Below are 115,343 nucleotides of genomic sequence, written 5' to 3' on the forward strand. Positions count from 1 at the left end.
CCATCACCGGCCTGTTTGTGGTCGCAATGCTGATTGTCGGGGCGGAACTGCTTTATTCCTCCGCCATTGCGCTGGAATCGAGTGGAAGGGGGTTGCTCGGCCTGTCCGATGTGTTGGAAGCGCGATTCGGATCGACCGTGGCCACCTTGTTTCTCGTTGGCTTTGCCGCGACCGCGCTCAGTTCGGTTTTCGGCGTGTGGCACGGGATGAGCCTGTTCTTCGCGGACTGGTATTATCAGATGCGGGGGCAACCTACGGCAGTAGCCCCAGAAGGTAGCCCGGCCTTTCGCGCCTATCTGTTCTGGCTGACCTTTCCGCCCATGATCCTGTTACTGGCGGACCGGCCCTTTTTCCTGGTCATCACTTATGGTGCGTTCGGTGCTTTGTTTATGCCCTTTCTCGCCATCACTCTGCTGCTGCTCCTTAATTCTGACCGTGTTCCGGCGGAGGCCCGCAATGGCTGGCTCGCCAATTGCGTGCTGGCAGGATCGGCTTTGCTGTTCGCAGTGCTGGCGGTGCGACAGATCATGGATTTCATCGCTATCTGACGCAGATCCCTTGCGCATTTGTTCTTTATATGTTCCATATCATCCATGGCGATTCACCATGGCCGTGGGGCCACTCAGAATGCGGAAAGTACCCGCTTTCACCTCCCTGTCAGGGAGGATGATGGCGATTGGCTGGACGATGCAGAAATCGTGGATGGCCCGGCGTCCAAACTGCGCAGCACTGTCACTGAGGAAACATCGCGTTCGATCATTTCCTTCAACCAATCGCCCGATATCGGCTTCGACAGGTCTATCAATGCCTATCGTGGTTGTGAGCATGGCTGCATCTATTGCTTCGCCCGGCCCAGCCACGCCTATCACGATCTCTCCCCAGGGCTCGATTTTGAAACCAAGCTATTCGCAAAGCCCAAGGCAGCGGAGATATTGCGCAATACATTCGCCAAGGCTCAATATCAGCCTCGGCCTATTGCCATGGGCACCAACACCGATCCGTATCAGCCCATTGAGCGAACATACCGGATAACGCGGCAGATTCTCGAGACCTGTCTCGACGCACGGCATCCGGTAACAATCACCACCAAATCCGATCGGGTGCTGCGCGATCTCGACCTGCTGAGCGAACTCGCCGCGCGCAAACTGACGGCGGTTGCCATCTCGGTCACATCGCTCGATCCGAAACTTTCCGGTCTGCTGGAGCCACGCGCAGCATCGCCTGCGAAGCGTCTTGCCGCACTCGGCAAACTGGCCGAAGCGGGCATTCCCACCCATTGCTCCATCGCCCCGGTCATTCCTTCCATCACCGATGAATTCATGGAAGCAATCATCCGACAGGCCGGGGTGATGGGCGTCAAGTCAGCGGGTTGGATCCCCGTCCGACTGCCCTTTGAAGTGGCCCCATTATTCAAGGACTGGCTGGAAGAACATTTCCCTCAGCGGAAGGAGAAGGTCATGGCCATCATCCGTTCCATGCGCGACGGGCGGGACAATGACCCGGATTTCTATTCCCGAATGAAAGCGCAGGGCGTGTGGGCGGATCTGTTTCGCACCCGGTTTCAGCTCGCCTGCCGCAAGGCCGGACTTGATGGCAACCCGCGCTTCCATCTCGATTGCACCCAATTCCGCAAACCGGGTCCCAAGGGTCAGATGTGGCTGTTCTAAACCGCCTCTACACTCTCCTGCTGTCGAAAATCGGGCAATGAGCCAGCCAGTTCAGGCAACCAGACGCAGATTGGCCGCGCCGCGCCGGGTGGTCAGCGCGACATTGGTGAGCCCGTCAATTTCGGCCAGCTTTTCGGCCAGATGGCCATCCAGCTTGAAGCCGAGCCCGAGCCGCAGAAACGGGTCACTTTCGCCTTCGCCAACCAAAAGCCGCGCGATAACTTCCCCCTTACCTGCGCCCTTTTCACCTTCAACCAGCGCCAGTCGTAATTCCTGCAGCGCTTCCTCGCTCGCAATGTCCAGCTTCAACAGCATACGTGCGCTGTTGGTGACGTCGCTGAGCGCGCGTGCGCCGCGAATGGTCACGCGGGGTGGTTCTTCGGGACTGGGCGAATCCAGTTCCACATTCAGCAAAACGCAAGTGTTCTCACGGCCCCATTTGAGGAAGGAATCCACCAGACTTTCTTCAAAACAGGCCGCGCTGAAGCCGCCGCTGCTATCGGTGAAGTCAGCCCGCACGAAGTCTTTGCCCCTGCGCGTTGTGCCCTTGCTGGCGCTTTCGACCATCGCTGCCATCACGGCCTGCATGCGCCCTGCCGGGCCGCTGCCGCCCGCCATCAGGCTGGCATAGCTGCGCGCACCATTGGATGACGCAACCGCGCGAAATTCTTCCACGGGGTGGGCCGCAAAATAGAAACCGAACACGTCCTTCTCGGTCGCCATCTGGTCGTTGCGGCTCCAGGGCTCCGCATCAACCAGGCGCAGTGCGGGTTCGACATGATCATCCCCGCCAAACAGCCCCACCTGCCCGCTTGCACGGTCGCGGACGGATGCTTCTGCGACGGCCAGCAGCATCTCCGCATTGGCCATCACCTTTGCGCGGTTGGGCTCCATGGAACCAAAGGCACCGGCCCCCGCAAGTCCTTCCATCTGTCGCCGGTTCATGCAGCCTTGCGGCATACGGCGGAACAGATCTTCCAGATTTTCGAATCTGCCGTTCTTCTCCCGCTCGGCCACCACGGCTTCCATCGCCTTTTCACCGACATTGCGAATGCCGGCCAGTGCATAGCGGACCGCATGGCCTGTCTCGGTCTGTTCGACGGAAAATTCCGCTTCGCTCGCATTCAGATCCGGTCCGCGCAATGCGATGTCATTTTTGCGCATATCGTCGACAAAGATCGCCAGCTTTTCCGACTGATGCATGTCGAAACACATGGACGCGGCGTAGAATTCTTCCGGGTAATGCGTCTTCACCCATGCCGTCTGATAGGACAGCAGTGCATAGGCCGCAGCGTGCGATTTGTTGAAACCATAGCCGGCAAATTTATCGATCAAGTCGAACAGCTCGTTCGCCTTGCCCTTTTCGATACCTGAAACTTCCTTGCAGCCATCCGTGAAACGCACGCGCTGTTTATCCATTTCAGCCTGGATCTTCTTACCCATAGCCCGGCGCAGCAAGTCGGCATCACCCAGTGAATAGCCAGCCAGGATCTGCGCCGCCTGCATCACCTGTTCCTGATAAACGAAGATGCCGTAGGTTTCCTCCAGAATACCCGCCAGCTTCTCATGCGGATATTCAATCGCAACTTCGCCATTCTTACGTTTGCCGAAGAGCGGGATGTTATCCATCGGGCCCGGGCGATAGAGCGAAACCAGTGCGATAATATCTTCGAATTTGGTCGGTTTCACCGCCGCCAGCGTGCGCCGCATCCCTTCGGATTCCAGCTGGAACACACCGACCGTGTCGCCGCGCTTCAGCAGCGCGAAGACGTCGGGATCATCCAGCGGCAACAGACTGAGATCAACCTCGATCGAGCGCCGCGCCAGCAGGTCGACCGCTTTGCGCAAGACCGACAGCGTCTTGAGGCCGAGAAAGTCGAATTTGACCAGACCCGAATCCTCGACATGTTTCATGTCGAATTGCGTCACCGGCATGTCCGAGCGCGGATCGCGGTACAGCGGCACAAGCTGCGACAATGGCCGGTCACCAATCACCACGCCGGCAGCATGGGTGGAGGAATTGCGCGGAAAACCTTCCAGCTTCTTCGCCAGATCGACGAGGCGCTTTACCTCATTGTCATTGTCATATTCGCGCCTGAAATCCGCCTCGCCATTCAGCGTGCGCTCCAACGTCCACGGGTCAGTCGGATGGTTGGGAACCATCTTGGTCAGCCGGTCCACCTGACCATAGGGCATTTGCAGGATGCGCCCGCAATCGCGCAGCACGGCGCGCGCTTTCAGCTTACCGAAGGTGATGATCTGCGCCACATGATCATGGCCATATTTGTTCTGCACATAGCGGATCACTTCACCGCGCCGCGTTTCGCAGAAGTCGATATCGAAGTCGGGCATCGACACACGTTCCGGGTTCAGGAAGCGCTCGAAGAGCAGCCCCAGCCTGATCGGATCAAGATCGGTAATCGTCAGCGCCCAAGCGACCAGCGAGCCCGCGCCCGAACCACGGCCCGGCCCGACCGGGATACCCTGAGCCTTGGCCCATTTGATGAAGTCAGCAACGATCAGGAAGTAGCCGGGAAACCCCATACCGATGATGATATCGATTTCGTATTCGAGGCGCTTTTCATAGGTTTCGCGCTCTTCATCACTCATCTCTTCATACAAAGAGAGCCGCGCGGCGAGCCCGTGCCGCGCATCATTGGCGAGCGCGATTTCTTCACCCTTCAAATCACCGGCGAGGCTGGGCAGGATCGGTGCGCGTTTAGGCGGCGCAAAAGCGCAGCGCTGCGCTACGACCAGCGTGTTGGCCATGGCTTCCGGACAATCGGCGAACAGCTCCTCCATCATCTCCGCATTCTTGATGTAGGCATCAGGCAGGGAGCGGAGACGGTCGGAGGTATCGATATGCGTTGAATGGGCAATGCACAGCATCGCGTCATGCGCGGAATGCATATGCGGTTCATCGAAGTTGGCCGGGTTGGTGGCGACCAGCGGCAGATCATGCCGATATGCCAGCTCTATCAAATCTTCTTCAGCGGCATCTTCGGTGTCATTGTAGCGCCGCGACAATTCGACATAGAGCCTGTCCGGAAACTGCCCCTTCAGAAATTCCAGCATCCGTTCGGCGCGCTGCGGTTTCTGATCCGCGAGCAACCGTGTCACCGCGCCTTCACCCGCCCCGGTAAGCGCGATCAGACCGTCCGTGCGGCCTTCAAGCTCAGGGTAAAGGACATGCGGTTCCAGCTCCAGCGGGCGGTCGAGATGCGCACGGCTGACCAGATGACAGAGGTTGTTCCAACCATCCTCATTTTGCGCATAGAGCGGGATATAATCGATCGGCGCGCCATCTCCTTCGGAAATGCCGAGCAAAGTGCCGACAATCGGCTGCACGCCTTCCGCACGGCAGGCAGCCGCAAAGGCAACGGTGCCATACAGACCGTTGCGGTCGCAAATTGCGATGGCGGGGAAGCCCTTTTCCTTGGCGGTCTTGGCGATCTGCTTGGGATCAATCGCCGCTTCCAGCAGGGAATAGGACGACAGGACTCGCAGCGGGACAAACGGGGCATAGGGCATGATGCCATTTTGCGCCCCGCACCCCGCGCAATCAAGTCACATCGGGGTGCAATCTGGGGACAGCGACCTGCTTAGCCAGGAAAATCAGGATGGGCAGCCAGAGCCATGATCTCACTAATATCCAGCCGGTGATCACCCGCCTTCTGGATCACATATTGGCTGCGCTCACTTTCAGGCAGCTTGCTGACATAGGCGACCATCTCGGCCAGGGTACCGCGGCGAAGTGCTTTCATGCCATCCAGCAGGCCCTGACCGTCTTCATTCATGTGGACAGCCGCGCGATCATCCCATTCGATGGAATCCGATGCGCTCAGCGCTGCTTTATAGGTGCTGGGATGGTCACTCATGTCTGTTTCTCCTTCTTGCCGGAACGCGCAAAATCAAGGCGCGGGACCGAACTTAAATCAAAATACCTTCATGCAGGCGGACAACACGGTCCATGCGCTGCGCCAGGCGTTCATTATGGGTTGCGATCAAAGCGGCACTGCCCTGCCCGCGAACCAGTTCAAGAAACTGTTCCAGTACTTTATCGGCCGTTGCTTCGTCCAGATTGCCCGTTGGCTCGTCCGCCAGCACCAGATGCGGCCGGTTGGCAAGCGCGCGCGCCACCGCCACGCGTTGCTGTTCACCGCCAGAAAGCTGGCTCGGGCGATGCTCCAGCCGCTGCCCCAAACCAAGTGCAGACAGCAGGGATTTTGCGCGTTCATCCGCATCCGCGCGGCTGACACTGGCGACCAGCAGAGGAAGGACAACATTTTCCTGCGCTGTAAAATCGGCCAGCAAATGGTGAAACTGATAGACAAAGCCCAGATGGTCGCGCCGCAACCGGGTGCGGTCATCACCGGACAATCTGCTGGCATCATTACCGGCGATTTCGATTCGGCCGCCAAATCCCCCTTCGAGCAAGCCAACCGCTTGCAACATGGTGGATTTACCCGAGCCGGAGGGGCCGAGCAGCGCAACGATTTCACCGGGCCGAACATCGAGATCAATCCCGCGCAGCACGTCGATGCGCACCCCGCCTTGTTCAAAACTGCGGGTGAGACTTTTCAGGCGGACAACGGAATCACTCATAGCGCAGAACCTGTACCGGATCGGTGCTCGCAGCCTTCAGTGCCGGATAAAGAGTTGCCAGAAAACTGAGGATCAGGGCCAGCACCGTGATGGTGATGACTTCGGCGGGGTCGGTCTTTGACGGCAATTCGGTCAGGAAACGAATTTCCGGATTCCACAGGCTCTGCCCGGTGACGAGTTCCATGAAATGGACGATCGATTGACGGAAAAACAGCACGATAAAGCCCAGCCCCAAGCCGGCGCCGGTGCCGATGGCACCAATCGTAAAGCCGGTAGTCACGAAGATTTTCAGCAGACTGCGCCGCGTGGCCCCCATCGTTCGCATGATCGCAATATCGCGGGTCTTGGCGCGGACCAGCATGATCAGCGAGGACAGGATATTGAACACAGCCACCAGCACGATGATCGACAGCACGAAGAACATGGCCACGCGCTCTACTTCCAGCGCCTCGAACAAGGATGAATTAATCGTGCGCCAGTCGGAAATGACCGCCCGCCCGCCAAGCTTGCGCTTCAGCGGAGCCAGCGTTTCACCGACCGTATCCGGATCGGTGGTCTTTACTTCGATCATGCCGACCGTGTCGCCAATCAGGAGCAAGGTTTGCGCATCCTCCATCGGCATGACCACGAAGGCCTGATCGTAATCATAGACCCCGATCTCGAATATTGCGGAGACGGTGTAGCCGATTTGCCGTGGTACCGTGCCGAAGGGGGTCGATCGCCCCAGAGGATTGATGATCGTAATCGTATCCCCCACACGCAATCCCAGATTCATGGCAAGGCGCGAACCGATGGCGACATTGTTGGCTTCAGGCTTCAGCGCATTGATATCGCCGGAGACGACATTCGGACGCAGTCGTTCGATATCCTCCGCCGTATTGCCGCGCACCAGGACAGCTTCAACGCGGCCGTTGAAGCTGCCGAGCAAAGGCTGTTCGATCAGCGGAGAGGCGCGCACCACACCTTTTGTTTCACGCACGTCTTCGAGCACGTCGCGCCAGTCATCCAGCCGGCCGCCATAGGCCTGAATGATCGCATGGCCATTCAGGCCAACGATCTTGTCAAGCAATTCGGCCCGGAAGCCGTTCATAACGCTCATTACAATGACGAGCGCCGCCACGCCCAGCATGACTGCGGCGAGGCTGATGCCGCCAACCAGAGTGATAAACGCTTCGCCCCGACCGGGGAGCATGTAGCGCTTGGCGATGGTCCATTCGAAAGGGGAGAGGATCAAGCGATTGGCTTTTCTTTATTCCTGTGCAGAACCCGCGATGTAGGCGTGCATAGCAGCCGAAGCAACCAATTTGCCTTCCTCGGGTCGCTAGAGCGCTCCGCGCCCACAAAAAAGGCCGGCCCATTTACGGGCCGGCCCATTCTTGTATCAAAAGCAAGGCAAGATCAGGCGGGAATATCGCCGATCAGAGCCTTCTTCTCCATGAATTCCTCCAGCCCGAATTTGCCGAATTCGCGGCCATTGCCGGACTGTTTGTAACCACCAAAGGGCGAGGCGAAATCAAGCCCGCCCGAATTGATGAACACCGAACCCGCGCGAATTCTCGGCGCAACCTTGACCGCAAGGCTGGGATCACCGGCGATGTAAGCGCCAAGACCATAAGGCGTGTCATTCGCGATCTCGACCGCCTCATCCACGTCGTCATAAGGGATAACCACAAGGACCGGGCCGAAGATTTCCTCCCTCGCCGGGGTCATGTCATTGCTGACATTGGCGAGGATGGTCGGCTGAACATAATAGCCCTTCTCCAGACCTTCAGGACGGCCCAGGCCGCCCGTTGCAACAGTGGCGCCTTCCTTGATGCCCGCTTCGATCAGATTCTGAATCTTGTCATACTGGGCTTTATTCACCACCGGCCCGATATGATCGCCTTCCTTCGACGGATCGGCCACGGCTTTCGAGCCGAAAATATCGGCCAGCATCTTCACCGCATCATCATATTGATCCTTCTGGATCAGGAACCGGGTCGGCGCGACGCAGCTCTGGCCCGAATTGAGCAACATCCCGCCTGCACCGGCAGGCAATGCCTTGTCCAGCGGTGTGCCCGGCAAAACGATGAAGGGTGATTTACCGCCCAATTCCTGATGCACGCGCTTCACCGTGTCGGCAGCATTCTTCGCAACCTGAATCCCGGCGCGGGTCGAACCGGTGAAGGAAATCATGTCGATACCAGGGTGCTGCGCCAGTGCGGTTCCGACACCCGGACCATCGCCCTGCACCAGATTGAATACACCGGCCGGAACACCCGCTGCATCCAACACTTCAGCAAAGATCTGCGCCGACCCGGGCGTTTGTTCGGAGGGCTTCAGGATGACGCAATTGCCCGCCGCGATTGCGGGGGCAACCTTCGCCACGATCTGATTCATCGGCCAATTCCAGGGGGTGATGAGCGCCACGATACCCGCGGCTTCAAACATCACTCGGTTGTCACCGGTTGATTCCACCATTTCGAAATTTTCAAGCGCGTTGATCGTCGAGGCAATATGCCCAAGTCCGGCGCCGGACTGGGCCGTGCTGGACGTGTTGATCGGGCAGCCCATTTCCTCGGTAATCGCCTGAGCGATATCCGGCACACGCTTGGCATATTCGTCCTGAATGCGTTTCAGCAGAGCGAGCCGCTCTTCCTTGGTGCTCTGCGAATAACTCGGGAAAGCCTGCTTTGCCGCCTGAACTGCCTTGTCCACGTCACCGGCAGTCCCCATCACCACTTCGCTAACCGCGTCTTCGGTTGCAGGATTGATAACGGTGCGCGTTTCCGAGCCTTCGGAATCGACCCAATGGCCACCAATATAATGCTGGAGATACTTGTTCATGTGACAACCTCAATTGCTGGAATCTGTATGTTACGCGACCCATATGGGTGTGTGGCAACAATCCACCAGACCCTTTTGTTGATTTTGTCCTAAATCAAGCTCTATCCACCGCGCAAGAGCTGAACGCCCCAATCGCGTTCAAACAAATAGAGCAGCAATCGTGCTGCGGTGCCGCGATCGCTATCCAGCCCTCCATCACGTTCCACCAGCAATCTGGCATCATCATGCGCCACTGGCAGAAGCCGCTGAATTTGTTCGAGATCCGCAACATTGAACGGGCTATCACCCGATTGCCTTGTGCCCAGCAACTCGCCACCACCGCGCAGCCGCAAATCTTCTTCGGCCAGACGGAAGCCATCCTGCGTTTCACGCATCAGCGCCAGGCGTTGCCGCCCTGTTTCAGACACTTGCTCTCCGCGCATCAGCAGACAGACCGATTTTTCGCTGCCCCGTCCGACGCGTCCGCGCAGCTGGTGAAGCTGCGCCAGTCCGAAACGCTCCGCCTGTTCGATCACCATCAGCGTCGCGTTGGGAACATCGACCCCAACCTCAATCACCGTGGTGGCGACCAGCAATTTTGCCTCTCCGGCGGAGAAGCGAGCCATCGCCGCGTCTTTTTCGTCGCCCTTCATCTGGCCATGCACCAGCACGACATCATCACCCAGCCGCGCCTTCAGACCCTTATAGCGCTCCTCCGCCGCGGCCAGATCGGCATTCTCATTTTCATGCACCATCGGGCACACCCAATAGGCCTGCTGACCCGTGGCAAAGTGCCGTTCTAGCCCCGCCACAACATCGGCAAAACGCTCGGTCGATATGACGCGCGTATCAATCGCCTGCCGGCCCGGCGGCAATTCATCGAGGCGCGAAACGTCCATTTCGCCATATTCGGCCAATGTCAGCGTTCGCGGAATGGGCGTGGCGGTGGTGGCCAGACAATGCGGCGTTACCCGCCCCTTCTTCGTCAGCATCAGCCGTTGCCCCACACCGAAGCGATGCTGTTCATCGATCACCACCAGCGCCAGATTACGATACTGGACCGCATCCTGAAAAATCGCATGGGTGCCGACGACAATATCGATGGACCCGTCGACCAGCCCCATCAGAATACTCTCGCGCTGGCGCCCCTTATCCCGCCCGGTGAGGAGCGCGATTTCCACCCCGGTTGGCTTCGCCATCTTGCGCAGAGTTTCAAAATGCTGCCGCGCCAGAATTTCAGTCGGGGCCAGCATCGCGCCCTGCGCGCCAGCTTCCACCGCGATCAGCAAGGCTTCGAGCGCCACCACGGTCTTGCCTGAACCGACATCCCCCTGCAGCAGGCGCAACATGGGTGAGGCTTGCGCCAGATCGCCCGCGATTTCATCAATTGAACGCTGCTGCGCGCCGGTCAGGGCGAAGGGCAATTGCAGCTTGTCACGCAAATGGCCATCACCTTGCAGCATCTGCCCTCTACGCTGACGATTATCGGCCCGGACCAGCATCAGGGCCAGACTGTTGGCCAGCAATTCATCATAGGCCAGCCGATCGCGCGCGGCGGCATCTTCTGCCTTATGCGCGCGCAGCACGGCTTCATTCCAGTCGGGCCAGCCGTGCTTTTGCTTCACCCCCGGTTCGATCCATTCGGGAAGCTCGGGCAAATCCGCCCTCGCCTGCGCAACGAGCCCGCCCATACGTGGCTGCGTCAGACCTTCGGCCAGGGGATAGACCGGCTCCATCCGCTTGCCCATGACATCCGAGCTCTCGCTCGCCACGTGATCGGGATGCACGAGTTGCAGCATCTGGCCATATTGGTCGAGCCTTCCGGCAACCCAGCGCTTCTCCCCCACCGGCAGCTGCTTTTTGGCGGTATAGGATGCGCGGCCGAAATAGGTCAGCGCGCAGATATTACCCGCCTCGTCCTGCGCCATCACGCGGTAAGGCCCGCGCCCGCCGCTGGCCTTATGCTCTGTCGGCGTCAGGGCGATGATGATCTGTTCCCCCACCGTGGCATCATCCAGAGTCGCGGCCACATGGCGCTGCACGAAACGGTCAGGCAGGTGATACAATACATCGCGCAGCCGCGTCAGCCCCAGCTTTGCCAGGGGTTTGCGCAGTTTCGGCCCCACTCCATCGAGGCTTTCCATATCGGCGAAAAGGGGGTTCAGGATCTCGGGCCGCATGGCTGCACCATATAGCCGCTTGCACCGCAATGGCGAGTGGCTTACCGCGCCCAGCATGTCCGAGAGCACACAGATGCCCGATTACGCGACCCGTATCGCCCGTTGCCGCTTTCGCGCCTGGCACCGGGGAACGCGTGAAGCCGATTTCATGATCGGCGGTTATTTTGACCGCTATCATCCTGAATGGTCAGAGAAAGAAATCCTCTGGTTTGAAACATTGCTGGATGAAAATGATGTCGACATCATGGCCTGGGCGTTGGGCGTCCAGCCTTCTCCCCCGCTTTATGATGGCCCGATGATGGAGGCACTGAAACGCCTCGATTATATCGAGATCAGACAATAACGCCCCCATTCGATCCCTGAACGGCCTGCTCTGACCGGCCCTTTCCGGAACAGTCAGGCTCTGCGCGGTTTTTAATCCCCATGCCCGATCTCTCCCATATTCTGCAGGCCAGTCAGCCACTCACTCTCGCCTCCGTTGCACGCGGGGCGCAGCCGCTCGTGCTCGCCGATCTGGCGCGTGCAGCCAAGGGCCGGGCCGTTTTCATCGCGCCGGACGAACAGGCCATGCGCGCCATTTCAGACGCCGCGGCCTATTTCGCGCCTGAGATAGATGTGATTGAGCTGCCCGCGTGGGATTGCCTGCCCTATGACCGGGCCAGCCCGGCTTTGTCGGTCTCCTCCCACCGCCTGGCCGCCTTGCACCGGTTGCAGGCTGGCAAGACCAGTGCGCAATTGCTGGTCACTACGGTCAATGCGATTACTCAGCGCGTGCTCACCCCCTTCCGCATTCGGGAAAGCGTACGCGAGCTGAAACCGGGGACGATCATCGGGCATGAAAGCCTGATCGCGCTGCTCCGCCGTCAAGGCTATACGCGGGTCGACACGGTGGTCGATGCCGGGGACTTCGCCGTTCGCGGTTCCATATTCGATATTTACCCCTCGGGTCTCGATCAGGGGCTGCGGCTGGATTTCTTCGGCGATGAGCTTGAAAGTCTGCGCCTGTTCGACACCAGCACGCAGCGCACGACCGCCACGATCGACAGCCATTTGCTCCTGCCCGCCAGCGAAGCGCTGCTGGATGAGGAATCGATCAAGCGGTTCCGTAGCCACTACCGCGAAAAATTCGGCGCCACCGCCACCGGCGATCCGCTCTATCAGGCGGTCAGCGACGGTCGGCGGCTGGCCGGGATGGAGCATTGGCTACCGCTGTTCGAAGACAAGCTGTCCACCCTGTTTGATCATCTCTCCGCCGATGATGTGATCATTATCGACAATGGGGCGATGCAGGCAGGTGAAGAACGGTTTGCCGATATTGCGGATTACAGGCAGCAACGCGCCGAAACTGCCGGGCAAGCGGCGGGGTCTTATCGCCCGCTGGAAACCAGCGCACTTTATCTGGAGCCGAAGGAGTTCGCCTCCAAAATCGCGACATGGCCCGTTCACCGTACCGGCATTTTTGCCGAGCCGGAAAGCGAACGGGTGGTCGATTTCGGTTTCAAATCGTCGCGTGATTTCACGCCGGAGCGCTCTCAGGGCGCCAATATCTATGAAGCGGCAGCAAAATATCTGAAAGGCATCGGCGTTCAGGGACGCAAGCCGCTCTTCGCCGCTTATTCCAACGGTTCGCGCAGCCGCATCGTCTCGATTTTGGAAGAAGCAGGCACGCCGCTGGCGCTGGTCGATAGCTGGCAGGAGGCGCTCGGTGCCTCGGCAAAGGGTAAGGCTGCGGCCATGATCCTGCCGCTTGATAGCGGCTTTGCCAATGACGAGCTGGAAGTCGTCACCGAACAGGATCTGCTGGGGGACCGGTTGGTCCGCCGCCGCAAGAAAAAGAAGGATTCCGACGCCTTTCTTGCCGAGTTGCAGGCACTGAGCCGCGGCGATCTGGTGGTTCATCTCGATCACGGCATCGGCAAATATCTGGGTCTTGAACCGATTTCTGTCGGCAAGAGCCAGCATGATTGCGTCATGCTGGAATATGCAGGCGGGGATAAGCTTTATATCCCGGTCGAAAATATCGACGTCCTCTCCCGCTATGGTTCCAGCGAAGAAGGCGTCGGGCTGGACCGGCTGGGCGGTGAAGCCTGGCAACGGCGCCGCGCGAAACTGAAAGAGCGTATTCAGGCTATTGCCGGAGAATTGCTCAAGACCGCTGCGCAGCGCGCCCTGAAACATGCCCCCGTGATCCAGCCGGATGAAAGCTCCTATAATCAATTCGTTGATCGCTTCCCATGGAGCGAAACGGAAGATCAGGAAAATGCCATCCATGATGTGATGGAGGATCTGGGCGACGGCAAGCCGATGGATCGCCTGATCTGCGGCGATGTAGGCTTTGGCAAAACAGAAGTCGCCCTGCGCGCGGCCTTCACCGCCGCGATGAGCGGGTATCAGGTGGTGATGATCGCCCCCACCACCCTGCTCGCGCGGCAGCACTACCAGAATTTCTGCGACCGCTTTGCCGGTTTCCCGCTGAATATCGGCCGCCTATCGCGCCTCGTTCCGCCCAAGGAAGCGAAGCAAACGCGTGATGCGCTGGAAGATGGCACGATGGATATCGTGGTCGGCACCCATGCGATTCTGTCCAAGGGCGTCAAATTCAACCGTCTGGGTCTGGTGATCGTGGACGAGGAACAGCGTTTTGGCGTGACGCATAAGGAAAAGCTGAAGCAGTTGCGTGCCGATGTGCATGTGCTCACCCTCACCGCCACCCCCATCCCGCGCACGCTGCAAATGGCGATGACGGGACTGCGCAACCTTTCCACCATCCAGACGCCGCCGGTCGACCGGCTGGCCGTGCGGACCTATGTGATGGAATGGGACGAGATGGTGATGCGTGAGGCCCTGCTGCGCGAACATCATCGCGGCGGGCAGAGCTTTATCATCGTGCCGCGTATTTCCGATATGCCCGAACTCGAAGAATGGCTCGGAAATACGGTGCCTGAAGTCAAAGCCGTCACGGCACATGGGCAAATGACACCGACCGAAGTGGAAGAGCGTATGAGCGCCTTCTACGAAAAGAAATATGACGTGCTGCTATCCACCACCATCGTTGAGAGTGGTCTGGATATTCCCTCTGCCAATACGATCATCATTCACCGCGCAGACCGGTTCGGTCTGGCGCAGCTCTATCAGCTGCGCGGGCGCGTGGGCCGCGCGAAACTGCGCGCTTATGCGTATCTGACGACGCCCAAGGATCAGGCCCTCTCCGAAGTCGCGGAGAAGCGGCTGAAAGTGCTTGGCGATCTCGACAGTCTGGGCGCCGGTTTCCAGCTCGCCAGCCATGACCTCGACATTCGCGGCGCGGGCAATCTGGTCGGGGACGAACAATCCGGCCATATCAAGGAAGTGGGCTTCGAGCTCTATCAATCGATGCTGGAAGACGCGATCATGGCGGTTAAGGCCGGTGATCAGGGTCTGGAACGCGATGAAACCGGCCTCTCACCTCAGATCACTGTCGATGCGCCGATCATGATTCCGGAAGACTACGTGCCTGATCTGGCCGTGCGCATGGCGCTCTATCGCCGCCTGAATGATGCCGGTAGCAAGTCCGAAATTGAGAGCATGGCCGCCGAAATGATCGACCGGTTCGGCCCCCTGCCCGACGCCACGGCCAATCTGGTCAGGCTGATAGAAATCAAGCATCAGGCGATCACCGCCCATATCGCCAAGATCGATGTCGGCGCACGCGGCACGCTGGTGACGTTCCATCAGGACGACTTCCCCGATCCAGCCGGGCTGATCGCCTATGTGGATCGGCTAAAGGGCACCGCCAAACTGCGGCCAGATATGAAGCTGGTGATCAACCGCGCATGGGGCGACCCGCAAAGCCGGCTCAATGGCCTGTATCAGCTAACCAAGGGCCTCGGTGCGATCGTCAAAAAGGCCAGGAAAGCGAAAGCAAAGGCGGAAGCGGGCTAGCCGTTCGCCTGCGCACTCTCCCGCATATCAGCGAGGCTGAACTCAGCCGGGGCAATTAACCTCGGTGAATTCTTTGAAGCCTTTGGCATCGAGCGGGTGCGATTTCAGGAAACCCTGATAAAAATCGCAACCTTCACGGGCAATGGTTTCGCGTTGCTCTTCGCTCTCGATCCCTTCGGCAATGACAAGCAGGTCGAGAGCCTTGGCCATGGCAACTATGCCGCGAAAAACCGCCAGATCGCGCCCGTCTTGCGTGATGCCTTCCAGCATTGACCGATCAAGCTTGAGGTAATGAAGCGGCAAGCGCTTGAGGTAGTGGAAATTGCAGAAGCCCGCGCCAAAATCATCCAGCGCAATACAAATGCCGCGATCCACCAGACCTGCCAGCTGCCGCGCGGAGTGATCCAGCTCGGCCACCAGCGTCTGCTCGGTAATTTCCAGCGTCAGCAATTCAGGCGAAAAGCCGGAGGTCATGACCGCTGCCAGCAGATCTTCCTTAAAACTCCCTGTCGAAAGGTCAGCCGGAGTCACATTCAGCGAAAGGCGTAGCGGCAATGACCAGCTCTTCGCCCCCTGCAGCGCACGTTCTACAATATGCCGAGAGAGCGGGCCAACATAGTCGGCTCTTTCTGCGATGGAGAACAGCGCACCGGCGCCTATCCTGCCCAGCTCCGGATGATGCCAGCGGGCCAACGCCTCTGCGCCGGCCAGCTTATCATCTGCAGCGCGAAATTGCGGCTGATACAAAATCTCGATCTGATTGCGGTCAATCGCACCCAGCAGATCAGCTTCGAGTTCCTGAGTCGATTTGCCCGCAGTTATAATCGTATTATCCGCCCACATGCAGCGGCGACCGGATTGCAGCTGCGCCTCTTGCAGAGTGTCGCTCAATCGGGACAGGAGCGCAGCAGGCCGCTCGTCCTCCATGGCCCGAAGCAGCGCCACACGTGGCCAAAGTCGCACCGACGCAATGCGCCCCGGACGCGGAATCGGACGGGTAATGGCTTCCGCCAGTTCATCACCCAACCACTGCCAACGCTCACAGCTGCATTCATCGGTCGTTGCCAGCAGGAATGTTCCGCCAGAAACGCGCGCCGCCAGCCACTTTCCTTCCAGCGCTTCACCCGCAAATTGCAATATTCGATTGGCCACTTCCGCCAGAGCGCCATCGCCCGCCGCCTCACCATACGCCAGATTGACGGCATCAAAGCGGCGCAGGCCAATCAGCATGGCCTTGAGTGCCCGGCCAGCAGCACTGCCTGTGTCCGCTTGCCATGCACCCATTCGAGCCAGCGCTTGCTCTGTGCCGATCAAATTGGTGAGCTGGTCGCGCGGGGCGCAATCATCGTGGTCGGGTATGGATGCCATTTTCCTGCGCTAGAGCCTTTTAATATTTCAGTAACCCTTTTGCGCAGATCCGTTGCAAAACGGGACGCCGCTCCATAGGACCGGAGTCATAATGGCAGAGGCGGCGGAAATGACGCAAGGGCATAACGATCAAAAGCTGGCATTGCTGGCATCGCCCGCGGAACGGGCACAGCAGGCATCTCGCCATTTGGCAGACAAGGCCGACTGGGTTCCGCTCGAGGAAGCCGATGCTGTCATCGTGCTCGGCGGTGACGGATTTATGTTGCAGGTGCTTCATCAAATGCTGGATAATGGCCGGATTATTCCAGCCTATGGGATGAATCTGGGCACAGTCGGCTTCCTGATGAACCGCCATCAGCCCGGCAATACTCTGACCCAGCGCGTGGCGCGGGCTAAGCCGATTGGTGTCGCCCCTTTGCGGATGATCGCCAGACGGCAGGACGGGTCGGAACAGGTCCACTGCGCGATTAACGAGGTTTCATTGCTGCGTGAGACCCGCCAGACCGCAAAACTGGAAGTGGAAGTAAACGGTAAAGTCCGGATCGACAGCCTTGCTTGCGACGGTGTGCTGCTGGCCACGCCAGCCGGATCAACCGCTTACAATCTATCCGCCAACGGCCCAATTCTTCCGCTTGATTCGCATATGCTGGCCCTCACCCCCATCAGCCCGTTCCGCCCGCGGCGCTGGCGCGGCGCGATTTTGCCGGAACACAGTCAGGTTATCTTTCGCGTGCTCGACCCGGGAAAACGCCCGGTCGCCGCCGTGGCCGATCAGAAAGAAGTGCGCGATATTGCCGAGGTAAAGCTGGAAATCGCGCGTGACCAGCAACTTACGCTGCTGTTTGATCCTGGCCACAGTCTGGATGAACGCATTGTAGCCGAACAGTTCGTCGCCTGATCTCCCGCCAGCGCTTTTGCGACGAAACCGCACCATTTTCCTAAGCTGGAAAACAATTTTGAAAATTCCTGACACACCCCCTTGTCAAAGCAAAACGTCCCGCATATAGGCACATCTCGCTCGCAAGGGCTGCTCCCCGATAGCTCAGCGGTAGAGTAGGTGACTGTTAATCACTTGGTCGTTGGTTCGAATCCAACTCGGGGAGCCACTTAAGACTTGCGACACTTCGCAAGCACGCTCCAAACCCATGCAAGCCTCCCATTTTTCGGCTTTTGCCCTTTGCATGCACGTGACTTGCTTTGCTTTACACAGCAGCAGTCATCCGACGCCTCGGGCGTGAACCGGGTCCAAATCGCTAAGATTGATGTCGGCGCCAAGCAGAGTTTGACCGAGACGATCAAGCGCCTAGCGGAAGCGCTGCGTGTTGCCGTGGATTAGGTGGTTCAAAGCTGTCATGTCTTGATTGCGATACCATTTCGCCACTCCCGTATTTGGACAATAAATGTCATCAATCCTGCATCGAAGACAAATATTCGATGCTTCAAGTAGGTTAGCGCTGCTCCATCTACCCTATTAATCGTGCTGACATCACCAGCCTTAATGTATACAGGCGCGGGCTATGGGGAAGCTGCGCATCTTGATTCGGGATCATTGCGTCATCGCAATGCTGGCCCTGATCGTGGTGCTCGGTTTCAAGGCCGTTATTCCTGCCGGCTTCATGATCTCCAGCAATTCCGACATGGTAGTTTCGCTATCGATCTGTTCGGAAAGCACCGGCACCATACATTCACAGCAAATCGTGTTGCCGAAAGCGAATGGCGGACAGGATGAGCCCGTCCAGAAGGATAAAACGGGCAATCACTGCGCCTTTACCAGTCTGACCAAGGTCGCAACGAGTGCAGCCGATCCGGTTCTGCTGGCAATTGCGATCGCCTTTATCATGCTTCTCGGCACGACGCCGGTTGCGCCCGCCTGCCTCAAGCGCCTGAACTACGTCCTTCCGCCGCTTCGCGGCCCACCTTCGGCAACGTGATCGCCTGATTTCACTCGATCACATTGGTCGCACAAAATGATGCGCGACTGATTGCTGGAGATTTTCCAATGTATTCCATCCATACCCGCCCATCAGGGCGGCCTGTGGCGGAGCATGACATTGCCCCCTTTCAATCGGACGGGCTTTTGCTTCGATTGCAGGAAAACCGGTCCTCACTTTCGCAGGAAGCGCGTGTAACATTCACCGTGCTGATCGGCCTTTTCATGGCCCTCACGATCCTGCCGGCACTTAAGGGCCAATGGCTCGTCCCGATTTCCACCCTGACTTCCATGGCTTTGCTCGTCGGTGCGCTCGAATACCACAAGCGTTCACAGGTCACTGATGAATGGCTGGCCATAGAAGCAAACCATATCCTGTACCGCAATGCGCAGAAAAACACGGTCAGGCTTCCTCTGGCCACGACCTTTCTGGTCGAGGAAGGCACCGGGTCCGACCGGTTGAGACTGTTTCTGAAAAATCAGTGGCACATGGTCGAAATCGCATGCTGCCTGGGATTGGAAGAAAAGCTCTCGCTCGCTTCGCTGATATCACAACATCTGAAGCGGGAGACACGATAGTGCGCGATCAAACTATCCTGACTCTGCGCCGGATACGCCTTGCCGCATGGCTCACTACAGGCGTGACGATCATATCGGTCTTGTCGATTTTCGCCACGCAGCAAGTGCTCACCAATCGCGCCGATTATACTCAAGCCAAGCCTGGCTGCGCATATTCGCCTGATACGCATTCTCACCCAGGTCACAGCCTCGATGAGCATAGCCAAGGCACATCGGCATCACCGCATTCAACTCACCCTGTAATCTGAAAAGAATCCCCATGTTCAAATCGACCACTCTTCTTCGCTCGGCTCTCCTGGCCGGTTGTGCTCTGTCTCCCGCTGTCGCATTCGCTCAGGATGCGACACCGATCGCACCGATCGATGTAGATTCCGACACTCTTACTGCTCAGATCATGCAAACGCCGATTTCGGGCGCGCGCATCAATCGTGAACAGCTTCGGCAAATTCAATCAAGCACCAGCGATACCGGCGCGCTGCTTACCGAGATTCCCGGGGTCAGTGCCAATACCGGCGGCGGGTTTTCCTCCATGCCCGCCATTCGCGGAATGACAGAGCAGCGGATCACGATCCTCGTCGACGGCGTGCCGATCGACATCTCGTGCCCTAACGACATGAACACGCCGCTATCCTACGTCGATCCGCAGACGATCGATTCCATCGCCGTGCTGACAGGTATCGCACCAGTCAGCAGCGGAGGCGATAATATCGGCGGCGTCATCGCAGTGAACAGCGCGCCTCCCCGCTTTTCCACCGACGGGACGACGCTTGTCACCGGCCGGGCATCAAGCTTCTACCGCAGCAATGGCGATGGTTTCGGCGGCGGCGTGAGCATGACTGTCGCAGGCAGCAATATCAGCGCAACCTATACCGGGTCCTACACGCAGTCCGACCAGTATGATGGAGGCGGCGATGACGGCATGGTCCGTTCCACAGAGTATAAGAAGACCGATCACGCGCTTGCCCTCGCCTGGCAACACGCCACCGGTCTGCTGCAGATCAAGGGCGGTATCCAGCGTTCGCCCTATGAAGGCTTCCCCAATCAGTCGATGGATATGGTCGACAACAAGAGCTGGTTTCTAAACGGCAGCTATGATGGGTATTTCGACTGGGGAGATCTGGAGCTGAAAGCCGCCTATCGCGATACCGATCACGAAATGGATTTTCTGGAAGACAAACAACCCGGCGCGATGCCGATGTTGACCGAAGTGCACAGTTTTGATGGCTCGGCAAAGGTCTCGCTGCCTGTCTCTGGTCATGACACGCTTCGACTTGGCGCCGAATACCACCACCAATGGCTTGACGATTACTGGCCTCCGGTTCCCGGCAATATGATGATGGGGCCTGGCACCTTCGTGAACATCAATGGCGGCACGCGCGACCGGATCGGAGCCTTCACCGAATGGGAGCGACACTGGAGCGACAGCCTGTCCTCCATCATCGGCATTCGCTACGATCGCGTAGAGTCCGACACCGGCGATGTGCAGCCCTACGGCACAGGCATGATGCAGATGGCAGATGTGATGGCGGCCGCAGCCTTCAATGCTGCCGACCACAAGAAGACTGACCATAATTGGAGCGGTTCAGCCATCTTCGTCTATGCGCTTTCCGACGATGCTGCATTGGAGTTCGGCTATGCGCATAAGGTCCGCTCACCCAACCTCTATGAACGCTATAGCTGGGGCCGAGGTGCCATGGCGAGCCGCATGATCGGCTGGTATGGGGATGGCAATGGTTATGTCGGCAACATCGATCTCGATCCCGAAAATGCCGACACTTTCAGCGCTGCACTCGCACTTGGACAAACCGACGGCGGCTGGAATTTGCGGATCGCCCCCTATTACACCCATGTTGACGATTACATTGACGCGGTGTTCCTTCAGGACCTGACCAACATGATGGGCATGCCCTCCGGCTTCGTCCAACTTCAATTCGCCAATCAGGAAGCCGAGTTTTACGGTGTCGATCTGTCGGGCGCAGTGACCCTTGCGCAAACACAAGGCAGCCTTACGCGCATGACGCTTGCTGCCTCATGGCAGGAAGGGAATAATCTGGCCGATGACGGGCCGCTGTATCATCAGATGCCTTTCAACGCGAAACTGGGCGTTACCCATCGCAGCGGCGCTCTGGAACTCAACGCCGGTCTTGAATGGACCGCAGAGAAAACACGCGTCGACGCCACCCGAAACGAGCCGGAAACAGAGGACTATGCGCTCGTCAATCTTGGTGCGGCTTATACTCTGTCAGGCATCCGCTTAAGTCTGAATGTCGAAAATCTGTTCGATAACGCATATGACTTGCCGCTTGGCGGCGTATCGCAGGGCGACTATGGCGTTACCGGCGTATTGCGACCCGTGCCAGGGCGTGGCCGGTCGTTCAATGTGGGATTGAGCACGAAGTTCTGAAGCGCGTATCACCGCCGACTGAAAGGGATGACGAAAGCCACACATGAGCTTTGTTGATCAGCCTTCCGGCGGCAGAGGTTTCGCCTTTATCACGGCCATCGCCATGCAATGTCTGTTGCTGGCGGTGGCCGCTTCGGCCTTTACTGCCTATCGCGCATCCTCGCCGCCGCGTGGAGCGCTACCGGTTGCGACATTCACTACTCCGGCGACGACACCGGCACAGCCGCCTCCATCAGAGCCCGCCTCTGATGCATCGAAAAACGCCGACCAGGTACAAGCCCGGCAAAAACCTGTCCCGGCCGCTCCCCTCCCACCGGTTTCCCCCGGTTCAAACGCTGCCGGAAAGTCCTGGCCCATTCCTGCTGGAAAAAGCGCAGTATCGGCGCTTCCAGAGAATATTGCAGGCGTCGAAACACAGCTGCAGATTACCGCAGAAGTGCCCGCACCATCAGCCGAAGATGATCTTCTGGCCCGCTACGCTCAGCGCCTGCGCAACCTGATTCACGCCCGGCGGCCGCGCGGCCTCAATCAGGAAGGCGAGGTGGTGGTGCAATTCCATCTCGATCGCAATGGGGCCCTGCAGAGTTCCGAGATTATCCGATCCAGCGGCAACATCAGGCTTGATCGGCTGAGCCTCAGAATGGTGCGACAAGCCGCCCCCTTCCCTGCCGCAGACAAGGAAATCAACGACGCGCAACTGACTTTTCAGTTGCCGCTCCATTTTCACTGACCATTTCCCTTACCCAGAAAAGATCCGCATCACTTCCGTATGGCATTTGATGCTCAGCACGGACTGTCCCTTGAGCTGAGCCAGCAATTTAGGCTGACGTGTGATTTTCAATGACAACCACAATTTGCACAAGGCTTGGCGTGATCAGAAGCCGGACATTCCTTTGGAGTAATTCTCAATCAGCCAGCGCTAGAAACGTACCCAGAGGCCGCCAAAAAACCCTCGTTCTCTTAAGGCATTTTCCCCTGCCAGCGTGCCGGTTACTCCAGCTTGCAAGGACACGCTTTCCGACAGGTCCTTTACAGCGCTGATCTGCAGATTGTGATAACGGTATTTGCCGCCAGAGATGTCGCTGCTGCCATCACTGACCGTGCTGAATGTTTGCGCCAGCAACAGGATGTCCGGCACCGGCCGATATCCTGCGGTTAGGTCCAGATGAAACTCGTTCGCGAGCGCACCATCCAGCAATCGATACCCAGCCTGCACATCAAAAAATCCACTATCTTCACCGACAGCGAAGCCGTGAATCAATCTCAAGCGCATGTCATATTCGGTCGCGGTGCTGACAAGCTGAGCGACGAAATCGTCCCGCTCCTCGCCCGGGATGCGTACCGTGCCCTGAAAAGCCAGCGACCATCCATCCTGATCGAGCACGCGGTAACGCGCGCCGACTTCAGTATAGCCCAAACCTGTCGTGTCATTGTCCGAACCGTCGGCGGATACATCCCTGAAGCTGGGGGCAAGGATGAGGGTCAGCTCCTCAGTCGCCTTCACTTCTGCCAGCAAATACAGCTCTCGCTTGTGATAATCCGCAATATCGACGCTGTTGCCATCCGCATCGAAACCCTTCTTGCTATCGGAATAGTAAAAGCTCGCGATAATCTGATTATCCCGGTCCTTCATTTCCGCCGTCGGGAAGGCGCTTTCGGATTGGGCATGAGCGGGTCCGGCAAGGCACAGCGCGCACCCGATCAATGCCAGTGGCGAGGAACGCAACAGCTTTTGGGGCGATATCACAGGTGGTTCTCCTTTGCCGACAGAGCATCAAGTTTGGCCAGCAGATCAGGGGTTATGTCATCCAAATCGTTACTATCGCGCCAATCAACATGCGTAATCAGCGATAGTTTTTTGCCCGCCGGGCCATTTGCGTTCACCATCTCGATATTCGCCGTTGATGCTGTAATTTGCGCGCAAACCTCAGTTAAAGCCGCCGCATCCGGCGCAGCAGGCTGAAAAATCATGAAGGTGCCATTGCCATAATAGATCAGGCTTGAGCGAAGCGGAGCGGCTGAATTGCCCAAAATATCCCTTACGCTCAGCACCAGTTCTTTCGCCGCCTTTTCACCATAGCGTTCCACATAGCCGTAGAAATTGGCGATATGGACCAGCGCCAGTGAGGCGCTCAGGCCGTTTTCTCCACACTGACGCACCGCCAGCTCCAGAAAGCGAGCATTGGGAATCATCGTGACGTCATCCATCAGTGACGCGTCAAACCGACGCCTTTCCTCACTGCGGGTGGTTTTGGTGAGTTCCTCTTCTCGCAATTGGCGCCGCGCCTGCTCTCTGCGCAGACGCAGCAGGGTTCTGACCCGTGCCAACAGATCTATCGAGCTGATCGGCTTGCCGACAAAATCGCTGGCACCGGCCATAAATGCCTGATTGAGCGCCTGCACTTCCTTTGCTGCGGAAAGGATAAGGATAGGCGTGTGACGCGTGGGACGATTCAGCCGCATCCGGGCACACACCTCAATCCCATCAATGTCCGGAAGACCGATATCCATGATGATGATGTCAAAATGCGCGTCATCTGTTGGAGCTGCGTCATCATCCCTCGCCCCAACGATTTCCAGCGCTGCCTGACCGGAATTGACGACTTCGATCTGGTTGAAACCGCCCGTTTCCAGATAAATTGACGTGATGTCTGCGGAATCTTCTGAATCGTCGACCACCAGGATGCGCGCAGAACTGGTGCGATTGATCATGAGCTGGCTCCATTCCTGCGTGCATAGGCGCGCCATTTCGTGCCAGCGAAGATGAGAGTATAATCCCGAGCACCTTCCTCAAAAAGTGAGGGAAAAGTCCGGCCGATCAGATCAGATCCGCTACCGCTGTCGGGATTACGAACAACAACAATATCGCTGTTAATCTGGCGGTTGATCTGAGCCATTCTGAAAGCGCGAGATTCTGCGCTTTCAACGCCCGCGGCACTTCCCCTTATTCCCACAATTGCTGGCATCGCGCCTGCATCCACAAGAATGCTCTTACCGGTCAAATGACTGGCCAGCTGCTCCATTTCCGGTTGCGAAGAGGGCACTGCTTTTCCGCCAAGGGCTATTCTCCACCGGGTGGTTTCGTCTGATCGGTCCAGCGCACAGACAACAGTTCCTGCAGCAAACGCCACAGTCAAAAGAAGATAGGGCGCTTGCGGATTCAGCTGTTCCTTCGGCCAAAACACAGTGCAGGAAATGGCTACCGGCACAGCCATAACAGCAAGCGATGTCGGCGCGATTTCGAGCCTCAGCGCAAAGGCGATAAGAGGTGCCGCACAGAGCATCATAATCAGCGCAAGCGCCGCTTCCCTGAGCGAGGACCCGGGTAGCGCGTAGAAGATCAGCGCGAAACATAGCGGGCTCATCGCAAGACTGCCGCCAATTGCGAGCAGCAGACCTTCTGGCGTCAACGCTTCAACAAAACCTTGCTGCAACATGGCATTGGGCAGGAAATGCAGAGCTTCACCGGTAAAAATCCAGTTCACATAAAGGAACGAGGCCAGCGTGAAGAGCACCGGAAAAAGCAGCACCAGAAAGGCTGCCCCCGGATACGCAACCAGCTGCCGCTTGGGTATAATTAGGGCAAGGCACGGTAGCGAAGCCAGCGCCACGACCAGGCCGGCAATATGGGCAAAGGAGGCAAGGATCAGCGCCAGGGAAATCAGAATGAGATCATTCACGCGTTGCTGGCGCGGCAATCCAAACGCGCCCAGAGCCAGCGCCAGCATTCCGAAGAGCAACAGGACAAGCCCCGGCCCATCTGCCGCAGCGCGCAGAACCAGAGGATTTGCCATCACCAATAGAGTGAGCGCAATGCTGCCCCGAATGGAATAATGAGCGCGGCGCATAAGCATGAATATGATCGCGCCGAGAGCCGCGCAAAGCATGGCGCTCGATAACAGAACGGCCTGCGCTTTGAGCGCGGGGAACACCACCGTTTCAGCCCATACTATCATGAAGGACAGCGGCGGAAACATGGTCAGCTGAGTCTCAAGCGATAGCTGCCCATCGCGTGCCAGCAGGACATTGCCCAGCAAATGGAGGCCAGCAAGAGATTGAAAGCCGGCCGCCTGCCAATGAAGCAACAGCGCGAATACCGTAGCGCCAGCAAGAAGGCCGACAAGAGCGGCTGTGAATGAACGCGCGCTCATATGGCAGCCCCCTGTTTTATTGAGGCTTTGGCCACTTCATCAGCTGTATGTTTGGACAGGCCGTGCTCGGTCTTCTCCCAGTAAAACGGCCGGGTGACCAGCTGCCAGGCGCCCTTCCATGCGGCGACCGACATCAGCATCCAGTACCAGATCACCGTCAGGCTGAAGGGTGTCAGCTGCAACCAATTGCGGCGAAACGGTGCGAGCATCGTCAGGAAGATAAACATACCGTTGCCGGCGAGCAGGTTGAACAGGGAAATATAGAGCAGAATCGGCGGAAAGAATAAATCGAAGATCCCTGTCTGGCTGACGAACCAGATCGCGAAAATCCCCCAGAAAATGGGGTTAAGCAATCCGGACATCATCGTCCCACCGATGAAGAACACGAACCCGAGCACGCCGGTAAAGCCGATCGTGCGATAGAGGTGCAATGGTCGGCGACTATGCACCAGAAAGGTCTGCATATAGCCCTTGATCCAGCGGGAACGCTGCCGGATCCAGTTGGACTGGGAGACATTCGCCTCCTCAAAGGTCGTGGAATCGACGAGCCGGACTTCATACCCCTTTTGCGTCATGCGGATGCCCAGATCGGCATCTTCCGTCACATTGAAGGGGTCCCACGCGTTCAGCTCACGCAGAACGTCCATCCGGAAATGGTTGGACGTTCCGCCCAGCGGAATCGGTACTTTCAGTCGTTCCAGCCCCGGCAGCATCAGATCAAACCACAGGGAATAATCGAGCGTGAACAGGCGCGTGAGCCAGTTTTCATCACGGTTGTAATAATTCAGTCGGCATTGAACGCAGGCGACATTTTCCGCTGACCGGTTGAAGGCCGCCACCACCTTGCGAAGCTGATCTGGCTCTGGCTTATCCTCCGCATCAAAGATGACGAGATAGTCGCCGCGCGCAAATCGAAAGGCGTAATTGCATGCTTTCGGTTTCGTCTGCGGCTGTGACGGCGGCACGCGGATAATCTCGAAAACTTCCTCCAGACCGAGAGCGACCGCGGCGTCGATGGTTTCATGATCCCCCTCTTCCAGAACGATCTTAATATCGAGTTTGGCGGTCGGATAATCGAGACTGCGCAGGGCATTGGCCAGAATTGGCAACACGTCCGGCTCCCGGAACATCGGCACCAGAACGGTGTATATGGGCAGATCTTCATCGCGCAGCATCCGCGCCGCAGCGTCCAGCTCACGCGCCCGATTGTCCTGTTGCAGCCCCCCTGCCCAGACCAATACGCCCTTGAAGACAAAGTTACCGAGATAGAACACCGACATTATGATGTTGAGCAATATCAGGGTTGGAACGGGCGCGGCGATAAGGGCCAGCGCGGCCAGAGTAACAACCAGCCATGCGGTGACGATCTGCCATGGCATGAATACAGTTTGCGCAGACATGACCGGGTCGCGTTCTGCCAGATCAAACACCGCGCCGTGCGAATATCGGGCTGAGAACACGGTCTGAACCGCTGCCTGAATATCCCCTTTGCGGGTTATGACCATGTCAAAATCCGCGCCCCATCTGGACCGGCAAAAGACGATGGCTTCCGGTCCGGGGCGCGCGGTGGCAACCACCATCCGGCCGTTAACGCGCCGCCATGGGATCGTCAGCTGCTCCATATAGGCGCTGACTTCAGCTTCCTGCAGCAATTCAGGATCAGCAGGCTGCTCACCCAGACGCACATATTCAAGGTTAAAACGGTCAGCCAGCAATTGGAAATAGGTGTCAGCGTCGAACCATGACCGTGCCAGCATGACATCGGGCAGATTGGTCCCCCAACGCTCCGCCAGCAATTCCGCCTCGTTGAGCTGTTCTGCTGTCAGAAGCCCCTGATCAGCGAGGAAGTCCCCGGTCCAACTATCGGCTGCGGTAAGTTCTGCCACGCCCGATGCTCACTCATCTTTCGGGCGGCGGCTGCGGCGCAGAAGATAGACGAAACCAGCACTCAGGATCAGCCAGCCCAGACCGATAAGCCAGACACGATACCGCTCCAGCAACTCACTGATCTGCACCTGATCAGGATAGCGGATATCCACCAGCCGGTCCCGCGTGGTGGAATAGGCCATCATTATCTCATGCTCATCAGCAAGAGCAACATTGCCAAGGCCGAGCGTTTCCGCGTCCTGATCCATGTTCAGCGAAGCAAAGTTCGCACCGGGACGAATCCACAAGACGGACCGATCCCCATCATTCAGCAATTGTATGGCCGTCGCAGCGCCGATGGGCCCCGCGATGAGGCTTGGTCCATCCTCACCATATGAAAATTCCACCTCTCCGCGATCGAACCGCAGCGCAGGGCTGGTCCCGGCGGGCACCTTGCCCGAAACCAGAACATAGGGGCCGGTGGCAGGAACCTTACCGAAGCTGACTTCGAGCGGTGTGTTCACGTTCAGCAACGGCCCCAACAGCTCGGACGTCGCCGGGATATCGGCCGCAGAATCCAGCACCAGCGAAACGCCCCCGGCGAAAAGCGGGGCCAGCTCCGCAAAATCATCAGGAACGGATTGCGGCTTGAAGGAGAAGTGGCTCGAAGGCAGCAATTGCGCAGGGTACCCCTGGGGCGCATAGGCACAGTCACCACCACGGATCTGCCTGATCACGGACACTTTCAGATCGTTGGCGGAGGTCGTCAAACCATCCGGAATATCGAGGGTGAGGCGCATGCGTTTGTCGGTTTGCGCAGCCGCGCTGCCCAGCAAAAGCCCATTCAACGTCACCGAAATGACCGGCGCAGTGTCGCTCCCGTCATCAGCGACGAGTATATCCACCGCAATTTTTGACGGGGTCTGCCCAGCCGGCACCTGATTAAGCGGCAGAGTAATTTGCCAGTCGGCCGTGTCAGAAAAGGTCTGTGATGAAACGTCACCGCCCAAATCTGCAAAGGTCAGCGTTTCGTCGCCCCCCTCGGTGCGGCGCAGAAATTTGCCTATATTGGCCTGTCCATTAAACACCGTATGCCATTCATTCGTGATCAGGCGCGCGGCATCTTGCGGCGATGCCCCTCCCAGCGAAATTTCGGGCCAAGGTCCACTATCGCTGATCGACACGCCCGGTTCGGTAGACGATGTCAGACGAAAAACGCTGCGGCGCCAGCCTTGCTCCTGCGGCGGCGGCGCAGAGCCCACAAAAATGCGGGCATCGGAATTATTTGCGGCGAGCAGAATGGCCGCCGCGGCTTGGTCTTCAGTCGGGTCCGCAGGCAAGATGATGTCACTCGCCATCGGCATAGCCGAGGCAAGGTTTCTCAGCGTTTGAACCGCGCTTCTGGCGATATTCAGCGACAGACCGGCCGTCGGTGAGATCTGAAGATAGGCGCCGGCAATCCGCTGATCGATACAGCGGTCTTCTGTCAGTGCCCCATTATAGCGAATAGTAACCGGGACAAATCCCTGCACTATTGCACTTTGATCAATAGGAACTTCCAGAATTCCCGTCTCTTCATCACCATTTAGCGACCGGGTCAGGACCGGCTCCCCCGCCACGTCGATCTGAATACTGCGCCGACTGTCAAAGGCCGATGCGGCGACAAAGGGCAGCCGAAGTGACAAGCTACGCACCGCATCGGGCTCAGGCACGGGAAAATACAGCTCGCGCACGCCGGAAAAGCCATCCATTTTCAGACCGTTTCCAAAGCCAAGTTGGTCGAGCGTGATCGTTCTGCTGAGGGTCCTGTCGTCAACAAAGGAGGATTGGGGAGCATCCTGCGGGATTGCTGTTTGCGGCAGGCCAACAAAAGCAAGCGCTGCACATGATAGCGACGCCCTCAGCCATCCGGCTGTCATGATGCCTCGAGTTCTTTGGTCACACGCTGAAGGCTATCATCCACCTGCTGCAACAGCGCCGAACTCATGGCCGCATCGCTGGTGCGCAGGGTCTTCACCTTCCCTTCCGCGTCACTCGCCAGATTTCCAAGCTCTGGATAGCCCAAAGGGGCGGCTGTGCCGGCCAGATCGTGCAACATCGACTGGACTTCTTTGAGCGGCAGATCAGGCAGGTTGCCGTGCAAGTCACGGCGAACTTCCTCCAACATGGCCCGATGCTTGGGAAAGCGAGAGGTAAACCGGGCCGCTACCCTGGCAAGTGCAGGTGATACCATTTCCTCAGCCATCTCTGAGCTCCTCAAAACCTGATTATGTATAAGTAGTTTCACTTATACATTGCCAAGGCTTGCCTAAGAAGCGGTTAACAATATTACCATTTGGCAGAGATTTTAGGGAGAAGCGCCTTTGCCTGCGCAGATCTATCAGAGCAGACAATGTGCCTGCTCAATTCACTGCGAGAACTACTGATAGAATGAGAACCGAAATCGCGATCATCGCTCCTGCCTGACGGATCGAGGCAGCCATCTGGCTGTGCAGCACGCTTGTTTGCGGCGGGGCTTCGTTTTGCCGTTCCAGCCAGTGCGACACCATGCGCAGCGTATGCGGCAATTCTTCGGCTATACGGGAAAGTTCGAGCAGCAATGCCTCCTGCCGGCCCGCCCCGGTCAGCCGTTCCAGCCTGTTTGCCAACAAACGGCCCTTCATTCCCTGCAGCGCAGCAGAAAGATCGAAATCCGGCTCGATCCGGCTGAGCACGCCATCCATCGTCACCATCGCTTTGAAAATCAGCAGCAGATCCGGTGGTAATGTCAGGCCTTCCTTGCGTAGCAGAGGGAAGAAGTCCTCCATCATCGCGCTTAGAACCAGCGCACCGGAACCATGGCGCGCCACGAGTTTTTCTGACGCCTTCAGGAGCACGGCCCGGGAAACCTGGCTGTCCTCCGACCATAGGCCCAGCATGTCGGCCACACCTTGCGGGTTGGAATTGCGCAGCGAGAGCAGAAAGGTAAGAAATTCGTGCTGTCGCCGCGGCCCAAGCTGGCCCATAGACCCCAGATCCAGCAATGCCAGTCGATCGCCAGGCAGGCATAGCAAATTGCCGGGATGCGGATCACCATGAAAACGGCCGTTGACCAGTACCATTTCCAGCACCAGTTCTGCGCCAAGATCTGCAATGCGCGAAGGGTCGATACCGGCACTGCGCAATTCTGCGGGTTCACGGGGCGGCACGCCTTCGATAAAATCCATCACCAGCAGTTTGGCGCTTGAATAATCCCAGTGGATCGCGGGCACCACGACGCGCTGCTCATCGGCCAGATCGCTGCGCAAAGCATCGGCATTTCGCCCTTCCCGCGTAAAATCCAGTTCCTCAAGAATGTCTTCAGCCAATTGTGTCACCAGCTTATGCGGCCTGATGCGGCGCGCCTCCGCGCTGCTTTTTTCGGCCAATGCTGCAAATTGGCGGATCAGCCGCAAATCGCTTTCCATCCTGCGGCGGATGCCGGGCCGGCGGATCTTGATTGCGACTTCGGTGCCATCTTCCAACGTTCCGCGATGCACCTGCGCGATGGAAGCGGCGGCGAGCGGCGCCTCGTCAAAATGCGCAAAGATATTTTCCGGCGCATCGCCCAGTGCTTCTTCCACCTGACCCCGCAAATCAGCGAAGGGGAGCATCGGCGCGGAGCTTTGCAGCTTTTCCAGTTCAGCCGTCCATTCTTCGCCGAGCAGATCACGGCGGGTGGCTAGGATCTGCCCCAGCTTGACGAAGGTCGGCCCCAATTCCTCGAGCGCCTGACGCACGCGGCGCGGCATATCATTGCCCGGTTCCTCCGCTTCGCTATCCGCTATGCCAAAGCGCGCCAGCAGTGAGGTCAGGCCGAAACGGGTGGCGATCAGTGCAATCTCGCCCAGTCTTTCACGATCACGCGCGGCAACGATTATGCTTTTGAGCATCCAGAACTCCTTATCAAACGGAACCGAGCGGACATGTGCCCGGTTCCCTGATGACCGGAGGAGATTGCAATGACGCAGGCGCAGCAGAACCAGGAATGGCTCGAACGGGCTGAAAGGGCAGGCAGCACCCAGGCGGAAGCATACGCCAGATTTGCCGCCCTTGCCCCGATAGCTATCCCGGACATGTTCGGCATCTGGCGTGGGGGCGGTCTGCCAACCGGGCACCGGCTGGATGGTTTGCTGGAAACCTATGGCTGGTTCGGCAAGGCCTTCTTCAGTGAAGAGCGCGTCTTCCCGTTATTGTTTGGCGAAGACCACAAGCTAACCCGCGTGAACCCGCGCTGGTTACCGCTGGGCCTCACCGAAAAATGGGATTTCCGGAAGAACCCGCTCCCCCGCACTGCCGTCCGGCAAGCGATGCGATTGCTGGATAGCAAGGAGCCGACCGCGCGTCTCGCACGGGTCGATTGGCTGGGAATAGGGAGCACCGCCATGATTTACGACCGGCTCCCCATCATTGATCATTTCCGTCAGGTCACACCAAATCTGCTGATGGGCCTGATGGACCTGCGTGGGCAACCGCCTTTTTTCTTCACCTTGCGCAGGACACAGCTTACGCGCATTTGACTGCCATGACAGAAAATCAACGCCTGTTTGTCGGGATCACCCCGCCCCCTGTGATAAGAGCCAATCTGACAGGACGGATGAAGGGCGTCACCAATGCTCGCTGGCAAAATGATGCGCAGCTGCATCTGACATTACGCTTTCTGGGCGACATGGATCTGGAAGCGCGAATGATGCTGGAGCGGCAACTTGCCGGCATCAAGGCCAAACCCTTTTCGCTACGGCTCGAAGGTGCGGGCCAATTCACCCATGGTGGCCGCCCCCACGCCTTGTTCGCCGGGATCGGACCGTCGCTCGGCCTCGCTTTGCTGCAGGAGGCCACGGAAAGGTCGGCGCAATCGGCAGGTCTGGAGCCGGAAGCACGGCCCTATCGCCCGCATATCACGCTTGCCCGCCTCAACACATCCAGCGGCCCGACCGACCATTTCATCAGCAGCAATGGCGGCCTTTCCAGCGCGCCGTTTCGCGTCACTCAGTTTACGCTCTATGAAAGCCGGCTAACTCCAGAAGGATCGATCTATAAGCCCTTGAGGCACTTCCCGCTGAGGGGATAAATCCTCCCCGATCTGGCATATTATGCGGCCCGATCCACCAGACCGCCGTATGAAAAAAGGAAGAGCGAGAGATCGGAATCGCTGCAAAAAATTCCATGACGCAGTGGCTGCGCTCCCGACATTACGGCCCGGAACTTTTCTGCTATGAAACCGCTTTCCGGATCAGAGTGATTTTCGAAACTTTAGGGGGCAATGCATGACTGACAATGACCATCAGGATCGGCCTGATCTGTTATTCCTTCGCGGTATCGGCGGGCATAATTGGGGTTGGTTTGCCCTCCGCGGTGCTTTGGGTATCCTGCTCGGGATTGCTGCCTTGGCAGCGCCGGGTTTCACGCTATTTGTCTTTGCCTTGATTTTCGCGGCCTTCGCCTTTGTGGATGGGGTCGCGATGCTGGTTGCCGGTGCGCGTCGACCGCATACGGAGAGCGGCCGCTGGTGGGCGCTGATCCTCTCGGGCATAGCCGGGGTCGCCATCGGGACGCTTTTTCTCATCTTCCCGCTTGCCTCCACTTACGCTTATGCGGCGCTCACCGTCATGCTGATTGTCGCCTGGGCTCTGGTCACGGGCGCGTTTCAAATCATCGCCGGTATCAAATTGCGGCATGAGATCGAGGGCGAATGGCTGATGATCCTGTCAGGAGCAATTGGCCTGCTGTTCGGCCTCGCGCTCTGGTGGCTGGCCATTGCCAGCCCGGATGTCACCATCCTTTCGGTTGCCTGGCTGATCGCCTTCTATGCCTTTGCCAGCGGTACTGCGCTGCTGGTGCTGGCCTTCCGTCTGCGCCGCGCCAGAAATTGAGCCAGCCGCGCAGCTGAAACGAAAAAGGGGCAGCTCTGAATTGAGCCGCCCCTTTTCTTTTTCCTTCGGTGATCGCGTTATTTTTTGAAGCCCATAGCGATGCCGGTCACATCCAGATCAGACGTATCGATATAGAAACTGAAGGCAGTTTCCTGCGCTTCCGGCCCAAAGAACGCGCCATAAAACTCGCCGCCTGCGGCAAATGTACCGCCATATTGCGCGCCCGAGGTGATTTCACCTGAACCGGAAAACTCGCCAAAGTCCCGGCTTTCCTCAGCCACATGGTCATAACCGATCAGGTGCAGCATGGTGGAGATGTCTCCGCTGCCGAAATCGACGCTGAGTTCGCCTGTGCTGTCCCCGTTCAAAAAGTCATAGGCCGCGCCAACTATTCCGGCAGACGCATCAAAACCATTGGCACCTATCGCCCCGTCAAGACTGTACGTGGCCGTGCCGGATGTTGGCATGGTTTCCGTCTGCAGTCCCCAGACCTGCCATTCCACTTCATTGGAATTGTCGCTGGAATCATTCACATTCCACAAGGAGACGGTCATGTAAGAAAAGCTGAGATCGCCATAATCACCCGGTGGGACCATGGCGATGGTATGCGTTATCGTGCCATCTTCCACCACATAGGCAGTGCCGCCACCGGTAGATCCGAAAATGCCGCCTTCACCCTCCAGCTGGCCATCCTCATCAATATCATCAGGCGTCACGGTGACAGACAGGCCATCACTCCGCGTATAGGTGTAGCTGTCGGCCCCCGCGTCGTAATCAATAGTGGTCCCCTCACCGAAAGGTTCAGCATATTGATCGCCATACAGTGTCGAGGGCGGGCGCACGGCGAAGGAAGATGTCGCTGTTTCAAACGCCCTATCGGACGTCACGCCAAGCGCGGCCGCTACGGAATCGCTCGAACCGGGAGTGGGGGTGGGAGAAGGTGACGGTGAAGGTGACGGGGTGCCACCCCCTCCCATAGCGGGCGGCGGCGCCGAATTGACACCGTCGTCCCCACAAGCGGCGAGTCCACAGGACAAGGCAACCAGCGAGATGGCTGTGAAGGCCGGTTTAAAGGCAGGCTTGAACAAGGGTACATGCAAGATCATCGGAAATCCCTCCTGTTAAAACGCGGCAACGACGCCAATATCGGCGCCGAAGCGGCGAAAATCGTAAAGCTCGATCGTGGAAAAGTTCCGCTCGTAACGAAGGCGCAGGAGCGGCGCGAAAGTGCCAAAGGTCAAAGCACGAAACGTTCCTGAAAGGCTGGCACTCAGCCGGTCATCCCGGCGCTTTTCAGGAAAAAGGAACAACCGTTCATCTGCTTCCAGATGCTGCCAACTGGCTGCGGCGGCGAGTGTGGTTCGTCCGATTTCACGAAACAGATAGGCGCCGCTGCCAAAGGTGACGTTGGAATAGCCCGGATCGCGCGCCACCATCCGCGCCGCGTCAAATTTCAGCCCGCCGCCCATTGCGGGGGTAAGCGCATGATCGACGCCAAGCCCGAATGTATAACGCATCCCTCCGCGCAGGCGGCTCTGGCGGTTATCCTCATGCAATGCCGCTGCATCCATCCGCAATTGGCTCCGCGTGCCAAGCGGTCTTTGCCAGTCACCCGTCAGTCCATAGGACAGCAGATAAGACGACCGGCCATACCAACGGTGGGATAAGGTCGGCGCCAGTGACAGGCGGCCCTGTCGTCCGCCGCGCATGCCCGGCTGCGGCCGGCCGCCCAATTGCCACTGCGGCCCGGCCTGAAAGGCGATCCCGATATCTTCAAACCGGCTATCGCGGTAAAAATTGCCGGAGGCGGAAGCGCGCAGCAAAAGCTCGGCATTTCCCGTCAGCGCCACCTTGCGCCACGCCTGACCGCGCAGCGACAATCCGATGCCCGATTTCGATTGCGCGTCTTTGGCGAGAGTGAAATCACCGATAACCGTGCCCAGCGTATCCGTATCAGTCGCACGGTTGATATTGGTGGTAGGGGCCAGAGCGATTTCCAGATTGCCGCCCTCCTTCTGCCGCGCCGACAGGGCACTGGCGTAAAATCGGATCAGCCGTTCCACCCGGGGCGGCAATGCGCCCGCCCCAGCCGCGCGCAATTCCCGCCTAGCGGCCTGAATATTGCCAAGCTGAGCCTGTATGCGCGCAAGCTCTACCCGCACGGCGGTGATGTCCGGCTCCTCATCCAGAATGTGCCGCAACAACACCGCCGCATCGCGGGGGCGCCCCATCTTATCGGCATAAAGGCGCGCCAGACGAAAGCGTGCCTCATTACGCAGCTTACGATCCGGATGATCGCTCAGCGCGCGATACGCGCTTTCCGCTAGATCCAGATCGCCTTGCGCGGCGGCGGCATCGGCATAGGCAAAGAGCTGCGCAGGCGTGAGCAGCTGCGGCTCCGAAGCTGCAGGATCGGGAATTTGTGCGACACCAGCATTGGCGCCCGCAGCGGATGATGGTGTGCCATCCCCGCTGATGGCGGCCATATATGGCTGTGCCTGAGCGTGATGCGGTTGCACAATTGCCAGCGCGCCGATCAGCTGAACAGACCCCAAAGTCAGATATCGTGACCGCATATCACCCCCGTCATGATCCGCCTGCCGATCACGCTCTGAAACGCGATGTGCGGCCTGCTGGCAGCTGCAAATCCAGCCGCGTCAGAGGGGTGCGATCGGGGGCTAGGCAAGTCAACGCGGGAACAACTTCTGACAGGTTTCTAACAGGCATTGTCATCAACAAGCTGCTGAAACCGCTCAGGGAATAGCTCTTGTCGCCCCCCGTGCTTTCACGCTAGGTTGGTTTCAATCATTACCAGTGCCCGCAATATTGTGTCGGCACAGAAGGAGAGCCATCCATGCGCATGCAATTGCTGACCACCAGCGCCCTCGGCCTGTTGCTATCAGCCTGTACCACTATGGGAGAAACCGCCATGAATGATCCGGTCAGTGGTCCGTCCGCCGAAAGCACTATTCCCGAGGCGACCGGCATTTTTGCTCAGCCCAGCACGCTGCCTTTCCATGCACCCGATTTTAACGCCATTCAGGATGGCGACTATCTGCCCGCAATCGAACAGGGCATGGCCATCCACAGTGCAGAAGTGCAGGCGATCATCGATAACCCGCAGGCACCGACCTTCAGCAACACGATCGTCGCGCTCGACCAGTCGGGCCAGATGCTCAGCCGCGTGCTGGCCGTGTTCTGGGCCGTGACCGGTGCCAACACCAATGACACGCTGGACGCCGTGGATGCGGAAATTTCGCCCAAGCTGACCGCACATCAGGATGCCATCGCGCTGAATCCCGATCTCTTCGCGCGCGTAAAGGCGGTCTACGATCAGCGTGCCGTGATGAGCATGACGCCCGAAGATGCCGCCCTGCTGGAAAAGACCTATCAGGATATGGTCCATGCCGGGGCGATGCTGACGGCTGAGCAGAAGGCTCAGGTGAAGGAACTCAACACCCAGCTTTCCACGCTCACCACCGAATTCTCCCAGACACTGACCGAAGCGACCAAGGCGGGCGCCCTGGTGCTGGACAGCAAGGATCAGCTGGCGGGTCTGAAAGACAGCGAAATTGAAGCAGCAGCGCAAGCTGCCAAAGACCGCGGCATGCCGGGGAAATATGTAATCACGCTGCAGAACACGACGCAGCAGCCCGATCTCGCCACGCTGGAAAATCGCGATGTGCGCGAAGCGTTGTTCAATGCCAGCTGGACCCGCGCCGAAAAGGGTGACGAAAACGACACCCGCGCGCTGATCGTCAAGATCGCGCAATTGCGCGCGCAGAAGGCCGCCTTGTTCGGCGAATCCGACTGGGCCAGCTATGTCATGTACGACCGCATGGCGAAGACGCCCAAGACCGCGCTCGACTTCATGGAACAGATGGTCCCCGCCCTCGCCGCCACGCAGCGCCGTGAAGCGGCCATGCTGAACGAAGCCATTGCCGAGGACGGCAAGGATTTCTCCGTCGAGCCATGGGACTGGCAGATGTATGCCGAGAAGGTGCGCAAGGCGCGCTACGACATCGATGAAGAAGAAGTGAAACCCTATTTCGAGATCAGGAATGTCCTCGAAAACGGGGTCTTCTACGCCGCCAACCAGCTTTATGGCCTGACCTTCAAACAGCGCACCGACATTCCGGTCTATCATGACGATGTCTGGACCTACACGGTCTATGACAAGGATGGTTCGGAACTAGGCCTGTTCTATTTCGACCCCTATAAGCGTGACAACAAGCGCGGCGGCGCATGGATGTCGAACTTCGTCGAGCAGAGCAGCCTCACCGGAAACAAGCCGGTCATCTACAATGTGCTCAACATCCCCAAGGCCCCGGCGGGCGAGCCGCAGCTGGTCAGCTTCGACAATGTCGAAACGATGTTCCACGAATTCGGCCACGCGCTGCACGGCTTCTTCGCCGATCAGAAATATCTCTCACTCTCGGGCACCAATGTGGCGCGCGACTTCGTCGAATATCCGAGCCAGGTGAACGAAATGTGGGCGAGCGATCCCAAGATCCTCGCGCATTATGCGAAACATTATCAGACGGGCAAAGCGATCCCGACTGAACTGATCGACAAGATCGATGCCGCGTCCAAGTTCAATCAGGGCTATTCGCTGGGTGAGACGGTGGAGGCCGCCCTGCTCGACATGAAGTGGCACTCGCTGAGCATGGGCGAAACGCAGGGGCTGGATGCCGATGCATTCGAAGCCAAGGCGCTCAGCGAATTGGGCATGGAAACCGACCTCGTGCCGCCGCGCTATCGCAGCAGCTATTTCCGCCATATCTTCACCAATGGCTATGCTGCCGGCTATTATTCCTATCTCTGGACGCAGATGCTGGACAAGGATTCGCGCGAATGGTTCGAACAGAATGGCGGGGCGACGCGCGCGAATGGTGATCATTTCCGCGAAAGTGTGCTCAGCCAGGGCGGAACGAAGGACTATCTGCCGATGTACCGCGCCTTCACCGGCCACGACCCGCAAGTGGACCCGATGCTGCGCGCAGCCGGGCTGATTGAAGAAGAAGCCGATTAAGTTGCATGCTCCGCAGCGGCAGCGAATGTCGCTGCGGAGCCATTTCCCGCCGAAATGCCCGGCCGATAAGGCGACGGCTGCACCTTTGCCCCCCGTCCCGTCATGGCACGCCGTCAATCCCGCTTTAGGAATGCTTTACCAAAGTCGCCTAAAGCGGATCTCAGTGGACACAGCGAAAATCTCCCTTGGCTACAGCGCCCATACGCGCGTCGGTGATGACTGGCGCGCGACTACACGTGCGCGCAGGGTTTCGAGCGTTGCAGAACCGCGCATGGTGGAACCTGTGGCCAGCCGCTGGCGCGCCCATTGGCCGCGCATGCTCGTGCTGGGCCTTGCAATCGGAGTGCCCGCCATGGCTGCCGCACCGCAAGGCTGGAGCGCTGCGACGGGTATGGCAGAAGAACAGCCAGCAGCACCGCAGCCAATGCCTTTTGAACAACCCGGCATGAGCTTTCCGGGCTCGGCGTTCTATTATCTGGACGATATTCCGCCAGAGCCGTTTCCCGGCGAAGATGCGATTCATTCGGATGCAGAAAATCCAACAGCAGCCGCAGATTTCGAGACAGCCCGGCCTTTCAAGCTTGCTGGCACAGCGCGGGATCAGGTCCGCGCACAGCAATGTCTGGCCATGGCGGTATATTATGAAGCTGGCGCGGAAGCCGAAGCCGGGCAGCGCGCCGTGGCTCAGGTGGTGCTGAACCGGGTGCGTCATGCTGCCTATCCCAATACTGTTTGCGGTGTTGTTTTTCAGGGCTCCGAACGCAGCACGGGCTGTCAGTTCAGTTTTACATGTGACGGATCGATGAGGCGCCAACCCGCTCGGTTCTGGTTCAACCGGGCTTCCTCCATCGCACGGCAGGCTTTGAACGGAGCGACTTACGCCCCGGTTGGCCTTTCCACGCATTATCATACGACTGACATTCATCCTTATTGGGCAAGCAGCCTGCAAAGCATGAGCACGATTGGCGCCCACCGCTTTTATCGCTGGCGCGGCGTGGCTGGCTACGCGGCAGCATTTGGCGATGTCTATGTTGGCGGGGAGCCTGCGGCCGCGTCGCATAAGGCAAGCTACAAAGCGCCGCCGGCGCCCGATCCTGCAGTGCCGCCTGCCGCTGCCGTGCTGCAGACGGCGGCTATCACAGACAGCACCGACCAAGTCCCTGCCCACGATACCGGCCCGGATCTGAGCGGAACAGCCGCATCATCATCAAGCCTGTTGCCGCAATCCAGCGCGGTAAAGCCGCAATATCGCAACAGCGGTCGCTGGATCGCCAAACCCTGACCCGTCATACAGCATCAATAATGCTGTTTTGATATTCAAATAGGGGATCCGGAAACCATTCCTTAGGGCCCTTGCCTCTAAATCTGACCGGCGGTCGACTCCGCAATAAGGATTTAGAAAGGGCCGCATTCATGACCATCCGTTTCGCCGCACCGCCGAGCCGCATGCCCGGCCCGCTGCCGAAAGAACGGATTCGGCTTCACCCTCCGCAAGCCAATAATGACAACGCTGCCTCCACTGCAATCACGCCAGATGGCCTGCTGCGCGCAGCATTGCGGCATTTCAACGCACATGGGCTCGCCGCGGCGCATCATGCGCGCGACAATGCCGCACAGGCTTTCTTTGACGGAAACCGGGAATCATACCGCTGGTGGCTCCAAATTTGTCGCCTGCTCGACCGCAAGGTCGCTGAAGATATCCCCGGCGCGGCATTTTGCGATGAGGAAACGGCCCCAAAAGGCCGATCTGAAAGAAAGTAACTGTGATTTTAACCATTCAGTGATGTCTTCCCCCTACGCCTGCAAGATAAGTGAGGAGTAGCGACATCGATCGTCTGAGCGAAAAGATGAGACTGCTGACGCGCCTGGATTCGCGTGACGAACGGGTGCGCCATAAGCTGGTAGAAAGCCTCTATCAGCAGCCCACGAGTCTTGCCATGGGTGCAGCCTCCGGGATGGCCATTTCGGCAATCGCCGCACAAGTAACGCGCAGTCCGATTATAACCGGTGCTGCCGTGGTGCTGTGGGTCGTCGCGATTGCCCGGGTCATCATGTCGTTCTGGGTGGCCCGCTGGCATATGCGGCAAGACGCACGCACGCTGGAACTGCTTTATGAAATAGGCGCCTTCAGCTTCGCATTCATGTCGGGATTGGTCGGCGCACTGACCGTGCTGAAACAAAGCGGCGCCTCCATCCAGCTTCTGACAGTCAGCTTCGCTCTTGCTTATGGCGTAGGCATTGCCGCGCGCAATGCAGGCCGGCCCTTGATTGCCATCGGTCAGCTGCTGCTGTGTATCCTGCCGATGATCATCACCTGCCTGATCGTAGGATCGCTCACATTGCTGATCTTTGCGATGACGCTGATGTTCCTGATCATCGCCATGGCATCCATTACGCTGAATGTTTTCAATGTTCTCAAAGAACAGATCACAGCGGCAGAAACCAGTGCCAAGATGGCTGACAAGATGCGTGATCTGGCGCGGACCGATGTGGTGACGGGGTTGGCCAACCGGGCCGGGCTCAACCATGATCTGGTCGAAAAGCTGATGAATCTGCCCAAGGATGAAAAGCTTGCCCTCTATTGGCTTGATCTCGACAAGTTCAAAGAGGTGAATGACACGCTGGGCCATCCTGTCGGCGACCGCGTGCTTGCAGAAGTTGCCCAACGGCTGAAAGGTCAGGCACCGCTGGAGGCAACCGTTGCCCGCTTTGGTGGTGATGAATTCATCATCGCCTGCCGAATCGAGGACCGCGAACAATGCGAGAAACTGGCCGGCGATATTCTGGAAGATATATGCCGCCCCTTCCGCATCGATGGCGAACGCATTGAAAGCGGCGCATCCGTTGGTGTCGCCGTACTGCCCGATGATGGTGCGGATATCGACACACTAATGCAAAGCGCCGATCTCGCGCTCTATCACGCCAAGGTGAACGGCCGGAACCAAGTGTGCTTCTTCGCCGCTTCCATGACGCGCGAACTGGTTCGGAAGAAAGAGATCGAAGCAGAGCTCCGCGCAGCCCTCGCCCGTGATGAATTGTCCATATTCTTTCAGCCGATCGTCGATCTGGAAACCGGCCGCATTCGTACGTTCGAAGCTCTCGTGCGCTGGTTCCATCCAGAAAAGGGTGAATTGCGTCCGGATGAATTCATCCCCGTGGCAGAGGAAACCGGTGTCATCATCACTCTGGGCAATTGGATCACCGCCCAGGCTGCACGCGCATGCGCACAGTGGCCGGAAGATGTCACTGTTGCAGTTAATCTGTCTCCGCTGCAAATCCGCGCGTCAGGTGCAGCTCTGGGCATTCTGCAGGCGCTGAGAGAAGCTAATCTTTCGCCGTCGCGTCTGGAGCTGGAGGTGACGGAAAGCCTCTTCCTCGACGACAATCAGAACACAGCGCGCTTTATCAAGGAATTGTCCGAACAAGGCGTGCGCTTCGCTTTGGACGACTTCGGCACCGGCTATTCTTCGCTGGGCTACATCAACAAATTCCCGTTCAAGAAGATCAAGGTCGATCGCAGCTTCGTCTCCGGCCCTAATATCGGGGTCAAAAGCGATGCCATCATTCGCGCTGTGGCCGAAATGGGCTCAACGCTTGAAATGGATATCGTGGCCGAGGGTCTCGAAACGATCGATCAGGTGCGCGCAGTTCGCGAAGCAGGCTGCACATTGGGCCAGGGCTATTACTTCAGCCGCGCCGTGCCAGACTATCTCGCGGCCATGCTGCTGGCGCAAGAACGGAACGAAGACGACTCGGACGGTTTTGCCCAGCGCCTCACCGGTTGATCCGATTTTCATCAGGTTTCAACGCTCAAAGCACTGACTGATTCACGAATGCTGGAACAATCCAGTCCGGCAAACGTCCAATACCACATAGATTATCGCCGTATCGCCAGGCAAAGTCATGCCATCACGCGCTATCTTTGATATCAGTTCGCAATATCAAAGATAGCGCGTGATGCACTGTTTTTGGCGGTTGCAATCACTATGTGACCTGCGTACGGCGAAGATTGTAAGGCAGCCGGCCCTAAAGCGGGAAGCGGGGCTAGATGCCGGGTTACCAGTCCTCCAGCTCCCGCCAGCGGAAGGAAACGCGAATAATCATGGCCCGCAAGAAAATTGCTCTTATTGGCTCCGGCAATATCGGTGGCACCCTCGCACATCTCGCAGCTCAGAAAGAACTGGGCGACGTCGTCCTGTTCGACATTGCCGAAGGCGTGCCACAGGGCAAAGCGCTCGATCTCAGCCAGTGCGGCCCGGTTCAGGGCTTCGACTCCAAGATCACCGGCACCAATGATTATGCCGACATCGCTGGCGCGGATGTCATCATCGTAACCGCCGGCGTGCCCCGTAAGCCGGGCATGAGCCGCGATGACCTCCTCGGCATCAACCTCAAGGTGATGAAGCAAGTCGGCGAAGGCATTAAGCAAAACGCCCCCGACGCCTTCGTGATCTGCATCACCAACCCGCTCGATGCGATGGTCTGGGCGCTGCGCGAATTCTCCGGCCTGCCGCATAACAAGATCGTGGGCATGGCTGGCGTGCTCGATTCGGCCCGCTTCGCTACTTTCCTCGCATGGGAATTCGAAACATCGGTGCGTGACGTGAACGCCTTCGTTCTCGGCGGCCATGGCGACACGATGGTTCCGGTGCTCTCTTATTCCACCGTCAACGGCATTCCCGTGGGCGACCTTGCGAAGATCAAGGGCGTCGACCAGTCGCGCCTCGACGAGATCGTGGATCGCACGCGTAAGGGCGGCGGCGAAATCGTCGGTCTGCTCGGCACGGGTTCGGCCTTCTACGCGCCGGCAGCCTCCGCCATCTCGATGGCTGAAGCCTATCTCGGCGATCAGAAGCGCGTTCTGCCCTGCGCCGCGCATCTGTCCGGCGAATATGGCGTAGACGGCCTTTATGTTGGCGTGCCCGCCATGATCGGCGCCGGTGGCATCGAAAGCGTCGTCGAAATCGAACTGAGCGACGAAGAAAAGAGCAATCTCCAGGTCAGCATCGACGCAGTCAAGGAACTGCTCGAAGCATGCAAAGGCATCGACAGTTCGCTGGCCTGAGACGTTAAATGAATAGTGCCCCGCCGGCGGTTCGCTGCCGGCGGGGCATGATATTGGGCCGGTATGCCCGGCTCGCCCAAGGATTGTGGAGCGTACTATGTCCATCCTCATCGACAAGAATACCAAGGTCATCACCCAGGGGATGACCGGTGCCACCGGCACTTTCCATACCGAACAGGCCGTGGCGTATGGCACGCAGATGGTTGCAGGCGTTACCCCCGGCAAAGGCGGCACCGATCACATCGGCATCCCCGTCTATGACACGGTGGCCGAAGCCAAGGACAAGACCGGCGCGACCGCCAGCGTCATCTATGTTCCGCCGCCATTCGCCGCCGACTCGATCCTCGAAGCGATCGATGCCGACATCGAACTGATCGTTGCCATCACCGAAGGTATTCCGGTCATGGACATGGTCCGCGTGAAGCGCGCTCTGTCCGGTTCAAAGTCGCGCCTGATCGGCCCGAACTGCCCCGGCGTACTTACGCCCGGTGAATGCAAGATCGGCATCATGCCCGGTTCCATTTTCAAGAAGGGTTCTGTCGGCGTCGTTTCACGCTCCGGCACGCTCACTTATGAAGCCGTGTTCCAGACAACCAATATCGGCCTTGGCCAGACCACGGCTGTCGGCATTGGCGGCGACCCGGTCAATGGCACCAATTTCATCGACGTGCTGGAACTGTTCCTCGCGGATGATGAAACCAAGAGCATGATCATGATCGGCGAAATCGGCGGTAGTGCCGAAGAAGAAGCCGCTCAGTTCCTCAAAGACGAAGCAAAACGTGGCCGCAAGAAACCGATGGCAGGCTTCATTGCTGGCCGTACGGCTCCTCCGGGACGCCGCATGGGCCACGCTGGTGCGATCGTTCAGGGCGGCTCAGGCGGCGCTGAAGACAAGATCGCTGCGATGGAAGAAGCAGGCATCCGTGTTGCTGCCTCGCCCAGCGAACTTGGCACCACGCTTGATGCGGTGCTGAAAGAACTCGCCTGACAGTCTTTCCTGAATATTAGGGAAAGACCGGCAGGGTCAGACATTGTTTGAAAGTCCGGCGCATCAGGCCGGCGGCTAAAAGGTGGCCCTTATGGGTAATGAACGGCAAAATTTTCTTCCGGAAATAGACGCGGAAGCGTTGAATGGCGAAGCGCAGGCGGGACCGAGCTGGAAGAATGCCAAATGGCCGCTGGCCGCGCCGGGTGACAATGATGATCTGACGCAGGGGCTTGACCCCACTGCCATGCGTCTGGCGGTGAAGAAGGCCGTCGAAAAAACCGGCAAGCCGGTTGATGAAAAGGCCGTGGAGCAAGCCGCAGCGGATTCGATCCGCGCAATGCTGCTTATCCGCACTTACCGGGTCCGCGGGCACCTCGCTTCCGATCTCGATCCGCTTGGTCTTTCGACCCGCGAATTGCCCGAGGATCTGAAGCTCGACTGGCACGGCTTTGTCGGTGAAGCGCTGGACCGTCCGGTCTATCTGGGCGGAACTCTGGGCCTTGAATGGACCACCCCGCGTGAACTGGTGGCTATCCTGCGCAAGAATTATTGCGGCAAGGTCGGTCTTGAATACATGCATATCTCCGATGTGGAGGAGCGCCGCTTCCTGCAGGATCGGTTCGAAGGACCTGACAAGGTCATCGAATTTACCCAGGAAGGCAAACGCGCGATCCTCTCCGCAGTGATCCGCGGCGAGGAATATGAAAAATTCCTCGGCAAGAAATATGTCGGCACCAAGCGTTTCGGCCTTGATGGCGGCGAAAGCATGATCCCGGCACTGGAAGCCGTGATCAAATATGGCGGCCAGTACGGCGTGCGTGAGATCGTTTACGGCATGGCCCATCGTGGCCGGCTGAACGTCCTCGCCAATGTCATGGCCAAACCTTACCGCGTGATCTTCCACGAATTTTCGGGCGGCTCTGCCAATCCCGATGATGTCGGCGGGTCGGGTGATGTGAAATATCATCTGGGCACCAGCACCGACCGTGAATTCGACGGGATCAAGGTGCATATGAGCCTCGTCCCCAACCCTTCCCATCTCGAAGCGGTTGATCCAGTTGTGCTGGGCAAGGTCCGCGCGCAGCAGGCCGTGCGTGAAAATATCGGGGCACATGATGAAGTGCTGCCCGTGCTGATCCATGGTGACGCCGCCTTTGCCGGACAGGGCATCGTCTGGGAATGCCTCGGCTTCTCCGGCGTCCGTGGTTACAATACCGGCGGTTGCATCCACTTCGTGATCAACAACCAGATCGGCTTCACCACCAGTCCGCAATTCGGCCGCTCCTCCCCCTACCCCTCCGATGTGGCAAAGGGCATTCAGGCGCCTATCCTGCATGTGAATGGCGATGATCCGGAAGCGGTGACCTATGCCTGTAAGCTGGCGATTGAATATCGCCACCGCTTCAAGCGCGACATTGTGATCGACATGTGGTGCTATCGCCGCTTCGGCCACAATGAAGGCGATGAACCCAGTTTCACGCAGCCGCTGATGTATGCGCAGATCAAGAACCATCCGCGCGTCTCGGAACTCTATTCCGGGCGTCTGGAAGCAGAAAAGGTCATCGCTGAAGGCGAAGCCGACAGCATCCGCAAGGAATTCGACGACCATTTCGCCGAGGAATTCGAAGCCGCCAAGAGCTACAAGCCCAATGAGGCCGACTGGTTCGCCGGACGCTGGAGCGGGCTGCACAAGCCAGCCGATCCAGAAACGGCGCGCCGCAATGTGCACACGGCGGTCGAGCGCAAGCTGTTCGATAGTCTTGGCCGTACGCTGACCACTGTCCCTGAGGATCTTGAGATCCACAAGACGCTGGGCCGTGTGCTGAATGCCAAGCGCAAGATGTTTGAAAATGGCGAAGGTTTCGACTGGGCAACAGCCGAGGCACTGGCCTTTGGCAGCCTTGTCACAGAAGGCTTCGGCGTCCGACTCTCCGGTCAGGACTCAGGACGCGGCACGTTCAGTCAACGCCATGCCATCTGGGTCGATCAGAAGGATGAGCGGAAATATATTCCGCTGACCACGCTGCCCCACGGCAAGTTCGAAGTGTATGATAGCCCGCTCTCCGAATATGGTGTGCTCGGTTTTGAATATGGCTTCTCGCTGGCCGATCCCAAGACACTGGTCTGCTGGGAAGCGCAGTTTGGCGATTTCGCCAATGGCGCGCAGATCATGATCGATCAGTTCATCGCCGCTGGTGAAGCCAAATGGCTCCGTGCCAACGGTCTGGTGATGATGTTGCCGCATGGCTATGAAGGTCAGGGTCCGGAACATAGCTCGGCGCGGCTCGAACGCTTCCTGCAGCTATGCGCGAACGACAATATCCAGGTCTGCAACATCACCGTACCGGCGAACTATTTCCACGTTCTGCGCCGTCAGATGCTGCGGCCTTTCCGTAAGCCGCTGATCATCATGACGCCGAAATCACTGCTTCGCCATCCACTGGCCAAGAGCCCGGCAGAAGATTTCCAGGGCGACAGTCATTTCCGCCGGATCGTTTCGGACACGACCGAAATTGCCGATGAGAAGGTAAAGCGTCTGGTTCTGTGTTCGGGCAAGGTTGCTTATGACCTGATCGAAAAGCGTGACGAGGAAGGGCTGGACGATGTGTCCATCGTTCGGATCGAGCAGCTTTACCCCTTCCCTGGTGAACCTCTGGCTGTTCGCCTGAAGCGCATGACCAATCTCGAAAAAGTCGTGTGGTGTCAGGAAGAACCGAAGAATAACGGTTCGTGGTTCTTCGTCGAAAACCGGATCGAGGAAGCGCTTATCGCTTCCGGTCACAAGGAAAAGCGCCCCTTCTATGCGGGGCGTGAAGATGCGGCATCGCCGGCCACCGGCTTTGCCAGTCGCCACAAGGTTCAGCAGGAGGCGCTCGTCTCCATCGCACTGGGTCTCGCCGATGGCGGGGCTGCCCAGCGTAGCGGTCAAAACAAGCAGAAGGCTTGAGGACAATATCAATGGCCAATGAAGTAAAGGTTCCCACCCTCGGCGAATCCGTCACCGAAGCGACAATCGGCGAATGGCTGAAGAAGCCCGGCGAAGCAGTCGCTCTGGATGAGCCGATCGCCAGCCTCGAAACCGACAAGGTCGCCGTGGAAGTTCCCGCGACTGTCGCCGGTGTGATGGGCGAATATAAAGCCGAAGTCGGCGATACTGTCGAAGTTGGTGCCGTGATTGCGACGATCGAGGAAGGCAGCGCAAATGCCGGCCCCGAAGACACTAAGGAGCGCAAGGAAAGCAAGGAAAGCCCCGCGCCTTCCCCTACCCCGGCCCCAGCAGCATCGTCTTCGGATGACAGCAAGGTTGATCCCTCCGCCACGCTTTCACCCGCGGTTCGCCGCGCCGTTCTGGAGCATGGGATTGATCCCTCCACGGTCAAAGGCACCGGCAAGGACGGTCGCCTGACCAAGGAAGACGTGCTCGAAGCAGCGAAGAACAAAAAGTCTGGCGGCGATGCCAGCCAGGGGCAGCAGGCCTCTGGTGGTGAAGCACCAGCCGCTGGCCCGGGCCGCAAGGTTGAACGGGTGAAGATGACCCGCCTTCGCCAGACCATCGCCAAGCGGCTGAAGAGTGCGCAGGATACGGCGGCATTGCTGACCACCTTCAATGATGTCGACATGTCGGCCGTCATCGAAGCGCGGAGCCAGTATAAGGATCTCTTCGCCAAGAAACATGACATCCGCCTCGGCTTCATGAGCTTCTTTGCCAAGGCGGCCTGCCTTGCGCTTAAGGACGTCCCCTCGGTCAACGCACAGATCGAAGGCGATGAAATCCTCTATCACGATTTCGTCGATCTTTCGGTTGCTGTTTCGGCTCCCAACGGGCTGGTCGTGCCGGTGGTGCGCAATATCGAAGAGATGAGCTTTTCCGAGATCGAACTCGCCATTGCCAATTACGGCAAGAAGGCGAAGGACGGCACGCTGACCATGGATGACATGAAGGGCGGCACCTTCACCATCTCCAATGGCGGTGTATTCGGTTCGCTGATGTCGACCCCGATCATCAATCCGCCGCAGAGCGCCGTGCTCGGCCTGCACCGGATTGAAGAACGCCCGGTCGCCGTGAATGGCGAAGTGGTTATCAAGCCGATGATGTATATCGCGCTCAGCTATGATCACCGCATCATCGACGGCCGCGAGGCTGTGACCGCGCTCAAGATCATCAAAGATGCGATCGAGGATCCGATGCGCATCCTCATCGACCTTTAACAGAGCCGCATTCGAAAGACTCCCAAGGAAGCGATATGGCTGACCAGAATTACGATTACGACGTCCTTGTCATTGGCTCCGGCCCCGGCGGCTATGTCGCGGCCATTCGCGCCGGACAGCTGGGCATGAAAACGGCCTGTGTGGAAAGCCGCGAGACATTGGGTGGCACCTGTCTCAATGTCGGCTGCATCCCTTCCAAGGCGTTGCTGCACGGCTCCGAATTGTTCGAAGAAGCTGCGGGCGGCACGCTCGCGAAATTCGGGGTGAACACCGGCAAGGTCAGCCTCGATCTCGACACCATGATGGGCGAGAAATCGACCGCGGTGAAGGAACTGACGGGCGGCATTGAAATGCTGTTCAAGAAGAACAAGGTCACTTGGCTGAAAGGCCGCGGTTCCTTTGTCGATGCGCATACGGTGAAAGTCGGCGACGACACGGTGACGGCCAAGAATATCGTCATTGCCACCGGCTCTTCCGTAACCCCGCTGCCTGGTGTCGAAATCGACAATGACAAGGGTATCGTGGTCGATTCCACTGGCGCGCTGAAACTGCCCAAGGTTCCTGACCATATGGTCGTGATCGGCGGCGGCGTGATCGGGCTCGAGCTCGGTTCGGTCTGGCGCCGTCTGGGTGCCAAGGTCACAGTGGTCGAATTTCTCGATCAGCTGCTTCCCGGCATGGATGGCGAAGTCCGCAAGGAAGCGGCCAAGCTGTTCAAGAAACAGGGCATGGAACTGAAGCTTTCCACCAAGGTCACCGGCGTTGAAGTGAAAGGCAAGAAAGCCACGCTCTCGCTGGAACCCGCAGAGGGCGGCGATGCGGAAACACTGGATGCCGATTGCGTGCTGGTGGCGATTGGCCGCAAGCCCAATACCGATGGTCTCGGCCTTGACGCGATCGGGCTCGAAACCAATCAGCGCGGCCAGATCGAAATCGACGAAGATTTCTCAACCAAGATCGATGGTGTCTGGGCGGTTGGTGACGTCGTGCCCGGCCCCATGCTGGCGCATAAGGCCGAGGATGAAGGCATTGCCGTGGCCGAGAATATCGCCGGCATGACCGGAATTGTGAACCATGCGATCATCCCGTCAGTCGTCTATACGATGCCTGAAATTGCTGGTGTGGGCCTGACCAAGGAAGCTGCTGAGGAGGCTGGCTATAACGTCAAGACCGGCAAGTTCCTGATGGTGGCCAACAGCCGCGCCAAGACCAATCGCGACACCGACGGTTTCGTGAAGATCATCGCCGACAAGGACACCGACCGGGTGCTCGGCGCATGGATCATCTCCAGCCTTGCCGGAACGATGATAGCGGAAATCGCTCTGGCGATGGAATTCGGCACCACCAGCGAAGATATTGCCTACACTTGCCATGCGCATCCGACCCATTCGGAAGCGATCAAGGAAGCGGCGATGGCCGTTCAGGGCAAACCGATCCATATGTAAGCCTTCTGGCCATAACGGATTTCAGGCGGCGGGGCAGTAATGCTCCGCCGCTTTCGTATCAGGCCGGATGCTGCTGCCCGGTGGCATATCCGAACAGGAACATCTCCACCGCTTCTTCCACCTCGCTCCGGATCGCTGCTGGTGAGGTATCCGGTTCCAGCCCCCACATGCTGTGCATGAACAGGCGGTAAAAACATAAATGGTGGAATTGCGCCGAAGCCCGCAAACCATCCACCTTGCGGAAATTGCCCTCAGCCATTTCCCATTCGAGATAGCACGCCAGCGCCTTCTGCCGCCGCAAGGGTGCGCGTTCGTAGAAGATGTGCCCCATTTTCGGGAAACGCTGTCCTTCGGCAATCATCAGGCGGAACAGCGTCTGTATCTGCGGAGAAAGCATCTGCCTCAGAAACTCGCAGCCATACCGGTTCAGCGTTTCCTGCAGAGTGCCTTCACGCTGGACGTCAAAGACCGGCTTGACGCGGTCGATCCAGTCATCGAGCGCCGCCGCAAACAGATCCTCCTTCGAGGAGAAATAGCTCCACAAGGTCGTCTTCGATCCGCCGAGATCGGCCGCAATGGCCGACATGGTGGTGTTGCCGAAACCATGCTCGGTGAAATGACGCTGCGCCACCTGGACGATTTTCGCGCGCTTTTCTTCCCGCCGTGCGCCGCGTTTGCAGCTTGTCGTCACTTCGTCACTTTCACTCATCGTACTCTCCAGTACGATTACCTTGACTTATCCCATACGAAAGCGCAAGAGCATTGCCGTACTAAGGAGTACGGTTTTGTCTCGATACCTCACTTTCGCCTTGTTTCTGCCACTTGCTGCCTGTGCTCCGGCACCTGGCCATCTTGCGACTCCAACCTCGCCCGACGCGCTGGAGGCGACGCGCACATTAGCTGCGGCGGAGGGTGATCAGGAGGCCGCATGGCCGGGCGATGGATGGTGGCAGGCTTACGGTGATGCTCAGCTCGACCGGCTGATAGCGGAAGCGCGCGCCGCATCCCCCGATATGGCGATGGCGACTGCGCGGCTTCGGCAGGCGAATGCGCTGGCGCAGCAAGCGGGCGCGGCTCTGCTGCCGACAATTTCTGCCGATGGCAGTGCCGGTTTTGTCAAACAGAGCTACAATAATGGCATTCCCGCCGACTTCGTGCCCAAAGGGTGGAACGATAATGGCGCGCTCAGCGTCAGCGGCAGTTTCGATCCCGATCTCTGGGGCCGCAACCGCGCCGCTCTCGCGGCGGCCACATCGGAAGCGCAGGCGGCGGCCGTAGACGCGGCGCAGGCCGAAATGATGCTCTCCACCGAAGTCGCCGCAGCCTATGCCGATTTCGCCCGGCTCAGCGCGCTCAGAGATATTGCCAGGCGGGAAGTGGAAGTGCGCGAAGCCACGCTCGATCTCACGCAGCAACGCGTTGCCAATGGACTCGACAATCGCGGAACGCTGGAACTCGCCCGATCCCGCTATGCCGGAGCCGAATCCGATCTCGCAGCGAGCGTGGAAGCCGTGAAACTCACCCGCAACCGCATCGCCGCCCTGGTCGGCGCCGGGCCGGATCGCGGCCTCGATCTGGAAGCGCCGCAGGTTGTCGCCCTGCATCCAAGAGGCGTGCCGGACAACCTGGCGCTTGATCTGCTGGGCCGCCGTCCCGACATCGTCTCCGCCCGGCTGCGGGCGGAGGCTGCCACCAGTCGCATTCGCTCAGCGCGTGCGGCCTTTTATCCCAATATCAACATCACCGCCTTGTTCGGCGTGCAGGCGCTGGGGCTGGACAATCTGTTCGACAGCGGGTCGACGCGGGGCTCGGCGGGCGGCGCCTTCAGTCTGCCGCTGTTCAATCGCGGCCGGCTGACAGGTGATCTGCGCGGGGCGGAGGCCGGTTCCGACCTCGCCGTCGCCAGCTATGACAAGACGCTGATCGATGCGCTGCATGAAGTGGCCGATGCCGCCACGTCCATCCACGCTCTTGATACGCGGCGCGCGCAGGCCGATGCGTCGCTCCTCTCCGCTGAAAAGGCATATGACATCGCGCAGCAGCGTTATGCTGGCGGCTTGTCGAATTATCTCGCTGTGCTCACCGCCGAAGACAGCGTTCTTACCCGCCGACGCATTTCAGCCGAGTTGCGGAGCCGTGCCTTCACACTCGACGTGGCGCTGATCCGTGCATTGGGCGGCGGCTTTTCCGAAACTTCCTCTTCCTTCTCCTCTCGCGCGGACCGCGCAGCGCAAGGTACCGACTGATGGCAGACCAGCAATCCCCCACCCTTCCCACCGAAGAAACGCCCGATCTGCCGCAGGACAAGAAGGGGCGGCGCAAGAAGCTGTTCATCATTTTCGGCGTCGTGCTGGTCGTGATCGCGGCGCTGGTGCTGGCCTGGCAGCTAATCTTCGCATGGCGATCGGTGTCGACAGATAATGCCTATGTCGGGGCCGATGTGGCGCAGGTCACGCCTCTGGTTTCCGCACCAGTCTCCGCCGTGCTGGTCGAAGATACGCAGCATGTGAAAAAGGGTGACGTGCTCGTCCGGATGGATGACAGCGACGCAAGATTGGCACTGCAACAGGCCGAGGCTCAGCTGGCTCAGGCCCGCCGCCGCTTCCGGCAGACCGCCGCCACCGGCCAGTCGCTCGATGCGCGTTCCACGGCGCGTCAGGCCGATATCCGCGCCGCTCAGGCGCAAGTCGATGCCGCAAAGGCCAATTTCGACAAGGCCAGGGTGGATTACGACAGGCGCAAGGCTCTGGCTGCCAATGGTGCCGTCTCGGGCGATGAACTGACCAGCGCCACCAATGCGCTGCAGACCGCGCAGGCCAATCTTTCGCTGGCACAGGCTCAGCTGGCCCAGATGAAGGCGACAAAGAATTCCGCCCAGAGCGATGCCGCTGCCAACCGCGCGCTGACCAGCGGCACGACAATAGACACCAATCCGGATGTGGAAGCTGCCCGCGCGGCGCGCGACAAGGCGCAGCTCGATCTTGATCGCATGGTGATCCGCGCGCCGATCTCGGGCGTGATTGCCCAGCGCAAAGTGCAGATCGGCGAGCAAGTCGCCGCTGGCAAACCACTGATGAGCATCGTCCCGACCGGCCGCCTCTATGTCGATGCCAATTTCAAGGAAGGGCAGCTCACCAGCGTTCGGGCCGGACAGCCGGTTGAACTGACGTCCGATCTCTATGGCGGTGATGTCGTCTATCATGGCAAGGTTGTCGGCCTCGGCGGCGGCACCGGCGCGGCCTTCGCGCTGATCCCGGCCCAGAACGCCACTGGCAACTGGATCAAGGTGGTGCAGCGCCTACCGGTCCGTGTCGCGCTCGATCCGAAGGAGCTGAAAGCGCATCCGCTCAGGGTCGGTCTGTCGATGGAAGCGACGGTGGACGTTTCCGGCCAATGAGCGGCGCTGGCTCCGCCACAGCGGAAGGCGCAGGATCTCGGCGCTCTGGGGGGTCTGGCGGTGCCAGTGTCGCTGCCGACACCACCACGCCCCCACCCCTGAAAGGTATGCCGCTGCTGCTGGCTGCGCTGTCGCTCGGCCTCGCCAATTTTCTGGTGCTACTGGATACGACGATCGCCAATGTCAGCCTGCCGCACATAGCCGGCAGCCTCGGTGTCTCGGTTACGCAGGGTACCTGGATCATCACTTCCTATGCCGTGGCGGAGGCGATCTGCGTGCCGCTGACAGGCTGGCTCGCCGGGCGTTTCGGCACCTATCGTACCTTCGTCTATGCCCTGTTTGGCTTCAGTCTGTTCTCGACCCTGTGCGGTCTCTCTTCCACTCTCACAATGCTGATTCTGTGCCGGATCGGACAGGGAATGTGCGGTGGACCGCTGATGCCTTTGTCGCAAGCGTTGCTGCTGCGTATCTTCCCCCGCGCCAAGGCCGGCCTGGCGATGTCCGTCGCCGCGATGACCACCATCATCGCGCCGATTGTGGGCCCGATTCTGGGCGGCAAGATCAGTGACGATTATTCCTGGCCGTGGATATTCTTCATCAATCTGCCGGCTGCTGCGCTGTGTATTTTCGCCGTGATCCACTTCCTCAAACCCTATGAGACTCAGATCAAGAAACTCCCGATCGACAAGATCGGCCTGATCATGCTGATCTTCTGGGTCGGAAGTTTTCAGCTGATGCTCGATCTCGGCAGCGAGCATGACTGGTTCGGTTCGGGCATGATCATCACATTCGCCGTCTGTGCCGGGATCGGCTTCATCGCTTTCCTGATCTGGGAACTGACCGATGATCATCCGATCGTCGATCTGCGGGTGCTGCGCCATCGCGGCTTCACCGCCGCCACCGTGGCGCTGGCGATCGGTTTTTCGACGATCTATTGCTCGATCGTGATCGTGCCGCTGTTCCTGCAATCGGTGGTTGGATACACCTCGACCTGGGCGGGATATGCGATGTCGGCCATGGGGATTTTTGCGATCATGCTGGCTCCGGTTGCAGGGCGATCGGGTGAGTGGATCGATATGCGCATCACCGTTTGCCTGGGACTGGTCTGGTTGGGTGTGGTTTCCTTCATGCGCGCGGACTGGACGGCGGACATGGATTTCTGGGCCTATACGCTGCCGCAATTGTTTCAGGGTCTGGGCACGCCCTTCTTCATGATCGGGCTGATGACGCTGGGCCTCAGCGCCGTACCGCCAAGCGAAACCGCCAATGCCGCCGGATTGATGGCCTTTGTCCGCACGCTGGCGACTGCGCTTGGCACATCGATTATCACCACGCAGTGGAGCGACGGCACCGAGCGCGCACGCGCCGCGCTGGTCGGCACGGTCAACGGCGGGCGGGAATATATGGAGACATTGCTGGCCCAGGGCTTCACACCGGGGCAGGCGCGCGCGCTGCTGGCGCGGATGATGGAGACGCAGGGCGCGACCATCTCCGCCAGCCACCTCTTCATGGTGATCGGCGTGTTGTGCATCTTCGCCGGGCAGCTAGCCTGGATAATCCCCAAGGCGAAACCCGGCGCAAAGCCACCCTCGGGCGCACACTGATCGCGAAAGCCGGGCACGGCGCAAAGGGGCATATTTCGCAGGCCGCCAATTGCCGCTAAGGCGGCAGGCATGACCGCTGCTCCTGCCCTGCCCCCGCTACTCGACCTTGGCGGAACGATCGTCTTTGCCCTCACCGGCGCACTGCTGGCTGCGCGTCTGCGGCAAACCTTCGTGACCATGAGCTTTTTCGCATTGCTGACCGGCGTAGGCGGCGGAACTGTGCGTGATCTGATCATTGGCGCGGATGTGTTCTGGCTCCGCGATCCATGGGTATCGCCCACAATATTGGCAGTGGTGCTGCTTGCCTGGTTCACGCCCCGGCGCTGGTGGGAAGGTCAATTGCTCGAATGGGCCGATGCGGCGGGGCTCGCCGCCTTTGCCGTGCTCGGCACCGCCAAGGCGATGGCGTTCGATGTCGCGTTGCTTCCCGCGCTGGTTCTTGGTGTGGTCACCGGATGCGCCGGAGGGGTCTTTCGCGACATTATCGCAGGTGTCCCCTCCATCATCATGCGGCCGGAGCTTTATGTCACGGCGGCGGCCTTGTCCGCTGCGCTCACCGGGATCGGCATCACAATGGGCCTTCCGGATGCAATAGTCTGGGCAGTGGCGGCGCTGTCCGGTTTTGTCCTGCGGGGCGTAGCGCTGATCTGGAAGATCGAACTACCCAGCTATGACGACCGGCATTCAGCGCCTGACGGTCGCGATCAGTAACCGGCCGAGCCTACCACACGTTGGCGTAAAACGGCATAGGTCTGCGGATCATATTGCTCACCAACCGAGCCAGCCTGTGTGGCGCCGCTTTCGCGATAGATGGGCCGATCGTCACTACTTTGCCAATCATCACGCGGCGGCGCGCCCGGATAGGCATAATCATCGGCGGGCGCGTTATCCGCCCCCCAGCGTCCGGATGTTCCGATTTCGACATCCGACACACGGCCATTTGAATCGATCCAGCACGTCCAGTCACGGCCATTATCCATGGTGCCGGCGACCTGCCATCCAGTGACATTGCGGTTTACCTCATCGACGCTGCCGATACGGCCATTTTCCTGCTCGACCCTTGCGGCACAGATGTCAGCCGCGCGGTCCAGCCCCTTGCTTTCGTAACCACTATTGCTGGGATAGCGCGCATCGGAGCGCTGAGGCGGATAAGGCTGCCTTGTATCGCGGTCATTGCGATCGTTCTTGCTCGATGATGCTGCAATGGCCGCGATCGCGCCGAGCACGGCGACACCGGCAATAACGTCACCCGTGCGAATACCGCCGCGATGCCGGCGATGGCCGCGGTAACGATCATACCGATCGTACCGTCCATATCTGTCGTAACGATCGTACCGGTCATAGCGGCTGTGATGCATAGTCTCAGCCGAAGCATCATAGGCGCTGGCCGCATGCGGCTGTGAAAAATCGGCCGCCGATGCCGGCTGTCCGACGATGGCCAACGCCAGTGCGCCGCTAAGGACGCCCTTCACCACAATTCCCGCTTTCGCCATGTCATACTCCTGCCGGCCATCATGGCCACACTATCTAATGTGAGCGGTTCTGGCTGAGCGCAGCCTGAACCGCTCCGTTTTATTTCAGACGCTTATATCACAATCCGCGAAGACCACGGAAATTGACATCGACCACCCGGCCGCGCCGCACAACGCACGTAAAGCGGCCTTCATCATAACCACCGCGTGAATAGCGCCAGTTACCACTGCGCTGATCGACAGCAATGCGGCCCTTTACCCGGAAACCGTTTCGGCGACTGTCGACATCACGGATCTGGGTGACGTCGGCGCGACCACGTGAATAGCGTGAAGCTTTGCGTTCTGCGGCATAGACACACTGCTCAACCGCATCACGGCCGCTGGTGCGATAATAGCGACGGTCATAGCCGCGACGATAATCCCCGCGATAATCGCGGCCATAGCCACGACGGTAATCATGATCGTAGCGATCATTCTTTCCAGCGGAAGATGCGATCGCCGCAATGCCGCCGATGATCAATGCACCAGCGATTATCTCGCCAGCACCTATACCATCATCATGGCGATCCCGCGCCAAAGCAGGACTGGTCGAGGACAAGGCCATCGCACCTGCGACGGCGGTCCCGATCAGAGCTTTCGTAATCTTTTTCATCTTGCTCTTCCTTCAGTGCGACGGGACCAATTTCCCGATCTCAGTCAAGGTTTAGAGCAATGGTGATGAGACGGTTCTGAACTCCAAGGACAGAAACCGTTCATATTTTATGCTATTTTTATGAACAATTACTCAATCTTGAGTCCGGTCCAATAGGCCAGGAAGGCGAGGACGTCGGCCGATTCCTCAATTGCCTTGTCGGTAGGCTTGCCCGAACCATGGCCGGCGCGGGTCTCGATCCGGATCAGATGCGGCTTCTTGCCCAGATCGGCCGCCTGCAAAGCGGCGGTATATTTGAAGCTGTGCCCTGGCACGACCCGGTCATCCGTATCGGCAGTCGTCACCAGCAATGCCGGATAATCTCTGCCCGATTGAATATTGTGGTAAGGTGAATAGGCACGCAGGACTTTGAAATCCTCTTCCTTTTCAGGATAGCCGTAATCGTCCACCCAATACCGGCCGGCTGTCCAACGATCGAACCGCAGCATGTCCATCACACCCACCGCAGCATTGCCAGCTGCGAAGAGATCCGGCCGCTGATTGGTGACCGCACCGACCAGCAGACCACCATTCGATCCGCCCTGAATGGCGAGGCCGTCTGCGGGCGTGATCCCTTCCGCTTTCAGGAATTCACCGGCAGCGATGAAATCGTCAAACACGTTCTGCTTATTGGCGAGGCGTCCACCATCATGCCATTCCTTGCCATATTCCCCGCCACCGCGAATATTGGCGAGTGCGAATGCGCCGCCCGCCTGCAGCCACGCCATCCGACTGGCGGAAAAACCCGGCGTGAGTGAAATGTCGAAACCGCCATAACCATAAAGCAGCGTCGGCGCGGGTTCGCCACTTTCGGCTACATCGCGGCGACGGACGATAAACATCGGTACGCGCGTACCGTCCTTCGATGAGTAGAAGCGCTGTTCAACCACGAAATTCTCAGGATCGAATTTCAGTTCCGGTGCCGCAAAGGGCGATTGGGCATTGCTGGCAAGATCAAGCTGGTAGATCGTGGCCGGACGGTTGAAGCTGGTGAAACTGTAGAAGGTTTCGGGATCGCCGGGCTCGCCATGGAAGCCGCTGGCTGTGCCCAGCCCGCCCAGCTCCAGTTCGCGCCGGAACGTCCCATTCCGCTCATAGACAAGCGCGCGCGATGTTGCATCCTTCAGATAGGAGATGATCAGTCCGTCGCCTACCAAGGAGGCTCCGGCGACCGGTTCTGCCTTCTGCCCAACCACTTCGCGCCATTCGGGCGTAGCATCGTCGAGCGCAATGCTCATGATCCGGTAACGCGGAGCATCCTTATTGGTCGCAAACCACAAGCTCCCACCGACACCGTCGATGAGGCTCCAGTCATTCTCGAATCCGGTAATCAGCGGGCGCGCTGACCACCCATTGCTGTCACGCTTGGCCAGATTGATCGCATGCACTTCATAACGCGCATCGGTGCCCATGGAGCTGGTGATAACCGCCCATCGCCCGTCACTGGTGACGCTGGCAGTGTGACCCGCCTTTTCATTGTCCGGCGTGGCATAGACCAGTTCGTCTTCCGCCTGATTAGTACCCAGACGATGGAAATAAACCGCCTGATTGTAGTTCAGCGCCTGAAAATCCTCGCCCTCGGCGGGTTCGGGAAAACGTGAATAGAGGAAGCCCTCCTCGCCTACCCAGTCGAGAGCGGTGAATTTGGCCCAGCGAATTTCATCGTCAAGCGTTTCGCCCGTATCGACATCGAGCACGCGCAGAATGCGCCAGTCTGTCCCACCATCCTGCACCGCATAGAGCAGATAGCGACCATCGGGCGAAACATCCCAGCCACTGAGCGCCGTGGCACCGTCATCGGCCCATGTGTTGGGGTCGAGCAACAGGCGCGGTTCACCGCCCAGACTATCCCGCACATAGAGCGGCGACTGGTTCTGCAGCCCTTCATTACGGGTGTAGAAATAGCGCCCGCCCGCTTTCACAGGCGTCGAATACCGTTCGAAATCATAGAGCGATCCGATCCGTTTTTCGAACCATGAACGCGCGGGGAGCTTTTCAAGATAAGCATCGGTCACAGCATTTTGCCGCGCCACCCAATCGGCGACATCCTCATCCTGCCGAACATCCTGTTCGAGCCAGCGATAGGGATCGGCGATCTCTTGGCCAAAGATGGTTTCGATACGCGATTCAGCGCGGGTTTCGGGATAATCGGGAGCTGTCATATCCTGAGCCGATAGCGGAGTGCCAAGTGCGGCGACAAGAGCGCTGACAAGAAATGCGGGTTTGGAAGACATGACGACCTTTCACTGGTTTCAGGGGAAACCTTAACACCGCAGCAGGTCGAGGCAAGCCGGCAAAGTTGCACAAAAAACGGCCGGAGATCGCTCCCCGGCCGTCCTTGTTCAAATTTGCGCGAAGCGATCAGGCTTCGGCGAATTCTTCTTGATCTTCATTCATCACCGGGCCGCTATCCTGGCCCTTGGCTTCGACATCGCGATCCACGAGTTCGATCACGGCCATCTGGGCCGCGTCGGAACCACGATAGCCTGCCTTGATGATGCGCGTGTAGCCGCCATCGCGGCCCTTGTAACGCTCTGCCAGCGTGTCGAAGAGCTTAACGAGCTGCGCATCGTCGAGCAGACGGCTATGCGCGAGACGACGGTTGGAAAGGCCGCCACGCTTTGCCAGCGTGATCAGCTTTTCGACATAGGGACGAAGTTCCTTGGCCTTCGGCAAGGTGGTGGTGATCTGCTCATGCTTGATGAGAGCCGCCGCCATATTGCGGAACAGGGCCGTACGGTGGCCGCTGGTGCGGTTCAGCTTACGCTGTGAAATACCATGACGCATATTCAATTACTCCGTTCGTAAAGGGCCCGTATGAGGTAGCCCGAAACCGGCCGATTAAAGGGTCGGCCCTGTTACCCTGATGCCCCGGCCACTGGCCGAAGCAGGCCCGCCCCAGATGGAGCGAGCCCGAAACGATTAACCCAGCAGCTCTTGTTCGAGCTTCTTGGCCATTTCCTCGATATTCTCAGGCGGCCAGCCAGGAATATCCATGCCGAGGCGGAGCCCCATGCTGGAAAGAACTTCCTTGATCTCGTTGAGCGACTTGCGGCCGAAATTCGGCGTACGCAGCATCTCGGTTTCGGTCTTCTGAACCAGATCGCCGATATAGATGATGTTGTCGTTCTTGAGGCAGTTCGCCGAACGGACCGAAAGTTCCAGCTCGTCCACCTTCTTGAGAAGGTAACGGTTGAGCTGGTTCGCGTCGCTTTCTTCCGGCTGTGCAGCCACACCGATCATCTGGCTCGAAGGCTGCGGAATGCCGTCTTCGAAGTGGACGAACAGCGTCAGCTGATCCTGCAGGATGCGCGCCGCATAAGCGATCGCATCTTCAGGAGTGACCGTGCCATCAGTTTCGATTGTCAGCGAGAGCTTGTCATAATCGAGTTCCTGACCAACGCGGGCATTCTCGACCTTGTAGCTAACCTGACGAATCGGCGAATAAAGCGAATCAACCGGGATCAGACCGATCGGCGCATCGGCCGGGCGGTTCTGAACAGCAGGGGAATACCCCTTACCAACATCGGCGGTCAGTTCCATGTTGAAGGTCGCGCCTTCATCAAGGTGACAGATCACCAGATCCTTGTTGAGCACTTCGATATCGCCGGTAACGGCAATATCACCGGCCTTCACTTGCGCCGGGCCTGTCGCGGAAAGCTGCAAGCGCTTGGCGCCTTCACCTTCCATCTTGAGCGCAATCTGCTTCACGTTCAAAACGATATCGGTGACATCCTCGCGGACGCCGGCAAGCGAGGAAAATTCATGCAGCACATTCTCGATCTTGATCGAGGTGATGGCGGCACCCTGAAGCGAGGAAAGCAACACACGGCGCAGCGCGTTGCCGAGCGTCAGGCCATAGCCACGTTCAAGCGGCTCGGCGACAAAGGTCGCTTTCCGCTTGGCATCGGCGCCGGTCTTGATGTCCAGGCTGTTGGGTTTCTTCAGTTCCTGCCAATTCTTCATATTGACGGACATAGACTTCCCCTAGGTAGATGTGCTGACAGCAACGGCCGCTGACGTTAAACGCCGCGGCCGATGCGAATTTGCGGGTGTGGACCGACTGTGGCCCACAAAGCAGGTTCGATCAGACGCGGCGGCGTTTGGACGGCCTCACGCCATTATGCGGGATCGGGGTCACATCGCGAATGGAGGTGATGGTAAAGCCCACCGCCTGCAACGCGCGAAGAGCGCTTTCGCGGCCCGAACCCGGGCCCTTGATTTCAACTTCGAGAGTGCGGACGCCGTGTTCGGCGGCCTTTTTGCCTGCATCGTCCGCAGCCACCTGAGCGGCATAGGGGGTCGACTTACGGCTGCCCTTGAAGCCCATAGCCCCGGCAGAGGACCAGCTGATAGCATTGCCCTGTGCGTCGGTGATGGTGATCATGGTGTTATTGAAGCTGGCGTTTACATGCGCAACACCTGAAGAGATGTTCTTGCGCTCACGCCGGCGAATACGTTGCGGTTCGCGTGCCATGGTTCGTATCCTGTCTGCGAAAATCTGGAAAGGCTTTAAGCGTCAGACGCTAAAGCTTACTTCTTCTTGCCGGCGATCGGCTTGGCTTTGCCCTTGCGGGTGCGCGCATTGGTATGCGTACGCTGTCCGCGAACCGGCAGGCCTTTACGATGACGCAGGCCGCGATAGCAGGCCAGATCCATCAGACGCTTGATATTCATCGCAGTTTCGCGACGAAGGTCACCTTCCACCGTATATTCTGCATCGATCGTTTCACGGATCTGCAGAACTTCTGCATCGGAAAGATCCTGCACGCGCGTGGCGTGATCAATACCGATCTTGTCGGCGATCTTCTTTGCACCGGTCGGGCCGATACCATGAATATAGGTGAGCGCGATGATTACGCGCTTATTTGTGGGGATATTTACCCCGGCAATACGAGCCAATTAACTTCTCCATGCTCCACAGGAAAAACGCATTTCAGCGTCTCCTATCTCATCGCTCAAAACACTTGACGCAATCGGCAGCCCCAAAGGCAAAAAGCCCGGTTGAAACAGATCATTTTCTGCTCCGTGCCGGACTAACCCGAAATTGTCGAATGAATTGGTCGCTTAGAATGATTCGCGCAATGCGTCAACAGCCTACCGCTGCCGAATACGCAAAGCGCCAATCCACTATAACTTTTCAAATATCGCCATCCGCCCGCAAGATCAAAATCCGGCGAAACAGTGATCAGCGTGCCAGAACGCTTTCGATCGAAGCACTCACTTCATCCATGCCCGCCATCCCGTCAACACGGGTCACAATGCCTTGATCTTCATAGAAGGGCAGGATCGGAGCGGTCTTCTTGCGATATTCGGCCATCCGAGTGCGAACGGCCTCTTCATTATCGTCCTTGCGCCGCTTAAACTCGGTATTACCGCATTTGTCGCAGACGCCTTCCACTTTGGGCAGTTTGAACTGATCGTGATAGCCTTCGCCGCATTTGGCACAGGTGAAGCGACCTGTGATACGTTCCACCAATGCGTCTTCATTGACTTCCAGCTCGATCACGTGGTCCAGATTGCGACCATGCTTGGCGAGAATCTTGTCCAACTGCACAGCCTGATCTGAAGTGCGCGGGTAGCCGTCAAAAATGGCCCCGACGTCGTCACCCATGGCGGCCAGCTCGGCATCAATCAGGGCGGAAACGATTTTATCAGAAACCAGCTCACCGCGATCCATGATCTCTGCAGCCTTCACCCCAATCGGTGTTTTTGCCGAAACGGCAGCACGCAGCATATCTCCAGTAGAGAGCTGGCGCATCCCGTGATGATCCACGAGACGCCCCGACTGCGTGCCCTTGCCTGCGCCCGGAGGGCCAAGAAGAATAATGTTCATGTCTGCTCCCCCTCCGGAACGTCTTTAACGCAGCCGGCCCTTCAGTTTCGCTTTTTTGATCAGGTCACCATATTGGTGCGCCAGAAGATGTGACTGCATCTGCGTGATAGTGTCCACCGTCACATTGACCACAATCAACAGGCTGGTCCCGCCCAGGAACAGCGGAATCCCCGTTTGTGCGATCATATATTCTGGCACCACGCAAACCACTGTCAGATAGATCGCGCCGACCACGGTAATGCGTGTCAGGACGTAATCGAGATAATCTGCCGTTCGCTTGCCTGGGCGAATACCCGGAATGAAGCCACCGTTCTTTTTCAGATTTTCGGCAGTTTCTTCAGGATTGAACACCACTGCGGTATAGAAGAACGCAAAGAAGATGATCCCTGCCGCATAGAGCGCCATGTAAAGCGGCTGACCATGCTGCAAATACTGGTTCAGCGCGACGATAACACCGCCTGCGGTGCTTTCTGTGGAGACCGAATTGCCGGCAAACTGACTGATCGTCAGCGGCAGCAGCAGCAACGAGCTTGCAAAGATCGGCGGGATAACACCCGCGGTGTTGATCTTCAGCGGCAAGTGGCTGCGATCGGCCTGCATCATTCCGCGCTGCGTCGCCCGCTTGGGATACTGGATCAGAAGCCGGCGCTGAGCACGCTCCATGAAACAGATGCCCAGCACCAGAGCCACCAGCATGACAACGAGACCAATGATCGTGAAGGCACTGATAGAACCCGAACGACCGCCCTCAAACAGATTGGCGGTAAAGGTCGGGAACTGCGCAACGATACCCGCCATAATGATCAGCGATACGCCGTTACCAATACCGCGCGAAGTGATTTGCTCACCAAGCCACAGCAGGAACATCGTACCGCCGACGAGGCTGATCACCGCACTGATACGGAAAATATAGCCAGGATCGACCACTGCCTGCAGGCCGCTCTGCGCGCCATAGGCTTCGAGACCCGAGGCAAGGAACCAGCCCTGCACTGCGCAAAGGAAGACCGTGCCGTAGCGTGTGTATTGATTGAGCTTTGTGCGACCGCTTTCGCCTTCCTTCTTCAGCGCCATCAGCGCCGGATGAAGCGATGCAGCGAGCTGCACCACGATCGAAGCGGTAATATAGGGCATAACGCCGAGCGCGATGAGACTCATGCGCTCAAGGCTGCCACCCGAGAATGTGTTGAACAGATCGAGAATGCCGCCGCGCGTCTGCGCATAGAGATCCTGCAGGATCAACGGATTCACACCCGGCAGCGGAACGAAGCTTAGAAAGCGGAATACGATCAGTGCTCCGATCGTGAACCAGATCCTCTGCTTAAGCTCGGTCGCTTTCGAGAAATTGGCGAGGCTGAGATTGCTCGCAATATTATCGGCGCGTGATGCCATGGATTCGAAATGCCTTGTTTGGCCAAAAGCCTTGTTTGAGCAGCCGCCATTGGCTGGGCCGCCCCTTTGTTAGGTGCATGCCCATATAGGCAGTGGGCGGAGATGTCGAACCCCCGCCCACCAAATCATGTGATTATTCGGCAGCTTCAGCTGCTTCAGCCTTCTTCGGCGCGGTCACTTCAACCGAACCGCCAGCCTTTTCAATGGCCTCGATGGCACCCTTGGATGCCCCGGCAACCTTGAAAGCGACCTTGGCTTTCAGTTCGCCCTTGCCGAGCAAACGAACGCCATCCTTGCCGCCGCGCGTCAGACCGGCAGCCTTCAAAGCCGCCTGATCAACTGTGCCGGAAGCGTCAAGCTTACTCGAGTCGATGAACTTCTGGATCATGCCAATGTTCACCTCGGCATAGTCCTTGCCGAACGGATTGTTGAAGCCGCGCTTAGGCAGACGCATATGCAACGGCATCTGGCCGCCTTCGAAGCCCTTCACGGCCACGCCGGAACGAGCCTTCTGGCCCTTCTGACCACGTGCGGCAGTCTTGCCTTTACCCGAACCGATACCACGGCCCACGCGCATGCGGGACTTACGGGCACCTTCATTGTCGCGGATTTCATTCAGTTTCATAATTGCACTCGCTTTCGCTTTGTTCGCGCTGATAGGGAAGCGGGTCGCATAGGGTAATGCGTCCGCTCTGTGAACCCCCTACCTGTCAGGCAGGGATATAAAGAAAACCCCGAGCACACGGCCCGGGGTTTCTTGAACCGGCAATGAGGCGGCGGTCTTAATCGACCACTGCGACCATATGCGGCAATTTTGCGATAGCGCCACGTACTTCAGCGGTATCTTCCAATTCCACCACGCGATGCATCTTGCCGAGACCCAGGCCGATCAGAATTTTCTTCTGGCTTTCCGGGCGGCGGATCGGCGAACCGATCTGCTTGATCTTAATTTTCGCCATGATGAATTACTCCACGACTGCCGCGGCATCAGCTTCCGCTTCAGCCACGCTCGCACCGCCACGGCCGAGAAGATCAGCGATCTTCTTGCCCCGACGCTGAGCAACAGACTTCGGTGAAGTCTGATTCTGCAGAGCGTCGAAAGTGGCGCGGATCATGTTATAGGGATTGGATGAACCGACCGACTTGGTCACAACATCGGCGACGCCAAGGCTTTCGAAAACGGCGCGCATCGGACCACCGGCGATGATGCCGGTACCAGCAGGTGCCGAACGAACATTCACCTTACCGGCACCGAAACGGCCCTTGCCGTCATGATGCAGCGTGCGGCCTTCCTTCAGCGCAACGCGCACCATCTTTTTCTTGGCAGCTGCGGTAGCCTTGTTAATGGCTTCCGGAACTTCGCGAGCCTTGCCATGACCAAAGCCAACGCGGCCCTTGCCATCGCCCACGACAACCAAAGCTGCGAAGCCGAAGCGCTTACCACCCTTAACCGTCTTGGAAACACGGTTGATGTGGACCAGCTTTTCGATCAGCTCTTCGCCATCGTCGTCCTGGTTACGGCCGCCACGGCGATCATCACGACCACCACGGCCACGGCCACGGCCACCACCGCGATCGTCACGCCCGCCACGGCCACGGCCGCCACGGTTGTTGTTTTCGCGCTGCTGCGGCTGAGCACCGGCTTCGGCGGACTGATTTTCAGCCGCTTCGGTCGGAGCAGTGGTCGGCGTAGGCGTGGAGCCTGCGTTATCGACCTTCGGGGTTTCCTGGGTGTTGTTTTCTTCAGCCATCATCAGAACTCCAGCCCGCCTTCGCGGGCGGCGTCGGCCAGCGCTTTGACGCGACCATGGAACAGGAACCCGCCGCGATCGAACACGACGGACGTCACGCCAGCCTTCTTGGCAGCTGCGGCAATATCCTTGCCCACCTTGGCAGCGGCGTCGGAATTGGCGCCTGTGCCCTTGTCACCGAGGGTCGAAGCGGCGGCCAAAGTGCGGCCGGCCTGATCGTCGATGATCTGAGCATAGATGTGCTGCCCGGTGCGGTGCACCGACAGACGGGGACGGTTGGAACCGCGCGCTTTGAGAGCGGTGCGCACACGAGCGCGGCGACGTTCGAAAAGAGAAAGCTTTGCCATCTTACTTCTTCTTCCCTTCCTTGCGGAAGATGTACTCGCCGCGATACTTGATACCCTTGCCCTTATAGGGTTCCGGGGTCCGCCACTGACGGATCTCAGCAGCAAACTGGCCGACGGACTGTTTGTCGATACCACTGATTTCAATCGTGGTCTGATCCGGGGTTTTCACCTCGAGCCCTTCGGGAATGTCAAGATTGACATCGTGGCTGTAGCCAAGCTGAAGGTTCAGAACCTTGCCCTTGACGGCAGCACGATAACCAACACCACTGATTTCAAGCGTCTTGGAATAACCTTCCACAACGCCATCAACCAGATTGGCAACCATCGTACGCTGCATGCCCCAGAAGGAACGCGACTTTTTGGTTTGATTGATCGGAGTGACCGTGATGCCGGCATCATCGAGTTTATACTCGACGAGATCCGTCAGACCCATGGAAAGAGTTCCCTTGGGACCTTTGACGGTCAGCACGCGATCGTCGATATTCGCGGTGACGCCACTGGGGATCGCCACCGGTCTTTTACCGATGCGGCTCATCAGAAGACCTCCGCCAGCACTTCGCCACCGACATTATGCGTCCGTGCTTCGGCATCCGAGAGCACGCCACGCGGCGTCGAGACGATGGTGATGCCAAGACCGTTGCGGACATTCGGCAGTTCCTTGGAACCCGAATAAACACGGCGGCCCGGCTTGGACACGCGGGCGACATGCTTGATAGCAGGTTCGCCTTCGAAATATTTCAGTTCAATGCGCAGAGCAGGATGCTTGCCCGTGGCGTCTTCAGAGAAACCACGGATGAAGCCTTCACGCTTCAGCACTTCAAGAACATTCGCACGCAGCTTGCTGGCGGGAGAAAGGACAGAATCCTTCTTCGCCTGCTGGCCGTTGCGGATACGGGTGAGCATATCACCCAGGGGATCGGTCATAGCCATCTGTCAGATCCTCACCAGCTCGACTTGGTAACGCCTGGGATCAAGCCTTTATTGGCCAGATCACGCAGTTCGATACGGTTCAAGCCGAACTTACGGTAATAGCCGCGCGGACGGCCAGTGGTGGTGCAGCGATTGCGCACGCGGGTGGGATTCCCGTTGCGCGGAATTTCAGCCAGCTTCAGGCGGGCGATGAGGCGCTCGGTTTCGTCGAGCGACTTGTCATCGGCAACAGCCTTCAGCTTGGCGTATTTCGCCGCATATTTCTTAACGAGCTTCTTACGACGCTCGTTTTTATTGATCGAACTCAGTTTCGCCATTGGACTTAAGCTCTCTTCCTAGCGGCTTCAGGCCGCTTCCTTTTCTGCCTGCTCATCGGCAGGGAACGGGAAACCGAACAAACGCAGCAATTCGCGTGCTTCTTCGTCGGTCTTAGCGGTGGTGGTGACGATGATATCCATGCCACGGACTGTATCGATTTGGTCGTAGCTGATCTCAGGGAAGATGATCTGCTCTTTCAAACCCATGGCGTAGTTGCCACGGCCATCGAAACTCTTGGGGTTAAGCCCACGAAAGTCACGAATGCGCGGCATTGCGATCGTCACCAGACGGTCGAGAAATTCGTACATGCGTTCACTGCGCAAGGTAACCTTGCAACCGATCGGCATGCCTTCGCGCAGCTTGAACTGTGCGATGGATTTCTTCGCTTTGGTGATTACCGGCTTCTGACCAGCAATCTTTTCCATTTCGGCGGCTGCAATCTGAACCTTTTTCTTGTCCTGACTGGCTTCGCCCACACCCATGTTGAGCGTGATCTTTTCCAGCTTGGGAACTTCGAGGCGGTTCTTGTAACCGAACTTTTCGGTCATCGCCTTGACGATTTCATCGTCGAAGCGCTGACGCATGCGGGGCGTGTAATTCTCAGCCATCGATTGTCTCTCCGGACTTTACAGCAACCCGGACCTTTTTGCCGTCACGCTCTTCAAAGCGGACGCGGGTCGGTTTGCCGTCCTTCGGATCAGCGATCGCAACCTTGGCAATCGCCATCGGCGCGGGCGCACGATCGATGCCGCCCTGCGGGTTCACCTGGGTCGGCTTGCGGTGACGAGCAGCGACATTAACGCCGTCCACCACTACTTTGCCATCCTTCGGCATCACTTTGGATACCGTACCGGTGCGGCCCTTGTCCTTACCGGACAGAACGACGACCTGGTCACCCTTCTTGATCTTCGAAGCAGCCATTAGAGCACCTCCGGAGCAAGCGAAATGATCTTCATGAAACCCTTGTAGCGCAGTTCGCGGACTACCGGGCCAAAGATACGCGTACCGACGGGTTCTTCGTTCTTATTGACGAGAACAGCGGCATTGCTGTCGAAACGGATGACCGAACCGTCGGGACGGCGGACATCCTTCTTCGTGCGAACGATCACCGCGCGGTGAACATCGCCCTTCTTAACGCGTGCACGTGGCTGTGCCTCCTTCACGGAGACAACAATCACGTCACCGACGCTCGCAGTACGACGCTTCGAGCCACCCAGCACTTTAATGCACTGGACGCGCTTGGCGCCGCTGTTATCCGCGACGTCGAGATTGGATTGCATCTGGATCATTGATCCGGTTCCTTCTCGTTAGGCTTGCCGGAACAAGTCCGGCAGTTCCAAAAACGCTTCGCTATACGACTTAGATGTCGGCTTCAACCGCGGCGGTCGAACCAGCCTGAAGACGGTCTTTGACAATCCAGGTCTTGGTCTTGGAGATCGGTTTGGTCTCCTCGATGCGAACCTGCTCGCCCGTCTTGTAGACGTTCTCTTCGTCATGCGCGTGGTACTTCTTCGAACGGCGGATGATTTTCCCGTAAAGCGGGTGCTTCACCTTCCGTTCGACCAGTACGGTTACAGTCTTGTCGGTCTTGTCGGAGACCACGGTTCCGATCAGAATACGTTTCGGCATCGTGTGCTCCTTACGCCTTTGCTGCGCGGGCGCGTTCGCCCTGCAACGTCTTGATGCGGGCGATCTCGCGACGGACTTCTTTGATCCGGGCGGGACGCTCCAGCTGATTGGTTGCCGATTGGAAGCGCAGATTGAACTGCTCACGCTTCAATTCGGTCATGTCGGCGCTCAGCTGGTCATCAGTCTTGGCGCGGATATCTTCGATACTGGCCATGATTAACCCTCCAGATGCGAGGTGTCACCCAGACGGGCAACGACCTTGGTCTTGATCGGCAGCTTCATCGCCGCACGTTCGAATGCTTCTGCCGCAAGCGGGCCGGGAACACCGTCCAGCTCGAACATGATCCGACCGGGTTTGACACGAGCGGCCCAGAATTCGACCGAGCCCTTGCCCTTACCCTGACGAACTTCGGCAGGCTTTTTCGACACAGGAACATCGGGGAACACACGGATCCAAAGACGGCCCTGACGGCGGATGTGACGCGTAATCGCGCGGCGAGCCGCTTCGATCTGGCGTGCGGTAATCCGCTCGGGTTCCATCGCCTTCAGCCCATAAGAGCCGAAGTTCAGATCGGTACCACCCTTGGCGTTGCCGTGGATACGACCTTTAAACGCCTTGCGGAATTTGGTTTTCTTCGGTTGCAGCATTGTTTCTACTCAGCTCCCGATCTCAACGCGCCGGCCGGACGCCGGAAGTCTGTGCTTCCATCATCAGGCGGTCTTGCGACATCGGATCATTACCCAGGATTTCACCTTTGAAGATCCAGACTTTGATCCCGATGATGCCATAAGCGGTCAGCGCTTCAGCGTCGGCGTAATCGACATTAGCCCGCAGCGTGTGCAACGGAACGCGGCCTTCACGATACCATTCGACACGGGCGATTTCTGCACCGCCGAGACGGCCACCGCAAACGATCTTGATGCCTTCGGCACCCAGACGCAGGGCAGACTGCACAGCGCGCTTCATCGCACGGCGGAAGGCGATACGGCGGATCAGCTGATCGGCCACACCCTGAGCGACGAGCTTCGCGTCGATTTCCGGCTTGCGGATTTCAACGATGTTCAGCTTCACTTCGCTTGCAGTCATCGAAGCCAGCTTCTTGCGAAGCTTTTCAATGTCTGCGCCCTTCTTGCCGATGATTACACCGGGACGAGCAGCATAGATCGAGATACGGCACAATTTGGCCGGACGCTCAATCACCACCTTCGAAATCGCGGCCTGCGGCAGCGACTTCATGATGTGCTTGCGGATCTCGATATCTTCCTTGAGCAGGTTCGCATAATCACGCCCTTCGGCGTACCAACGGCTGTCCCAAGTACGGTTGATCTGCAGACGCAGGCCGATCGGATTGCTCTTTTGACCCATCGATCAGGCCTCCTCGACTTCGCGAACCACGATGCGCAGCCGACTGAACGGCTTGAGGATGCGCGTGGATTTACCACGGCCCCGCGTGTGGAAACGCTTCATGGTGATGGACTTACCAACACTGGCTTCGGCAACCACAAGGGCGTCGACATCCAGATCATGGTTGTTCTCAGCATTGGCGATCGCACTGGCGAGCACCTTCTGCGCGTCCTTAGCCATCGCCCGCTTCGAGAAGCTGAGAATATTCAGAGCTTCTTCGGCTTTCTTGCCGCGGATCAGACCAGCGACGAGGTTCAGCTTCTGAGCAGAACCACGAATGGTCGTGCCTACGGCCAGAGCCTCGTTGTCGGCGACGCGACGGGGAGCTTTCTGCTTGCTCATCAGCGCTTACCCTTCTTGTCGGCAGCGTGACCAGGGAAGCTGCGCGTGGGCGCAAATTCACCAAGCTTGTGGCCGACCATTTCTTCGTTGACCGTGACGGGAACGAATTTGTGGCCATTATAGACGCTGAACGTCAGACCTACGAAATCCGGCAAAATCGTCGAGCGACGCGACCAAGTCTTGATCGCACCACGGCCACCTGAATCCTGCGCACCTTGCGCTTTTTTCAGCAGGTGGAGATCGACGAACGGACCTTTCCAGACGGAACGTGCCATGTTCGATTACCTCTTTTTCTTCGCGTGGCGCGAACGGATGATCATCTTGTCCGTCTGCTTGTTATTACGGGTACGAGCGCCCTTAGTGGGCTTACCCCAAGGCGTCACAGGATGACGACCACCAGAGGTACGGCCTTCACCACCACCATGGGGGTGATCGACCGGGTTCTTCGCAACACCGCGAGTCAGCGGACGCTTGCCCATCCAACGGCGACGACCGGCCTTGGCCAGCGTCTGGTTGCCATTGTCAGGATTGGACACGGCGCCAACCGTACCCATGCAGTCACCGCGCAGGTAACGCTGTTCGCCCGAATTCAGACGAACGATCACCAGGCCGCGGTCACGGCCTACAAGCTGGACATACGAACCGGCACTACGGGCGATCTGGCCGCCCTTTGCCGGCTTCATTTCGACATTGTGGCAGATCGTGCCGACCGGCATTTGCGACAAGAGCATCGCATTGCCAGGCTTCACATCGACCTTCTCACCAGCGACAACCTTGTCACCCGGTGCAAGACGCTGCGGTGCGATGATGTAAGCGAGTTCGCCGTCATCATACTTCACCAGGGCGATGAAAGCAGTGCGGTTGGGATCGTATTCGATCCGCTCCACGGTGCCTTCAACGTCCCATTTGCGACGCTTGAAGTCCACATAGCGGTACTTTTGCTTGTGACCGCCGCCGATGCCACGCGAGGTGACATGACCTTTATTGTTCCGGCCACCGGTTTTGCGCTTGCCTTCCGTGAGCGACTTGACCGGCTTGCCCTTATAGAGCGCCGATTTGTCGACCAGGATGAGGCCGCGACGTGCGGGGCTCGTTGGTTTATAGTTCTTGAGTGCCATCGTTCTCTAGCCTCAGATACCGCTGGTGACGTCGATGGACTGGCCGTCGGCCAGCGTCACGATCGCCTTTTTCATGTCGGTGCGCTTATAGGGGCGACCCCGCCAGCGCTTCGTCTTGCCCTTTTGCACGATCGTGTTCACGCCGGTGACCTTGACGTCGAAAATCGCTTCAACCGCATCTTTGATCTGCGGCTTGGTCGAATCGTCAGACACCTTGAAAACAACCGCATTATGCTCGGAGAGCAAAGTGGTCTTTTCCGTGATGTGCGGAGCAAGGATCACGTCGTAATGACGGGCGTCGATTTCCTGCTTTTTAGCCATTGAAGCGCGCCTCCAGCTTTTCGACAGCGGCCTTGGTAAGGACCAGCGTGTCATGCTTCAGGATGTCATAGACGTTGGCGCCTACGGCCGGGAGGACATTGACACCAACCAGATTGCCAGCTGCCTTGCGGAAGCCGTCTTCAATCTGCTCGCCATCAATAACCAGAACCTTGCCGTTCCAGCCATTCTTGCCGAATGTCGCAGCCAGCGTCTTGGTCTTGGCTTCTGCCATTTCCAGACTGTCTACAACCACCAGGCCTTCTTTAGCCTTGCTGGACAAAGCCATCTTGAGGCCGAGAGCACGGATCTTCTTGTTGAGCGACTGCTCAAAATCGCGCTTACGGGCACCGTGGGCTTTACCACCACCGATGAAGATCGGAGCAGCGCGGTCGCCGTGACGAGCCGTGCCGCCACCCTTCTGCTTGCCCCATTTCTTGCCGGTGCGAGCAACATCGCTACGCTCACGGGTCGGACGAGCCGTTCCGCGGCGATTTTCGAGCTGCCACGTTACGACACGGTGCAGGATGTCGGCGCGCGGCTCAACACCGAAAACGGCATCGTTGAGCTCGAGATCGCCGGACGCCTTGCCGTCGAGTTTCTGGACCTTAACCTTCACGGCTCAGCCCTCCTTGCCATCATCGCCGGAGGCGTTGTTGCCCTCGGCAGCGTTGTTCTGATCGGCCGCAGGAGACGCTTCAGGAGCGTTCTTCGGCGCGTTCTTGTCGATCACCGCACCGGGGAACGGCAGACCTTCGGGAGCCGAAAGCTTGACCGCGTCACGAACCATCAGCCATCCGTTCTTCGAACCAGGGACAGAGCCCTTCACGAAAATCAGGCCGCGGTCGGCGTCTGTGCGCACGACTTCGAGATTTTGTTGCGTCCGCTGACGGTCACCCATGTGGCCGGCCATCTTCTTGTTCTTGAAGACCTTGCCCGGATCCTGACGCTGACCGGTCGAACCGTGCGAACGGTGAGAGAGAGAGACACCGTGCGAAGCGCGCAGACCACCGAAGTTCCAGCGCTTCATCGCACCAGCAAAACCCTTACCCTGGGTGTGACCGGTAATATCGACCTTCTGGCCGGCGATGAAATGCTCGGCACTGATGGTCGACCCGACGGGAAGGAGACCTTCCTCATTTTCGAGACGGAATTCAGCAACGCGCATTTTGAGCGACACTTCAGCCTTAGCGAAATGTTCGCGCTGCGGCTTATTCACATTTTTTTGCTTCGCTTCGCCCGCACCGACCTGGAGAGCTACATAGCCATCCGTGTCGGAGGTGCGATGGGAGACAACCTGACAATCTTCCAACGAAAGAACGGTAACCGGCACATGCCGACCATCTTCCTGGAAGATGCGGGTCATTCCCACTTTTTTCGCGATCACGCCAGTGCGCATGATCCAATCTCCTCAAACAGAGGCCTTCCCGGGCCCATCCCGAAAAGGCTTGCACAGCCCAGATTGTCATGCGTCGCCCCGTCCGGGCTGAGTTGCCCTCCAATGAAGGAGAGCGAGACGGGGGACGCAGCCCGGATAATTCCGGCGGTATCCCAAGAAGGAAGGCTTACCCTCCCCTCGCAGTTCCGATTTCCCGGAACCCCGCGCTGCCAGTAAAGCAGCTCTAGAAACTTGTCAGGCCTTTTTTGGTCCGGCCTGCAGGACAGCCCGCTTTCGCGGAAAGAAATCAGGCGGCTTAGGCCAGCTTGATTTCGACGTTAACACCCGCGGCGAGATCAAGCTTCATCAGCGCATCAACCGTCTGGGCATTGGGCTGCACGATGTCGAGCAACCGCTTATACGTACGCACCTCGAACTGCTCGCGCGACTTCTTGTCGATATGCGGACCGCGGTTCACGGTGAACTTCTCGATACGCGTCGGCAGCGGTATGGGGCCACGAATAAGAGCGCCGGTACGACGCGCGGTGTCTGCGATTTCGCCAGTTGCCTGGTCGAGAACGCGGTGATCGAACGCCTTAAGGCGAATGCGGATATTCTGAGCTTCCATGTCCACTTACCGATGCGAAAGAGCCAGAAAGGCCGGAGCCTTTCATAAAAAGTAAGAGACCGCCCCGCCTCGCTGAACCTCCGTAGGGAGTGAACAGGAAGGGGCGGCCTCTATAATTCTGACCGGACGACTCTGTTACGAGTCGCCCGATGAGCAGCCTATATTACTTAGCGATCTTGCTGACAACCCCTGAACCGACGGTACGGCCGCCTTCGCGAATTGCGAAGCGGAGACCTTCGTCCATGGCGATCGGCGCAATGAGCTTAACGTCGATGGTGACGTTATCGCCAGGCATGACCATTTCGGTGCCTTCGGGAAGAACCACTTCGCCGGTCACGTCCGTCGTACGGAAGTAGAACTGCGGACGATAGTTGGCGAAAAACGGCGTGTGACGACCGCCTTCATCCTTCGAAAGCACATAAACTTCTGCGCTGAACTCGGTGTGCGGCGTAACCGAACCCGGCTTAGCGAGAACCTGACCACGTTCCACGTCGTCGCGAGCGACACCGCGGATAAGTGCGCCGATGTTGTCACCAGCTTCACCGCGATCGAGCAGCTTGCGGAACATTTCAACGCCGGTCACGGTCGTCTTGGTGGTGTCCTTGATGCCGACGATTTCAACTTCGTCGCCAACATTCACAACACCGGTTTCGACACGGCCGGTCACAACCGTACCACGACCCGAGATCGAGAACACGTCTTCGATCGGCATCAGGAACGTCTGGTCAACCGGACGTTCCGGCTGCGGGATGTATTCGTCAACAGCCTTCATCAGTTCAATGATGGAGTTCTTGCCGATTTCATCGTCGCGGCCTTCGAGAGCGGCCAGAGCCGAACCCTTGACGATCGGAATATCGTCGCCATCGAAATCGTAGCTCGAGAGCAGTTCGCGAACTTCGAGTTCAACGAGCTCGAGGATTTCTTCGTCGTCAACCTGGTCAACCTTGTTCAGGTAAACAACCAGAGCCGGCACGCCGACCTGACGAGCAAGCAGGATGTGCTCGCGGGTCTGCGGCATCGGGCCGTCAGCAGCGTTCACAACCAGGATAGCGCCGTCCATCTGAGCCGCACCGGTGATCATGTTCTTCACATAGTCAGCGTGACCCGGACAATCGACGTGAGCGTAGTGACGTGCTTCGGTTTCATATTCGACGTGTGCCGTCGAAATGGTGATACCACGTTCACGCTCTTCGGGAGCCTTGTCGATATTGGCGAAGTCGACGGCAGCGCCGCCATAAACTTCGGCCATGACCTTGGTGATTGCAGCAGTCAGCGTGGTCTTGCCGTGGTCGACGTGACCAATGGTGCCGATGTTACAATGCGGTTTGTTCCGCTCGAATTTTTCCTTCGCCATTTCTTTTAACCTTCTGTCTTTCAGAATCAGATTTCTGCGGGAAAGTGACGGCACCCGCTGAAACAGGCGCCGCCCCTAAACGCTTGCGCTTGCTTAGGCAAGCTTCTCCTTGACTTCCGCCGCAACATTGGCCGGCACTTCGTCGTAATGAGAGAACTGCATGCTGTATTGTGCACGGCCCTGAGTGAAAGAGCGCAGCTCATTCACGTAACCGAACATATTGGCCAGAGGAACATGCGCTTCAACCGCCTGAGCGTTGCCGCGCGTGTCTGTGCCCTGGATCTGGCCACGACGGGAATTGAGATCCCCGATCACGTCACCCAGATAATCTTCCGGCGTCACAACTTCCACCTTCATGACCGGCTCAAGCAACTTGATGCCAGCCTTCTGGGCAGCTTCACGCATCGCGCCACGACCGGTGATTTCAAACGCCACCGTGCTCGAGTCGACGTCATGATATTTACCGTCGATCAGCTTGATGGTGAAATCGATGATCGGGAAGCCGACCAGATAACCACTATCGGCCTGTTCGCGCATGCCCTTCTCGACCGAGGGGATATATTCACGAGGAATATTACCGCCCTTGATCGCGTCCTCGAAGACAACGCCCTGGCCGCGTTCACCGGGGGTGACGATAACCTTGGCTTCACCGAACTGACCCGAACCACCCGACTGTTTCTTGTGGGTGTAGGTTACTTCGACTTCCTTCGCGAGCGACTCACGATAAGCCACCTGCGGAGCGCCAACATTGGCTTCCACCTTGAATTCGCGCTTCATACGATCGACGAGAATATCGAGGTGAAGCTCGCCCATTCCCTTGATGATCGTCTGACCGGATTCGTGATCGGTCGATACGCGGAATGAAGGATCTTCTGCAGCCAGGCGATTAAGCGCAACGCCCATCTTTTCCTGGTCGGCCTTGGTCTTTGGCTCCACCGACAATTCGATAACGGGCTCGGGGAATTCCATCCGTTCAAGAATGATCGGATGGGCCGAATCACACAGCGTATCGCCCGTGGTGGTTTCCTTCAGGCCCGCAATTGCCACGATGTCGCCAGCAAAGGCTTCATCGATGTCTTCCCGGTTGTTGGAATGCATCAGCAACATACGGCCGATCTTTTCCTTCTTCTCCTTGACCGAGTTCGTCACCGAACCCTTCGCAAGGCGACCCGAATAGATCCGGGTAAAGGTGAGCGTACCCACGAACGGATCGTTCATGATCTTGAAGGCCAGTGCAGAGAACGGCGCGTCGTCCGAAGACGGGCGGGTCTGTTCTTCGTCACTGTCAGGCAGAACGCCCTTAATGGCCTTCACGTCGATCGGGCTCGGCATGTAATCAACCACGGCATCGAGCAACGGCTGAACGCCCTTGTTCTTAAAGGCAGAACCGCACAGCACAGGAACGAATGCGCGTTCCAGCGTGCCCTTACGGATCAGACGCTTCAGCGTCGCCGCATCGGGTTCATTGCCTTCGAGATAGGCTTCCATCACTTCATCGTCCTGCTCAACAGCAGTTTCGATCAGCTTTTCGCGATATTCGGCAGCCTTGTCCTGCAGATCTTCAGGAATGTCGACATAGTTGAACGTCGCGCCGAGACCGTCATTTTCCCAGACGATGCCGCGATTGTTCACGAGGTCGACCACGCCCTGCAGGTCACTCTCTGCACCGATCGGCAGATAAAGAACCAGCGGCGTTGCGCCCAGACGATCGATGATCGACTGCACGCAATAATAGAAATCCGCACCGGTACGGTCGAGCTTGTTCACGAAGCACATCCGCGGCACTTCGTATTTGTCTGCCTGACGCCAAACGGTTTCGGACTGCGGTTCAACACCGGCCACGCCGTCAAACACAGCGACGGCGCCGTCGAGTACGCGGAGCGAACGTTCAACTTCAATCGTGAAGTCAACGTGTCCGGGCGTATCGATGATGTTGATGCGGTGCTCGGGGCCTTGACCATCTTCGGCCTGCCAGAACGTCGTCGTGGCAGCAGAAGTAATGGTGATGCCGCGTTCCTGCTCCTGCTCCATCCAGTCCATCGTAGCGGCGCCGTCATGGACTTCGCCGATCTTGTAGGACTTGCCGGTGTAGTAGAGGATCCGCTCGGTAGTGGTGGTCTTACCGGCGTCGATATGCGCCATAATACCAATATTGCGGTAATGTTCGATCGGATGGCTGCGGGCCATGATGAATTCCTCGGGTTTGTAGGAAGGCTTTCAAACGGAAAGCCTGCCCCATATAATAAAAAATGTGACCGCTTAAAGACCGCGCGAGCCCGTAGCTCCTGAAAAAAGCCACGGGCCGGCGAATTTAAACGATCCCCCCGCGCAAATTACCAGCGGTAGTGCGAGAAGGCGCGGTTGGCATCAGCCATACGATGCGTATCTTCACGCTTCTTGACCGCATTGCCGCGATTGTTCGCCGCATCCATCAGCTCACCCGAAAGACGGGCTGCCATGGTGGTTTCAGCACGGCCACGAGCCGCACCGATCAGCCAACGAATGGCCAGTGCCTGAGCACGTTCCGGGCGAACTTCAACCGGGACCTGATAGGTCGCACCACCAACACGGCGGCTGCGAACTTCCACTTGCGGCTTAACATTGTTGAGCGCTTCATGGAACATCTGGACCGGATCAGCCTTGGCCTTGGCTTCGACCGTGTCGAGTGCACCATAAACGATGCGCTCGGCAGTGGACTTCTTACCGTCAAGCATGAGGTTGTTCATGAACTTGGACAGAACCTGATCACCGAATTTGGGATCGGGCAGGATGACCCGCTTCTCGGGACGACGACGACGTGACATGTCGCAAAATTCCTTCTTGTTGCGCCCACACTACTCTTGTTCTTCACCCCCAATCGACCGGGAGCTGATGAGCAATGCGGCGCCTGAATATTTGTCTCGACCGGACTGAAAGGGTCAGCAAATCCATGACGAGGACGCATAAGACGCCCTCAAGAATATAAAGCTCACCCCGCCAACATCACTTCGGACGCTTGGCACCGTATTTGGAACGGCTCTGCTTGCGATCTTTCACGCCCTGCGTATCGAGAACGCCGCGCAGTACGTGGTAACGCACACCGGGAAGATCTCGCACACGGCCGCCACGGATCAGAACCACGGAGTGTTCCTGAAGGTTGTGGCCCTCACCGGGAATGTAAGAAATGACTTCGCGGCCATTGGTCAGACGGACCTTGGCAACTTTACGCAGAGCCGAGTTCGGCTTCTTCGGCGTCGTCGTGTAAACACGGGTGCAAACACCGCGCTTCTGCGGGTTCTGTTCCATCGCAGGGACCTTGCTCTTGGCCTTCTGCGGAACGCGGCCCTTGCGGACCAGCTGGTTAATAGTCGGCATGAAGTACTCTTCACCTGAATTTCTGGCATAGCGGGATTGCTGTACCAGGTCGCCTTTCCGGGCGAAAAACCGGCACCTTCCTCAAGCCAGGCGCTGCGGTCTGTGACCCGCACCCGCAATCCGATCGATTCCGGTTCGGCACTGAAAAAGAGGATGAAGTATCGCCGCTTTTGGCGGGCGGGCATTCCGGCGCATGTCCGGAAAATCCGCTCTCTCGCTCATGTCATCAAAGCCTGAAAGCAGATGCATATCCGCAAATCAGGCGACAACATAAGCGAGCCGAATCACTCCACCCGCACCTTTCGGCACCGGGTTACTTTGACGGCCGCCCCGCTTCGGACACCAAGGCGCCCGATCAATAGAGAGTCCAAGAAGCGCGCAAAACGCGCAATTCCAAGACTTAAAGGGGCTGACCGCCTATAGCGAACCGCCCCTTCCGAGACCAAACCGTCAATGTTCAGCTCTATCTACCCACGGCGGCGAACCGCCTGCGGATGAGGTGCCAATAGTGACATTCCGGTTCCCGGTCAAGTTACGCGACTGGGCATGGGCCAGCGGCGGCAGCACAGCTAAGACGTAGGAATGAAGCGCATCGCACAGGCTCTGTTAATGATGAAGCAACAATCCTGTTAACTGCTATTAACAGCCTTCGAAGGGCACTATTCGCTATTGATTACCTTCGGCTGTGACCAAAAATTAACACTCTTCACCTAGGTACTTTCAACTAGGTAAACAGAAATGCCGTGAGAGGGACCGAATGATACTCAGCAGCGACATCGGCGGCGAACGCGAAGGCGCGCAAGCAGCCCGTATTGCTGCAGAAAGCGGCGGCTTGGTGAATGAAAGGCCGCGCCTGTCCTTCATCGCGGATATCGCCGCCCGCCTTGTCGCCGTTAGCTGCCTCGGCACAATCGCCATCGCCGGGACGGCCTTCTTTTATCTGGACAAACAGATTGAACGCAGCACGCTCGAAAATCTAAGCGATTATGTGGCGGAACGAGGCCGGTCGGAAAGCGAATTGTTTGAGCGTGCAGATCGGTATCTTACCTTATTCAAGCAACAATATCTGGAATTATATTCAAATCCCGAAACGCTGTCGAAACTGGATTTCGATAAATATTACATGCGAACAGGTAATCAATCATGGCGCCTCAAGCCGCGTTATTACAACGGTTGGCAGGATACTAACGGGCTCACCCATTCAGGCACTTCTGCCTTTGTAGGGTCCGAAGCGATGCCGCTGGATGGCGATATAAAGCGCAGGTTGGTCCTCGGCTACATGCTGGTCGATCGATATGGCCCCGCCTGGGTGGGAGAATTTGCCAATCTGCATGCCAGCCTGCCCGAAGGCGCACTTATAATACACTGGCCAGGGGTGCCCTGGGGGCTCGATGCAGATGCCAATCTTACGATGAGCGAAGGAACCGTTGTGGGCTCCACGCTTAAACGCTTCAATCCTGAACGCAAGAATGTCTGGACGAGCCTTTATTTCGACAAAACTGCCCAGGCATGGACAGTGACCTATATGATGCCGGTGGATGCGCCTGATGGACAGCACCTGATTACGCCCAGCTTCGACATCGAACTCAATGATCTGGTCAGACGCGTGACCACCACCCACCCCTATGGCGGTTATTCGATGATTCTGTCGAGACAGGGCAATGTCGTCGCCCACCCTGCCCATCTGGCCGACGCGCTGAGCGAGGCCGGACAGCTTAGCATTGATGAGCTTGGAGATCCGGTCGTAAAGCATGTTTACGACCGTTTGTTCGAAGCAGATATCCCGCAAACTGGCTCGGCACGCGTCATTTCGGCTCCTGAAATCGGAGCCTATATTGGCGCCACCCAATTAGCAGGGCCGGATTGGTGGCTGATTACAGTGTACCCCGAATCCATTGTCACCAAAAATGTCCGTGACGCTGCCAATATGCTCTTCATGCTCATATTGGCACTGTCGGCCTTGCTGATTATCTCTGTGATGGTTGTTCTTCGCCGCTCGATCGCTCGCCCGCTCAAGGCACTGAAAGACGCCTCAGAACGCATTGCAAGCGGTGATTACAAATCCATTGCGCGAGGCGAGCTCGCATTGCCCGAAGACAGAAAGGACGAAATCGGTCTTCTTTCGCGTTCATTTCGCGGCATGGCGGAAAAGATCGGAGAGGCTAATCGCGACCTCGAACAGGCCGTCATCGACCGGACCATCGAGCTCGAACTCGCCAATCAGAAGCTTCGCGACTTATCACTTAAGGACTCGCTCACCGGCGCATTAAACCGGCGCGCTTTTGACCGTGATCTGGACGAGGCATTGCGCCGCAGCGATGATGTCGTGCTTACGCTTTTCGATATCGATTATTTCAAGCTTTTCAACGATACTTATGGCCATGCAGCAGGCGATGAGGCCCTTCGCCGTGTAACGACGATCCTGCGAGCGGCGCTGCCGCTCGGGCGTGTCTATCGCTATGGCGGCGAGGAAATCGCCGTTTTGCAAGTTTCCAGCGACCCGAAAGAAGCGCTCCACGCCGCTGCGCAAGCAGCCAAAACCGTGGCCAACATCGCGATGCCCCATGAGGCAAGCGAATTTGGTGTGATTACGATCAGCGGCGGCAGCGCACTACTCAAAACCTATAGCGAAAGCGCGGAAATGGCGCTCAATGCCGCAGATAGAGCGCTCTACAGAGCAAAAAATGCAGGCCGCAACCGGGTCTTCAGCGCAGAATTAACAACCGCATCCTAAGCTGCCAACGCGCTAACGCCGTATGATAAGCAAACTTGGCAATTACGCCGCGCTGGCACGCGTTGTAAAAGACCTAACACTACCATCAAAAGCCGCACCATTTTCGGTCCGCTCTGCATTTCGCTCGAGGATAGCACGCAATCTTTTCAATGGGATGGGCCGCTCAAACTTGATTCCAGCTGATCCGTCGCGGCACCAACGCAGCGATGCGTTTGGAAAACAATCATTCTCCAATTCCACTGACATCAACCCGCAGTCTGGGATCGCCGGCAGACCATATGCCAGAAGCCCGGATTGAGAGATATTGGCAACACCGACATTGTAGCAATCATCGCCAATCCAGATATCAGCGCGCAAATCCGTTGGAATCCGTATCGCACGAGGCGGAAAATCATCGGCATCATGATGAAAAACCGTAATGTTGCGCAAGCCGAGCCGCCCGTCTGCACACCACGCTACCTCAGCCTCCGCAGCCGGGCCGCCATCCCAGAAATAGGTTAAGTGCTGCCCGGTAACGGGTTGATATGTTGTTTCTATCTGTACCCCGCCGGGCGAGATATTGCGGATGATACCCAGATAGGCACCACCTTCGGCTTCGATACAACATGGACGGTACGTGGTGATATGACGCTGTTCATTGCGCCGGTCCACCTGGTCCGCTCCGCCCTGACTGTCCTGTTCATTCATTCTGGACATTTAACGCATTCCCCAATCACATATCGCGACCCTGATCGCCAGATCGACTGGCCACCGGGATGATATGGGATGCAGCAGCTTTACCACTTTGACGCTTGGATGTTTCCAATACGCAAAAGTGAACACCACTCCATCTCGTACCCAACACTTATAAAGCAACGTGAGCCAAAATGCTTCTATAACATTACTCAGCGCCAGGAATATTTGCCCGCAAACGGTAAACTACATTCATTATCAACGGATAAAAATCCGGATAGGGACTCGATCCCACAAAAGGTAAATAATTTTTTAACCATGAGTTGAAGTCCAAGGAGCGGTTCAAGTGGGGTTTTATACCTTTAGAACACTCGATTCTGGACTCACCTTTCGCAAAGCCGCGATTATTTTGTATTGAGATCATCATCATTATGATGAGATCGGATTCGATTGCCCGCTTCATGCTCTCGCGCGAAGAATCCGTTGAACACGCAAGCAGCTCGGCCAATCGGAAGCCATCTCTGTTATGGCATTACGACAGGGATGAAGACCGCTTCTCAGAAAGTACGATAATGTAGTGAGGCAGCTTGTGGAATGCGGGAATCTCCCTGTCCTAATCGGACAGCAGGTTCCATTTCGTCATTCGATAAGCGCACGCCTGAGACGCAACTGGAGACGGATCGGCAGAAGTGACCGAAATCACTCTGCGGTCAAGCTGGCGACCAGATCGCGAACCTTCTTCTGACGCCATTGTGGGCGCGGAGCCACCAGCCAATAGGCACGCCGCCCTTCATCAGGGCCTTCAAGAGCGACCAGGCGGCCATCCTCCAGCGCATCTTCCACCAGCAGCAACGGCAACATCGTTCGGCCCAGCCCGGCCAATGCTGAGCTGAGAGCATGGCCAGGATTGCCGACTTGCAAGACCGCGTCACTGCCTTCCGGTCCGGGTGCGCTCGGCCAGGAAATCCAGTCATCGGGGGCATCTGGAGCCGCGACGATTACCTTTTGCGCAGGCGCCAGCTGGACTCCTTCCAAATCGCCCGGCCCGTCGCTCAGCCTGATCGCGAAATCGAGATTGGCTTCCGTAAAATCCACCTCTTCGCCGCCAATCAACTGATAGCGCACTTCAGGATGTTCACGCCGAAACGCGGCAAGGCGCGGCGCCAGCCATTGAGCATAGAATTCGCGCGGTGCGGCAAAAGTAAAGGAATAGCTCGACTGCCCGGCCTGCATTGATTGCACGCTTTCTTCAAATCGAAGAAAGCCTTCACGCAGCGGCTCCAGACCCGCTATCGCCTCATCCGTCAGCTCCAAGCCTCTGGACGTGCGCCGGAACAGCACCATCCCCAGAACATCTTCGAGAGCACGGATTTGCTGACCGACGGCGGCCGGCGTGACAGCAAGTTCATCGGCAGCGCGCGTAAAGGACAGATGCCGTGCCGCGGCATCAAATACGCGCAGGGCGTTTAACGGCAAATGGGTGCGCTTCATGGTGAGCGCTTTATTGTGGGTTCGGCCAACGAGCAAGAATTTCGGCCTGTCAGCAGTGAAATTACAGCTTTATTCGGCACGGATGACATGACCCGCATCAGCCGATAGTCGCAGGGGCCGCCAAGGGGAAGAATGGTATCGTCGCCTCTAGCGGGCTGCCATCCTCGCGCTCAAAAGTGAAGTGCCCCTCCATGGAGCCATGCGGCGTCGATAAGGGACAGCCGGAAACATAGTCATGCGTGTCACCGGAGGCGAGGATCGGCGTTTCTCCGACCACGCCCACACCATCGACAATATTCACCAGCCCGCTCGAATCGGTAATGCGCCAGTGACGGGATTTTAGCTGGACTGTGTCCGTCCGCCGGTTTTCGATCCGTATATGATATATCCAGAACCATTTTTGCCGTGCGACATTGGATTGCTCAGGCATAAAGGTGACCGAGACACGAACGGTGATACCATCGGTGATGGCGGCATGCTGAAAAAGGCGTTCTATCACGTCGGACATAGGCACAGAGTATAGTCTTTGGCACCACCCGCAAGGGCTTTGCCTTGCGGCATCGCTAAGCCGCTGCAGAAATGTCTGTTATCAGACCCTCAGCCACTCCGATAGAACGGACAGGCTTCATAGCGGAAGGGGGGCGGAATCGTCACTGGAATGGCGGGCAATCAGGCTGTTTGATCCCCGCAGCGACCATTTCAGCCCGTCACGTGCATAATCGAGTTCAACCTCGGCCGAGAGGTTATGGCGCGGGACATCCTCAATCAGTTTGGATCCAAAGCCGGTCCGCGTCGGAGGCTCCACTGGCGGGCCACCACTTTCAGTCCAGACGATCAGAAAATCGCCCTGCCCTGCAGTGTCGTGTTCCCATGAAATATGAACCTGCCCCTCATCGGAAGACAGCGCGCCATATTTAAGCGAGTTGGTTGCCAGTTCATGCAGCGCCATGCCGATTACTTCCGCAGCGCGCGGTGTCAGCGCACATTGCGGACCATCAAAGGTCAATTCACCCGGAGCTTCCTCCAGAAATCGCAATTGGAGGTGAACGAGTTCATCCACTGGCACATCACGCCAGGCACGTCGCACGAGAATATCCTGATTGACGGCAAGGCTGGAAACGCGTTCTTCAAAACGCTCGATAAAGTTCTCGCTGCTGCGAGCCGTGCGGCGCGCCAGTGCCTGAACCGTGGTCAGCATGTTTTTCGATCGATGGTTCACCTCCATCAGCAGCAAGCGAATTTGTTCAGCCTGCTCGCGCTGCTCGGTGATGTCGGTATTGGTGCCGAACCATTGAATGATTTCGCCTTCCGCATTCCGGATCGGCTTGGCGCGTGAAAGATACCAACGGAAATCGCCATGTCTGCTGCGCAGAGGAAACGTATCTTCCCAAACCTCGCCCTTGGTCAGGCTGTCGCGGAAATGCTTTACGACCCGGTCCACATGGTCGGGATGATGGACCTTCGTCCAGCCCAGCCCCTTCATTTCTTCAAGCGTTGTCCCGGTGTAATCATACCACCGCCGATTATACCAGGAGAGGTTGCCTTCCGAATCACTGATCCAAGCCAGCTGAGAGATATTTTCCGCCAGCATGCGAAAGCGCTGCTCACTCTCACGCAGTCGTTTATCGCGAGCGATATATTCGGTTGCATCGCGGGCAATCTTGCTCGCCCCGATGATTTCACCCTTCGCGTTGCGAACCGGAGAAACTGTCAGCGAGACGGGGACCACTGTCCCATCCTTGTGCAATCTCTCGCTCATGAATTGGCGGACTCGTTCTCCTGCACGGATGCGGGCCATGATTTCCCGTTCTTCATCCAGCCTTTCTGGCGGAAGAAGAATTTGGATCGATTTACCGATTATTTCATCAGCGCTGTAGCCGAAGATACGCTCAGATGCCGGGTTCCAGCTTACGATAATGCCATCAAGGTCTTTCGCCACGATCGCATCATCGGAAGATTCTACCAACGCCGTATAATGTTCGTGGGGCTCCATTGCCGATATGCTTCCTTCAAGGCGATCCGCTCCGGTCAGAGGCCAGCGACGGTCAGAGCGTGATCCAGATCTTCTACCAGATCATCAACGTCTTCGAGGCCGACATTGATCCTGAGCATGCCTTCAGAAATACCCATTTCCGCACGCCCCTCTTCGCCCATATTGGCATGGGTGGTGCTTGCAGGATGGCACATAAGCGACCGGGCATCGCCGATATTATTCGAAATATCGATCAGCTGCAGCGCATCGAGAATAGTATGCGCCTGTTCGCGGCCATCCACCACGAAACTGAAAATAGCTCCGCAATTGTCCATCTGCCGCTTTGCCAGCGCCTGTTGCGGATGACTGTCGAGGAAGGGATGCAGCACTTGCTTCACCCTGCCCTCCATACTGCGCGCGACCTTCAGGCAATTATTGCTGTGGCGCTCAACCCGCAGAGAAAGTGTTTCCAGCCCCTTCATCACCACCCATGCATTGAATGGCGAAAGGTTCGGACCAGTATTCCGTTGAAACGGGAGCAAAACGTCGTTGATGAATTCTTCTGTTCCGGCGACGGCTCCGGCAAGAACGCGGCCCTGCCCATCCATCAGCTTGGTTGCCGAATAGGCCACCACATCCGCACCGAATTCCATCGGCCGTTGCAGGGCCGGTGTACAAAAGGCGTTATCGACCACTGTGCGAATGCCATGCGCGCGGGCCAATGTGCAAATGCCGGTCAGATCGGCGATATCCATGGTCGGATTGGCCGGTGTTTCGAAGAAAAAGACCTTCGTATTGGGCCGGATGGCCTTTTCCCACGCTGAATTGTCACGCGCGTCAACCACTGTGGTCTCGATCCCAAATCGTGGCAACAGACTGTCCACCAACCAGCGGCAGGAACCAAAGGCTGCGCGAGCGGCAACCATGTGATCACCGGCGGAAAGCTGACACAGCAGCGCGGTGGTCATTGCCGACATGCCGGATGCCTGAACGCGGCACGCCTCGGCACCTTCCATCATGGCGATGCGTTCTTCCAGCATGGCCACCGTGGGGTTCTGCAAGCGGGAATAGGTCATCCCCGTATCCTCGCCAGCGAAACGGGCTGCGGCTATTCCCGCCTTGTCGTAGGTGTAACCCGACGTGAGGAACATAGCCTCACTCGTCTCACCATGCTCGCTACGCCACGTTCCCGCGCGGACGGCCTTGGTTTGGGGGCGCCATTGCGAGGTGACGGAGCGATCGATACCGGTGGTCTTCTTCATAGAATCGCAGCATGTAATCCCGGCAGAGCCTGCGAGCAAGCACCCTTGATCGCTAGCAGCACCATCTTGCCCGGGAGGTTTTAGCTGTTATCGACGCGGTGATGACAAAGCAGCGCACGTACCGTTCCGATGATCCACTCATGTGGAATATATTGCTGGCGATTGTCTTCTTCACATTGTGCCTGATCCGGCTCACCACGCCATCCTCCATCTATTTCGACGAAGAGCATTACGTACCGGCTGCACGTACCTTGCTGGCACTGGCCAAACCGGTGAATGTTGAACATCCTCTATTGGGTAAAACCTTGATCGCCGCCGGAATTGCATTGTTCGGCGATAATTCCTTTGGCTGGCGTATCTTTTCAGCGCTGGGCGGCACGCTGGCACTATTTGCCGGGATGCGGGCCATGTGGTTTGCCCGGCAAACAGCCTTTGCCAGTCTGGCCACAGGGCTCCTGCTCATCACCGCGTTCCCGCTTTTTGTCCTGTCGCGTATCGCCATGCTGGATATCTTCATGGCGGCCTTTGTCCTGGCATCCCTGTGGATGCTGGCCGCCGCCATCCGTTATCCAGACAGGGCTCGATTCAGGCTGGTTCTGGCTGGAATCCTGCTCGGCATGGCGCTGGGGACGAAGTGGAACGCCGCGCCGCTGGCGATCTTGCCGGGGGTTGCCTTTTTGCTGCTGCGCTGGCGCAGCATGGGTACTGCCTTTCCCTCCCCTCGATCCCTGTGGATGACATCTTATGGCAAACCGATAGAGGGCATCTCCTTAGCAGAGGCGGCTATGTGGCTCGGCCTGCTGCCGATCGTCATCTATATGCTTACGTTCAGCCCCGCATTTTTTTATGCGCAGGAGCCGCTTTCACCATTCGGCCTTGTTGCGCATCACAGGCATATGCTGGCGCTGCAGGAACAGGTCATCGCGGCGCACCCTTATCAAAGCACATGGTGGGAATGGGTGCTGGACCTGCGGCCAATCTGGTTCCTTTACGAACCGGTCGATGGGGCGCAGCGCGGAGTTTTTCTGACCGGCAACCCGCTCGTCATGTGGCTGGGTATTCCGGCGTTTGTCTGGTGCATCTGGGCCGCTTTCCGGTACAATCGGTGCGATTGTCTCGCGCTGGCAATACTTTACGCGACATCCATATTGTTCTGGATTGTCGCCCCAAAGCCCGTGCAATTTTATTACCACTATCTGCTGCCAAGCTGCTTCCTGATGGGTGCGCTGGCTCTGGCGCTTGATCACTTCTGGCAGAGCGCAAACAAATGGCTCCCGCTGACTGTACTCAGCGGGAGCCTTGCGATTTTCATCTATTTCTGGCCGATATTGTCAGCCGCGCCTTTGGAGAACGACCAGGCATTCACTGCCTGGACCTGGCTCCCCCGCTGGCCTTAGTCTTATGTGATCGCGCGGGCATTACCCTTGGGACCGGCAAAGAACCAGACGATCAGGCCAATGACCGGCAAAACGATAATCCCGATCGTCCACAGGATCTTCGCACCGCCGGATGAACCGCTCTGCCAAACATTGATGATTGCCCAAATGTCGAGCGCGAGAATAATAAGTCCGAAAATGAATTCCATGATTTGCACCGTAATCTGTTTCGCGGCCCCCCTTGGGCTGCTGTTGCTAAATCAATGAATGCAAACGAAACCCGTTCCCTTTACTTAAAGCGGCCCCAGACGAATTTGCTGGAAAGCGCATAATTCCACACCGATCCCAGCACGATCCCCGCCAATGCGGCCAGTACCCAGTGAAACCCGCGAATCTGCAGCAGGCTGGCCACTGCGACATTGGCGAAAGCCCCCACCAGACAGGTCGCGCAGAAACCTGCCCAGCCCATCAAGATGGATCGGAAACCAGTCAGCTTCTGGTCCCGATAAGTGAGGAAATTGTTCAGCCAGAAATTGAACGTCATCGCGGCAATTGTAGCGGCGGTCTGTCCGACAGCGAAAACCGTATGGCCGGCAATATAGAACAGCCACAGCACGGACATATGCACGCCCACACCCAGCGCCCCGACCGTTCCAAACAGCGCAAAACGCGTCGGAATGATCCGACCGAGATACCGTTCATACAGCCCGACGAGAAAATCGAGAACGACCGCTTCGTCCAATTTGCTTTCGCCCGAAAGTCGTTCCGCAAATTGCAGCGGGAATTCGGCAATCCTGAGCCGCGGCTCTGCCGTTGCCAGAATATCCAGCAGAATCTTGAAGCCTATGCCGGACAGGCGGTGCGCCTGCCCGCGGAGCTGCTCCGAACGCATCAGAAAATACCCGCTCATCGCATCGGACAAAGGACTTCCGGTCAGTTTCCGGGCCAGCGCATTGGCGAGCTTGGACCCTTTTTCGCGTCCCTCGCTCGACAGGCCAGATGCGCTGGCGCCTTCGGCAAAGCGCGACGCAATCGCGATATCGGCATCGCCTGAACGCACGGCTGCGAGCATTTTAGGCAATAATTGCGGATCATGCTGATGGTCGGCATCCATCACTGCTACAAAGGGTGCGGCAGTGGCGCACATCCCCTCGATCGCGGCACTGGCAAGACCGCGCCGGCCAATGCGCTGAATGACCCGGATGCGAGGATCCTGCAAAGCGAGCCGGCGAACCTCATCCGATGTGCCATCACCGCTATTATCATCGACAAACAACGCCTCCCAGCCAAAGGGGCCAAGTGCCTCCTCCAGCCGCGCGACCATGGGCGCGATATTTGCTTTCTCATTCAGCGTCGGCAGCACGATCGCCAGTTCGAGAGGTTTCGCCATCGCCGCTACAGCATCTGCAGAGGCTACGCTTAAATCGGTTTGCGTCATATCCATGGCCTCCCGATTAAAGCGTATTCCTCAACAAATACTTATCAACTTCAAAGCCTGTTAACCACTGCATCGCCCACTTCCCGGGTACTTGCAGAGCCACCAAGGTCGGCACCGAGCACGCCATCCGCAAGCGCTGCACTGACGGCTTTCTCAATCCGCTGAGCGTCCTCTTCGCGGCCGAAAGAATGGCGCAGCATCATGGCGAGACTCAGGATCATGGCCATCGGATTCGCCTTGCCCTGCCCGGCAATATCGGGGGCCGAACCGTGGATCGGCTCATACATGCCCTTGGTGCCATACTCGGTCTGATCCTCACCCAGCGATGCCGAAGCAAGCAGGCCGATGGAACCGACGCACATGCTCGCCTGATCCGACAGAATGTCGCCAAACAGATTGCCGGTCACGACCACATCGAACTGACCCGGATCGCGGACCAGCTGCATCGCGGCATTATCAACATACATATGATTGAGCGTGACATCGGGATATTCGGCGGCGACCTCGATCACCACATCGCGCCATAGCTGGCTGGTTTCCAGCACATTCGCCTTGTCGACACTGGTCAGCCGTTTCTTACGCCCCTGCGCCGCGCGGAAAGCCACATGTGCAATGCGCCGCACTTCATTTTCGTCATAAGACATGAAGTCAAAGCCCTGCCGCAGCCCATTATCCAGCGTGCGGATCGCCTTTTCACCGAAATAGACATCGCCATTCAGCTCCCGCACGATCAGAATATCGATCGCCCGCGCGACTTCAGGACGCAGCGCAGACATATCTTCGAGTCCGGGAAACATGGTTGCGGGGCGCAGATTGGCAAACAGGCCCAGCGCCGCGCGCAGGCCCAGAATTGCCTGTTCCGGGCGCAAATGACGCTCCAGATTGTCGCAATCAGGATCACCCACAGCGCCAAACAGAATGGCATCTGCAGCTTTGGCAATCTCCAGCGTTTCGGGCGGCAGGGGATGGCCATGTTTCTTGTAACCCGCCCCGCCAACATCGGCCTCCAGCGCTTCGACACCCGGCAATGCCAGCGCATCCAGCACCTTGCGGGCTTCGGTCATAATTTCAGGGCCAATGCCGTCACCGGCGAAAAACGCGATTTTCATATCAGATCATTCGTCCCAAACGTTCTATCAGGCGTGTGCGCGCCGCCATAACATCGCCAAACCTGTCGGCAAGGAGGTAGTGGCCAATTGCCCCGCCCTGCCGTTCCATTATCGCCAGACTGGCGGCAAGATCACCGGTGGCGGTCAATTTCTGTTCTGCCTGTCCGCCATAGCCAAGCTCACGCAGCATCAGTCGCTCATACGCGCATAGCGCATCCACCCAGCCTCGTGCGGAGGGCGCATGGCAAATCGCATCCAGCAGCGCCGACAGCGCATCGAAGAGCGAGGGATAGCTTTGTCTTTCCGGCAAAACCGTCGCGGTTAAAGCGCAAACCCAGCCCATGGCTGCGGCTGGCAGCGGCTCCCCCAGCCACGGCCCGCGGCTTTGCAGCAATTCAAGCTTCCCAAAAGGAAGCTGGTTTTCTGACCGAAAGGAGAATTGACACTCCACCAGATTACCGGGGATCACCACAGGGCGCAGATGCCGCCCGCGCCCCCCGGCGATATAGGCTGCCACCACACCGCGATCGCGAGTCAGGAGGCGAGCAATCACGGCGGTTTCGCCATGAAATCGTGCAGCGATGAAGATGGCTGGCGCGCGAAACTGCATCAGACCTCTGTGACGACGCCCCGGCGAGACCACAAGTGGGAAGGTGCCGAAATTGCTTTTTGTTTAGTTTAGCGGGCAATCTGCATTTATTAATTTATCCATGCAACCCAATAGCTTGTTTCATCGTTCACATCACAATCGGAGTAGATTTTACCCGCGGTGAAGGAGAGTGAGCATGAGTGATTTCGAGCTGGATAAAGGCGGCGCCAACCATCAGAAGCCTGAGGGCAAAGATGATGTGATGACCACAGCGCAAGGCGCACCGGTCGCCGATGATCAAAACTGGCTGAAAGGTGGCCCGCGCGGCCCGAGCCTGCTGGAGGATCACATTGCGCGGGAAAAGATCTTCCATTTCGACCATGAGCGCATTCCCGAACGGGTTGTCCATGCCCGCGGATACGGGGTGCATGGTACATTCGAATTGACCAACCCCATCCCCGAACTGACCTGCGCCAGCATACTGGCAAGCGAGAAGGGCAAGAAAACTCCAGTTTTTGCGCGCTTTTCGACAGTCGCGGGAAGCAAGGGCTCACCAGATCTGGCGCGTGACGTGCGCGGTTTCGCAGTAAAATTCTATACCGATGAAGGCAATTGGGACATCGTCGGCAACAACATTCCGGTCTTCTTCATTCAGGATGCGATCAAGTTCCCAGATCTGATCCACGCCGCGAAACCCGCCCCGGATCGCGATTTTCCGCAGGCCCAGACCGCGCATGACAATTTCTGGGATTTCGTCTCACTATCCCCTGAATCGATGAACATGATCATGTGGATCATGTCTGACCGGACGATCCCGCGCAGCCTGCGTTTTATGGAAGGCTTCGGCGTCCACACTTTTCGCCTCGTCAATGAAAAGGGCGAGGCGAAATTCGTCAAATTCCACTGGAAACCCAAACAGGGCGTGCAATCGGTGGTCTGGAACGAAGCGCTCAAGATAAACGGCATGGACCCGGATTTTCATCGCCGCGACATGTGGGCCGCAATCGATTCGGGCGACTTCCCCCAATGGGACCTCGGCGTTCAGGTCTTCGATGAGGATTACGCCGAGAAGTTCGAATTCGATGTGCTGGATGCGACCAAGATCATTCCGGAAGAGGACGTACCGGTGCAGATTGTGGGCACCATGACGCTGGATGCCAATGTCGAGAATTTCTTCGCCGAAACCGAACAGGTGGCATTCTGCACGCAGAACATTGTGCGCGGCATCGATTTTACCGAAGACCCGCTGCTGCAGGGGCGCAATTTCTCCTATCTGGATACCCAGACAAAACGGCTGGGCGGGCCGAACTTTACCCATATCCCGATTAACGCCCCGAAATGCCCGGTCCGCCATTTCCAACAGGACGGGCATATGGCGATGCAAAACCCCAAAGGCCGTGCCAATTATGAACCCAATAGCTGGGGCGGCGATACGGGCGTAGAACGCGGGCCGCGCGGCTGCCCGGTCAATGGCTTCACGAGCTATGCTGCCCCCATGGGAGCCACCAAAATCCGTGAGCGGTCGGAGACTTTCGCCGATCATTATAGTCAGGCCCGGCAGTTCTACATTTCGCAAACCGACATTGAACAAACCCATATGGCCGATGCGTTGGTGTTCGAGCTGTCCAAAGTGGGCCGGAATGATATCCGGCAACGGATGGTCGGCCATTTGCTCCATATCGACAAAGGACTGGCGCAAGATGTCGCCGATGGGATTGGCCTGAAGGAATTGCCAGCAAAGCCGCCGGCTGCACGCAAACCGATCACCGACCTGCCCGAAAGCAAAGCCTTGTCGATTCTGAAAAATACCCCCGGACATTTCAGAGGCCGCAAAATCGGCATTTATATCGGCGAAGGCGGTGATGCGGGAGTAGTCAGCGCTTTGAAGGCTGCTGCCAAGGATGAAGGTGCGACGGTGGAAATCATCGCCCCCCATGTCTCCGGAGCCAAACTATCGGATGGCAAAGTGATGGAAGCGGATGAAAAGATCGATGGCGGCCCGTCTGTGGTTTACGATGCCGTTGCCATTGTGATGGGGGAGGACGCTGCCAAAAAGCTGGCGCGCAACAAACCGAGCACGGATTTCGTGAATGACGCCTTCGCGCATTCCAAATTCATTGGCTACCACCCGGCTGTCAAACCGTTGCTGGAAGGCGCTGGCATTGCCAACCGGATGGATGATGGCGTCATGGATCTGTCTGGCAAAGATGCAGCCAAGAACTTCCTCAGCGCTTGCGGCGCACTCCGTTACTGGAAGCGTGAACAGGGATAGTCGGGCATAAGGCAGGCCAACATCCAAAGGATGGCGCGCGGAGGATACCCTCTGCGCGCCATTTTCATATCAGGTGATGGGCCATGTTGGACATTCTGCCCCTATGTCTGACAACAGAACTGGCTATATGGTGACCATGACCGACCCAAACACCCCCCTTTCGGAAGCTCAGAATCAGACCGATACAGCCCCGCCCAGCAAGGCGCGCTGGATCTTTGAAAGCGGCTGGCGCGGCCTGTGCCCACGCTGCGGCAAGGGGAAAATGTTCAAGAGCTGGCTGAAAGTTCAAGAGCATTGCCCGGAATGCGGGCTCGATTACCGCTTTGCCTCACCCGACGACGGCCCGGCCTTCTTCTCGCTCTGCATCATCGCCTTCCCGCTGACCTTTTTGATCGTCTGGTTTCAGGTGGCCTTCGATCCCCCGATCTGGGTGCATCTGTTCACCTCAATCCCATTGATGGGTTTTGGCTGCGTCCTGCCGCTACGCCCGATCAAAGGCTGGCTGGTCGCATCGCAATATGTGAACAAGGCGCAGGAAGCCGGAACAGGCGGCTTGTGGCAACAGCTGCACGGTACGGATGATAAGAACGACAAAACCCCGCTGTAATCGCTACAGTGGAAGGGCTGCAGGTTCTTTAGCGCTTAATATGTAAGGGTCTCTCTGCGGATCGCCCCCATCCGCAGAGGCCATACGCGCCTTTCCCAAGACAAAACCGTGATAGGCCGAACACTCGGCTTTCAAAGCAATCGTATCCGCCTGCTTGCCGGGCGAAGTCGTCGTGCCTGCGCGCTAGATCGGAGGGTGCATACCACTCTGGCAGGGCTGCATCTGCCACTTCGATGGCCTCGGTTCATCGCACAAGCCGCTCAAGCCAGCCATACAAACCCACGGTCCACCTAAGGCGTTCATGTATCAGCAAGGGTAAGCTGAACAACCGGGGGGTCGCATTCAGGTGCGGAGCGTATCTGCAGCTATCACAAGACGGAATGAAACAAATTTGCCGGAAAGCCATTGGCTATCTCACACAGCGATCGAACGGATTGTGTCGCACAGTGAAGACCGGTTGTTTAAAATTGAAGGAGAGCGTTAATGAATGCCGTTTCCAATAATTCAAAAGTTCTGATGCTGATGGCCATGCTGGCAACGCCGATGTCAGTCGCGACTGCCCAGGCTCAGGAAGACTATGAGGGTGAAACATCAACAACGGTTTATGGCGAGCAGCTGCCCGATGAGGCGGAAATGACCGAAGGACCGGAAATTGAGGGCATTATTTCTGCACGCAGCGCCGACAAGCTGCAAATCACCAGTTCCGACGGCACCAACACCATCATCGCACTCACTGATGATACCCAGATCAAGGCCCGCGGCGGATTTCTGGGACTGAATACAGACAAACTGGCAACTGATGAACTTCTGAACGGTATTCCCGTCTCGGTCGAAACGATGCAATGGAATGGCGGCCTGGTCGCATCCAAGATCGACTTGAAGAACAAAGATCTCAAAGTCGCATCGATGATTCACAACGGCACCAATCAACGCTTCGCCGAACAGACTGCAGCAACGGAAGCTCTGCGCGGCCGGATGGGCGACATCGACAAATATAACGTCAAGAGCACTACCGATGTGCATTTCGACACAGGTAAATACAATCTGTCGCCGATGGCGAAAAACGCGCTATGCGCCACCGCCAGCGAAGCAGACCAGATGGATAATGCTCTGCTGCTCGTCGTAGGCTACACCGATTCCACCGGCAGCCTCGAAGTCAATCAGGCATTGAGCGAAAAACGGGCTGGCCGGGTTGTCAATTATCTGCAGCAGGCCTGCGGCTGGAAGCCCTATCGCATGCTGACCCCGACCGGGATGGCTGAAGCGGATCCGCTCGCCAGCAATGATACGCCCGAAGGCAAGGCACAGAACCGCCGCGTAACAGTGAATGTTTTGGTCAGCAAAGGCCTTGACGGTTTGTAAGACGATGTGCGGGGTGGGTATCGTGCCCGCCCCGCATCTTAAATTTACCCTTGGCCAGACTGTTCTGAGCTGAACAAAACCGCGCGGAATGGGCAAGCAAATGTGCCCAATCGAACGCAAGAATCTGGCATCAGGTCCAAAGACCTTGATACTGCCATAAATGGCTTGAGCTCAGCGCGTGAACAAGGCGCGCACCTTTAACCCCAAAGCACTTAGGGAAGTTACAGGGGCTTGTAGGCCTATCCAGCAGGACTTCCGGCGATATCAGCGCGGCAATCCCGTAATTTAGGGCATCAGTCTTTGGAGGCGAGCTTGGCTTCCAGCTCTGCCAGTTTGGCTGAGACCTTTTCATTTTCTTCGCGTGCCTTGGCGGCCATGTCTTTTACGGCGTCAAATTCTTCACGCGAGACGAAGTCGAATCCACCAAAACCTTCTTTCATCCGTTCACGCGCGGTTTCCCGTGCTTCACGGGTCATACCGGCAAAAGTACCGGCCGCGCTGTTAGCGAGCTTCACGAAATCGGCGATAAGGGGATTCTGGCTTTGCATAGCTCCTATGTGGCCTCGATTTGCAGAATCGACAAGAGGGCTTTCACGCCTACAGCTCCACGCGCTCTACATTATTTGAGATCTGTTTCCCGTCGGCATGGGGGTTGAGCTGCATAAACTGCCAATTCAAGACCGTGGCAAACAGTACCCAGGCAAGATAGGGCACCAGCAGAATTCCCGCAGCGACGCGTATTTTCCAGAACAATATCAGCGTCACCAGCACCATCACATCAATCGCGAACAACAGATATTGCGCATAGGTGATCTGATGGGCCGCAAAAAACAAAGGCGACCATGCAAGATTCAGAGCCAGTTGCACCAGAAAGGCCGCAATGGCCCAGCCGCGCAGCCGTGCGCCCCACGCTGAACAGATGAAAGCGAAAGAAACGCCCATCATTATGTAGAGGATCGACCAGACTATCCCGAATGTCGCGGGCGGCGGGAACAGGTCCGGTTTTTGCAGCTCTGAAAACCACGGATTGTCCGCTGCACTGCCAGAGGCCTGCCCCGACAGGAATCCCAAGAGAACAACAGCCGGCACCAGAAAAAGCAACCAGCGAAAGAAGCTGGCGCGCAGTTGCTTGGGGGAAGCGAGACGATTCATAGACGCTCCTGTCGATTCGACTGGAACGATAGTGACCGCAGCCCGTGATCCGCGCAATGGTCCAAAACAACCGGAACGGCGTTATCGCTCAGTCAGAAGTAGCATGGCGCGACGCGGAAATGAGAAATTCGACATTCCCCTCCGGCCCGGTAATTGGACTTTCGACGATGCCCTGAACGCTCCAGCCGCCTGCTTCGACCCATAGACGGGTTTCCTCACAAACGCGCGCATGCAGGGCTGGATCTCGCACCACACCGCCTTTACCGACTTCGCCGCGGCCCACTTCAAACTGCGGTTTGATCAGCGCCACAAGGCGGCATTCCGCCGCGGCCAGCTGTAACGGAACCTCCAGCACCTTCTGCAGCCCGATAAAGCTGGCGTCACAGACCACCCAATTGCAGCCCATCGTAATATGGTCGGGGGTGAGAATTCGTGCGCTGGTCTTTTCCAGCACCGTCACCCGGTCATCCTGCCGCAATTTCCAGGCAAGCTGATTGGTGCCCGAATCCACGGCGAACACGTGACGCGCACCCTTTTGCAGCAGCACATCGGTGAAACCGCCGGTGGAGCTGCCAATGTCCATCGCCACTGCATCAGCCGGGTCGAGATCAAAATGTTCAATGGCATGGGCCAGCTTCAACCCGCCGCGCGAAACCCAAGGGTGATCGCGGCCCCGCACGTCGATATCGGCATCTTCGGCCACCTGCTGCCCGGCCTTTTCGATCTTGCGATCCCCGATATAGACGAGACCCGCCATCAACATGGCCTGCGCCCGTGCCCGGCTTTCCACATATCCACGGGACACAAGCAGCTGATCAATGCGTTGTTTTGCCATGGGGAGCCCATAGCGCCCAAAAGCTGCTTGAGCCAGCGCCACGCAAAGGCCAAAGAACACCGCATATGAAACAAAACCATTTCACTGCCCGCTTTTCCGCATTGTCGACGCTCGTGCTCAGCGCTGCGGTGCTGTCCGCCTGCGTGCCATCGGCCCCCGAACCTGTGGCACCGCCGCCCGCACCTGCCCCCACGCCTGCGCCCCCGCCTTTGCCGGAACCCACACCGACCTATGAAAACTGGATGGATGCACCGCAAACACCAGGTGACTGGAGCTATCGCAGCAATGCGGCCGGATCGACCGCCTTGTTCGGTCCTGTTTCAGGCTCCCCGCTCGCTGTCTTCAGCTGCAATCGATCAAACCAGACACTCACCCTGTCCCGCACCGGACAAGCAACTGGCCCAGTGCCGGTGAATGTGCTGACCGAGACCCAAGAGCGTCTGGTAGAAGCCGTACCGACTGGCGGAACGCCGCCTTATCTCGCCATGCGCCTCAATGCGCGCGATCCCTTTCTTGAAGCGATCGCCTTCAGCAAAGGCCGCTTCGCACTTGAGGCGCCGGGCGAACCGACACTCTATCTGCCCGCATGGCCAGAGATCACCCGGGTGATTGAGGATTGCCGCTAAGCCGCGCAGCAGGCGGATCTTATCCAGCGATATGGTGAATTGCTCCGGCACTAAAAACGCATTGGCGCGGATTTGGGCCGGAGCGATCAATTCTGACGTGAAAAAACAATATTTCAAGCCTTGTCTTCGCGCGGTAAAGGGATGAAACATAAGCACAAGGCCAGCGGTGAACGCGGTCTTGGCCCCCGGTGAAGCGGCTGGGTCTTGGCTCTAAAAGCGCGAAAGGAGGTGATCCGATGTCTCATGGTCCAGCAGAGAGGTCGGCGAGTTTCCGTGCGGAGCATTATCGTCAAAACTGAGTGAGGCGATAAAGGCTTCGTGAGCGGCACTCCGGCCGCTGACCATGCGAAAGGCCGTTCCTGCCACGGGCCAGGAGCGGCCTTTCTCATTTCCCGATTATGCCCTGGCACAACATGGGATTTGCCTCTTGCCCCTTTCCCCCGCTACGCCACCAGCATGAACTGAATCCTGCGCTGCGCAGGCTTTCCATTTATGTCGCTCATATTGCCCGATGCGAAATTTTATGTCATCTGGCCTGAGTTCAAATTAGGTAGGGATTCCCAAAATGTCCGGCAGTGCCGAATCAGCCCTTGTTTTCAATCAGATCCCCCACCCTGCTCCTGTGCCGGGTGCCAGCCGTGATCAGGCATTGGCCGATCCCGGATTTGGAACGATATTCTCCGATCATATGGTGTCGGTGGAATGGAGCGAAGGCAAAGGTTGGCATGATGCCGTCGTGGGCCCGCGCCAGCCGATCGCGCTCGATCCGGCAACGGCAGTGCTCCACTATGCGCAGGAAATTTTTGAAGGTCTGAAAGCCTATAAGCTGACAGATGGCAGCATGGCGCTGTTCCGTCCGGAAGAGAATGCCCGCCGCTTCAACCAATCGGCGCGCCGGCTGGCCATGCCGGAAATGCCCGAGGACATGTTCGTCGAAGCAGTTCGGCAACTTGTGCTGGTTGATAAGGACTGGTTTCCTTCCGTTGAAGGCGGCTCGCTTTATCTGCGGCCTTTCATGTTTGCCTCAGAACCATTTCTGGGCGTGCGTCCGGCCAAGCAATATAAGTTTCTCGTGATTGCCAGCCCCGCCGGCAATTATTTCAAATCCGGTGTGCCGGCAGTCTCTATCTGGGTCAGCAGCGATTACACACGTGCCGCGCCCGGCGGTACAGGCGCGGCAAAATGCGGTGGCAATTATGCCGCCAGCCTGGTCCCGCAGGCGGAAGCCATTGAACGCGGCCATGATCAGGTGGTTTTCCTGGACGCAGCCGAACATAAATGGATTGAAGAACTGGGCGGCATGAACCTGTTCTTCGTCATGAACGACGGCACGCTGATCACCCCGCCCCTCAGTGGCACGATCCTGCCGGGAATTACGCGCGACAGCCTCCTGACGCTCGCCCGTGAGGAAGAGCTGACAGTTCGGGAGGAACGCTACAGCATCGATCAATGGCGCGATGATGCCGCCAGTGGCAAACTGCTGGAAACCTTCGCCTGCGGCACCGCAGCCGTGGTGACTCCGGTCGGGCATGTTGCAGGCCATGACGGTGAGTTCACGATCGGAAGTGGTGGCCCCGGCCAGCTGACATCGAAATTGCGGGAAAAACTGGTCGGAATTCAGCGTGGCACCGCCGCAGACCAGCATGGCTGGGTGACCAAAATAGCCTAAGCTCAACCGCCTGAACTACGCCAAAAAATTACCATAGGCGGTGAGAGCTTTTATAGCCCCCGCCGCCTATTGTTTCTTCAGCGTTCCATCTTCTTATAGAGCCGCTCCATCAGCTCCGTGGCGACGCGCAGTTCGTCTTCTTCAAAGTCGGCAAAGAGTTCATGCCGTTTGGGATCGAGAACTTCTTTTACGTCAGCCAGGGCTTCGCGGCCGTTATCCGTGATTTCCACCAGACGTGAGCGCCGATCCTCCGGATTTTTCCAGCGCCGGATAAGCGCCTTGCTTTCCAGTTCATTCAGGGTCCGCACAAGCGAGGGCCATTGAACGCCCATTCGTTCCGACAAATCCAGCGTCGTCACGGGTGTTTCGGCAAAGGCAATACCGAACAAGGTCTGCCAATGTGCGCGGCTATGGCCGGTCTTGGCCCGAATGGCTTCGTCAATATAAGACGTCCAGCGGCGGGCCGCGATGATGAGATTGCGGCTGAAGAGAAATTCAGCTTCGACCCGTGATCCCTGGTGATAATAATCATTGAAATTGACAGCCCAATTATCAAAGCGGGCATCATCTTGGTTATCGTGTTGCGACATGAGTTCCGAAAAGCTCCTTATTACGCTCCCTGTAAACCAGCCTTGCTTCTCGAACAACTCGCCTGACATCACGGCACGCACAATAAAGCGCCCGGCGAGTGTTGACTATAAAGTACCATGCTACATAATTGTAAAAGGTTCATGAATGAACGGTCCGACGCAAAATTGCGCGGGGAGATGATTGGGAGTGCGTGCATTGGGCACACAGCAAAGCGACAACACTGGTCGCCGGATTGATCTGGCGAAAGCGATTGAAGAACAAAAACCCGGTCGGTTCACCGCGACCCTTGTGGTCATATCCTGCATCGTGACGTTTTTTGACGGGTTTGACATGCTCGTCCTGTCCTTCGTCGCATCCTATTTGCGCGACGATTTCGGACTCGATCAGGTACAGATCGGCAATCTTTTCGGCTGGGGTATTTTTGGCGCGATGGTGGGCGGCTTTGCCTTTGGCTGGATCGGAGACCGGATCGGCCGCCGCCCTGCTATTCTGGTCTCGGTCGCCGGGTTTGGGCTGACAGCGATCGGCATGGGACTTGCGCCCGATTATGCCTCTCTCACCGTGCTGCGTTTTCTGAATGGCATCATGCTGGGCGGATTGCTGCCGCTGATCTGGACGCTGAATATCGAATTCGCACCGCGCGCCTATCGCGCCACCGTCGTCACCGTGGTGATGATGGGTTACACATTGGGCGGCGCCTTGGCGGGGCCGATAACAGACTGGATCGCGCCCCATTATGGATGGCACACCGTCTTCATCGCCAGCGGCATACTGACGCTGTTCCTGTGTTTCATCCTGTTCTTGAGCCTGCCCGAATCCGCCCGCTATCTGACACTGAAAGGTAAGGCGAAGGACAAGGTCGTCGCGGCCCTACAAAAAATCGCGCCGCATCTCGAAGCACGCACCAGCGATACGATCTATTGTTCGGATGAAACCGGGCCCGCAGGCGATCAGGAGCGCTTCCGCATCTCGGCGCTGTTCTCCGGCAAGCTGGCGGCCATTACCCCCCTCTTGTGGCTGGCCTATATCGGCAGTTCGATGGCGGTTTATTTCAAGGCGACCTGGGGGCCGACCATCTTTGAAGATGTGGGCCTGACCCGGACGGAAATTGCCTATTTGTCCTCCGCCTCATCAATCGTGGGGTCCGCCGCGGGACTCGGGCTGATGCGCTTCACCGATCGCTATGGTCCGATAGCGATTGCAGGCCTTCCGCTGCTTGCGGCGCCTATTTTATGGATCATGGGCACATATGACACCACGCTGACGATTTTCGTCGCCTTGTCTCTCGCCTCCATGACCATGATCGGCGGCATGCATTTCGGGCTGCATTCCATTGCCGGTGTATTTTACCCCAGCCAGTTCCGCGCGAATGGTGCAGGCTGGGCAACATCCATAGCAAAAATAGGCTCTATTTCCGCGCCTGTGATCGCCGGATATATGCTGGCAGGTGGCCTGCCGGTGAAGCAGGCGTTTGCGATTGTCGCGGTCGCTCCGCTCGTTTCCGGAATCAGCCTCCTGTTACTATCCCGTATTGCGCATTGGGGTCAGGAAAACGAGACCGACCTGGTCGAAACGGAAGAACAATCCGCATTGCAGGCTGCCGCCCAATAAGCCCATTCTCCGCTTCGCGGCGAGTGGCTCGAGATTAACGGAGTAAACATGTCCTCACCTCGTATTCTGCTCACCCGGCGCTGGCCGGCGCATGTCGAACGCGCAATGGCCGCGGAATTTGACGTCATCTTCAATGAAAATGATCAACCGATGAGCCAGAAGCAACTGGCTGAGGCGATGCGCGAGGTGGACATCCTCTGCCCCACCGTTTCCGACCGCATTGATGCGGAGGTGATCGGCGAGGCTCCCAAGGTAAAACTGATCGCCAATTATGGGGTTGGCTTCGATCATATTGATCTGAGCGCTGCCAAGTCGCGCGGGGTCGCCGTCAGCAATACGCCGGGCGTCCTCACCCAAGCCACCGCCGATATCGCTTTCACCTTGCTGTTGATGGCCGCCAGACGTGCGGGTGAGGGAGAACGGGAATTGCGGGCCGGCAAATGGACCGGGTGGCGCCCGACGCATCTCATGGGCGCATCGCTTGCCGGCAAGACACTTGGTCTGGTCGGTTTCGGACGGATCGCGCAAGCTGTCGCCCGGCGCGCGCATCACGGCTTCGGCATGAAAATTGCCTATTATGGCCGGCGCGAGGCGGAGCCAGAGATAGCGCAGCGATATCAGGCGCAGTTTCACGAGAATCTGCACAGCCTCCTGCGCATCTCTGATGCGGTATCGCTGCATGTGCCGGGCGGCGCGGAAACACGGCATTTGATTGATTCCACTGCGCTCAAATCCATGCGCCCCCATGCCTATCTGGTGAATACTGCCAGAGGAGAAGTTGTCGATCACACTGCCCTGACCAACGCGTTGGAGAACAAATTGATCGCAGGCGCCGGACTTGATGTTTATCCCGAGGAACCGAGCATTCCAAAGGGGCTGACCAAGCTCGAAAACGTCGTCTTGCTGCCGCATCTGGGCAGCGCGACGAATGAAACCCGAATTGCCATGGGGATGAAGGCGCTGGCCAATGTTGAGGCCTTCCTTTCGGGTAAGCCCCTGCCTGATCCAGTGCTGTTGCCCGCCCCCGCACAATGAGCGAGCACATGGCCAGAAGCCTATGTGACGATTTGATCGCAGAGGAACATCTGCCGGAGACCTATCACGCGATCATCCGTGATTGGTGGCAGCCGCTGGCCGCACATCTGGCGGGGATGGCAGGCCAGACAATCGCGCCGGTCATCAGCATTAATGGTGGACAGGGGACCGGAAAATCCACGCTTTGCCGCTTTCTCGAAGCTCTGCTGAACGATCGCGGAATCAATGCGGTCACATTGGGGCTGGATGATCTTTATCTGCCAAAGACGGATCGCCAGATATTGGCGCGGAAGATTCATCCCCTCTTCGCCACACGAGGGGTGCCGGGCACGCATGATACCGATTTGGGCCTTGCGCTGATCGCTGCCTTGCGGGAGGGCGCCGACGTGTCCTTGCCCATCTTTGACAAGAGTGAGGACGATCGTTCCGCCGCCACGCGCCGCACAGAGGCCCCTGCGGATATCATCTTGTTCGAGGGTTGGTGCGTGGGTGCGCAGCCCCAACCGGACCATGCGCTGGACACGCCGATTAACCAGCTGGAAGAGGAAGAAGACCCGGATGCTGTCTGGCGCCGCCATGTGAATGATGCCCTTGCCGGGCCGTATGCCCGCCTGTTTGCCGAGATCGATCATCTCATCATGTTGAAGGTTGAGGATTTCAGCGCGGTGTTTGCCAATCGGAAAATGCAAGAAGCCAAGCTTGCCGCCAGCCAGCCCTTCGCTCCGGCGGTAATGGATGACGCGAAGCTGCGGCGCTTTGTTGCCCATTACGAACGGCTGACGCGCTGGATGCTGCAAGACCTGCCACCACGCGCCGATTTGCTGCTTGAAATTGACGCCAGTCAGACCCCGATCGCAGCATCTGGGCCATGGGCTGATGCTCTGGCAATATAATACGTAGTATGGTACACATTAATATGAGAGCTGACGATTCGGACCGGTTGCGAAGACAGCTGGCCTGATGTCGGCGGAGAGATGCAAGAAAGGCCATATCCCATGTCGCTCAAAATACAGCCAATCCTGCCCCGCTTCGGCGCGGAATGTTCTGGCCTCGATCTGACCAAGCCGCTGGATGACAAAGCCCGGCGAGATGTGCTTGAGGCGATGAGCACATGGGGCGTTTGCGTCTATCGCAACACCGGACTGGATGATGAAGGTCATATCGCCTTCAGTCGCAATTTCGGGCATCTGGAACTCGCCCCGGCACGCAAGGGCGGCAAATCGCGCCTCAATCACCGTGAACTTTTCGATGCGAGCAACATCAATGCCGAGGGTCAGATCAATACTGATCCCGCAGCCAAAACATATCGCAAGGGTGATCGCCTCTGGCATACGGATAGCGCCTTCATGGACAAGCGTTCCTCCCTTTCGCTCCTACTAGCGCATGAAGTGCCGGAAGAAGGCGGCGAGACATGGTTCGCCGATACTCGCTCCGCCTATGATGATCTGCCGCAAGACATGAAGGACCGGCTGGAGGGTCTCGTGGGCCGCAATTCGCTTTGGTGGTCGCGAAAAATGGGCGGTGCGGATATTCCTCTGGAAACAGTGAATGAAGGGCCGATTGCGCTGCATCCAATAGTCCACACCCATGCCGGTTCAGGCCGCAAGGCACTGTTCATTGCCGCTCATACGGTGGATATTGAGGGGATAGATCATGAAGAGGGCTGCGCTCTCGTGCGCGAACTGATCGAATTCGCCACCCAGCCACAATATGTGTTCAGCGTAAAATACGCCCCCGGAGACATGGTGATCTGGGACAATCTGTGCAGCATGCATCGCGGCGGAGACTTCGATTACGACAATGAACGCCGCGATATGCGCCGCACAACCGTGCGCGAGGGGACGGAGCCCTATGCGCGGCTGGATGATGATCCCTTTACCGACCTTTTCAAATCCATTCCCAAAACGGTCGATTTGACAGGCACCAGCAGCGACAATGAGAAAACGCGTCAGAATGCCTGATTAAACGTATCCTGCAACATATGCTTGCATGATGCGCGGAACTTGGCACGTTCCTTCCTGAAAAGGGCCGAACCGGAAAATCGGACGGTTTATGGGAGAAGATAATGAAGGGGTTTGCAGGCCGTGCACTGACGCTGGCCGGGCTGGCGATGATACTGCCCGGCTGTTCAGCAAAATCAAATGAGACTCCAGCGACCGAAAGCGATCGCCCCGGCAATGTCACTGCCGAGCGTCTGCTGGCGGCCGATGACGATCCTGACAATTGGCTGGGCTATGGCCGCACTTATGATGAACAGCGCTACAGCCCGCTCACCGATATCAATACGACTAATGTCGGCGAGCTTTCGCTAGCCTGGGCGGTCGAACTCGATACCAATCGCGGTCAGGAAGCAACGCCGATCGTGGTCGATGGCATCATGTATATTTCCACTGCCTGGGACAAGGTTCTGGCGGTCGATGCAGCCAGCGGCAAAGTTGTGTGGCAGCATGATCCCGAAGTGGACGGGGCCAAGGCTGTTCATGCCTGCTGCGATGTCGTCAATCGCGGCGTCGCCGTTTGGGAAGGCAAAGTCTTCATCGGCACGATCGACGGGCGGCTGATCGCGCTCGATGCGGCAACAGGCGATGAAGTGTGGTCGCGGGTCACGGTCGATCAGGAAAAGCCCTACACGATCACCGGTGCGCCGCGCGTTTTCAAGGACAAGGTCATTATCGGCAACAGCGGCGCCGAAATGGGCGTGCGCGGCTATGTGACCGCCTATGACACCGATACGGGTGAGGAAGTCTGGCGGTTCTATACCGTGCCGGGCAATCCAGCCGATGGCCCCGACAATGCAGCATCCGATGCCGCCTTCGAGAAATTCGCCGGTAAGACCTGGTTCGGCGATTATTGGGAAATGGGCGGCGGCGGAACCGTGTGGGATTCGATGGTCTATGACCCTGAATTCGACCAGATCATTCTCGGCGTTGGCAATGGCTCCCCCTGGAACCACCGTGTACGATCGGATGGAAAAGGGGATAATCTTTTTCTCAGTTCGATACTGGCATTAGACCCCGATACGGGCGCCTATAAATGGCATTATCAGGTTAATCCTGCCGAGACATGGGACTTCACTGCCACGCAGCAGATGACGCTGGCTGACCTGACGATTGATGGAAAGCCGCGTAAAGTCCTGATGCAAGCACCCAAGAACGGGTTTTTCTACGTCATCGATCGCAGCGATGGGAAACTGATCAGTGCCGAGCCCTATGTTCCGCAGAACTGGGCTGAGAAGATCGATATCGAAACCGGGCGCCCGGTAGAAATCCCTGCGGCGCGTTTTGCCGATAAGCCCTATACGATTTACCCCTCCGGCCTCGGCGGTCATGCCTGGATGCCGATGAGTTATTCTCCGCGCACGGGCCTCGTCTATATTCCGGCCATGCATGCGCCGCTCACGCTGGAGGATAATCAGGATTATGACCGGCATCCCGGGCGCTGGAACACCGGGGTCAACATGATTGGTGCCGAGCCCGGACGCGAAGAAGAACTGAGATCACGCGGATGGCTAATCGCGTGGGATCCGGTGAAGCAGAAAGCCGCATGGAAGGTGGAGCGTGACTGGCCCTGGAATGGCGGCACGCTGGCCACAGCCGGTGATCTGGTCTTTCAGGGTGATGCGAAGGGCTTCTTCCATGCCTATGATGCGCGCGATGGCCGGGAATTATGGAAATTCCAGGTCGAACGCGGAATTGTCGCCGGTCCGGCCACCTACCGCGTCAATGGCACGCAATATGTCGCGGTTCTGGCGGGCTATGGCGGTTCGATGGGGATGGCGGTCACAACGAACTGGATGCGTCAGCCGCCGCCCAATGGAATGCTGCTGGCCTTCAAACTCGGAGGGAAAGCCAGCCTTCCCGCATTACCACCAGCACATCCCCGCCCCTATATCAGCAGTGATGAGAGCTTTTCGCAGGCCCAACTCGCCGAAGGCGGCAAATGGTTCGGCACTTTCTGCGTGATTTGTCACAATGGGCCGGTCAACCCTGACCTGCTCCGCTCGCCCATTGCCACCGATGCCGGAGCATGGCGCAAAGTGGTGATGGATGGCGCGCTGTCTGCCAATGGCATGGCCAGTTTTGCCGACTATCTCACCCCCGCCCAAGCCGAAGCCATTCGCGCTTACGTCGTCACACAGGCCCGGCAGCAGGAACGAGAGTAACCCCGAAGCAAGCCGGCTTCAGGATGGGCGAGAACTGCCATACGAAAAAAGAGAGCCGCACGTCAGAGCGGCTCTCTTTTCTCTCTTCCAGGCAAAAGGTCTGAAAAGTTAATGCCCCAACCTAGCTGTCGATACCGTAATGGTCAGCCAGAACCTTGCCCGTGAAGCCATAGCTGGAGGCGTTCGGATCATGCAGCATATCCGCATCCCACTTGGCCCATTGCTGCTTCAGTCCTGCGTAGATATCGGGCATACGCTCTTTCAGATTGGCACGTTCCAACGGGTCGGCGACAACGTCGAACAGGAAGGAGTTTCCCCCGATCTCCAGATATTTGTAGCGCCCTTGCCGTGCGGCCTGTTGCCCGTGGTTCTTGAAGCGCCAGAACAGCGTGCGCTCAGGCAATTCTTCTCCTCGGAGCGCGGGTCGAATATCCTGTCCATCACTGGGATAACGCCGATTTGGCTCGGTTCCGGCAGCCGCCATAAAGGTCGGGAGCCAATCCATCGACATGATCGGCTGATCGCTCTGCGTGCCGGGCTGGGTTACCCCCGGCCAGCGCACAATCGTCGGAATGCGCAAACCGCCTTCGAGCAATTCGGTCTTGCGGCCCGTGAAAGGCCAGACATCGGAAAAGCGTTCCCCGCCATTGTCGCTGGTGAAAACGACCACGGTATTATCCGCCAGCCCCCGTTGCTTCAGATGCTCCAGCACCCGGCCTACCTGGCTGTCGAGCGCAGTGACCATCGCGGCGTAGGTTTCCATATCGCCGCCATCATAATCCATGATGGCAACCGGGTTCTCGCTTTCATCCAGTCGCTTGGATTCGGCCTGATCCTCTGGCCCTTCCCACGGCCAATGCGGTGCTGTGTAGTGCAGACTGAGAAGAAAGGGCTGCTGATCCTGTGCCCGGGCATCCAGTGTTTCCAGAGCTCTATCCGTCAGCAATTCTGTCAGATAGCCAGCTTCCTCCACCGGCGTTTCACCATCCCATAAATCCTTCTGACCGAAGTATTTATGGGTGAAATAGTCGACACCGCCGCTGCGGATGCCCCAGAATTCATCATAACCGCTTTTGAGCGGGCCATATTCCGGCATCCCGCCGAGATGCCATTTGCCGATCAGGCTGGATATATAGCCGCGATCCTTCAGCAAGGAAGGAAGCGTCGGGAACCCCGGAGGCATGCCGACATTGCGCTGGCCAAGCGGCTCTTCCAGCCCAACGGGCAGGCGATATTGATAGCGGCCGGTCAGCAACGCCGTGCGGGTGGCGGAGCACACCGCACTATTGGCATAGGCATGGGTGAAGCGCATTCCCTCCCCCGCCAGCCGGTCGAGATTGGGCGTCTTGTAATCCTTGCGGCCGTAGCAAGACAGGTCCGAATACCCCAGATCATCAGCCATGATGAACAGGAAGTTCGGCTTTTTCCCTTGATGGCGAGCCAGCGCTGGGGCTGCAACGGACAGGGCGGCAGTGCCCAATGCCCCTGCAATTGCTCCGCGCCGGGTCAGCGTACCGGGCCAATCGCTATTCATAAGTACATTCCTTTACCGAGAGGGCCGGCCCGAAGACCGGCCCCTTCTGTCATTCACGCCAGATCAGAACTTCTTCTTCACGGAAAGCGCCCATTCGCGCGGGCGGGCCGGCGCGCCAGTGATAAAGCCACCACCGGCACCGGTCAGATCGAAAACCTGTGAGAAGTAGTATTCATCAAAGACATTGGTGACTTCCAGCGCCACTTCCAAATCTTCATCCGGATTGCGCCATGTCAGCCGCGCGTTTGTGAGCGTGTAGGAGGGGACAGTGCCAAACTCTTCGGATGGCGTTCCCGGCAGCGGCTCGGTGTTCGAACCGGCCTGTTCGCCCTGATAGGAAACGTCGACCCGCGGGGTAAGCGACCCTGCAGTGCCCAGGTTCACGCGATATTGCGCACCGATGCTCCACTGCCATTTGGCACTGCCGCGTGATGGTGCCGCCAGCCGCGTCGTGTAGATCGGATCGGAAGAACAGCCTTGTCCCGGCGCTGCGGTGCTGTCCACCACGGTAGGCACCACGCAATCCCAGTTCCAGTCGAGATAGGACATCGAAGCGTTGATATCGAAATGATCGACCGGTTCGAGATTGAATTCCGCCTCGAAGCCTTTGATCGTAGCGTCGCCGGCATTCTGCGGCAGGGCACATGGGCCCGGACCGCCAAATTGCGGACAGGACAGCAGCGTCAACTGTGCCCCGCTCAGCTTGTTGATATAGCCTGAGAGATTAAGCCGGGCACGGCCATCGAGGAAGTCCGTCTTGAGCCCGATCTCATACGCCGTCAGCTCTTCCGGACCGAACGGCTGAACCTGCGACGCGTTGAAGGGCCGCGGGCCGATGCCGCCCCCCTTGAAGCCGGTTGAGATGGTTGCGTAAGCGAGCAAGCTTTCGGAAAAACGATAATCCACACTGGCGCGGTAATCGATGCGGTCGCCGCTATATTCGCCATAATAGCCATTCAGCGCAGTGACGATTTCCGTCGTGTCGCCATCATTATCCGAATCCAGCGTGTCGGGGCCGGAATAGCCCTCGCCATATGCCGCGCCAACGGGATCGACAAAGGGGTTAACCCCCGAATTGTCGAGCGTCCGGCGTCCCAAAGTGACGCTCTTCTTCTCATCGGTATACCGCGTGCCAAGCGTGATCGTCATCATCGGCGTCGGGCGGATGAAGACCGTCCCGAATACCGCTTTGCTGGTGGTGGAAACGGGATTGTAGCCGCGCTGCTGCAACGGATAGAGCGGCAGACCGCCCGCCGCGATATAGCGAATATCGGTGAAGGAATCATTGTCCGTCAGTTCGTCGGAATAATAGCCGCCCACCGTGGCTTCTATCATGTCATTGACTTCAAAATTCAGGCGCAATTCCTGACTGAAGAAATTGCTGTCCATATAGCTTTCGGTCAGGTTGGTCCGCGCAGGTGACGCATCGGCATCATTGCTGAAAACCGACTTAAACTCGCGATATGCGGTAATGGACGTCAACGCCAGACTGTCGGACAGCTCGAATTCAGCATTGAGCGCCACACCCCAGCCTTTGAAATAAGACCGGTTGTCGATCTGGGTTTCCGCGACAGGCAACCCTTGCAGTGCTGGAATTATGCCAGCTTCCCACGTGTCGGCCGCGTAGCCAAAATCAGTATAATTGCAGTACCGACCGCATATGAAATCATTGCTGAGCGGCAATCCACCGGGGGCGAGCACATTGGGGTTGCTGTTATCGCCATAGAGCAGCACCTCGCCGGTCTGATTGGTATCATCCACATTATAATCGGCGCTGAGCATGATATCCACACGGTCGCTGGGCTGCCAGCGCACCGCACCGCGGAAGGCGTGATAGTTCACATCACCGAAATCCAGCGTCTTGCAATCGGAATCGCCGATCGTGGTGGGGACACCGCTGTCCGGAAACAGGCAGCCATAATCATAGCCCTGCACATAGCCGTCCTGCCGGCCATAGGTGCCACTGAAACGCGCGGCCAAAGTGTCGGTCAGCGGAAACTGCACTGCACCGCGCAGATTAACGCGGTCACGGCTGCCATAGGTGCCTGAGACGAATCCACCCGTGGTGCCATCAGGCCGCTTGGAAATGAATTTGATCGCGCCGCCTTCGGAGTTACGGCCGGTCAGGGTGCCTTGCGGCCCGCGAAGGATTTCCACCCGCTCCACATCCAGCAATTCGAAATTGGCACCGGTGAGACGCGGATAATAGACATCGTCGATATAAAGACCCACGCCCGGCTCAACGAGCGGGTTGAAGTCATATTGGCCCATGCCGCGGATAGAGGCACTGATGGAGGGGCCGAAGGAGGCCGTCTGCGGGCGCAGCGCCACGCTGGGCGCCTGATTGGCGACTTCCGCAATATTGGTCTGACTGCGCGCTTCGAGCAGGGCGTCGGTTACAGCCGTAATGGCAATGGGCGTATCCTGCAGAGCCTGTTCACGAAACTGAGCTGTGACGACGATTTCTTTCGAAAGATCGACCTGGGCGATGTCGTCATCATTGCCGCCGGACGACTGGGCCAGCGCAGGCGTTGCACCAAATCCGGCGAGCGCGCCCAGTGCCCAGACCACAGCGGTCGATCCGCCAAGTGACGGTTTCCTCACGAAGGTCATTCTCTTCTCCCATTTTTGCTTGCCCTTTTCGGGACTATTTTTGCGCGCCCATGTTCACTGGAAAGATCACGCAATGCAAGATATGTAGGATGAATGACTAAACATTTACTCTACTGAATGTTTTGATTATCGTTTGATTATGTCCCCCTGGCCTTTCACCTTCCGTCAGCTCGAGATTTTCAAGCTTCTGTGTGAAACGCACAGTTTCCGCCGCTGCGCAGAAATGCTGGGCGTTTCGCAGGCGTCTGTAAGCAATCAACTGCGCAGTCTGGAGGAGCAGATGGGGCTGAGCCTGCTTGATCGAAGCCCCGGAAAACGCCCCCGCCTGACAGATAAGGGGGAGGAATTCCTAGCCGACCTGCAGAATTTTCAGATCGCAGCACAAAATCTCGCCGCCCATCGGCGCAGCGGCGCTGCCCCTCACAGGCGCCCGGGCCACTTTTATGTGCTAGCTGGCCAATATCTGATGCAAACGCATATCAAACCGCAGCTTGCGGCGTTGTATCAGCGCAATCCGCAGATCAGCCTGGACTTTGATTCCAAAGTGCCGACGGATCGGATTGTCGATGAATTGCAGAGCAGCACATATGATATTGCGGTGATCCATGTCCCCCTGCGCCTGAAATTGGGGAATGATTTCCGCGAGATATCACACGTCACCGCTGGCATTTACGGGGCGAAGCGTTTCATTGCAGACCAGCCCTTGCCTCTGACTGCCGAACAAATTCGCAAGCTTCCCTTTGTCTTGCCGCCGGAAAATACGCTGGCCGAAAGTGTCATTCTGGAAGAATTGTCACGCCATGCGATCAAGCCCTCCAACATCATCGCCAGAACAGGGCCTTCCAGCATCATGGTTGAGATGATCGTGCATGGTATGGCGGTCGGCCCAACGCTGGAACCGCTGCTGCCCTCAAGCAGCCGAGACAATGTTCAGCTGCTCTGGCCGCTTACCGATTTCAAGCTGGTCAGCTATTGCCCGCGCCGGGGAAAGGATGCCTTGCTGGACGAGGCAGAACAGTTTCTGATCGATACCGTCATCCGCGACCCGACCTATCCTTATCTGCCGATTGAGGCATAAGGACAGGTACAAGGCTGCATATCGTATTTCAGGATATTACGGGCGATCAGCGAACGGATAATCGGTATAGCCGGTTTCGTCACCGCCATAGAACGTATCCTGATGGGGCTCATTAAGCTCCAGATTACGGCGGTAACGTTCGGGTAGATCGGGATTGGCTATGAACGGACGGCCAAACGCCACCGCATCCACACCGCCCCGGATCGCATCAGCAGCGCTTTTCGCATCGTAGCCACCATTGCCGATATACACTCCGGTATATTTGCCGCGCAATTGTTTGATCAAAGCGCGGCTTTCTGCGTCGCCTTCTGCACCGGGGAAAGATTCAACCACGTGAAGATAGGCGAGATTACGCTGAGAAAGCATCTCATACACCTTGCCAAAGGTAGCTTTGGGGTCGCTATCCGAAATGTCATTTGCCTGCCCCAGCGGTGACAGACGCACGCCAACCCGGCCCGCCGGGACCACTTGCGTAACCTCATCCAGCACTTCACTGAGCAGGCGCATCCGGTTCTCCAGCGCACCGCCATATTCATCTTCGCGGTGATTGACGCCATCCTGCAGGAACTGGTCGAGCAGATAGCCATTGGCCGCATGCACTTCGATCCCGTCGAAACCTGCATTCAGAGTCATTTGCGCAGCATGCTTGAAATCCGCAATCGTGGCACGAATGCCATCTGCGTCCAGAGCGACAGGATCGGATACTTGCTCAAAGCCATTTTCGGTAAAAGTCTGCGTATCGGCGGCAATCGCGCTGGCTGAAACCGGCTGCTGACCACTGGGCAACAGCGAAACGTGGCTGATCCGTCCGACATGCCAGAGCTGGCAGAAAATGCGCCCGCCCCCTGCATGAACAGCATCGGTCACTTTCGTCCACGCATCTACATGATCCTGCGTATAGATGCCGGGCGTGTTCAGATATCCCTTGCCGATGTCAGAGATTTGCGTCGCTTCGGAAACGATCAGCCCTGCGGATGCACGCTGATGATAATAGGTCTCCGTCATCTCCTTCACACAGCCATCCGGCTGCGCGCGATTGCGCGTCAGCGGGGCCATCAGGACACGATTGGGCAGTTCGATCTCCCCGAGTTTCAGTGGGCTAAACAAATTTGTTACGTCGCTCATTGAGCAATTCCTTCAATATGTTGATTGGGTGCAAACGCTCTGATGCGCTTGATCAGGCGCCGGGCGGGTCGCCCTTGTCACGATCTTGAGGAAGCGGAACCGGCGTGACCTTGCAGATGTCACGCAAGGCAGGCTTCAGCCCTTCCTCCAACGTCGGATGATAGAAGGGCATTTCCAGTAATTCAGACGCGGTCTTGCCTTCCATAATGGCCAGCATCAGCAAATGCGCCATGTGGTCGGCTCCGGGGGCAAACAGGGCAGCACCGGTAATCGTGCCGTGCGGTGCGGATGCAAAAATCCGGACACAGCCATCAGCCCGCGCCTCCACCTTGGCCCGCCCCTGATCTTCGTAAGATGCGCAGCCGATCAGGCTTTCTTCTCCGGCGTCGCCGATTACGGCGAGCGGCGGATCGGTAAAAGTGATCGCAAAGAAGGGTGTCCGGCAGGATGACACGATTGCGGGATAGGCCACCGCGTTGCGCCCGGCCACCGCCCCTTCCGTCGATGCCTCATGCAGCAAGGTAACGTCGGCATTGCTGTCCCCAGCAATAAAGACCGGCGCATCGCCGCATTGCATGGTTTCCCGATTGAACCGCGGTACGCCGTGGTCATCCAGTTCCAGATCCGCATTTTCCAAATCCAGCTCCGCCACATTGGGCGGACGGCCCAGAGCGAGCAAGACACGGTCAAATTTGGCCGAGCCGCTATCTTCACCCGAGGACCAGTCGATCCGCGCGGTATCACCATCCCTGGTCGCCGTCACATCGACACCCAGATGAAGGTCTATCTCTCTGCCCATCACCTCTCCAGCCGAGGCCTCGACATCGGCGGAGGGCGCGTTCCCCAATGTTTCGGCACGGTCGAACAGCGATACTTCGACGCCCAACCTGGCCATGGCCTGAGCCAGTTCCAGACCAATTGCGCCCCCGCCAATTACAGCCAGAGTGCGCGGCAGATCCTCGATTTCAAAAATGTTCTGATTGGTCAGCGCCAGATCGCCCAGCCCCTGAAATGGCTCAGGGATGGCAGGGGCCGATCCGGTCGCGATCACGACGGTCCTC

General features: G+C 57.8%; 107 protein-coding genes and 1 tRNA gene (2 of these 108 only partly in view). 40 read left to right on the forward strand and 68 right to left on the reverse strand.

The window, feature by feature from the left end; genetic code table 11:
* Positions 1 to 548 carry the 3' portion of an Nramp family divalent metal transporter gene (locus tag GRI91_RS09805; RefSeq protein WP_160736500.1) on the forward strand. 730 nt of this gene lie to the left of the window's left edge, so the window shows 548 of its 1,278 coding nt (coding positions 731-1,278); its start codon lies off the left edge, out of view; its stop codon occupies positions 546 to 548.
* A 45-nt stretch (positions 549 to 593) separates the two neighbouring features.
* A complete protein-coding gene (locus GRI91_RS09810) occupies positions 594 to 1,667 on the forward strand; it encodes a PA0069 family radical SAM protein (protein ID WP_160736501.1) in 1,074 nt (357 codons plus the stop codon).
* 51 nt (positions 1,668 to 1,718) lie between these two features.
* On the opposite strand, the gene dnaE is transcribed toward GRI91_RS09810, so the two are convergent.
* The 6 genes from dnaE to recG all read right to left on the reverse strand — a co-directional run bounded on the left by dnaE (position 1,719) and on the right by recG (position 11,257).
* Positions 1,719 to 5,198 (reverse strand): DNA polymerase III subunit alpha, encoded by a 3,480-nt coding sequence (gene dnaE, locus GRI91_RS09815; RefSeq protein WP_160736502.1) that lies wholly within the window; start codon positions 5,196 to 5,198, stop codon positions 1,719 to 1,721.
* A gap of 71 nt (positions 5,199 to 5,269) precedes the next feature.
* Positions 5,270 to 5,545: a hypothetical protein gene (locus tag GRI91_RS09820; protein WP_160736503.1), complete on the reverse strand. Its 276-nt coding sequence runs from the start codon at positions 5,543 to 5,545 to the stop codon at positions 5,270 to 5,272.
* Between the two features lie 52 nt (positions 5,546 to 5,597).
* Positions 5,598 to 6,272 carry an ABC transporter ATP-binding protein gene (locus GRI91_RS09825; protein ID WP_160736504.1) on the reverse strand — a complete coding sequence of 225 codons (675 nt, stop codon included), beginning with the start codon at positions 6,270 to 6,272 and terminating at the stop codon, positions 5,598 to 5,600.
* Complete coding sequence (locus tag GRI91_RS09830; RefSeq protein ID WP_160736505.1) at positions 6,265 to 7,506, reverse strand: lipoprotein-releasing ABC transporter permease subunit; 1,242 nt, start codon at positions 7,504 to 7,506, stop codon at positions 6,265 to 6,267. The genes GRI91_RS09825 and GRI91_RS09830 overlap by 8 nt, the downstream gene beginning before the upstream one ends.
* Positions 7,507 to 7,670: 164 nt before the next feature.
* On the reverse strand, positions 7,671 to 9,098 hold the full coding sequence (locus tag GRI91_RS09835; RefSeq protein ID WP_160736506.1) for an aldehyde dehydrogenase family protein: 1,428 nt from the start codon (positions 9,096 to 9,098) through the stop codon (positions 7,671 to 7,673).
* A 101-nt stretch (positions 9,099 to 9,199) separates the two neighbouring features.
* On the reverse strand, positions 9,200 to 11,257 hold the full coding sequence (gene recG / locus GRI91_RS09840; RefSeq protein ID WP_160736507.1) for an ATP-dependent DNA helicase RecG: 2,058 nt from the start codon (positions 11,255 to 11,257) through the stop codon (positions 9,200 to 9,202).
* 73 nt (positions 11,258 to 11,330) lie between these two features.
* On the opposite strand from recG, the gene GRI91_RS09845 reads away from it, so the two are divergent.
* Together GRI91_RS09845 and mfd are read left to right on the forward strand one after the other, a co-directional pair.
* A complete protein-coding gene (locus GRI91_RS09845) occupies positions 11,331 to 11,600 on the forward strand; it encodes an FAD assembly factor SdhE (RefSeq protein ID WP_160736767.1) in 270 nt (89 codons plus the stop codon).
* Positions 11,601 to 11,680: 80 nt separating this feature from the next.
* Positions 11,681 to 15,178, forward strand: a complete 3,498-nt coding sequence (gene mfd / locus GRI91_RS09850; protein WP_160736508.1) for a transcription-repair coupling factor — start codon at positions 11,681 to 11,683, stop codon at positions 15,176 to 15,178.
* Positions 15,179 to 15,220: 42 nt separating this feature from the next.
* On the opposite strand, the gene GRI91_RS09855 is transcribed toward mfd, so the two are convergent.
* Positions 15,221 to 16,546, reverse strand: a complete 1,326-nt coding sequence (locus GRI91_RS09855; protein WP_160736509.1) for a bifunctional diguanylate cyclase/phosphodiesterase — start codon at positions 16,544 to 16,546, stop codon at positions 15,221 to 15,223.
* Positions 16,547 to 16,637: 91 nt separating this feature from the next.
* On the opposite strand from GRI91_RS09855, the gene GRI91_RS09860 reads away from it, so the two are divergent.
* The 7 genes from GRI91_RS09860 (at position 16,638) to GRI91_RS09885 (ending at position 22,189) form a co-directional block, all read left to right on the forward strand.
* Complete coding sequence (locus tag GRI91_RS09860) at positions 16,638 to 17,444, forward strand: NAD kinase (protein ID WP_237437788.1); 807 nt, start codon at positions 16,638 to 16,640, stop codon at positions 17,442 to 17,444.
* A gap of 133 nt (positions 17,445 to 17,577) precedes the next feature.
* Positions 17,578 to 17,652: transfer RNA gene (locus tag GRI91_RS09865), tRNA-Asn, on the forward strand.
* Positions 17,653 to 18,063: 411 nt separating this feature from the next.
* On the forward strand, positions 18,064 to 18,477 hold the full coding sequence (locus GRI91_RS09870) for a DUF2946 family protein (RefSeq protein WP_160736510.1): 414 nt from the start codon (positions 18,064 to 18,066) through the stop codon (positions 18,475 to 18,477).
* Between the two features lie 68 nt (positions 18,478 to 18,545).
* Entirely contained in the window at positions 18,546 to 19,055 is a 510-nt protein-coding gene (locus GRI91_RS09875) for a DUF2244 domain-containing protein (RefSeq protein WP_160736511.1), read from the forward strand.
* Positions 19,055 to 19,303, forward strand: a complete 249-nt coding sequence (locus GRI91_RS16120) for a hypothetical protein (protein WP_237437789.1) — start codon at positions 19,055 to 19,057, stop codon at positions 19,301 to 19,303. The genes GRI91_RS09875 and GRI91_RS16120 overlap by 1 nt, the downstream gene beginning before the upstream one ends.
* A gap of 11 nt (positions 19,304 to 19,314) precedes the next feature.
* On the forward strand, positions 19,315 to 21,459 hold the full coding sequence (locus GRI91_RS09880; RefSeq protein ID WP_160736512.1) for a TonB-dependent receptor plug domain-containing protein: 2,145 nt from the start codon (positions 19,315 to 19,317) through the stop codon (positions 21,457 to 21,459).
* Positions 21,460 to 21,502: 43 nt separating this feature from the next.
* On the forward strand, positions 21,503 to 22,189 hold the full coding sequence (locus GRI91_RS09885) for an energy transducer TonB family protein (protein ID WP_160736513.1): 687 nt from the start codon (positions 21,503 to 21,505) through the stop codon (positions 22,187 to 22,189).
* A gap of 189 nt (positions 22,190 to 22,378) precedes the next feature.
* Here the strand turns inward: GRI91_RS09885 and GRI91_RS09890 are convergent, their stop codons facing one another.
* The 7 genes from GRI91_RS09890 to GRI91_RS09920 form a co-directional block, all read right to left on the reverse strand.
* A complete protein-coding gene (locus GRI91_RS09890; protein ID WP_160736514.1) occupies positions 22,379 to 23,206 on the reverse strand; it encodes a transporter in 828 nt (275 codons plus the stop codon).
* Complete coding sequence (locus GRI91_RS09895) at positions 23,203 to 24,171, reverse strand: response regulator (RefSeq protein ID WP_160736515.1); 969 nt, start codon at positions 24,169 to 24,171, stop codon at positions 23,203 to 23,205. Before GRI91_RS09895 ends, GRI91_RS09890 begins: the two co-directional genes overlap by 4 nt.
* Positions 24,168 to 25,610, reverse strand: a complete 1,443-nt coding sequence (locus tag GRI91_RS09900) for a hypothetical protein (protein WP_160736516.1) — start codon at positions 25,608 to 25,610, stop codon at positions 24,168 to 24,170. Before GRI91_RS09900 ends, GRI91_RS09895 begins: the two co-directional genes overlap by 4 nt.
* Positions 25,607 to 27,496: a glycosyltransferase gene (locus GRI91_RS09905; RefSeq protein WP_160736517.1), complete on the reverse strand. Its 1,890-nt coding sequence runs from the start codon at positions 27,494 to 27,496 to the stop codon at positions 25,607 to 25,609. Before GRI91_RS09905 ends, GRI91_RS09900 begins: the two co-directional genes overlap by 4 nt.
* Before the next feature lie 9 nt (positions 27,497 to 27,505).
* Positions 27,506 to 29,395 carry a cellulose biosynthesis cyclic di-GMP-binding regulatory protein BcsB gene (locus GRI91_RS09910; RefSeq protein WP_160736518.1) on the reverse strand — a complete coding sequence of 630 codons (1,890 nt, stop codon included), beginning with the start codon at positions 29,393 to 29,395 and terminating at the stop codon, positions 27,506 to 27,508.
* On the reverse strand, positions 29,392 to 29,721 hold the full coding sequence (locus GRI91_RS09915) for an Hpt domain-containing protein (protein ID WP_160736519.1): 330 nt from the start codon (positions 29,719 to 29,721) through the stop codon (positions 29,392 to 29,394). The genes GRI91_RS09910 and GRI91_RS09915 overlap by 4 nt, the downstream gene beginning before the upstream one ends.
* A gap of 157 nt (positions 29,722 to 29,878) precedes the next feature.
* Positions 29,879 to 31,387 carry an ABC1 kinase family protein gene (locus tag GRI91_RS09920; RefSeq protein ID WP_160736520.1) on the reverse strand — a complete coding sequence of 503 codons (1,509 nt, stop codon included), beginning with the start codon at positions 31,385 to 31,387 and terminating at the stop codon, positions 29,879 to 29,881.
* A gap of 69 nt (positions 31,388 to 31,456) precedes the next feature.
* Between GRI91_RS09920 and GRI91_RS09925 the strand changes: the two genes are divergently transcribed.
* The 3 genes from GRI91_RS09925 to GRI91_RS09935 all read left to right on the forward strand — a co-directional run bounded on the left by GRI91_RS09925 (position 31,457) and on the right by GRI91_RS09935 (position 33,367).
* Positions 31,457 to 32,014, forward strand: a complete 558-nt coding sequence (locus GRI91_RS09925) for a GXWXG domain-containing protein (protein ID WP_160736521.1) — start codon at positions 31,457 to 31,459, stop codon at positions 32,012 to 32,014.
* 5 nt (positions 32,015 to 32,019) lie between these two features.
* Positions 32,020 to 32,565, forward strand: coding sequence for an RNA 2',3'-cyclic phosphodiesterase (gene thpR / locus GRI91_RS09930; protein WP_160736522.1), 546 nt, complete (start codon positions 32,020 to 32,022; stop codon positions 32,563 to 32,565).
* A gap of 196 nt (positions 32,566 to 32,761) precedes the next feature.
* A complete protein-coding gene (locus GRI91_RS09935; RefSeq protein ID WP_160736523.1) occupies positions 32,762 to 33,367 on the forward strand; it encodes an HdeD family acid-resistance protein in 606 nt (201 codons plus the stop codon).
* 77 nt (positions 33,368 to 33,444) lie between these two features.
* Here the strand turns inward: GRI91_RS09935 and GRI91_RS09940 are convergent, their stop codons facing one another.
* Entirely contained in the window at positions 33,445 to 34,473 is a 1,029-nt protein-coding gene (locus tag GRI91_RS09940; RefSeq protein WP_160736524.1) for a transferrin-binding protein-like solute binding protein, read from the reverse strand.
* A 15-nt stretch (positions 34,474 to 34,488) separates the two neighbouring features.
* Complete coding sequence (locus tag GRI91_RS09945) at positions 34,489 to 35,943, reverse strand: surface lipoprotein assembly modifier (RefSeq protein WP_160736525.1); 1,455 nt, start codon at positions 35,941 to 35,943, stop codon at positions 34,489 to 34,491.
* A 278-nt stretch (positions 35,944 to 36,221) separates the two neighbouring features.
* Here GRI91_RS09945 and GRI91_RS09950 point away from each other — a divergent pair, with 278 nt between their 5' ends.
* The 9 genes from GRI91_RS09950 to lpdA all read left to right on the forward strand — a co-directional run bounded on the left by GRI91_RS09950 (position 36,222) and on the right by lpdA (position 50,106).
* A complete protein-coding gene (locus GRI91_RS09950; RefSeq protein ID WP_160736526.1) occupies positions 36,222 to 38,399 on the forward strand; it encodes a M3 family metallopeptidase in 2,178 nt (725 codons plus the stop codon).
* Positions 38,400 to 38,562: 163 nt separating this feature from the next.
* Positions 38,563 to 39,681, forward strand: coding sequence for a cell wall hydrolase (locus GRI91_RS09955; RefSeq protein ID WP_337190356.1), 1,119 nt, complete (start codon positions 38,563 to 38,565; stop codon positions 39,679 to 39,681).
* A 131-nt stretch (positions 39,682 to 39,812) separates the two neighbouring features.
* Positions 39,813 to 40,160, forward strand: coding sequence for a hypothetical protein (locus tag GRI91_RS15885; protein WP_202385550.1), 348 nt, complete (start codon positions 39,813 to 39,815; stop codon positions 40,158 to 40,160).
* An 86-nt stretch (positions 40,161 to 40,246) separates the two neighbouring features.
* Positions 40,247 to 42,184: a putative bifunctional diguanylate cyclase/phosphodiesterase gene (locus GRI91_RS09960; protein WP_160736527.1), complete on the forward strand. Its 1,938-nt coding sequence runs from the start codon at positions 40,247 to 40,249 to the stop codon at positions 42,182 to 42,184.
* A 317-nt stretch (positions 42,185 to 42,501) separates the two neighbouring features.
* A complete protein-coding gene (gene mdh, locus GRI91_RS09965) occupies positions 42,502 to 43,464 on the forward strand; it encodes a malate dehydrogenase (protein ID WP_160736528.1) in 963 nt (320 codons plus the stop codon).
* Between the two features lie 97 nt (positions 43,465 to 43,561).
* Entirely contained in the window at positions 43,562 to 44,452 is an 891-nt protein-coding gene (sucD, locus tag GRI91_RS09970) for a succinate--CoA ligase subunit alpha (protein ID WP_160736529.1), read from the forward strand.
* 91 nt (positions 44,453 to 44,543) lie between these two features.
* The gene (locus GRI91_RS09975) at positions 44,544 to 47,399 is read left to right on the forward strand and encodes a 2-oxoglutarate dehydrogenase E1 component (RefSeq protein WP_160736530.1); all 2,856 of its coding nucleotides are present in this window, start codon (positions 44,544 to 44,546) and stop codon (positions 47,397 to 47,399) included.
* Between the two features lie 11 nt (positions 47,400 to 47,410).
* Positions 47,411 to 48,661 carry a 2-oxoglutarate dehydrogenase complex dihydrolipoyllysine-residue succinyltransferase gene (odhB, locus tag GRI91_RS09980; RefSeq protein ID WP_160736531.1) on the forward strand — a complete coding sequence of 417 codons (1,251 nt, stop codon included), beginning with the start codon at positions 47,411 to 47,413 and terminating at the stop codon, positions 48,659 to 48,661.
* Positions 48,662 to 48,696: 35 nt separating this feature from the next.
* Entirely contained in the window at positions 48,697 to 50,106 is a 1,410-nt protein-coding gene (lpdA, locus tag GRI91_RS09985) for a dihydrolipoyl dehydrogenase (protein ID WP_160736532.1), read from the forward strand.
* Positions 50,107 to 50,164: 58 nt separating this feature from the next.
* Here lpdA and GRI91_RS09990 read toward each other — a convergent pair whose 3' ends face one another.
* Complete coding sequence (locus tag GRI91_RS09990) at positions 50,165 to 50,815, reverse strand: TetR/AcrR family transcriptional regulator (RefSeq protein WP_160736533.1); 651 nt, start codon at positions 50,813 to 50,815, stop codon at positions 50,165 to 50,167.
* 76 nt (positions 50,816 to 50,891) lie between these two features.
* Between GRI91_RS09990 and GRI91_RS09995 the strand changes: the two genes are divergently transcribed.
* The 4 genes from GRI91_RS09995 to GRI91_RS10010 all read left to right on the forward strand — a co-directional run bounded on the left by GRI91_RS09995 (position 50,892) and on the right by GRI91_RS10010 (position 55,818).
* Positions 50,892 to 52,352 carry an efflux transporter outer membrane subunit gene (locus tag GRI91_RS09995; protein WP_160736534.1) on the forward strand — a complete coding sequence of 487 codons (1,461 nt, stop codon included), beginning with the start codon at positions 50,892 to 50,894 and terminating at the stop codon, positions 52,350 to 52,352.
* Positions 52,352 to 53,503, forward strand: a complete 1,152-nt coding sequence (locus GRI91_RS10000; RefSeq protein WP_160736535.1) for an HlyD family secretion protein — start codon at positions 52,352 to 52,354, stop codon at positions 53,501 to 53,503. Before GRI91_RS09995 ends, GRI91_RS10000 begins: the two co-directional genes overlap by 1 nt.
* A 107-nt stretch (positions 53,504 to 53,610) precedes the next feature.
* Positions 53,611 to 55,107, forward strand: coding sequence for a DHA2 family efflux MFS transporter permease subunit (locus GRI91_RS10005; protein ID WP_474078556.1), 1,497 nt, complete (start codon positions 53,611 to 53,613; stop codon positions 55,105 to 55,107).
* A 69-nt stretch (positions 55,108 to 55,176) separates the two neighbouring features.
* Positions 55,177 to 55,818, forward strand: coding sequence for a trimeric intracellular cation channel family protein (locus GRI91_RS10010; RefSeq protein ID WP_160736537.1), 642 nt, complete (start codon positions 55,177 to 55,179; stop codon positions 55,816 to 55,818).
* Here GRI91_RS10010 and GRI91_RS10015 read toward each other — a convergent pair.
* The 34 genes from GRI91_RS10015 to rpsL form a co-directional block, all read right to left on the reverse strand.
* The gene (locus GRI91_RS10015; protein ID WP_160736538.1) at positions 55,812 to 56,600 is read right to left on the reverse strand and encodes a hypothetical protein; all 789 of its coding nucleotides are present in this window, start codon (positions 56,598 to 56,600) and stop codon (positions 55,812 to 55,814) included. The two genes, GRI91_RS10010 and GRI91_RS10015, sit on opposite strands and share 7 nt — an antisense overlap.
* Before the next feature lie 97 nt (positions 56,601 to 56,697).
* Positions 56,698 to 57,231: a hypothetical protein gene (locus GRI91_RS10020; protein WP_160736539.1), complete on the reverse strand. Its 534-nt coding sequence runs from the start codon at positions 57,229 to 57,231 to the stop codon at positions 56,698 to 56,700.
* Positions 57,232 to 57,359: 128 nt separating this feature from the next.
* Positions 57,360 to 59,504, reverse strand: coding sequence for a prolyl oligopeptidase family serine peptidase (locus GRI91_RS10025; protein ID WP_160736540.1), 2,145 nt, complete (start codon positions 59,502 to 59,504; stop codon positions 57,360 to 57,362).
* A 127-nt stretch (positions 59,505 to 59,631) separates the two neighbouring features.
* Positions 59,632 to 60,057, reverse strand: coding sequence for a 50S ribosomal protein L17 (gene rplQ / locus GRI91_RS10030; protein ID WP_160736541.1), 426 nt, complete (start codon positions 60,055 to 60,057; stop codon positions 59,632 to 59,634).
* A gap of 135 nt (positions 60,058 to 60,192) precedes the next feature.
* Entirely contained in the window at positions 60,193 to 61,248 is a 1,056-nt protein-coding gene (locus tag GRI91_RS10035) for a DNA-directed RNA polymerase subunit alpha (RefSeq protein ID WP_160736542.1), read from the reverse strand.
* Positions 61,249 to 61,357: 109 nt separating this feature from the next.
* Positions 61,358 to 61,747 carry a 30S ribosomal protein S11 gene (gene rpsK / locus GRI91_RS10040; protein WP_039094134.1) on the reverse strand — a complete coding sequence of 130 codons (390 nt, stop codon included), beginning with the start codon at positions 61,745 to 61,747 and terminating at the stop codon, positions 61,358 to 61,360.
* Positions 61,748 to 61,803: 56 nt separating this feature from the next.
* Positions 61,804 to 62,172 (reverse strand): 30S ribosomal protein S13, encoded by a 369-nt coding sequence (gene rpsM / locus GRI91_RS10045; RefSeq protein WP_160736543.1) that lies wholly within the window; start codon positions 62,170 to 62,172, stop codon positions 61,804 to 61,806.
* A gap of 286 nt (positions 62,173 to 62,458) precedes the next feature.
* Positions 62,459 to 63,106: an adenylate kinase gene (locus tag GRI91_RS10050; RefSeq protein ID WP_160736544.1), complete on the reverse strand. Its 648-nt coding sequence runs from the start codon at positions 63,104 to 63,106 to the stop codon at positions 62,459 to 62,461.
* Between the two features lie 24 nt (positions 63,107 to 63,130).
* Positions 63,131 to 64,495, reverse strand: coding sequence for a preprotein translocase subunit SecY (secY, locus tag GRI91_RS10055; protein ID WP_160736545.1), 1,365 nt, complete (start codon positions 64,493 to 64,495; stop codon positions 63,131 to 63,133).
* Between the two features lie 133 nt (positions 64,496 to 64,628).
* Positions 64,629 to 65,120, reverse strand: coding sequence for a 50S ribosomal protein L15 (gene rplO, locus GRI91_RS10060; protein ID WP_160736546.1), 492 nt, complete (start codon positions 65,118 to 65,120; stop codon positions 64,629 to 64,631).
* A 157-nt stretch (positions 65,121 to 65,277) separates the two neighbouring features.
* A complete protein-coding gene (gene rpmD / locus GRI91_RS10065) occupies positions 65,278 to 65,454 on the reverse strand; it encodes a 50S ribosomal protein L30 (RefSeq protein WP_088307932.1) in 177 nt (58 codons plus the stop codon).
* A 6-nt stretch (positions 65,455 to 65,460) separates the two neighbouring features.
* On the reverse strand, positions 65,461 to 66,249 hold the full coding sequence (gene rpsE, locus GRI91_RS10070) for a 30S ribosomal protein S5 (protein ID WP_419866838.1): 789 nt from the start codon (positions 66,247 to 66,249) through the stop codon (positions 65,461 to 65,463).
* Positions 66,249 to 66,593: a 50S ribosomal protein L18 gene (gene rplR / locus GRI91_RS10075; RefSeq protein WP_160736547.1), complete on the reverse strand. Its 345-nt coding sequence runs from the start codon at positions 66,591 to 66,593 to the stop codon at positions 66,249 to 66,251. Before rplR ends, rpsE begins: the two co-directional genes overlap by 1 nt.
* A 1-nt stretch (position 66,594) precedes the next feature.
* Complete coding sequence (gene rplF / locus GRI91_RS10080) at positions 66,595 to 67,128, reverse strand: 50S ribosomal protein L6 (RefSeq protein WP_160736548.1); 534 nt, start codon at positions 67,126 to 67,128, stop codon at positions 66,595 to 66,597.
* Positions 67,128 to 67,523, reverse strand: coding sequence for a 30S ribosomal protein S8 (gene rpsH / locus GRI91_RS10085; protein WP_160736549.1), 396 nt, complete (start codon positions 67,521 to 67,523; stop codon positions 67,128 to 67,130). The genes rplF and rpsH overlap by 1 nt, the downstream gene beginning before the upstream one ends.
* A gap of 11 nt (positions 67,524 to 67,534) precedes the next feature.
* A complete protein-coding gene (gene rpsN / locus GRI91_RS10090; RefSeq protein WP_160736550.1) occupies positions 67,535 to 67,840 on the reverse strand; it encodes a 30S ribosomal protein S14 in 306 nt (101 codons plus the stop codon).
* A 27-nt stretch (positions 67,841 to 67,867) separates the two neighbouring features.
* Complete coding sequence (rplE, locus tag GRI91_RS10095) at positions 67,868 to 68,449, reverse strand: 50S ribosomal protein L5 (RefSeq protein WP_160736551.1); 582 nt, start codon at positions 68,447 to 68,449, stop codon at positions 67,868 to 67,870.
* On the reverse strand, positions 68,442 to 68,762 hold the full coding sequence (rplX, locus tag GRI91_RS10100; protein WP_160736552.1) for a 50S ribosomal protein L24: 321 nt from the start codon (positions 68,760 to 68,762) through the stop codon (positions 68,442 to 68,444). Before rplX ends, rplE begins: the two co-directional genes overlap by 8 nt.
* Complete coding sequence (rplN, locus tag GRI91_RS10105; protein WP_160736553.1) at positions 68,762 to 69,130, reverse strand: 50S ribosomal protein L14; 369 nt, start codon at positions 69,128 to 69,130, stop codon at positions 68,762 to 68,764. Before rplN ends, rplX begins: the two co-directional genes overlap by 1 nt.
* Positions 69,131 to 69,200: 70 nt before the next feature.
* Complete coding sequence (gene rpsQ, locus GRI91_RS10110) at positions 69,201 to 69,470, reverse strand: 30S ribosomal protein S17 (RefSeq protein WP_160736554.1); 270 nt, start codon at positions 69,468 to 69,470, stop codon at positions 69,201 to 69,203.
* 10 nt (positions 69,471 to 69,480) lie between these two features.
* Positions 69,481 to 69,684 (reverse strand): 50S ribosomal protein L29, encoded by a 204-nt coding sequence (gene rpmC / locus GRI91_RS10115; protein WP_160736555.1) that lies wholly within the window; start codon positions 69,682 to 69,684, stop codon positions 69,481 to 69,483.
* 2 nt (positions 69,685 to 69,686) lie between these two features.
* Positions 69,687 to 70,118, reverse strand: coding sequence for a 50S ribosomal protein L16 (gene rplP / locus GRI91_RS10120; protein WP_160736556.1), 432 nt, complete (start codon positions 70,116 to 70,118; stop codon positions 69,687 to 69,689).
* A 22-nt stretch (positions 70,119 to 70,140) separates the two neighbouring features.
* Entirely contained in the window at positions 70,141 to 70,836 is a 696-nt protein-coding gene (gene rpsC, locus GRI91_RS10125; RefSeq protein WP_160736557.1) for a 30S ribosomal protein S3, read from the reverse strand.
* 3 nt (positions 70,837 to 70,839) lie between these two features.
* Positions 70,840 to 71,217, reverse strand: coding sequence for a 50S ribosomal protein L22 (gene rplV, locus GRI91_RS10130; RefSeq protein WP_160736558.1), 378 nt, complete (start codon positions 71,215 to 71,217; stop codon positions 70,840 to 70,842).
* The gene (gene rpsS, locus GRI91_RS10135; protein ID WP_160736559.1) at positions 71,217 to 71,492 is read right to left on the reverse strand and encodes a 30S ribosomal protein S19; all 276 of its coding nucleotides are present in this window, start codon (positions 71,490 to 71,492) and stop codon (positions 71,217 to 71,219) included. The genes rplV and rpsS overlap by 1 nt, the downstream gene beginning before the upstream one ends.
* Positions 71,493 to 71,498: 6 nt before the next feature.
* Positions 71,499 to 72,335 carry a 50S ribosomal protein L2 gene (gene rplB, locus GRI91_RS10140; RefSeq protein ID WP_160736560.1) on the reverse strand — a complete coding sequence of 279 codons (837 nt, stop codon included), beginning with the start codon at positions 72,333 to 72,335 and terminating at the stop codon, positions 71,499 to 71,501.
* A gap of 12 nt (positions 72,336 to 72,347) precedes the next feature.
* Complete coding sequence (locus GRI91_RS10145) at positions 72,348 to 72,656, reverse strand: 50S ribosomal protein L23 (RefSeq protein ID WP_160736561.1); 309 nt, start codon at positions 72,654 to 72,656, stop codon at positions 72,348 to 72,350.
* Positions 72,649 to 73,272 carry a 50S ribosomal protein L4 gene (gene rplD, locus GRI91_RS10150; protein WP_160736562.1) on the reverse strand — a complete coding sequence of 208 codons (624 nt, stop codon included), beginning with the start codon at positions 73,270 to 73,272 and terminating at the stop codon, positions 72,649 to 72,651. Before rplD ends, GRI91_RS10145 begins: the two co-directional genes overlap by 8 nt.
* 3 nt (positions 73,273 to 73,275) lie before the next feature.
* Positions 73,276 to 74,052 carry a 50S ribosomal protein L3 gene (gene rplC, locus GRI91_RS10155; protein ID WP_160736563.1) on the reverse strand — a complete coding sequence of 259 codons (777 nt, stop codon included), beginning with the start codon at positions 74,050 to 74,052 and terminating at the stop codon, positions 73,276 to 73,278.
* Between the two features lie 295 nt (positions 74,053 to 74,347).
* Complete coding sequence (gene rpsJ / locus GRI91_RS10160; protein WP_034905023.1) at positions 74,348 to 74,659, reverse strand: 30S ribosomal protein S10; 312 nt, start codon at positions 74,657 to 74,659, stop codon at positions 74,348 to 74,350.
* A gap of 163 nt (positions 74,660 to 74,822) precedes the next feature.
* The gene (gene tuf, locus GRI91_RS10165; protein WP_160736564.1) at positions 74,823 to 76,013 is read right to left on the reverse strand and encodes an elongation factor Tu; all 1,191 of its coding nucleotides are present in this window, start codon (positions 76,011 to 76,013) and stop codon (positions 74,823 to 74,825) included.
* A gap of 93 nt (positions 76,014 to 76,106) precedes the next feature.
* Positions 76,107 to 78,200, reverse strand: a complete 2,094-nt coding sequence (fusA, locus tag GRI91_RS10170) for an elongation factor G (RefSeq protein WP_160736565.1) — start codon at positions 78,198 to 78,200, stop codon at positions 76,107 to 76,109.
* A 146-nt stretch (positions 78,201 to 78,346) separates the two neighbouring features.
* Entirely contained in the window at positions 78,347 to 78,817 is a 471-nt protein-coding gene (rpsG, locus tag GRI91_RS10175) for a 30S ribosomal protein S7 (protein WP_160736566.1), read from the reverse strand.
* A 178-nt stretch (positions 78,818 to 78,995) separates the two neighbouring features.
* Positions 78,996 to 79,367 carry a 30S ribosomal protein S12 gene (gene rpsL, locus GRI91_RS10180; RefSeq protein WP_047820267.1) on the reverse strand — a complete coding sequence of 124 codons (372 nt, stop codon included), beginning with the start codon at positions 79,365 to 79,367 and terminating at the stop codon, positions 78,996 to 78,998.
* A gap of 757 nt (positions 79,368 to 80,124) precedes the next feature.
* Between rpsL and GRI91_RS10185 the strand changes: the two genes are divergently transcribed.
* Positions 80,125 to 82,101, forward strand: coding sequence for a diguanylate cyclase (locus GRI91_RS10185; protein ID WP_160736567.1), 1,977 nt, complete (start codon positions 80,125 to 80,127; stop codon positions 82,099 to 82,101).
* Positions 82,102 to 82,143: 42 nt separating this feature from the next.
* Here GRI91_RS10185 and GRI91_RS10190 read toward each other — a convergent pair whose 3' ends face one another.
* From GRI91_RS10190 to metZ, 5 genes are all read right to left on the reverse strand, one after another.
* The gene (locus GRI91_RS10190) at positions 82,144 to 82,788 is read right to left on the reverse strand and encodes a PilZ domain-containing protein (protein WP_160736568.1); all 645 of its coding nucleotides are present in this window, start codon (positions 82,786 to 82,788) and stop codon (positions 82,144 to 82,146) included.
* 684 nt (positions 82,789 to 83,472) lie between these two features.
* Complete coding sequence (locus GRI91_RS10195) at positions 83,473 to 84,264, reverse strand: LysR substrate-binding domain-containing protein (protein ID WP_160736569.1); 792 nt, start codon at positions 84,262 to 84,264, stop codon at positions 83,473 to 83,475.
* A 97-nt stretch (positions 84,265 to 84,361) separates the two neighbouring features.
* The gene (gene apaG, locus GRI91_RS10200; RefSeq protein WP_160736771.1) at positions 84,362 to 84,760 is read right to left on the reverse strand and encodes a Co2+/Mg2+ efflux protein ApaG; all 399 of its coding nucleotides are present in this window, start codon (positions 84,758 to 84,760) and stop codon (positions 84,362 to 84,364) included.
* Between the two features lie 129 nt (positions 84,761 to 84,889).
* On the reverse strand, positions 84,890 to 86,257 hold the full coding sequence (locus GRI91_RS10205; RefSeq protein WP_160736570.1) for a PAS domain S-box protein: 1,368 nt from the start codon (positions 86,255 to 86,257) through the stop codon (positions 84,890 to 84,892).
* A 35-nt stretch (positions 86,258 to 86,292) separates the two neighbouring features.
* Positions 86,293 to 87,498 (reverse strand): O-succinylhomoserine sulfhydrylase, encoded by a 1,206-nt coding sequence (metZ, locus tag GRI91_RS10210; RefSeq protein WP_160736571.1) that lies wholly within the window; start codon positions 87,496 to 87,498, stop codon positions 86,293 to 86,295.
* Between the two features lie 101 nt (positions 87,499 to 87,599).
* Between metZ and GRI91_RS10215 the strand changes: the two genes are divergently transcribed.
* Complete coding sequence (locus GRI91_RS10215; RefSeq protein ID WP_160736572.1) at positions 87,600 to 88,895, forward strand: phospholipid carrier-dependent glycosyltransferase; 1,296 nt, start codon at positions 87,600 to 87,602, stop codon at positions 88,893 to 88,895.
* Positions 88,896 to 88,897: 2 nt separating this feature from the next.
* On the opposite strand, the gene GRI91_RS10220 is transcribed toward GRI91_RS10215, so the two are convergent.
* The 4 genes from GRI91_RS10220 to recO form a co-directional block, all read right to left on the reverse strand.
* Positions 88,898 to 89,083 carry a PLDc N-terminal domain-containing protein gene (locus GRI91_RS10220; protein ID WP_160736573.1) on the reverse strand — a complete coding sequence of 62 codons (186 nt, stop codon included), beginning with the start codon at positions 89,081 to 89,083 and terminating at the stop codon, positions 88,898 to 88,900.
* Between the two features lie 80 nt (positions 89,084 to 89,163).
* Positions 89,164 to 90,312 carry a glycosyltransferase gene (locus GRI91_RS10225; protein ID WP_237437810.1) on the reverse strand — a complete coding sequence of 383 codons (1,149 nt, stop codon included), beginning with the start codon at positions 90,310 to 90,312 and terminating at the stop codon, positions 89,164 to 89,166.
* Between the two features lie 50 nt (positions 90,313 to 90,362).
* Positions 90,363 to 91,421 (reverse strand): 3-isopropylmalate dehydrogenase, encoded by a 1,059-nt coding sequence (leuB, locus tag GRI91_RS10230; protein ID WP_160736575.1) that lies wholly within the window; start codon positions 91,419 to 91,421, stop codon positions 90,363 to 90,365.
* 1 nt (position 91,422) lies between these two features.
* A complete protein-coding gene (recO, locus tag GRI91_RS10235) occupies positions 91,423 to 92,031 on the reverse strand; it encodes a DNA repair protein RecO (RefSeq protein WP_160736576.1) in 609 nt (202 codons plus the stop codon).
* A 175-nt stretch (positions 92,032 to 92,206) separates the two neighbouring features.
* Between recO and GRI91_RS10240 the strand changes: the two genes are divergently transcribed.
* The 3 genes from GRI91_RS10240 (at position 92,207) to GRI91_RS10250 (ending at position 96,251) form a co-directional block, all read left to right on the forward strand.
* Complete coding sequence (locus GRI91_RS10240; protein WP_160736577.1) at positions 92,207 to 94,282, forward strand: catalase; 2,076 nt, start codon at positions 92,207 to 92,209, stop codon at positions 94,280 to 94,282.
* A gap of 136 nt (positions 94,283 to 94,418) precedes the next feature.
* Positions 94,419 to 94,889, forward strand: a complete 471-nt coding sequence (locus tag GRI91_RS10245; RefSeq protein ID WP_160736772.1) for a DUF983 domain-containing protein — start codon at positions 94,419 to 94,421, stop codon at positions 94,887 to 94,889.
* Between the two features lie 483 nt (positions 94,890 to 95,372).
* Positions 95,373 to 96,251 carry an OmpA family protein gene (locus GRI91_RS10250; protein ID WP_160736578.1) on the forward strand — a complete coding sequence of 293 codons (879 nt, stop codon included), beginning with the start codon at positions 95,373 to 95,375 and terminating at the stop codon, positions 96,249 to 96,251.
* A 293-nt stretch (positions 96,252 to 96,544) separates the two neighbouring features.
* On the opposite strand, the gene GRI91_RS10255 is transcribed toward GRI91_RS10250, so the two are convergent.
* The 3 genes from GRI91_RS10255 to GRI91_RS10265 form a co-directional block, all read right to left on the reverse strand.
* Positions 96,545 to 96,799: an accessory factor UbiK family protein gene (locus GRI91_RS10255; RefSeq protein ID WP_160736579.1), complete on the reverse strand. Its 255-nt coding sequence runs from the start codon at positions 96,797 to 96,799 to the stop codon at positions 96,545 to 96,547.
* A gap of 49 nt (positions 96,800 to 96,848) precedes the next feature.
* Entirely contained in the window at positions 96,849 to 97,403 is a 555-nt protein-coding gene (locus GRI91_RS10260; protein WP_160736580.1) for a TspO/MBR family protein, read from the reverse strand.
* Between the two features lie 88 nt (positions 97,404 to 97,491).
* Positions 97,492 to 98,238: a TlyA family RNA methyltransferase gene (locus GRI91_RS10265; protein ID WP_160736581.1), complete on the reverse strand. Its 747-nt coding sequence runs from the start codon at positions 98,236 to 98,238 to the stop codon at positions 97,492 to 97,494.
* 65 nt (positions 98,239 to 98,303) lie between these two features.
* On the opposite strand from GRI91_RS10265, the gene GRI91_RS10270 reads away from it, so the two are divergent.
* On the forward strand, positions 98,304 to 98,864 hold the full coding sequence (locus GRI91_RS10270; protein ID WP_160736582.1) for a hypothetical protein: 561 nt from the start codon (positions 98,304 to 98,306) through the stop codon (positions 98,862 to 98,864).
* A 565-nt stretch (positions 98,865 to 99,429) separates the two neighbouring features.
* Complete coding sequence (locus GRI91_RS10275) at positions 99,430 to 100,533, forward strand: branched-chain amino acid aminotransferase (RefSeq protein ID WP_160736583.1); 1,104 nt, start codon at positions 99,430 to 99,432, stop codon at positions 100,531 to 100,533.
* Between the two features lie 77 nt (positions 100,534 to 100,610).
* Here the strand turns inward: GRI91_RS10275 and GRI91_RS10280 are convergent, their stop codons facing one another.
* Positions 100,611 to 101,123, reverse strand: a complete 513-nt coding sequence (locus GRI91_RS10280; protein ID WP_160736584.1) for a MarR family winged helix-turn-helix transcriptional regulator — start codon at positions 101,121 to 101,123, stop codon at positions 100,611 to 100,613.
* 196 nt (positions 101,124 to 101,319) lie between these two features.
* Here GRI91_RS10280 and GRI91_RS10285 point away from each other — a divergent pair, with 196 nt between their 5' ends.
* The 5 genes from GRI91_RS10285 (at position 101,320) to GRI91_RS10305 (ending at position 107,932) form a co-directional block, all read left to right on the forward strand.
* Entirely contained in the window at positions 101,320 to 102,735 is a 1,416-nt protein-coding gene (locus GRI91_RS10285; RefSeq protein ID WP_237437790.1) for an MFS transporter, read from the forward strand.
* 48 nt (positions 102,736 to 102,783) lie between these two features.
* Positions 102,784 to 103,770, forward strand: a complete 987-nt coding sequence (locus GRI91_RS10290) for a 2-hydroxyacid dehydrogenase (protein ID WP_160736585.1) — start codon at positions 102,784 to 102,786, stop codon at positions 103,768 to 103,770.
* 8 nt (positions 103,771 to 103,778) lie between these two features.
* Positions 103,779 to 104,663 carry a kinase gene (locus GRI91_RS10295; protein WP_160736586.1) on the forward strand — a complete coding sequence of 295 codons (885 nt, stop codon included), beginning with the start codon at positions 103,779 to 103,781 and terminating at the stop codon, positions 104,661 to 104,663.
* A 102-nt stretch (positions 104,664 to 104,765) separates the two neighbouring features.
* Positions 104,766 to 105,731 carry a TauD/TfdA dioxygenase family protein gene (locus tag GRI91_RS10300; RefSeq protein ID WP_160736587.1) on the forward strand — a complete coding sequence of 322 codons (966 nt, stop codon included), beginning with the start codon at positions 104,766 to 104,768 and terminating at the stop codon, positions 105,729 to 105,731.
* Positions 105,732 to 105,835: 104 nt separating this feature from the next.
* The gene (locus GRI91_RS10305; RefSeq protein WP_160736588.1) at positions 105,836 to 107,932 is read left to right on the forward strand and encodes a PQQ-dependent dehydrogenase, methanol/ethanol family; all 2,097 of its coding nucleotides are present in this window, start codon (positions 105,836 to 105,838) and stop codon (positions 107,930 to 107,932) included.
* A 121-nt stretch (positions 107,933 to 108,053) separates the two neighbouring features.
* On the opposite strand, the gene GRI91_RS10310 is transcribed toward GRI91_RS10305, so the two are convergent.
* Both GRI91_RS10310 and GRI91_RS10315 read right to left on the reverse strand, forming a co-directional pair.
* The gene (locus tag GRI91_RS10310) at positions 108,054 to 109,466 is read right to left on the reverse strand and encodes a sulfatase family protein (RefSeq protein WP_160736589.1); all 1,413 of its coding nucleotides are present in this window, start codon (positions 109,464 to 109,466) and stop codon (positions 108,054 to 108,056) included.
* 63 nt (positions 109,467 to 109,529) lie between these two features.
* Positions 109,530 to 112,079, reverse strand: a complete 2,550-nt coding sequence (locus tag GRI91_RS10315) for a TonB-dependent receptor (protein ID WP_160736590.1) — start codon at positions 112,077 to 112,079, stop codon at positions 109,530 to 109,532.
* A gap of 139 nt (positions 112,080 to 112,218) precedes the next feature.
* On the opposite strand from GRI91_RS10315, the gene GRI91_RS10320 reads away from it, so the two are divergent.
* Positions 112,219 to 113,157, forward strand: coding sequence for a LysR family transcriptional regulator (locus GRI91_RS10320; RefSeq protein ID WP_160736591.1), 939 nt, complete (start codon positions 112,219 to 112,221; stop codon positions 113,155 to 113,157).
* Positions 113,158 to 113,193: 36 nt separating this feature from the next.
* On the opposite strand, the gene GRI91_RS10325 is transcribed toward GRI91_RS10320, so the two are convergent.
* Together GRI91_RS10325 and GRI91_RS10330 are read right to left on the reverse strand one after the other, a co-directional pair.
* Entirely contained in the window at positions 113,194 to 114,282 is a 1,089-nt protein-coding gene (locus GRI91_RS10325) for an alkene reductase (RefSeq protein ID WP_160736592.1), read from the reverse strand.
* A gap of 52 nt (positions 114,283 to 114,334) precedes the next feature.
* A protein-coding gene (locus GRI91_RS10330; protein ID WP_160736593.1) for a dihydrolipoyl dehydrogenase crosses the window boundary here: on the reverse strand, positions 114,335 to 115,343 show its 3' portion. 401 nt of this gene lie beyond the right edge of the window; only the last 1,009 of its 1,410 coding nucleotides appear in the window; the start codon falls outside the window, past its right edge; the stop codon is at positions 114,335 to 114,337.

The organism is Altericroceibacterium endophyticum (genome assembly GCF_009827595.1).
GTDB lineage: Bacteria > Pseudomonadota > Alphaproteobacteria > Sphingomonadales > Sphingomonadaceae > Altericroceibacterium > Altericroceibacterium endophyticum.

Bases quoted from the DNA above. Each gene is read 5' to 3' on its own strand.
- GRI91_RS09940 (WP_160736524.1), bottom strand. From the start codon at position 34,473: ATGATCTTGCATGTACCCTTGTTCAAGCCTGCCTTTAAACCGGCCTTC.
- rplR (WP_160736547.1), bottom strand. From the start codon at position 66,593: ATGGCAAAGCTTTCTCTTTTCGAACGTCGCCGCGCTCGTGTGCGCACC.
- GRI91_RS09950 (WP_160736526.1), top strand. From the start codon at position 36,222: ATGCGCATGCAATTGCTGACCACCAGCGCCCTCGGCCTGTTGCTATCA.
- metZ (WP_160736571.1), bottom strand. From the start codon at position 87,498: ATGAAGAAGACCACCGGTATCGATCGCTCCGTCACCTCGCAATGGCGC.
- rpsC (WP_160736557.1), bottom strand. From the start codon at position 70,836: ATGGGTCAAAAGAGCAATCCGATCGGCCTGCGTCTGCAGATCAACCGT.
- GRI91_RS09960 (WP_160736527.1), top strand. From the start codon at position 40,247: ATGAGACTGCTGACGCGCCTGGATTCGCGTGACGAACGGGTGCGCCAT.
- GRI91_RS10215 (WP_160736572.1), top strand. From the start codon at position 87,600: ATGACAAAGCAGCGCACGTACCGTTCCGATGATCCACTCATGTGGAAT.
- GRI91_RS10145 (WP_160736561.1), bottom strand. From the start codon at position 72,656: ATGGCTAAAAAGCAGGAAATCGACGCCCGTCATTACGACGTGATCCTT.
- GRI91_RS10005 (WP_474078556.1), top strand. From the start codon at position 53,611: ATGCCGCTGCTGCTGGCTGCGCTGTCGCTCGGCCTCGCCAATTTTCTG.
- GRI91_RS10310 (WP_160736589.1), bottom strand. From the start codon at position 109,466: ATGAATAGCGATTGGCCCGGTACGCTGACCCGGCGCGGAGCAATTGCA.
- GRI91_RS10250 (WP_160736578.1), top strand. From the start codon at position 95,373: ATGAATGCCGTTTCCAATAATTCAAAAGTTCTGATGCTGATGGCCATG.
- GRI91_RS09875 (WP_160736511.1), top strand. From the start codon at position 18,546: ATGTATTCCATCCATACCCGCCCATCAGGGCGGCCTGTGGCGGAGCAT.
- rpsJ (WP_034905023.1), bottom strand. From the start codon at position 74,659: ATGGAAGCTCAGAATATCCGCATTCGCCTTAAGGCGTTCGATCACCGC.
- fusA (WP_160736565.1), bottom strand. From the start codon at position 78,200: ATGGCCCGCAGCCATCCGATCGAACATTACCGCAATATTGGTATTATG.
- GRI91_RS09870 (WP_160736510.1), top strand. From the start codon at position 18,064: ATGGGGAAGCTGCGCATCTTGATTCGGGATCATTGCGTCATCGCAATG.
- GRI91_RS10050 (WP_160736544.1), bottom strand. From the start codon at position 63,106: ATGAACATTATTCTTCTTGGCCCTCCGGGCGCAGGCAAGGGCACGCAG.
- GRI91_RS10245 (WP_160736772.1), top strand. From the start codon at position 94,419: ATGACCGACCCAAACACCCCCCTTTCGGAAGCTCAGAATCAGACCGAT.
- GRI91_RS10225 (WP_237437810.1), bottom strand. From the start codon at position 90,312: ATGACGCAAACCGATTTAAGCGTAGCCTCTGCAGATGCTGTAGCGGCG.
- GRI91_RS10205 (WP_160736570.1), bottom strand. From the start codon at position 86,257: ATGGAGCCCCACGAACATTATACGGCGTTGGTAGAATCTTCCGATGAT.
- rpmD (WP_088307932.1), bottom strand. From the start codon at position 65,454: ATGGCGAAAATTAAGATCAAGCAGATCGGTTCGCCGATCCGCCGCCCG.
- GRI91_RS10290 (WP_160736585.1), top strand. From the start codon at position 102,784: ATGTCCTCACCTCGTATTCTGCTCACCCGGCGCTGGCCGGCGCATGTC.
- rplF (WP_160736548.1), bottom strand. From the start codon at position 67,128: ATGAGCCGCATCGGTAAAAGACCGGTGGCGATCCCCAGTGGCGTCACC.
- GRI91_RS09880 (WP_160736512.1), top strand. From the start codon at position 19,315: ATGTTCAAATCGACCACTCTTCTTCGCTCGGCTCTCCTGGCCGGTTGT.
- dnaE (WP_160736502.1), bottom strand. From the start codon at position 5,198: ATGCCCTATGCCCCGTTTGTCCCGCTGCGAGTCCTGTCGTCCTATTCC.
- GRI91_RS09990 (WP_160736533.1), bottom strand. From the start codon at position 50,815: ATGAGTGAAAGTGACGAAGTGACGACAAGCTGCAAACGCGGCGCACGG.
- rplC (WP_160736563.1), bottom strand. From the start codon at position 74,052: ATGCGCACTGGCGTGATCGCGAAAAAAGTGGGAATGACCCGCATCTTC.
- GRI91_RS10300 (WP_160736587.1), top strand. From the start codon at position 104,766: ATGTCGCTCAAAATACAGCCAATCCTGCCCCGCTTCGGCGCGGAATGT.
- GRI91_RS10315 (WP_160736590.1), bottom strand. From the start codon at position 112,079: ATGACCTTCGTGAGGAAACCGTCACTTGGCGGATCGACCGCTGTGGTC.
- rpsL (WP_047820267.1), bottom strand. From the start codon at position 79,367: ATGCCGACTATTAACCAGCTGGTCCGCAAGGGCCGCGTTCCGCAGAAG.
- GRI91_RS09935 (WP_160736523.1), top strand. From the start codon at position 32,762: ATGACTGACAATGACCATCAGGATCGGCCTGATCTGTTATTCCTTCGC.
- GRI91_RS10195 (WP_160736569.1), bottom strand. From the start codon at position 84,264: ATGAAGCGCACCCATTTGCCGTTAAACGCCCTGCGCGTATTTGATGCC.
- mdh (WP_160736528.1), top strand. From the start codon at position 42,502: ATGGCCCGCAAGAAAATTGCTCTTATTGGCTCCGGCAATATCGGTGGC.
- mfd (WP_160736508.1), top strand. From the start codon at position 11,681: ATGCCCGATCTCTCCCATATTCTGCAGGCCAGTCAGCCACTCACTCTC.
- rplO (WP_160736546.1), bottom strand. From the start codon at position 65,120: ATGAAACTGAATGAAATCCGCGACAATGAAGGTGCCCGTAAGTCCCGC.
- GRI91_RS10255 (WP_160736579.1), bottom strand. From the start codon at position 96,799: ATGCAAAGCCAGAATCCCCTTATCGCCGATTTCGTGAAGCTCGCTAAC.
- rpsS (WP_160736559.1), bottom strand. From the start codon at position 71,492: ATGGCACGTTCCGTCTGGAAAGGTCCGTTCGTCGATCTCCACCTGCTG.
- rpsG (WP_160736566.1), bottom strand. From the start codon at position 78,817: ATGTCACGTCGTCGTCGTCCCGAGAAGCGGGTCATCCTGCCCGATCCC.
- GRI91_RS10240 (WP_160736577.1), top strand. From the start codon at position 92,207: ATGAGTGATTTCGAGCTGGATAAAGGCGGCGCCAACCATCAGAAGCCT.
- GRI91_RS09855 (WP_160736509.1), bottom strand. From the start codon at position 16,546: ATGGCATCCATACCCGACCACGATGATTGCGCCCCGCGCGACCAGCTC.
- GRI91_RS09835 (WP_160736506.1), bottom strand. From the start codon at position 9,098: ATGAACAAGTATCTCCAGCATTATATTGGTGGCCATTGGGTCGATTCC.
- GRI91_RS10190 (WP_160736568.1), bottom strand. From the start codon at position 82,788: ATGAATGAACAGGACAGTCAGGGCGGAGCGGACCAGGTGGACCGGCGC.
- GRI91_RS10220 (WP_160736573.1), bottom strand. From the start codon at position 89,083: ATGGAATTCATTTTCGGACTTATTATTCTCGCGCTCGACATTTGGGCA.
- rplQ (WP_160736541.1), bottom strand. From the start codon at position 60,057: ATGCGTCATGGTATTTCACAGCGTAAGCTGAACCGCACCAGCGGCCAC.
- thpR (WP_160736522.1), top strand. From the start codon at position 32,020: ATGACAGAAAATCAACGCCTGTTTGTCGGGATCACCCCGCCCCCTGTG.
- GRI91_RS10265 (WP_160736581.1), bottom strand. From the start codon at position 98,238: ATGGCAAAACAACGCATTGATCAGCTGCTTGTGTCCCGTGGATATGTG.
- GRI91_RS10270 (WP_160736582.1), top strand. From the start codon at position 98,304: ATGAAACAAAACCATTTCACTGCCCGCTTTTCCGCATTGTCGACGCTC.
- GRI91_RS10295 (WP_160736586.1), top strand. From the start codon at position 103,779: ATGGCCAGAAGCCTATGTGACGATTTGATCGCAGAGGAACATCTGCCG.
- GRI91_RS09975 (WP_160736530.1), top strand. From the start codon at position 44,544: ATGGGTAATGAACGGCAAAATTTTCTTCCGGAAATAGACGCGGAAGCG.
- recO (WP_160736576.1), bottom strand. From the start codon at position 92,031: ATGCAGTTTCGCGCGCCAGCCATCTTCATCGCTGCACGATTTCATGGC.
- rplB (WP_160736560.1), bottom strand. From the start codon at position 72,335: ATGGCACTCAAGAACTATAAACCAACGAGCCCCGCACGTCGCGGCCTC.
- GRI91_RS10260 (WP_160736580.1), bottom strand. From the start codon at position 97,403: ATGAATCGTCTCGCTTCCCCCAAGCAACTGCGCGCCAGCTTCTTTCGC.
- GRI91_RS10280 (WP_160736584.1), bottom strand. From the start codon at position 101,123: ATGTCGCAACACGATAACCAAGATGATGCCCGCTTTGATAATTGGGCT.
- rplP (WP_160736556.1), bottom strand. From the start codon at position 70,118: ATGCTGCAACCGAAGAAAACCAAATTCCGCAAGGCGTTTAAAGGTCGT.
- rplV (WP_160736558.1), bottom strand. From the start codon at position 71,217: ATGAGCAAGCAGAAAGCTCCCCGTCGCGTCGCCGACAACGAGGCTCTG.
- GRI91_RS10325 (WP_160736592.1), bottom strand. From the start codon at position 114,282: ATGAGCGACGTAACAAATTTGTTTAGCCCACTGAAACTCGGGGAGATC.
- rpsH (WP_160736549.1), bottom strand. From the start codon at position 67,523: ATGGCTATGACCGATCCCCTGGGTGATATGCTCACCCGTATCCGCAAC.
- rpsE (WP_419866838.1), bottom strand. From the start codon at position 66,249: ATGATGGCTGAAGAAAACAACACCCAGGAAACCCCGAAGGTCGATAAC.
- rpsQ (WP_160736554.1), bottom strand. From the start codon at position 69,470: ATGCCGAAACGTATTCTGATCGGAACCGTGGTCTCCGACAAGACCGAC.
- recG (WP_160736507.1), bottom strand. From the start codon at position 11,257: ATGCGGCCCGAGATCCTGAACCCCCTTTTCGCCGATATGGAAAGCCTC.
- GRI91_RS10010 (WP_160736537.1), top strand. From the start codon at position 55,177: ATGACCGCTGCTCCTGCCCTGCCCCCGCTACTCGACCTTGGCGGAACG.
- GRI91_RS09895 (WP_160736515.1), bottom strand. From the start codon at position 24,171: ATGATCAATCGCACCAGTTCTGCGCGCATCCTGGTGGTCGACGATTCA.
- GRI91_RS09845 (WP_160736767.1), top strand. From the start codon at position 11,331: ATGCCCGATTACGCGACCCGTATCGCCCGTTGCCGCTTTCGCGCCTGG.
- GRI91_RS10320 (WP_160736591.1), top strand. From the start codon at position 112,219: ATGTCCCCCTGGCCTTTCACCTTCCGTCAGCTCGAGATTTTCAAGCTT.
- odhB (WP_160736531.1), top strand. From the start codon at position 47,411: ATGGCCAATGAAGTAAAGGTTCCCACCCTCGGCGAATCCGTCACCGAA.
- secY (WP_160736545.1), bottom strand. From the start codon at position 64,495: ATGGCATCACGCGCCGATAATATTGCGAGCAATCTCAGCCTCGCCAAT.
- GRI91_RS10275 (WP_160736583.1), top strand. From the start codon at position 99,430: ATGTCCGGCAGTGCCGAATCAGCCCTTGTTTTCAATCAGATCCCCCAC.
- GRI91_RS09825 (WP_160736504.1), bottom strand. From the start codon at position 6,272: ATGAGTGATTCCGTTGTCCGCCTGAAAAGTCTCACCCGCAGTTTTGAA.
- rpsN (WP_160736550.1), bottom strand. From the start codon at position 67,840: ATGGCGAAACTGAGTTCGATCAATAAAAACGAGCGTCGTAAGAAGCTC.
- GRI91_RS10305 (WP_160736588.1), top strand. From the start codon at position 105,836: ATGAAGGGGTTTGCAGGCCGTGCACTGACGCTGGCCGGGCTGGCGATG.
- GRI91_RS09860 (WP_237437788.1), top strand. From the start codon at position 16,638: ATGGCAGAGGCGGCGGAAATGACGCAAGGGCATAACGATCAAAAGCTG.
- GRI91_RS15885 (WP_202385550.1), top strand. From the start codon at position 39,813: ATGACCATCCGTTTCGCCGCACCGCCGAGCCGCATGCCCGGCCCGCTG.
- GRI91_RS09925 (WP_160736521.1), top strand. From the start codon at position 31,457: ATGACGCAGGCGCAGCAGAACCAGGAATGGCTCGAACGGGCTGAAAGG.
- GRI91_RS09900 (WP_160736516.1), bottom strand. From the start codon at position 25,610: ATGAGCGCGCGTTCATTCACAGCCGCTCTTGTCGGCCTTCTTGCTGGC.
- GRI91_RS09910 (WP_160736518.1), bottom strand. From the start codon at position 29,395: ATGACAGCCGGATGGCTGAGGGCGTCGCTATCATGTGCAGCGCTTGCT.
- rpsK (WP_039094134.1), bottom strand. From the start codon at position 61,747: ATGGCACGCGAACCGCAACGTATTCGCCGGCGTGAGCGCAAGAACATC.
- GRI91_RS09920 (WP_160736520.1), bottom strand. From the start codon at position 31,387: ATGCTCAAAAGCATAATCGTTGCCGCGCGTGATCGTGAAAGACTGGGC.
- GRI91_RS10020 (WP_160736539.1), bottom strand. From the start codon at position 57,231: ATGAAAAAGATTACGAAAGCTCTGATCGGGACCGCCGTCGCAGGTGCG.
- GRI91_RS10000 (WP_160736535.1), top strand. From the start codon at position 52,352: ATGGCAGACCAGCAATCCCCCACCCTTCCCACCGAAGAAACGCCCGAT.
- rplE (WP_160736551.1), bottom strand. From the start codon at position 68,449: ATGGCTGAGAATTACACGCCCCGCATGCGTCAGCGCTTCGACGATGAA.
- GRI91_RS09810 (WP_160736501.1), top strand. From the start codon at position 594: ATGGCGATTCACCATGGCCGTGGGGCCACTCAGAATGCGGAAAGTACC.
- GRI91_RS10025 (WP_160736540.1), bottom strand. From the start codon at position 59,504: ATGTCTTCCAAACCCGCATTTCTTGTCAGCGCTCTTGTCGCCGCACTT.
- GRI91_RS09915 (WP_160736519.1), bottom strand. From the start codon at position 29,721: ATGGCTGAGGAAATGGTATCACCTGCACTTGCCAGGGTAGCGGCCCGG.
- GRI91_RS10035 (WP_160736542.1), bottom strand. From the start codon at position 61,248: ATGTCCGTCAATATGAAGAATTGGCAGGAACTGAAGAAACCCAACAGC.
- GRI91_RS10185 (WP_160736567.1), top strand. From the start codon at position 80,125: ATGATACTCAGCAGCGACATCGGCGGCGAACGCGAAGGCGCGCAAGCA.
- lpdA (WP_160736532.1), top strand. From the start codon at position 48,697: ATGGCTGACCAGAATTACGATTACGACGTCCTTGTCATTGGCTCCGGC.
- rplX (WP_160736552.1), bottom strand. From the start codon at position 68,762: ATGGCTGCTTCGAAGATCAAGAAGGGTGACCAGGTCGTCGTTCTGTCC.
- GRI91_RS10015 (WP_160736538.1), bottom strand. From the start codon at position 56,600: ATGGCGAAAGCGGGAATTGTGGTGAAGGGCGTCCTTAGCGGCGCACTG.
- sucD (WP_160736529.1), top strand. From the start codon at position 43,562: ATGTCCATCCTCATCGACAAGAATACCAAGGTCATCACCCAGGGGATG.
- rplN (WP_160736553.1), bottom strand. From the start codon at position 69,130: ATGATCCAGATGCAATCCAATCTCGACGTCGCGGATAACAGCGGCGCC.
- tuf (WP_160736564.1), bottom strand. From the start codon at position 76,013: ATGGCGAAGGAAAAATTCGAGCGGAACAAACCGCATTGTAACATCGGC.
- leuB (WP_160736575.1), bottom strand. From the start codon at position 91,421: ATGAAAATCGCGTTTTTCGCCGGTGACGGCATTGGCCCTGAAATTATG.
- rpmC (WP_160736555.1), bottom strand. From the start codon at position 69,684: ATGGCCAGTATCGAAGATATCCGCGCCAAGACTGATGACCAGCTGAGC.
- GRI91_RS09945 (WP_160736525.1), bottom strand. From the start codon at position 35,943: ATGCGGTCACGATATCTGACTTTGGGGTCTGTTCAGCTGATCGGCGCG.
- GRI91_RS09885 (WP_160736513.1), top strand. From the start codon at position 21,503: ATGAGCTTTGTTGATCAGCCTTCCGGCGGCAGAGGTTTCGCCTTTATC.
- GRI91_RS09820 (WP_160736503.1), bottom strand. From the start codon at position 5,545: ATGAGTGACCATCCCAGCACCTATAAAGCAGCGCTGAGCGCATCGGAT.